This is a genomic window from Clostridium sp. FP1 (genome assembly GCF_011065975.2).
GTDB lineage: Bacteria > Bacillota > Clostridia > Clostridiales > Clostridiaceae > Clostridium_AD > Clostridium_AD tagluense.
On the sequence record NZ_JAAMNJ020000001.1, the window covers coordinates 3,599,145 to 3,714,487 of the forward strand.

Sequence of the window (115,343 nt, forward strand, 5' to 3'; positions counted from 1 at the left end):
CAAGCTACTATTGTAGAAAAAGCAAAGAAGAATAATGCTATAGCTACAAATGGACCACCAATACTTCCCATTCCATTAACAAAAGCTTTTTGAGTTAAAGCTATACCAGTAGTTTTTCCATCCATTGCCCCAGTAGTTAATATAACCATTGCAGTTAATGTTAAAATTATAAAGGTATCAATAAATACACATACTATTGCAACAAGGCCCTGCTGAGCTGGATGAGCAACCTTTGCAAGTGCGTGTGCATGTGGTGTTGATCCCATTCCCGCTTCATTAGAGAATAATCCTCTTGCAATACCGTATCTCATAGCTTCTTTTACTCCTACTCCAATTAAACCACCAGTAGCAGCTTGAGGGTTAAAAGCTCCTACAAAAATCATTTTAAATGCTGGTCCTAAATTAGCAATATTCATTATAATGATTATTACGCTTCCCAATATATAAAACAAAGCCATAAATGGAACTACTTTTTCAGTAAAGGCTGCAATACGGCCTACTCCCCCAATAAAAATCATACCAGCTAAGGCTGCAACTATAATGCCCATGATAATTCGAACATTAGTATTTGAGCTTATTGCTGCACTTATTGAATTAGATTGTACCATATTACCTATAAATCCCAAGGCAATTATTATAGTTACTGAAAAAAATGCTGCTAGCTTTTTGCTTCCAAGACCTTTACTAATATAATAAGCAGGTCCTCCTGTCATCTCGCCGTCAACTTTTTCTTTATATTTTTGAGCAAGCACCGCTTCTGCAAAAATAGTTGCCATTCCAAAGAAAGCACTTAGCCACATCCAAAATATTGCCCCTGGTCCTCCTGATACTATAGCCGTTGCAGCCCCTGCTAAATTTCCTGTTCCTACTTGAGCCGCTATTGAAGTTGTCATGGCTTGAAAGGATGACATTCCGTCCTCTCCTGCTTTATGCCCAAATTTAACTCCACCAAAAGTCTGTTTAAATGCATCTTTAAATCTTCTGACTTGGACAAATTTTAGAGTTACTGTAAAGTAAATTCCAGTACCACATAATAAAAATATTAATACATACCCCCACAAAACACCGTTAATGTCTTTAATAATTGATAACAAGTCCATAAATACACGCCCCTTCTAGTTATTTAATTTTTGCATAAAAAAAATTATACCAATTAATATACTGTGAGACTATTATACTTTTAAAGCACACTAAAATAGAGATCAAAATAAAATGACCTTTTGCAAATAACCCTGTCCTTTTACCTGAGAGCTTCACTATTCCAGCACTCAATCACATAGAATATGTAATTAAATAAGGTTTAGCTTTCTCCTTCGGTGCTATAAAAGTCTCTCCAGAGGTTTGTCCAATATTAGTACTTTTCCAAATGGATACCTGAAAGCTTAACTTCTTCGGTGGATGTTATGGATTAAGCTTTAATTGTTGAATTGCTTTTAAACTTAATTTCTTATACATCTCTCTCCTAATATTTTCATCCAAAATTATTAATTTGTAATCATTTACACTACTATACCATATTTTCATCTTTATTTCATTTATTTTACAAAATAATTTAAATTTCTCTTTTTTTTTAATTTATAACATATATATATACAACTGTATATACATTATTCTACATATTTAAATTTAATATATTTTAAAATTACACTTTTCTATACAATAAAAAAAACACCCACTATAAAGTGAATGTTTTCTATTGGTACGATTAAGCCTATAAGCCGAGTTCTGTATTAGACAATCATCTATCTAGGCCTATTGTTACCAATAAGCTCAAGCGATACACCCGAGAACGAGACGGGCAGTCTCATGATGTTCTCCTATTCGATCTTGCTCCAGGTGGGGTTTACATAGCCGCAAAGTCGCCATTGCGCTGGTGAGCTCTTACCTCGCCTTTCCATCCTTGCTAGTATATTCAAATATTTAGCAAGCTAAACTACTAGAATACCTTTAGCGGTATATCTCTGTTGCACTTTCCTTAAAGTCGCCTTCACTGGGAGTTACCCAGCACCCTTGCCCTATGGAGCTCGGACTTTCCTCTCCGCAATACTGCGCAGCGATTGTCTGACTTACTCGCAAAATAATAATACCATAATACTCGCTTAAATGCAAATGGTATTTTATACTACATAGTTTTATATGGATCCTGGGATATTTGAGAAACTATAACCTCATTATCATACCCATCTTGTATCAATTGTTTTTTAAGTTTTTCTCCAAATATTTGTAGAGGTATCCACTCTGTTGCAAAATGTCCAGCATCAATTAAAGCTATATGTTCCTCTTTTAAATCGCAAGCACCGTGATACTTAGTATCCCCTGTAATAATGCAATCTGCACCTAATTTTATACTATCATAAAAAAAGTCTTCTCCACTGCCATTTATAATAGCAATAGTTTTAATTAAATCATTATGATGGCCTACATATCTTATAGCTTCCGCTTTAAATGTTTTCTTTACATTTTCACATAATTTCCCCAGCATAATAGGTTCATCTAAGCAAACTAATCTACCAATTCCAGAATGACCTTCAGAGCAATTATAATTTTTTGATGGCTGAATAATCTTGTATTTATTAAACCCTAAAATCTCAGTGGCAATATCATTTAACCCACCGCATGCAGAATCTAAATTTGTATGACTAGCATACACATTTATCCCATTACTGATTAGCTCAATAATTTTTCTACCTACCAAAGTATCCCTGGTAATAGTTTTAGGTTTAACAAAAAGAAGAGGATGATGGATCAATATAAAATTGCATCCACTATCCACAGCTTCTGAAATTACATCTATTGTACAATCTAATGCAATTAAAATTTTCGTAACCGTTGCATCACTGTCCCCAACCATGAGTCCTACATTATCATAATCCTCTTTTAGTGTAGCCGGGGCATACTTTTCCATAATATCTTCAATAGTTCTTACTTTTAAAAGCATTTTAAAAACCCCTTAAGTCTTTTTATAACGTGATAAAGCTCCATCTTCCTATTTTTAGATAAAATTGTATCATCATTTAAACTATCATATACTTTTGAATATTTTTGCATCTTATACTCTATAAAACTTTGCATTACTGTGTTTTTTTTATCTAATAATATTTTACTTATCTCATAATAGATACTATCCAAAATTATAGGTTTAGTATCATATTTCACCTTAATAATTTCATAAAATTTACCATCATCATTGCAAATTTCTTCATCAAGGATATTATATCCTGCTATATACAAATACTCTCTCAAAACCTCAGCATTCTGAACCGGCTGAAGTATCATATATTTAAATTGTTTAACCAGATCTAAGTCAGCTTCTAATATATCTCTTATTAAATTACCACCCATTCCTGCAATAATAGCTATCTGGGCCTCACCATTATTAACTGTAGATAATCCACTTCCTAGTCTACAACTAATTTGCGCACTTAGATTATTAAGAGTAATATTATTTTTGGCCTTCTCAACAGGACCTTTATTTATATCAGAGGCAATGGCACTTTTTATTACACCATTTTTCACTAAATAGATAGGAACATACCCATGGTCCGTTCCTACATCAATAACACTATCGCATTTTTCTATCATATTTACAATTGCTTTTAATCTTATGCTAAGATCCATATTTTTCATCCTTATCTAAAGTTAATTAATATTTTAAACTGTATAATTAAAAATATCATTGATATAATCAGTGACATATAAATAAATTTATATGCTGATTTTCTATCATATTTCGCACTAAAATAGCTTGCATAATACATACAAAATAGTAATGCCATATTTAATACCCCGTAAATCATCTGGGTAAACGCAAATTGTTTACCTGTTCCCATTTTTATTGGGTTGAAGTTTGCATCGAAGTTTAAAGGCATAGTATTAGGTATCATATGCTTTAAATATAATATAAATGGATTCAGGGTTAAAATTAACGTTAGTGCACTTACTACCATTAAAGGTAAAATGAAATGCCTGTCTTTATGAAGATTATAACTGTTATTCACCTTATATTTCCATTCTACTCTACTTACATTGTGATATGCTAGTGCTTTTTCAAATTTTTCATAATCTACAGGAGATATTGCATAATTCATATGCTCTGTTTTCAAATAAAAAATTTTTTTATTATTTGTAACAAACATTCTAGATATCCCAATTTTATCAATTACAAATCTGCCCATAGCAAAGTTACTTATGGCTATACCATTAAGCTTAATCCCTTTAATTATACCACTTGACATAGTATATCCTTCAATTTGATTTAATGGTAAAATTATTTTTTTTAATGACCCAATAGCATATATGCCAATATTTTGGTCATCAATAGTGCATTTAAGTGATGAGTAAAGTAGCATATAGTATACTTGATATATATTACATGACACTAATATAAGCTTTAACAGGCTAGCTACAATATATGAATCCGTAAATTTTAATAATATTAAGATCAATATATTATATAATGCAGTGATAAGCACCATAAGCCAGAGCCCGCGTCCTCCTTTAGATATATAACTATCCATTAAATCACCTTCTTAAGCTACATTATACCATATTCAAATCCACCTTGTAAATGTTTATCCATAATTTTACACAGAGAAAAAACACCTTAAGTAAGGTGTTTAATCTAAATAATCTTTTAGTTTTTTGCTTCTACTTGGGTGTCTTAATTTACGTAGTGCTTTAGCTTCAATTTGCCTTATTCTCTCGCGAGTTACATTGAATTCTTTACCAACTTCCTCAAGAGTCCTTGCGCGTCCATCATCTAATCCAAATCTTAATCTTAAAACTTTTTCTTCTCTAGGGGTCAATGTATCTAAAACGTTGATTAATTGCTCTTTAAGCATTGTAAATGCAGCAGCTTCTGCTGGTGCTAGTGCATCATCATCAGGAATAAAATCACCTAAATGACTATCTTCTTCTTCACCTATAGGAGTCTCAAGTGATACTGGTTCTTGTGCAATTTTCATTATTTCCCTAACTTTTGCCACGGGCATTTCCATTTTTTCAGCAACTTCATCCGGTTGAGGTTCACGTCCAAGTTCTTGAAGGAGTTGCCTTGAAACCCTAATAAGCTTATTTATAGTTTCAACCATATGCACAGGTATCCTTATTGTTCTTGCTTGATCTGCTATTGCACGAGTTATTGCCTGCCTAATCCACCAAGTAGCATAAGTACTAAATTTAAAGCCTTTTCTATAGTCATATTTTTCTACAGCTTTTATTAGTCCTAAATTACCTTCTTGAATAAGATCTAGGAATAGCATTCCACGTCCAACATACCTTTTAGCTATACTAACAACTAATCTTAAATTAGCTTCTGCTAGTCTTTTCTTAGCAACCAGATCTCCTTCTTCATTTCTTTTAGCAAGTTCAATTTCTTCAGCTGATGACAGTAATGAAACTTTTCCAATTTCTTTTAAATACATCCTAACAGGGTCATCTATAGATATACCTTCTGGTATACTAACATCAAGCTCTTCAGCTTCTGGTTCACTTTCGGCTTGAGCACCAGTACTAGGTGCCACTTCATTCATATCCCCAACAACATCTATTTCCATTGATTCTAAAACTTCATAAACCTTTTCTATTTGTTCTGGGCTTAAATCTACTTCATAAAGTTCATCCATTACTTCTTTATAAGTTAAAGATCCTTTTTTTCTACCTTTTTCAATAAGTTTGTTGACTAAAGTCATTTTTGAGCTTTTATCCTTCATCATATTACCTCCTTCCTAAATATTATAATTGTTTTATATCTTTTTGAACGTCTATAAGTTTCTGGGCAAGTTTTATAGATTCTTCTAGTAAGCCTTTTGATTCATATTTTTTGATTTTATCCATAATTTCTTTTTTCGACTCCTCTAACTTGAATTTTTTCAATTGTTTTATGCAATCATTTATAAGTCTTTTATGATGCTCTTCATCGTCATCAAACTCAATTTCCATAGTATTTATCCATTCTTTTGTACATTCTATATCATTACATCTAAATTCGATGTTTTTAATTTTTTCATCTATTGTTAAATTTTTATATTCAGCAATTAATTTATATATGGTTTTATGACTTTCAAGTACTAATTGATCTATGGACATGATTTCTGTAATATAATCACAATTTTCAACTTTTATAAACATGAATTTCAATAAATTTCTTTCAGCCTTAATATAAGCTGGTTCTAAATATAATTTTTGTCCAAAATCCTGTTGTATATTCATTTTCTGCGTTTTTTTTGAATTTTTGTTGATTTCGTCTCTTAATAAGTCATATATTGCTTGTTCCTTGATGCCTGTTCCTTCAGAAACCTTTTTTATATGAACATCTTTTTCAACAGGGTCTAAATCTACAATAATTTCAGTAACCTTTTTTACATACTGTATTAGCATTTCACTATTCGAAAAATTTATTCCGTCACTTGCTCTTTTAATCCTATAATCTATTATAGGAAGAGCATCATCTACTAATTTCTGAAAAGCCTGCTGTCCATTGTTTTTTATATATTCATCTGGATCCTTACCCTTTGGCACTATTAGCACTCTCAAATCAAAGCCTTCATTTCTTAATATTTCTAGTCCTTTCAAAGTTGCTGCTTGACCTGCAAAATCAGCATCATATGAAATAATGACTTTGTCTACATATTTTTTCAATAATTTTGCTTGATTAATAGTAAGTGCCGTACCAAGGGATGCAACAACATTTGAAAACCCATATTGATGAAGCGAAATACAATCCATATATCCCTCTACAATTATTATTGTTCGAGATTTATTATTTTTGATTACAAAATTCAATCCATAAAGATGATACCCTTTATGAAATAATGTGGTCTCAGGTGAATTTAAATACTTAGGTTTTGAATCGTCTAAAACCCTTCCACCAAATCCAATGACCTTCCCTTTATAGTCAAATACAGGAAACATAATCCGATTTCTAAATCTGTCATAATATGAACCTTTAGGACTTTTAATAATTAATCCTATATTAAGTAAATCTAGCTCAGAATAACCTTTCTTTTTTAGGTATAATAACAAGCCATCCCATTTATCAAAGGAAAAACCTAAACCAAATTTTTTCATAGTAGTTTCAGTGATTCCTCGGTTTACGAAATATGCTTCTGCTTTTTTATCCTTTCTTAAATTGTCATAAAAAAACCTAGCCGCTTCTACATTAATATTGTACATTTTGTTATACATGTTTTTTTGTACATTATTTTCGTCACTTTCTAGTTCTATACTAATATTTGCCCTTTCAGCCAGAAGCTTTGTAGCTTCAGGAAAAGTTACATTCCTGTCCTTCATAATATAACTAATTACATTCCCAGCTTCGCCGCATCCAAAACATTTATAAATTTGCTTTTCTTGAGACACAGTGAAAGAAGGACTCTTTTCATTATGAAAAGGACAAAGGCCAATGTAATTTCTTCCAGTTCTTTTAAGTTTAACACTTTCAGATATTACATCCACAATATCATTTTGTTCCTTTATTTTTCGGATGACATCTTCAGCAATCAATAGATTATTACCACCTTACTTATATAAATTCACAACGTATTTTTATTCGACAAAAAACTGTATTATCCTTCTTTAAATCCACTTTTTTTAATAATAATTATTCTTGTATATTATATATTCTTTATAAATTACAAATTTCCTTCATTATTTTTATATTTTTATTTTTTTCTTTTTAATCTCAAAGTTAGTTCATTTTTCTGAAAACAGTTATTAATTATTTTTATATTTTAATAAATTACAACTTTAGGAAGATAAATATCGTTAAATCATCACCTGCGGTGCTGCAATATTAACGACTTCAGAAGGAGATTTAGACTCCCACTGGAGTTTTCTTTTTGTTGTAGTATGTGACCCCCACTTATAGAAGTGGGAGACTTTCCTTCTGAAATGTCGTTAAAAAGCATTAAACAATAATCATCACTCATACCAGAAATATAATCTGCTACTCCTATATCTAATCCTTCTTCTTGAACTATGCGCTTATAAAAATTCGGCATTTCCCCTGGGTTGTTATAGTAATATGCAAAAACCTGTTTTACAACAAATTGAGCTTTTTGCCTTTCTTCCTTTAGTATTTCGCCTTTGTATATATTTTGAAACATAAAATTTCTTAACCCACCCAATGCACCTGAAACAACTTCACTAAGTGATACCTCTATCTTATCCTTATTTATGTTATTTAATGTATTATAAATACAATCTTTAACTAAGGTATCTATTCGCTTGCCATGATTTGTGCCTAAAACTTCCATTGCAGACCCTGGTAACATTGATTCTTTTAGTAATCCTGCTCTTATGGAATCATCTATGTCATGATTAACATATGCAATTTTGTCGCTATACCTAACTACCTGCCCTTCTAATGTTTCTGCTTTCCCAATTTTGGAAGATAGTCCACTATGATTTAAAATTCCATCTAATACTTCTGCACTCAAATTAAGTCCAGCACCTAATTTTTCAATTTTTGTTAGAACTCTAATGCTATTTTCACTATGCCTAAATCCTCCTGGCAAAATATCATTAAGTACCTCTTCACCATTATGAGCAAAGGGTACATGCCCTATATCATGACCTAATGCTATAGCTTCTATTAAATCTTCATTTAAACCTATACCTTTACCTATAGTTTTAGCTATTTGCGCAACTTCTAGGGTATGTGTAAGTCTTGTCCTATAATGATCACTACTAGCCTTTATATATACTTGAGTTTTGTGCTGCAGTCTCCTAAATGCTTTACTATGTATTATCCTATCTCGATCTACCATATAACAAGTTCTTACATCATCTAGATCTTCTGATATTTTTCGGCCCTCTGAGTTTATGGATAATGCCCCGCAGGAAATAATGGTATTACCTTCATTAGTTTCTATCCTTTTGCGAATGTTCATAAATTCCCTCCTAAAATTAAATCATCTCCTGGGTCGCTGGATTATTTATGTTATTTTTTTAGATACCTTACTTAGTATTCTACAAATTAAATTAATTACCCTTTTTTAATATTAAACGTATATTATTAAAATTTTATTAATATTCTAATAATGTAATAATTTTTTAGGAGTGTTAAGATGCCTTCCACGGCTAAAAACATAAATAACATAGATTTATTATCTGAAGAAAATGTAAAAAAACACATCCTACCTCAATACAACTTAACTAATGCTGATATATCACAAATTAAATTTAAAGATACTGATAAACAAAGAGCTGTATATAAAGTGCAATACTTAGAAGAATGCTATTGTTTAAAAAAAGTTTATTATTCTGTAAAAGATTTATTATTTGTGTATTCCGCTATAGAATGGTTATATAGAAATAATATCAATGTACCTCGAATACTTAAAACAAAGAGCAATAGCAGATTTATAAACTATAATAGCATGCTATTTATACTTACACCTTGGGTTGATGGCATTAAATGTGACTACGATAATATAGATCATGTCCTCGCGTGTAGTACCAATCTCGCAAATATGCATAAAGTGAGTGTAAACTTTACACCTATATGCGGCAGTAACATAAAGGAGGGCTATAGTACTTTGGGCACTTCCATATATAAGCACTATGAAAGCCTTCTTAATTTCTCCAATTTAGCTTATAAATATGATGATACTTTTTCTAAGTTATACCTCCAGCATTTTGACTCGAGTATCAAGCTAGCTAAGTGTTCTACAAACATTGCTTATGATATGAACCAGAATAATCTTACAAAATCATTATGTCATCTTGATTATGTTAATAAAAATATTATTTTTGATTGTAATAATGAAATATGGGTAATTGATTTTGATAAATGTAGAAATGATTATTGTGCCCATGATATTTCCTATTGTTTAAGGCGACTTTTAAAAAGAGATAGTACAAAATGGGATTTAGAACTAGCAATAAGCTTTTTAGAATTATATGATAAAATTCTACCTTTAAGCTTGGATGATTATAAATATATTCTTGTTTATTTGGCCTTCCCCCAAAGGTATTGGAAAATATCAAGAGATTATTATGGAAATATTAATAAATGTAATAAAAAAGCCTTCTCAAATCTACTAAATAATTCAACTAACAAAAATGAATATCAATTAGATTTTGTTTTCGGCTTTAAATCTTATATTGAAAATAAATTCAAAACAATTTTATAATGTAGTCATAAGTAAAAAGCCACTGCAAAGCAGCGGCTTTTTGGGGATTAATCTATTAAGTACATCTTTGTGAAAATACTATTTTTTTCTTGGATTATTTACTTCTGCTTGAGCAGCTGCAAGTCTTGCAACTGGAACTCTGAATGGTGAGCATGATACATAATCAAGTCCTACATTGTGACAGAATTCAACAGAAGATGGATCTCCACCGTGTTCTCCGCATATTCCAAGTTTTATATTAGGTCTTGCTTTTCGTCCAAGTTCAACAGCCATTTTAATAAGTTTGCCCACGCCTACTTGATCTAATTTTTGGAATGGATCAAATTCATAAACTTTCTTTTCATAGTAGTGTTTTAAAAAAGTTGCTGCATCATCTCTTGAGAATCCAAAAGTCATTTGTGTTAAATCATTTGTTCCAAATGAGAAGAATTCTGCTTCTTTTGCTACTTCATCAGCGGTAAGAGCTGCTCTTGGTATTTCAATCATTGTGCCAACCATATACTTTAAATCACTGCCTTTTTCAGCTATGATTTGATCAGCTATTCTTACTACTATATCTTTAACATATTTTAATTCTTTAACTTCTCCAATTAGAGGAATCATTATTTCTGGAACAATATTGTATCCTTTTCTAGTCTTAACATCTATAGCAGCTTCAATAACCGCTCTAGTTTGCATTTCAGCTATTTCTGGATATGATACTGCAAGTCTGCATCCTCTATGTCCCATCATTGGATTGAACTCATGTAATGATTCAACAGTAGCTTTTAGCTCATCAAAAGTTATTCCCATATCTATTGCGAGTTCCTTTATATCTTGATCATCATGTGGTAAGAATTCATGTAGTGGTGGATCTAAGAATCTAATTGTAGCTGGTCTTTGCGCAAGTTCTTCATAGATTCCTATAAAGTCTTGTCTTTGCATTGGTAATAATTTTTCAAGTGCCACTCTTCTTTTTGCTTCATCTTTAGCAACAATCATTTCTCTAATACCCATTATTCTATCAGCATCAAAGAACATATGCTCTGTTCTACATAATCCAATACCTTCAGCTCCATATTTAACTGCTTGTGCAGTGTCTTTTGGAGTATCTGCATTAGTTCTAACTTTTAAGCTTCTTATCTCATCAACCCAGCCCATAAATGTTTCAAAGTAACCGCTTATTTCAGGCTCAACTGTTTTAATTAATCCAGCATATACATTTCCTGTACTTCCATCCATTGAAATAAAGTCGCCTTCATTATATGTTATTTCACCAATTTTAAAGTTTTTCTCTTTTTCGTTAACTTTTATATCTCCACACCCAGCAACACAACAAGTTCCCATTCCTCTTGCAACAACCGCAGCATGAGAAGTCATTCCACCTCTTACTGTTAATATACCTTCAGACGCAATCATGCCTTCAATATCTTCTGGTGAAGTTTCAAGCCTAACAAGCACAACTTTTTCTCCAGCTTCATGCCTTGTTTTTGCATCTTCTGCAGTAAAGCAAACCTTTCCACATGCAGCTCCAGGAGATGCTGGAAGACCTTTAGCTATTACTTTAGAGTTCTTTAATTCTTCTATATCAAAGTTAGGATGAAGTAATGTATCTAGTTGTTTTGGGTCAACCTTCATCATAGCTTGCTCTTTTGTTAACATTCCATCTTCAACTAGTTCCACAGCAATTTTGAGTGCTGCTTGCGCTGTTCTTTTGCCGTTTCTTGTTTGAAGGAAGTATAATTTTCCATCCTCAATTGTAAATTCCATATCTTGCATATCTTTGTAGTGAGTTTCAAGAGTGTTAACAATTGCCATAAACTCGCTATATACTTTTGGCATATCTTTATGAAGTTGTGATATATCTTGTGGTGTTCTTATTCCTGCAACAACGTCTTCACCTTGTGCATTCATTAAGTACTCAGCATATATCCCCTTTTCTCCAGTAGATGGGTTTCTTGAGAATGCAACACCCGTTCCTGATGTATCTCCTTTGTTACCAAATACCATTTCTTGAACGCTTACTGCTGTTCCCCAACTTCCAGGAATGTCATTTAATCTTCTATATACATTAGCACGAGGATTATCCCATGATCTAAATACTGCAGTAATAGACTCTATTAATTGACTTGTTGGGTCACTTGGGAATTCCGCGCCTTTATCTTCTTTATAGAATTCTTTAAATTGCACAACTAATTTTTTTAAATCATTAGCATCCAGTTCAGTATCGAATTTTACGCCTTTTGCTTCTTTCATATTATCCATAATGTTTTCAAAGTTTCTTTTTTCAACCCCCATAACAACGTCAGCAAACATTTGGATAAATCTTCTGTATGAATCATAAGCAAATCTTGGGTTATTCGTTAACTTTGCCATAACTTCTACTGTTTCATCATTTAATCCAAGGTTTAAAATTGTATCCATCATACCAGGCATTGATGCTCTTGCTCCAGATCTAACTGATACAAGTAATGGATTTTCTAAACTTCCAAACTTCTTTCCTGTAATTTTTTCAAGATCAGCCATTTTAGAATGTATTTCACTAACAATTTCAGATGCGATTAATTGACCATCTTCATAATATTTATTACAAGCTTCAGTAGTTACTGTGAATCCCTGTGGTACTGGAATTCCAAGAGTAGTCATCTCTGCAAGGTTTGCACCTTTTCCCCCTAAAAGATTTTTCATTGAAGCATTACCTTCACTAAAAAGATAAACATATTTTTTATTTTCCATTCCAAACAACCCCTTCGATTATAAATTATATATGATAATGGGTATAAGGTGTCCAACGTAGAACAAACAGTACCCAATTTCACTCACTTTAATCATTTAGCCATTTTCGCCCATTTTTACAAATAATCTTGTAATATTGGTTTTGGATATTTTACCAATAATTTGAAATATTTCTTTCCCACTTTCAAATTTTCTTTCTACCACAGGCAGACTGTCTACTTCGTGTTCTATAATCTTTTGTGCGGCTAAATAAATACTATCTTCTTTTTCAACAAGCACTATATTTGGCATTCTAGTCATTATAATTCCTACAGGTACTTTATGAATATCTGTACCACCCATAGCCATTTTAAGAAAGTCTTTTCTTGATACTGCTCCTACTAAATTGCCATTATTATGTATAAATAAAGTACCGACATCATTCAAAAACAAATGTAGTATTGCATCATAAACCATTGTTTCTTCTGTTGTCATTATAGGTTTTGACATTATATCTTTAACTTTAATATTTCTTATATAATCATAAACTAAACTATAAGAGGGTTTTTTTGAATAAATATACCCTACCTTAGGCCTTGCATCTAAAATGCCTGTCATTGTCAGTATTGCCAAATCTGGCCTTAGCGCAGCCCTAGTTACTCCTAGCTTATTTGCTAAACGTTCACTGGTAATAGGTGGATTTTCTTTAACTAATCTTATAATCTCTTCTTGTCTTGGTGTTAGTTTAATTTTTCCCACCCTCTTTCCATTTTAATTTACTAAACATGATATATAATTTATATGCAATCGTTTATACTTCCAATATTGGAAATATAAACGATTGCATATAATACTATTATGCTAGAATTTTACATACCATTTTTAACATTGTACCACATTTTAATATATAATGTAGGGTTTTTTTAATGATTTTTTGTTTAAAACCATAAAATATTCCTATATTATTAATTTTCCATTAATAGTGTTTAGATAAAGTTATACAAATAGTCAAATTCCCCTTCCGTAAAGCCATCAATTGTAAATTGCTGGCTTTACGGAAGGGGAATTCCTATTGGTAGAGTTCTAAAAGATGAAAATTTAAAATAAAACCATTGTTTTTATTCTTTTTCTTCCTCTTCTTCTTTTTCCTCATCAAACTTTACAGTGTATTGGTATACATTTTCATCACTACCATCTTTACTACTTTTGGCAAAAGTATCTTTTGTGTCATTGAATTTTTCTTTTACATCAAAACTCATATCGCTCATTCTACTTTTTACGTCTTCAACTGTATTTTTAATAATAGTATTAACTACTTCTACAGTGCCATCTACTTTAGTTATCTCAATAGTAACCTTTGTGAGTACTGCTGTTAGTAATCCAAGACCAATTAGCGTAGGATTAAATAATCCTACTAAGCCCGCTGCAATGCCAGCATTAACAGGTATGTCCATAACTACATTTTCATCTTTTTTTACTTTTATCCTGGATACATTTCCTTTTCGTACAATATCTTTCATAGCTACTACAAATTCATCCTTGGTGGAGTACATTTCTTCCATGTTAAATTTAGAATTTCTTTTTTGTTTTGCTTCAATATAAATGAGCGCATTAACTACATCACTATCACATTCTTCTAAAGCTTCCTTAGCTTCAGTATATGATACTCCTGTTCGCTCTTTGATGATGTCAATCTTTTCAAGTGTAATTTCTGACATTAAAATCATCCTCCTTATAATTTTTCCTAGGTAAAAATACTTTACTAATTGTTAGATTCCCTCAAATAATCAAACATTTCTAGGCTCTTTGGTTTTCGTGTATAATTCTGGGAAATTATAAAAGATAGAATTTTATATAGCTCAAGTTTGGATGCCTTAGAAACAACTATTCTATTAATTTTATCCATACCAAAATTATTTAAGAATTTTAATGTATTATATGTAGGGTTTGAAATATATATACTATTTACCTTTTCACAATCTTTACAAATAGGACCATAGGATTGTAAATCAATATTATTAGATATTGTTATTTTTTTTCTACATCTAACACATTGTTCAAAATTTAATCCATAACCTGTTGCCTTTAAAAGTTTTGTTTCAAAAGCTCTTGCTAGAACTTCTATATCCATAACGTCATTTTTTATAAAATAGAAAGCACTAACAAAATCTTTAAAAAGTTCACTATTAACCTCTTCATTTTCCATGGCAATATCAATTAATTCATTAAAATATGAGGCATAAGTAATTGTTGTAAGATCCCTTAATAATTGCTGAAAAGAGTCTATAATTGTAACTTCATTTATTGTATATAAATTTTTCCCTTTGAAAAGTATAAATTCCCCATAAGAGCAAGGTAGAGTGGATGATACATATTTACTTTTATTTTTTCTGGCTCCCTTTGCTATGGCTGTTATTTTACCAAATTCTTCAGTAAAAAGCCAAACTAGCTTATCAGATTCTTTAAATTCTTGAGTTTTTATGACAATAGCTCTAGTTTTTAAAATTGACAGAAAATCATCCCCTACTTATACCCTAATTCCTTTAAAACACTTGAAGTATCTCTCCACTCTTTCTTTACCTTTACCCATAATCTTAAGTTTACTTTTTCACCTAAAAATTTCATTACATCTTGTCTTGCATAAGTAGAAATTTGCTTAAGTGTTTTTCCACCTTTTCCAATAATTATCCCCTTGTGCGAATCTTTTTCACACAGCAAGTTAGCTTCAATATGATACATATTCCTTGCATCTCGCTTCATGGAAATGATCTCTATTGCTATTCCATGAGGTACTTCTTGGGATAATAGCTTCAAAGCCTTTTCTCTTATTATTTCAGTGATAATAAATCTTTCTTGTTGGTCTGTAATCATATCCTCTGGGTAATATAATGGTCCCTCTGGGATATTTTCAGCTACAAGTTTAGTAACTATATCAACATTTTTACCTTTTATAGCTGCCATAGGTATTATTTCTTTAAAATTAAAATACTCCGAATAACTCTGAATAGTTTTAGCTACCCTCTCTTGGGTGTTCTCGTCAATTTTATTGACTAATAAAAATACTGGAATTTTACCGTCTTTTAGTTGTTCGAGAATATGCATATCACCTTTGTCAATTTCATCCCCTGGTGTAGTTATAAATAATATCACATCTACTTCACTTGTAGATTGTTGTGCTACTTTAACCATATATTCTCCTAGTTTATGCCTAGGTTTATGCATTCCTGGAGTATCTACAAATATTATTTGAGAATCTTTAGTTGTTAAAATGGTTTGTATATTATTTCTTGTAGTCTGAGGTCTATTAGACACAATTGATAATTTTTCCCCCATAATGTAATTTATTAATGTAGATTTACCTACATTAGGCCTTCCGATAATAGTTACGAATCCCGATTTAAACATATATCCTCCTTCTGGTTATCTTAAGTAAATAGTATAATTTCCCATTTTACTTTAATAAATCTTCTTTAGTAAACGCGCCTGGTAATATTTCTTCCATAGTTTTTATTATATAATCATCTTCACTTTTTACCATTATAATATTAATATCTTCTGTGGCAAATTCTGCTATAACTTGCCTACAAATACCACATGGATAGGTATGTGTTGACATATCCCCAACTACTGCTATATCTTTAATTTTTTTATGCCCTTCAGATACAGCTTTAAAAATTGCAGTTCTTTCGGCACAATTACTAGCACCATAAGAGGCATTTTCTATGTTGCATCCAGTATATATTGAATCATCTTCTGTAACAACTGCTGCACCAACTTTAAATTTTGAATATGGCGCATAAGCGTTTTCTCTAGCATCTATTGCAATTTTAGCTAACTTTTTATAATCCATTATTACACCCCTACACAATTAATTTGAGACATATGATATTAAATAACAATTAAAAATCACGTATACCAATTATATCATTAAATATTAGTATTTCAATAATATTATACATTATATTTTGTATGGCTGAAATCTAATATATATTATCCTAAAACTTTAAATAATAATAAGGTTAATAAAGTGCCGAAAACACCTCCAAAAATCACTTCTAAGATAGAATGAATTTGGGAATCAACCCTACTTTGCGCAACAATTACAGCTAGCAAATAAGACAATACCATAATCAGCGGTTCATTAGTTAATAGTGTTATAGCTGTTGCTACCGAAAAAGCTATTGTACTGTGACCACTTGGCATTCCGCCCCTAAATGGCGTTCCTTCACCATAAATTGACTTAACTACTACTGCTGCAATACAAACTATAACTAATATAAAAAAAATCATGTCAGGGTCAGATTTTTTAAGTTTTGCCATCATTGTTCTATTAAAGGGAGTTAATCTATCCCAAAATATAACATAGCCTACAAGAACTGAATTTATAGCAGTTACTAGCACTGCACCTGCAGCAACATTCTTAGCAATTTTCGCTAGTGGATGATAAAAATTCGTGGTAGCGTCTATTGCACATTCCACTGCAGTATTTATCATTTCAGCCACTATAACCAAGGTTATAGTGATGGTTATAATCAAAAGTTCTATCCTTGATAAATCATAAAAAAAAGTGGCAGATAGCACTATTATTGCAGCTATCATATGTATCTTCATATTTCTTTGCGTTCTAATTGAATATATAATTCCTTCAATAGCATAATTAAAACTATCAACCATTTTTTTAACTTTCATACTTAACCGCCTTTGAAAATATTGTAGAGCACCATGTCATTTTAAATAGTTATTAATGTGCTCTATCTAGATATTTTGAAATTACTCAATATTTCTTCTTCTCTTTTTCTCATAATATTTTTTTCATCTTCTTCCATGTGATCATACCCTAACAAATGTAAAATTGAATGCACTGTAAGATATGCGCATTCACGAATAAAGGAATGCCCAAATTCTTCACTTTGCTCTTTAGCTTTTTCTAATGATAATGCCACATCCCCAATTACTAACCTTTCATCATTTAAATCACTTTGGTCAAATTTATAATCTATATACACATCTTTAAACACTTTGTTTTGCGGGTAATCCAGCATTGGAAAGGATAGCACATCTGTTATTTTATCTATGCCACGATTTTTTGAATTTATTTTTTTAATCTCTTCGTTGTCAATTAATATAACGCTTACCTCATTATCTATAAAAAGTTTTTCCTCTTTAAGGGTATATTCAATGACATCTTTTATAACAATTTCCAGTTCCTGAGTAACCACTATATTATTTTGCCTATTATCTATAAAAATCATACTTATTTTACTCCTTTATTATCTTTTTCCCATTTATCCAAGGGATATTCTATTCGCTCATGGTATATTCCTGAAAAAACTTTTAAAAACGCTTTTCGTATTTTTTCTAAATCTTTTAGTGTTAAATCACAATTATCTAATTGTCCATCATTAAGTCTGCCTTTTATTATGTTATTAACCATTTCCTCAATTTTATTTTTTGTATGATTTTGAATTGATCTTACAGCTGCTTCCACTGCATCAGATAGCATTATAATTGCAGCTTCGCGACTTTCAGGATTTGGTCCCTGATACCTAAAGTCCTCTTCCTTAATTTCATCTGGATTATCACTAGAATTTTTCATAGTTACATAAAAATATTTAACTAAAGTAGTACCATGATGTTGCTGTATAATATCTTGAATCGCCATAGGTATTTTATGCTCTTTTGCAAGATCTATTCCATCCTTCACATGTGAAATTATTATAAGTGTACTTAGATTAGGAGTTATCTTATCATGAGGATTATCATTTCCCAATTGATTTTCTTTGAAAAAATAAGGTCTCTTTATCTTACCAATATCATGATAATAGGCGGAAACTCTCGCCAGCACAGGATTAGCACCAATTGCTTCTGCTGCAACCTCTGAAAGGTTAGCTACTAGTACAGAATGATGATAAGTTCCTGGGGCTTCTAAAAGCAATCTTTTTAAAAGGGGGTGATTTGGGTTTGAGAGTTCCAAAAGTTTCACTGTAGTCACTATATCAAAAAAGCTTTCGAAAAACGGTAAAAACCCAATAGTAAGTACTCCAGATATAAAACTTGCAAAAGAAACCATTCCAGCTTTTTTTAAAACATCAACTATACTATTGCTTAGTAAAAAACCCATAGAAAGATAAAGAGCCAAGTTTATCATTGCAATATATATAGCCGAATATAATATATCATTTCTTTCTTGCATTTTCTTGAGTAACATAACCCCAGTAATAGAGTTTAGCACAGCTAATACTGTAATTTCAAAATTAAAATTAACTGCAACGCTAATTAGAATACAATTAAGAATATTTAATCCTATGGATACTTCATCATTAATTAAAATAGCCATGATCATAGGTATACATGCTAATGGAATTACATACAGTGAAATTATACCTAGTATTCTAGCAAGTAATATAGCTATTATACTAAGAATATTAAGCATAATTAATTTTTTTACATCCTTAAATATTTCTGGTTGATACTTATATAAATAAAACCATTGAAGTAGGATTACTAAACATACTAGCCCCGCTAAACTTAAATATAAGGACCATTCAAAATTAGTTGTATTATCCAGTAGTCCCAGTGAATCAAGCAGTGCCTTTTGTTCAACGGTTATTGGAGCTCCTTCACTTACAATGGTTTGATCCTTCTTAATCATGACAGGTTTAACGCTTTTCCTTGCTGCTTCTATTAAAATCTCTGTTTTTTCTTTATCATAAGTTGTATTCGCACGAACTTCTACATTTGCAATAGCCATTCCTATTTCTCTTATATCCTTTGTAAAATTCGAGTCGTTAAATGCTGTAGCAATAAGTCCCTTTGCCATTATAATTTCTTCTGGCTTATCTTCATTTATTATAAATGAAGCATCAAGGGTGATCATTGTTTCTTTAAGAAATTTTTCTAATTCAACAGCTTTTTTGGGGTCTAAGTTTATTAGTACCTGATAATTTTCATAGGTAAAATCAGTAATTGGATTACTTTCCTTGAGTGAAGCTATTTTTTCTTTTTCTGTTAATGCTTTTTCAGGTGCGCCCCCATTGGTATTCTTAGTTGAATTAGTTACATTTAACTTGCTTACTGCTAAAAATAACTTCCTAAATTTTTCTATAGCTTTCCCATTCATTGGAACTTTAATTGTTTTTTTCTCTACCCCTTCTATAGCCTTAGTTTTACTGATTTCTGTAGATACTTCATTTTCAACTTCTCTAGGAGCTTTTATATCCATTTTTGCAATATCTCCAACATTTAGTGTATACCTTTTAGGAACTAATGCTGTTACTAAAATTGAATACATAATAACTGCCGTAATTATAAAAACTAAATATGGCTTTGCTTTATTAATCGTCATAAGTTCTCTAATATTTTTAATATGTCAACCCCACCTTTTCTTCGCAAGTGCTCTAAAAAATATTATTTTTCATTTTCCTTTGAATTATTATTTTCCTTCTGAAGCAATATTTTCTTCTGCAATAACTAATACTTTTATGGAATACTTATCTTTCTCTTTTTTTACATCTTCAATTTTATCTATAATCTTTACACTTTTATCTAAATTTCTTAAAATATTAGAATAAATTTCTTTTGATACCTTAGCAGGATCTGCAAGTACATTTTTTTCCTGGACTTCATAATAGATTTCTTTATATATAAACTTATTGTTATTTTCTATTTTATCATAATTACCATAGGGAATTAAGCTATTTTTGAGATAAACTTTTTTATTAGCAAATTTAATGTATGAATTACTTATACTGTTTCCTGTTTTGATCCTTGCTGTGCTGGATAATGGAACTTCTTTTATCTCCTCGTAAAAAGTTTTTGCTATAACTTCTCCCTGAGCATGTACAGCGTATACACTTTCTTCTTTACCCTGCTCACCCTTAACTAATAGATCACCCTTTTGTATCATATCTCCCTCTTTAACAACTGCTGTACCTTCCGTGGTAAATACTCTAACTATCATACCATCTTTACTCGCTATTAAATTACAAGGAGTTTTGTCCACAATTATAATAGGTGGTGATTGTCTTTCTATCACATCAACTTTTAGCTTAACGCCTTCAATTCTAGCTTTTACCCACATTATTTCATCGTTACTTCTTAGAAGTTTATTTTCAATATCGTAAACATCTATATTCTTCTTTCTAAGTCCCTTAGAAACGCCAAACCCTTTAATTTGATTACGTAATTCATATGGACTTATATAATTTTCCGTACTAATTTCTATATTCCATACAAATGTAGATAAATAATATATTATGCATGCAAACAAAATTACTCCAAGTAATAGCACAGACCTACTTTTTATTTTCATTAAAAAAAATGATAATCCATTCCTTCCGATAATAACAATTTTAGTATCCATTTTTTTTGCCACTTTGCTAATCTCAACATAATCGCATAATTTGACCTCAAGCACTAAAGTTGTTATATTAACCTTTTTTATATTTTTAGCCACAATACCATTTTTCCATAATAAATTTATAAACTTTTCTGGCATAAATGATTCAATTTCCATTGTGATAGTTCCTTTTTTGTATTTTTTCAGATTATTCATGACATTCATACACAACAGATTTAAAGTTGCCACTTAAAGTTATTGTGTTTCCTCCTATAAATAATATTTTAAAACTATTTCCATATATAGAAATCGGCCCCACGTTGGAATTTATTTTTATTTCTTCTTCTTCAAAAATGACTATACCTTTATGGTTTTCAATATTTATTTCATTATTAGCCAAAATAGTTATTTTGGGCAAATCTAATAAGATATCTCTTGGCAAATCTAATTTATTAGCTATAGTTTCCTTTGTTCTAAAAAATTTATTTTCCATATACCCACCTCATAAAGTACTTCATATTAAATTTATGAAAAAAAAGCAAAAGAAATTACAATTTTTAAATTATATAATTTTTTACAACAAAAAAAAGACTTAGCAAAAGCTAAGTCTTTTATTTATTTAAATATTTTTTTACTATTTCACAAGCAAGTTTACCTTTTGCTTTGCCCATAATTTAAGGCAACTCGGCAAACATAATTTTTCTCAGGTTTTTCATGCTATTAGCTCCCATTTTTACTACTGTTTCTCTGAATGTCTCTAAAATTTCTAATTTCTTTAACTGCTGAGGAAGGTATTCTAACAAAATTTTATCTTGTTTCCGTTTCAAAAAATTCTATTTGAATTTTCTCTTTCTTGCAGCTTCTGATTTTAATTTCTTTTTAACACTTGGCTTTTCATAGTGCTCTCTTTTTCTTACTTCTCCGAGCACTCCACTTCTTGCACATTTTTTCTTAAACCTTCTTAAAGCGTTCTCAATGGACTCGTCTGCTCCAACCTTAATTTCTGACATCATTATCCCTCCCTCCGCTAGCTCAATTCAATTTAAAAACAGCTAATGCGGGGCCTAAATAGCACAGTTTTTATTATACAACACAATTTTACATAATGTCAACATTTTCATTACTATTTTGTTATATATAATGTATTTATATATATAATATTAATTAAAATTCAACATTTAGAAAATTAGTTATATTTGACATTCAAATAAATAGCCTGGCAATTGCCTTGTTATTTATTTGAATTTACCTATTAACCAGGTGGCCACTGTAGCATTCTGCCCCCCAATAAATGAAAATGCACATGGTGAACAGTTTGACCCCCTTGCTCCCCACAATTAGTAACAATCCTATACCCACTCTCAGCAATGCCTAAGGTCCCAGCAATTTCTCTAGCAACCATAAATATATGACCTATTAATTCTGATGACTCTTGTTTTAAGCAATTTAAGTCATCAATATGTTTCTTTGGAATAATTATCACGTGTACGGGCGCCTGAGGACTTATGTCATTAAATGCTATAACTTTATCATCTTCATAAAGCATTTCACAAGGAATCTGCTTTTTTATGATTTTACAAAATATACAGTCTTCCACATAATCACCTCCCATCATCCTATTAATATACTATTCAACATAAAGTTTTATTCTCCTGCTAAATATATTTATCATTGTGTAATTATTCTAAGTCTTGCACCTGCCCAATTATATAATCACCCATAGGTTCTATAAGTTTAGTCATATGAAATTCACCTACTATATTTTCAGAGCATTTCCCTACAACCTTTATATAGTTGTCAGTGTAACCTTCATATTCATCTTCATTATTTTTGAATTTTTGCTCATATAGTACATTCATGCATTTTCCACGGAAGGTATTTATATGCTTTTCTTCTAGCATATTGTTAAGTGTAATAAGCTTGTGGCTTCTCTCTTCTTTTATATTCCCATCAATCTGCTCTTTTATTTGCGCCGCTTTTGTTCCCTTTCTAGGACTATATTTAAAAATATGCATTTTTGATAATTCTAAGTCTTTTAAAAAGGCATAGGTTTCATTAAATTCTTCTTGCGTCTCTCCAGGAAAACCTACAATTACGTCCGTAGTTATAGATGCGCCCTTTATATTTAGCCTCAAACTTTCTACTACGGCTTTGTACTCCTGGGCTGTATAACGTCTATTCATTCTTTTAAGAGTCTGATCACATCCGCTTTGAAGTGAAAGATGAAAATGGTGACATAGCTTCTTAAATGACATTATTTTTTCAATAACGCCCTCTGTAAAGAATGTTGGGTCTATTGAGCCTATTCTTATCCGCTCTATTCCGGGAACCTTATCCACTTCCTCTAAAATCCTCACTAAATTCCATCCGTCTTCTAAATCTAATCCAAAAGATGCTATATGTATACCGGATAAAAGAATCTCTTTAAAACCATTTTGGGCTAATTCATAAACTTCTGATATGATTTTTTCAGGTGCTTTACTACATACTGCTCCCCTTGCATAAGGTATTAAGCAATAAGAACAAAATCTATTACAACCATCTTGAATTTTCACAAAAGCTCTAGTTCTATCTTGATATTCACTAATATTTAAGTCCTCAAATACCTTGTTTTTTAGAACATCACTAACCTCTACTACCTGCTTTTCCTCTTCGCGAGATCTATTTACCCAATAAACAATATCACCTTTGTTTCGGCTGCCTAAAACTACATCAACGCCTTCAATGCTTGCTACTTCGCCTGGGGCTATCTGTGCATAACAACCCACCACTGCAATAATAGCTTTTTCATTTAATCTTCTAGCGCGTCCTATCATCTGTCTTGATTTTTTATCACCCATATTAGTAACGGTACAAGTGTTAATAACATATACGTCAGAAAAATCATGAAACTCAGCCACTTCATATCCTTCGCGAATAAATTTTTCTACCATAGCTTCTGACTCATACTGATTTACCCTGCACCCTAAAGTAGCGAAAGCAACTTTCATTCTATAACACCTCCCAAATCTCCCAGTTCATACATTATCAAACTTAAACATGTAAAGCCCGCAGTCTCAGTTCTAAGTATTCTGGGTCCCAAAGTGACGATTTTCGCTCCTATTTCTGTAAGTTTCTGAATTTCACTTTCTTCAAATCCACCCTCAGGTCCTATGACAATACCAACTTTAACAATAGTATTTTTTTCTATGTCATTCATTAATTTCTTTATGCCATAACCTTCTTCATTTTCATAGGGAACCACAACTAAATCCATATGCTTTAATTCTTCCAATAAGTGATCAAATTCTATAGGCACATTAATTTGAGGCACCAAGCTTCTTTTGCACTGCTTACAAGCTTCAAGTGCTATCCTATTCCATCTATCTACCTTTTTGAATTCGCAAAGCTCAGTTTTAACTACTACTCGCTGCGAAATCATAGGTGTTATTGCCTTAACCCCTAGTTCCGTATTTTTTTGAACTATTAAGTCCATTTTTGTTGACTTAGGCATTCCCTGAAATAAATATACTTCAATATGGCTTTCATTATTTATAGAGCTTTTTTCTAATAGATTTATAGTTACTGATTTCTTATCTATTAAAGTTATTTCCCCTACATATTCACTACCTTCACAATTGTTTACACTTACCACATCACCAATTTTAAGTCTTAATACTTTATATATATGTTTTACATCTTCGCCATCAATAATGGCATTATCACCATCTATGTTTTGCTTTGGCACAAAAAATTTATGCATTATTTATTCTCTCCTCAGCCAGGCATCTTTAACTTTATATATTTTAAGATGCCTTATATAGTTATTTCACTATAACTTGCAACTATACAAACCCATTCGCCCTCAATATTTATCTCTTCAATTTTAAAACCACACTGGGTTAACTTATTTATTACCTCATCTTTTTTACTTAAGATTATTCCTGAGGAAATAAAATATCCACCATCTACTATAAAGGATTTAACTTGCTCAGTTAAGAACATAATTATATCAGCCATTATATTAGCTATAACAATGCTGGCCTTTCCTTTAATAACTTCCATTAAGTCTCCGTATATTATCTCAATGTTATTTAAATCGTTGTAACTAACATTCAGCGAAGCAGAATCTACTGCTACTGGGTCCAAATCAACCCCTATGGTTTTTTTCGCCCCAAGCTTAGCTGCAGCAATAGATAATATACCAGACCCTGTTCCTATATCAAAAACAACTGATTCTTCTCCTACGTGACGCTCAAGCGCTTTTATACACATTCTAGTAGTCTCATGAGTTCCAGTTCCGAAAGCCATACCTGGATCTAGCTCTACAATTATTTCGCCAGGTTTTTTATTGTACTTCTCCCATATAGGTTTTATAACTATCTTTTCTCCTACCTTTATTGGTTTATAATACTGTTTCCAATTATTTTCCCAATCTTGTTCCTTTACATCAGTAGCAGTAATAGTTCCTAAACCCTTGTCTAGTCCAAACTCTGGCAATTTATTTACTCCTGTTTTAATCTCTTCTAAGTAACCCTCAAATTTTTCATCTCTTTTATAGTATCCCTTAACTACAACTCCGCTATTTGTATCTATAATAGTTTCATCAAAATAGTCCCAATCAGTAGTATGATCTCGCCTGTAAATCATATCTAATGGATCCAAAATAGAAACCCCTTTTACACCCGTATTATATAACATGGCAGATACCGCCTCAACTGCCTCACTACTTGTTATTATAGTTACTTCAATCCAATCTTTATTCATTGTATCCTCCTCGCTACTCTGTATGTAGCTATCAATTTTTCATCTACACAAGTTTATCATTTTTGATATTTTAACACAATATCATAATAAAAAACTCCGTTTTATAAAACGAAGTTTTTTGTTATGATTATTTGCCAAACATTTTATCCACAAAAGATTTTTTATTTTCTTCGGAACCCTCTACAATCTCACCACTTGCTTCCATAAAGAGTTTTAAGGTTGCCTTTTGCTTATCATTCAAGGTTTTAGGAATATCAACAATGACTTTTACGTATTCATCGCCTCTTCCATGTCCATTAACTCTAGGTATACCCTTACCCTTAAGTCTAAACACGGTACCAGATTGTGTGCCGGCTGGAACTTTATATTTAACGTCCCCATCCACAGTTGGAACTTTAATTTCAGTTCCAATAGCTGCATATCCAAAGCTTATATGAGATTCTATATGAATATCAATTCCGTTCCTTTTAAAAGTTTTATGAGGAGTTACTCTGATATTTATATACAAGTCTCCTGATGGACCACCTTTCTCACCTGGTTCTCCTTGCCCTCTTAAAGGCATAACATTTCCAGTATCAACTCCACCTGGAACATTAATCTTAATTTTTCTATTTTTTCTCTCTTTTCCAGCGCCATGACAAGTTTTACATGGTTCAGAAATTATTTGACCACGACCTCCGCACTTATCACAAGTACTCATGCTAGCAAAGCTTCCAAAAGCAGTGTTTCTTTGAACTTTTATCTGCCCATTTCCACCACACTTATCACAGGTTTTAGGCGTTGTACCAGCTTTAGCACCACTACCACCACAATCACTACACTTTTCATTTTTTGTAATGGATACCTCTTTTTCGACGCCAAAAACAGCCTCCTCAAAGCTTAGATTTAAATTGTATTCTAAATCTGCGCCTTTCTTAGGACCATTTTGATTTCTTGAAGAGAATCCTCCTCCAAATATGTCTCCAAATATATCTCCAAAACCGCCAAAACCTGAAAAATCAGAGCCACCGTCAAAGCCTGCTCCAGCATCAGCTGTTCCATATTGATCATATCTTGATCTTTTATCTGAATCAGATAAGACCTGGTATGCCTCATTCGCTTCTTTAAATTTATCTTCTGCTGCTTTATTGTCTGGATTTCTATCTGGATGATATTTTAATGCAGCCTTTTTAAAGGCTTTCTTAACTTCTTCTTCACTAGCACCTCTTTCAATGCCAAGGGTCTCATAATAATCTTTTTTTGCCATGCTGTTTTTACACCACCTAAAATATATATGCTTTTTTTATATAAAATATTAATTAAAATAATTGAGTGGCATATCTTTTTATGCCAACATTTCTATTATATAGTTTTTCTACACTTATTGATATAATTTACTTAAAATAAATTAAGGGAAGGGTAATTACCCCACCCTTAATTTAATGGTTTTGCTGTTTATTTATCTTCTTCTACTTTAAAATCAGCATCCACTACATTGTCATCATGCGCAGCATTTCCGCCCATGTTGCCTGGTTCTTGATCTTGTGCTCCTTGACCCTGAGCTTGCTCTGCTTCTGCTTGATATATTTTTGTAGTTACTGCATAGAAAGCCTCAGTTAGCTCTTCAGTAGATTTCTTTATAGCTTCTGTGTCTTCTCCATCTTTAACTTTTTTAAGTGCTTCTAATTTCTCTCCAATAACTTTTTTATCTTCTTCTGAAACTTTTTCAGCAAGTTCTGTTAAACTTTTTTCAGTTTGATATACTAATTGCTCTGCATTATTTTTAATCTCAATTGCTTCTTTTCTTGATTTATCTTCTTCAGCAAATTTTTCTGCTTCTTTTACTGCTGCATCAATTTCAGAATCACTTAAATTAGTTGATGCTGTAATTGTTATTTTAGCTTCTTTTCCTGTTCCTTTATCTTTAGCTGATACATTAACTATACCATTAGCATCTATATCAAAAGTAACTTCTATTTGTGGAATTCCTCTTGGTGCTGCTGCTATTCCAGAAAGAGTAACTCTTCCTAAAGATTTATTTCCTGCAGCCATTTGTCTTTCACCTTGAACAATGTTAATTTCAACTGATGTTTGACCATCTGCTGCTGTTGAAAATACTTGACTCTTTTTAGCCGGAATTGTAGTATTTCTTTCAATTAAAGGAGTAGCTATTCCACCTAATGTTTCAATTCCTAGTGTTAATGGGGTTACGTCAAGAAGTAACACATCTTTAACTTCTCCACTTAATACTCCCGCTTGGATTGCTGCACCCAGGGCAACACATTCATCAGGATTTACTCCCTTTGAAGGTTCTTTTCCTGTAAAGTTTTTAACTGCATCTACAACTGCTGGTGTTCTTGTTGAACCACCTACAAGCACAACTTTATCTATTTCACTAAGTGATAAACCTGCATCTGCAAGAGCCTTTTTCATTGGCTCTATTGTACCATCAACTAAATCTTGAGTTAATTCATTAAATTTAGCTCTTGTTAAATTCATCTCTATATGCTTTGGACCTGTTGCATCTGCAGTAATAAACGGTAAGTTAATTGTTGTTTGCATTGATGATGACAATTCGATTTTTGCTTTTTCAGCAGCTTCTTTTAATCTTTGAAGTGCCATTTTATCATTTCTTAAATCTATTGCATTATCAGCTTTAAAAGTTTCAGCTATATAATTTACTACCTTTTGGTCAAAATCATCTCCACCAAGTTTAGTATTACCATTAGTTGATTTAACTTCAAATAAACCATCACCAAGTTCTAATATAGATACATCAAATGTACCGCCGCCTAAATCATATACTAATATTTTCTGATTAACATCCATTTTATCTAAACCATAAGCAAGAGCTGCTGCAGTTGGCTCATTTATTATTCTCTTAACTTCAAGTCCAGCTATTTTTCCTGCGTCTTTTGTTGCTTGTCTTTGACTATCATTGAAATATGCTGGTACAGTTATTACTGCTTCAGTAACTGCTTCTCCTAAATAAGCTTCGGCATCAGCTTTGATTTTTTGAAGAACATAAGCTGAAATCTCTTGTGGTGTATGTGATTTTCCATCAACATCTATTTTATGATCAGTACCCATTTCTCTTTTAATTGACATTATTGTTCTATCTGGATTTGTAATTGCTTGTCTTTTAGCTACTTGACCTACTAGTCTTTCTCCGTTAGATTGAAATGAAACTACAGATGGTGTAGTTCTTGCACCTTCTGAATTAGAAATTACAACTGGTTCTCCACCCTCCATTACTGCTACACATGAATTTGTTGTACCTAAATCTATTCCTATAATTTTTGCCATTATTATTTCCTCCTTGTATTCCTTTTAGTTTATAGCATTATAACTGCTAGTTTTTTATGTCTTTTATAATATAAAGCTTTAATTTGCAACTTTAACCATACTATGTCTTAATACCTTGTTTGCTCTTTTATACCCCTTTTGAAATACTTCAACTATTTGGTTAGTCCCATACTGTTCATCTTCAATATGCATCACTGCATTGTGAAAATTCGGGTCAAACTCTCCTTCTGGGGGTAATTCTTCAACTCCTAATTTACTAAAAGCATCATTGAATTGTCTTACTGTCATTTCTACACCTGTTCTTAGATCCTCGCCACATCCTTCAACAGAAAGTGCTCTTTCTAAGTTATCAAGTACTGGTAGAACTTCTTTTAAAACATCCGTGCAGGCATCAGTGTATATGCCTTCTTTCTCTTTGACTGTTCTTTTTCTAAAATTCTCATATTCAGCCATTGTTCTCAAAAACTTATCTTTAAAATCAATAATCTCATTCTCGAGTTTTGTGTTTTCTTCTTGTAGTTTTTTCATCTTTTTATTCATATCTTTTTCTTTTTCACTTTCTAGAAGTTCTATAGGTTCTACTTCTTCTACTATTTCAGCTTCTTCTGCATTGCTTTGAGTTTCTTCAAGTTCAATTTCATCAGCTAAGCTTGAATCCTCAAAAGGCATTTTTTCTTCTTTTAAAATCTTTTCGTTTTTACTATTATTTGTATGCACTCAACTACTCCTCCATTTCCGGCTCAAAGTAAATCTTTTAATTCAAAATTTTATCTATGATCGTCATAAATTTGAGCTATATTGTCATTTAATTCTTTAACTATTTCAGTTAAAACGGATATAACTTTTCCATAGGGTATTCTTGTTGGTCCTATAACACCAATAGATCCAAGAGGTGTTCCCGAGGCACTATAAACTGCGGTTATAATACTGCATTCCCTAGCACACTCAACGAAATTTTCACCACCAATTTTAATTGTAATATTACCAGTAATGTCCTTAGCATTTAGTAAACTATTTATACTCTCTTTATTGTCTACTAAAATTAAAAATTCACGTGCTTTAACAATATCGTTGTATTCTGAGTAATTAAATATATTTGCAGCACCCTGAATATATATTTCTGAAGTTTCGACTCCAGACAAACTATCATATAAAGCTGGAATAATACCATCAAAAATTTCTTCATAGGAAGCTAAATTGCTTTTTAAATTGTTAATGACTTCTAAATTTATTTGTTCAATTGTAAGCTTGCCTAATCTAAAATTAAGTATTTGGGTGAGCTTTTCTATAGTAACACCATTAATAGGTTTACTAACCTTAATAACATTATTTTTGATTATACCACTGTCAGTAATAATTACAAACAAGACACTTCCCGCATCTAGATTCATTAACTGAATATACTTTATACAACTCTTTTGAACAGAAGGTGCCTTAACTATAGATGTAAGATTTGTAAGATGCGAAAGCATTAGTGTTGCTTGTTTAACAATTTTATCAACCTCATATAGTGCAACATTAATAAGGTGATGCTTGATCATATATTGCTCCTCAGTTGATAATTCTGTAATTTGCATAAGCCTATCAACATATAACCTATACCCCTTATCTGATGGTTTCCTACCAGAGGAGGTATGGAGCTGCTCTATATATCCCATTTCTTCCAAATCTGACATTTCATTTCTTATAGTAGCTGAACTAATACCTAAATCATACTTTTTAGCTATGGTTCTGGACCCTACAGGCTCACCATTACTTATATAATCTGTAATTATAGCCTGAAGTATTTTAATTTTTCTTTCATCCATTTCCATAATATCACCTCTTTTATTAGCACTCACTACCATTGAGTGCTAACGAGTATGTATTAAAAGTATCATTTACCATTGTATTTGTCAATAACGCTCAATTTTAAATATAGCCATTTTATACTCATTGCAAGGGTTTATATTTAATATGCTCCATTTTTCTTTGATTTTTAATCAACTTCATAAAGTTTCCTATTTAATCTTAACTTATATTTTTTTATTATAGCTCTGTTACGTATAATTAATATTAAATATATGTAAGGCTATGATAGAAGAAATTCTGACATAATTACATTAGACACTTCAATACCTTCATATGTTAAAAAAATATTATCATCATTTTCCACCATGAACCCATTGCTTATATATTTATTTATTACCACCTCATAAACACTGTGTATATCAATATTAAATCTTTTTTGGAATTGACTTTTGCTTATGCCCATAATCTTTCTAAGCCCCATAAACATAAACTCTTCCATGTCGTCTTTAGTGGAATTTTTCTTTTTTTCTACTATTGCACTGCCAGAAGCATTTATTTTCTCCATATAAGCTTCTACATTTTCTTCATTTCTATACCTAAAACCATCAATATATGAATGAGAAGCAGACCCACAACCAATATACTCCTCCATTTCCCAATATACTAAATTATGTCTACAGTCCATTTTGTCTTTTGCAAAATTTGAAATTTCATATTGAATATACCCTTTTTCACTTAAATATTCTATTGTTTCATGGTACATAGCTCGATCTATTTCCTCATCAGGGAGATTTAATGTACCCTGCTTAAATTTTTTATAAAAAGCAGTTCCCTCTTCTACTATCAAACTATAGCAAGATAGATGTTCTGGCTTAAGCTTCGTCACATTTTTCAAAGTCTCTTGCCACTGCGAAAATGTTTGACTCGGCAAACCAAACATTAGATCTACATTAATGTTATTAAATCCTAGATTCCTAGCCATTTCAAAACTTTGTTTAAAATCTTCTATAGTATGAATTCTCCCAAGGCTTTTTAAAAGTGAGTCTTGAAATGCTTGAAGCCCAATACTGAGCCTATTTACCCCCATTTTTTTAAAAAATTCTAATTTTTCCATTGTAAATGTTCCTGGATTTCCTTCCACCGTAAACTCTAAATCACCCGTAGTATCCAATCTATCAATACTTTCTTTTATTATTTCCCAGCCCTCTAAAGATAAATAGGTGGGAGTACCCCCACCTATAAATATAGTTTTTATTTTTCTATTTTTTATACTACTTATTTCTTTTGCGAGAGCTGCGCAGTAATGGAGCATATGTTCCTCTTTACCTGCAAAAGACGGAAAATCACAATATAAACACTTTTGCTTGCAAAATGGAATATGTATATATAACGCCACATTTTTCATAGTTTAAGCCCTCTTTCCACTTTTAAAATTGAAAATTGAGAGTTGAGAGTTTTCTCTACCTCTCAACTCTCCATTATTTTAATTAATCTACCTTAAGTATAGCCATAAATGCTTCTTGTGGAACTTCTACACTTCCAACTTGTCTCATTCTCTTTTTACCTTCTTTTTGTTTTTCTAATAATTTTCTCTTTCTTGAAATATCTCCTCCATAGCATTTAGCTAAAACATCTTTTCTCATTGCTTTTACAGTTTCTCTTGCAATTACCTTTGCGTTTATAGCTGCTTGTATTGGAATTTCGAACATTTGTCTTGGTATATGTTCTTTTAATTTTTCACACATAACTCGCCCTCTATGAGAAGCTGTTTCTTCAGGAACAATCATAGAAAGAGCATCAACTTTTTCTCCTTTAAGCAAAATATCCAACTTTACAAGGGTTGCCTTGACGTATCCTTTTAATTCATAGTCAAAAGATGCATAGCCTTTTGTTCTTGATTTTAAGGCATCGAAAAAGTCATATACTATTTCATTAAGAGGCAATTCATAATTTACAACTACTCTAGTGGTTTCTATATAGTTCATATCAATGTATACGCCTCTTTTTTGTTGGCATAACTCCATAACTGTTCCTAAATGTTCTGATGGTGTTATGATGGAAGCTTTAACTATTGGTTCTTCCATATAATTAATTTCTGTAGGCTCTGGAAGATTTGTAGGATTTGTTATTTCAATTAATTCCCCATTAGTTTTCATTACTTTATATATAACTGAAGGAGCTGTTGTAATAATATCTAAATTAAATTCTCTTTCCACTCTCTCTTGCACTATTTCCATATGCAGAAGACCTAAGAATCCACATCTAAATCCAAAACCTAAAGCAATAGACGTCTCTGGTTCAAAACCTAAGGCTGCATCATTTAACTGAAGTTTTTCTAATGCTTCTTTTAATTCTCCATATCTAGAACCATCTACAGGATAAATACCACTAAATACCATAGGCACCGCTGGTCTATATCCCGTAAGTGGCTCTAGCGCTGGCCTATCAGCCTCTGTTACTGTATCCCCAACCCTCGCATCCCTAACATTTTTTATAGATGCAGTTATATATCCAACATCCCCAGCACTTAGCTCAGGTACAGGCAGATAATTTGGAACAAAAACTCCAACTTCTATTACATCATAGATTTTGCTCGTATTCATTAACTTAATCTTAGTTCCTTGCCTAATTTTACCATCTCTAACTCTTACATAGCATACAACACCCTTATAACTATCATAGGAAGAATCAAAAATTAATGCCTTAAGTGGAGCCTGGGCGTCGCCACTAGGTGGTGAAATCTTCTTTACTACGGTTTCTAAAACATCCTCTATATTAAGTCCAGTCTTAGCTGAAATTAGAGGAGCATCCTGAGCTTCAATTCCGATAACATCCTCAATTTCCTTAATAACCTCTTCTGGTCTTGCACTGGGAAGGTCTATTTTATTAATAACTGGTGCAATATCAAGATTATTATCTAATGCAAGATAACAGTTTGCCAGGGTCTGAGCTTGAATTCCTTGAGATGCATCAACTACAAGCACTGCTCCTTCACAAGCGGCTAAACTCCTTGAAACCTCATAATTAAAATCTACATGTCCTGGAGTGTCTATAAGATTTAATATGTATTCTTCGCCATTATCCCTTTTATAAACAAGCCTAGCTGGTTGAGATTTTATAGTAATACCTCTTTCTCTTTCTAGGTCCATAGTATCAAGTACCTGTTCTTCCATTTCTCTTTTAGTTAAGGTACCTGTCTTTTCTAATAACCTATCCGCAAGAGTAGACTTGCCGTGATCTATATGTGCAACTATGGAAAAATTTCTTATGTATTTTTGTCTATCACTCTGCATTAATTTTTACCCCCGTTATTGTATATAAATTTAATTATTCTCTTTAGCATAACCTAAATATACTTTATATTCCACTTTTTATTATGGTGATCTGCCACAAAGTATATTAGTTTTTACAAAACAACTTAAATTATATCATAAATGTCTAGAACTTTGTCAACACAAAGAACTTTTATAGGGCACTTATTTCACTTCCTGTGTTAATATTTGTATTATTTTGATATAACTTCATTATATACATCCCTACACTTTGCTTTCATATCATCCAAAACTTTATTATTTACATAAAAAACATAGTCCTTTGTCTCTATTCTCAAATCAAAGGGTTTATATTTTAAATCCATCGTGAACTTCGATTTTTGTCTCTCACCTTTTGTCTTAGTTATATTAACTTTAATAAATCCATATATGAATATAGAAAAACAAATAAAAATCACAAGAATATATTTAATTTTGCCTTTTTTACGCATAAAAAGTGCCTCCTAGGGTTCTAACAGATAGATAACAATTACTAATTATTATCTTCACCTTAATAAGGATGCACTTTTTAAAATATATTATTCACTTTTCCCATTTATTTGCTCTGCAATTATTCTTGCTAAATACTTACCAGTATTTTTTACCTCTCCAATAGTATTACTATCTGAGCCTACTTCAATTAGCAAAGCATTATCACTTCTATTCTGGTTATAGAAACTCATGCCGTAATCATAAGTACAGATTTCTTTGGGCTCTAAAAGACCTGGAAATAGTTTATTTGATGTTCCTATCATGGAATCTATTAATTTCTTTTGCTTGGCATATCTAGGGTTTTTCTGTGTCACCACAAACATAAATTTAGCAACATCTTCCCCATTTAATTTAGTAGTTACTGCCTTTTTACTATCTCTATGTAAATCTATAATTAATTTAAAATCTCCATATTCCTTTAAATACTTATCTAAAGTAACTCCTGATTTTTTGTAGGCCCCATAATAATCACCTTTATCATTCACAGTTTTATCATGTATAACCGCAATTCCATAATTCTTTTCTAGTTCCTCTTCTATTACATCTCCTACAGCCGTTACATTTTTTGTCCCATCCAAACTATCACTAACTTTGGTTGTATCCTTCTCTGAGGCTAAATAAGCTTCCGAGGTATGAGAATGATATATAAGCACTTCTGGCTTTGCATTATTTAGAGTTTTTTTCAATTTAGGATTATAAAGGTTTGCAATGACATTAGATTTTTGATTTGTAGCTTCGGCCTTACTTATTTGTTTTTCTCCTAAATTAAAGGGATTAAGAATAAATGTTTTTAAATTGTTTACTTTATTGCTATTATCTTTTGCATCCCCACTAGTTTCATTTTCATTCAGATATGAAATTTCTCTTGTTATTATTGATATAGGATTCGAAATGTCTATCCCTAGAAATGATAGTGTTTGTAATTTTAAACTACTTTCACTTTTGGGAAACTGCTCCTGATTGCCTAGGGACCTAATTACAGATAATGTATTATCAATAGCCTTAACATAAAAGTAATTTAAATAATTTCCTTCACTGTAGGCCACAGCATTTTTAGGTAAAATGATTCCAAATAAAAAAATAAGTAGTAATGTGAAAATACTAAAAGCAATTCTCACATTACTATTCTTTTTAATAGTGTGTTTTGAAAAGTTCATTTTTATCCCCCCTGTTTTTACAATATATATGAGGGAATATAGAAATTTATTACTAGTTTAAAAACTTATTTATGTCCTCCAGGTTTAGCGCTGGCTGCAAGGCTATATTAAGGCCGCTTGCAATGATTTTAGAAAGAGAATTTATAACCATATCAATTTCCTTTGGTGTAACTACAAGATTACCAACATATGGATTTAATATCTCGGTTATCATCTTTTGCTTTTCTTCCTTATCAATGGATTTAAGCATATTATAAAATTCTCCCCCTGAATTTGCGGTTCTAATCATCTCATCAAGTACTAAGTCAATGGTATCATTAGCTAGCGTTGCTGCATCCACCACTGTTGGGACCCCAATAGCTATAACGGGTACTCCAAGTGCTTCTTCATTTATTTGCATCCTCCGATTTCCTATTCCAGCTCCAGGAGAAATTCCAGAGGTCCCTATTTGTATTGTTCTATTTACTCTATCCATCTTCCTTGACGCCAATGCATCAATGCAAATTACTAAATTAGGTTTAATTTTCTCAACCACGCCTCTGATAATTTCGCCTGTTTCCATACCAGTTATTCCTAGCACCCCCGGTGATATAGCACACACTGGCCTTATGCCTTCATCTATGGAATCCGGCACTAATTGTTTTAAATGCCTAGTAACCATTATTTTTGAAACAACTTTCGGACCTATAGCATCAGGAGTAACGTTCCAATTACCAAGCCCAACCACAAGGGCCGTCATACTATTTTCGAGTTTTATTAATGGCTTCAATACCTTTCCCATTACAACACTTACCCTGTCCATAGCCTCACCATCATAGTGAACAAATTCTGGGATATCAATAGTTATATATGTACCTTTTGGTTTTCCCATCATTTTTTCTCCAACATCGCTGACTATTTTTACATTAGTAATTTTAATATCACCCTCGCTATACTCTTCTACATCAACACCGCTGGTCTTGCCATTACTCTCTGCACTGTATATCTCTTTAGCTTCCACCGCTAAGTCTGTTCTTATACTTATCATAATTTCACCTCAACTAAATTTTAATATTAGCTTTTCCTAATAGCCTTTTCCTATTCTTAAAAAGTATTTATTCAAATTTTACATTTCTATAAAATTTAACATTATATTAAAATTTCTATATGTAGGATAAGTTTAACTTGAAGTGCTTTAATTTTAATGCTATAATATCAATTGTCTATTGTCTATTAAATAGACTCGTATGCGGTTTTCCCCAAAACTGCTGATACGGATTAAATACAAAGGGGGGTGAAAATGAATGGCAAATATTAAATCAGCAAAAAAGAGAATTAAAGTTACTGAGGTTAAGACATTGAGAAATACAATGATTAAATCAGCTTTAAAAACTAAGGTAAAGAAATTCGAAACAGCTGTCGTTACTGGCAACGTTGAAGAAGCTAAAGCTACATATGCAAACGTGGTTAAAGCTTTAGATATGGCTGTAACAAAAGGAATTCTTCACATTAATAAAGCAGCAAGAAGAAAATCAAGACTCGCAGCGAAGTTAAACAACTTAAGTTTAACTGCATAATAAACAACCGGTGATGTCCACCGGTTTTTATTTTTTTTTGCTACATAACAGTCTTTATCATAAAGACTTCAATATTTATCTTATTATCAGTAGAAGTACTTTTCAGTGTTTTTTCCGCATCAAGGCATAGCTCAATATTTCTCTTTAGCCCTTTTAAAGTAAATTTCATACTCTGCGATATCATTTTTTCACATATATAAGGATGAAGCCTTAACTCCCCCGCCAAAATTTCTTTTGTTTTCCCGCTTTCAATACCTAATTTAATATTAAATAAAAGATTGAATTGCCTGGCTATCATAAATAGTATAAGCGGAATCTTCTCTCCCTTATATATAAGTTCATTTAAAATATCTAAAGCTCTTTTAATATTTTTCTGAGACAAATAATCAACTAAATTAAAAATATCATTTTCACTCTTTTGAGGCATCATAGCCAAAATATCATCTTTTGTAATGTCTCTTCCCTCTGCATAAGAAACTAATTTTTCTACTTCATTAACTATGATATCCATGTTATTGTCTACCTGGCTACAAAATAGTGTAAGTTCTGATTTCCCTATTTTACTACCTGCAGCTTGGAACAAATCCATACATTTTTTCTGGAGAACTTCACCTCTTAATTTATCAACTTTTATAACGCAGGCTTTTTTTTCTAATTTTTTAATTTTAGCACTTGGTTTCTCTCTATCATTCGAAAACACATAATATATAATTAAAATGCAATGAGGTGCAGGATTGCTTAAATATTCATTTAGCAATTGGAAATTCTCACTTTTCAAATCCCCGGAAGTTTTACTTCCGCCACTATCGCTTAAAAATGACGCTCTATATACCACCACTACTTTTTTATCACTCATAAAAGGCATAGTTTCACAAGATTCAATAATTGCCTCAAAATCAGCTTTGTTACCATCAAATTTCGAATAATTCAAATCCATAAAATCACTTTTCAACACATTATCAGTTACAAATTTAACATGGTGCTTTATTAATTTTTCATCCGATCCGCAAAATACGTAACAATTATCTAATTCATGTTTCTTTAACTTTTTCTCTAAATCCGTAAAATTAATCAAAATATTTCCACCAACCCCTGTTAAAATTTTAAAATTTTGTTTCCTAGAATTATATGTTTATTTATTATTGTACCTTTAGGCGTATAAGTTTCATCCTTTTTTAATTTTATAATGCTTTTATATGCTGTAAACTCACTACCCGTATTATTAAAAGCCTCTAGATTAGGTTTTATATTTGATTTTTCTAAAAAGCATACTTGTGCTTCTAATTTATTACCATGACTGATTAACCTAATAATAGCTTTACTAGAAAGATTCATAGTTGAATCTCCTTTGTACCCTCGAAAAACATTATCTACTTTTACAGGCACTTTTAGATCATTCACATTGATGTTACCTGTGGTCACTGCAATTGTATCACTTCTATATTGTATTAAAACTATATCATTATTATTTATACTTATATAGCTAATCTCTGGGAAAACTTTATAATTTTGATATGCAAAAACAAAAATAACACAAAGGGGAATGTACTTAAATTGCTCATAGCCACTTTTAATTCCAAGATAACACAGATATAACCCAAATACAACTAAACTCTCTATATAAGAAAAGTAAACTATTTCTGGTAACATTATGCCTAAAATTTTTTGAATAAATTCTATAATTGTTAAAATGGTATACAAACCATAATTTATTAAATTAAACAATTCTTGGACACCGCTAAGGACAAGTCCTATATTTCCTAAAACCACAACTACGGTATAAAAAGGTAATAACAATAAGTTGCTAAAGAGAAATCCGAAGCTAAAAGTTTTTAATGTGCAAATTGCATAGGGCAATGAAAATATTTGAGAACTTATGCTTAAACTAAAAGATTCATTTAAACCTTTGGGAAGCTTATATAGCACCTTTTTTATTTTCTTATTAAACAATATAATTCCAAGAACACAAAGAAAAGAAAGCATAAACCCAATATCAAGAATATAAAAAGGTCTAAATAACAATAGTATAATTGCAGCTAGGCTAATAGATGACAAACTATCATATTTTTTATAAACTTTACTTGATATTTTTAATATAAAAATCATTATAAAAGCCCTTATAGTAGATGCTTGCCCTCCTGTAAATATCATATATAAAAAAGAAAATAAAAGAGCAATTTTATAACCAATAATAATTTCCAATGCTTTATACACTATTGACATATGTAGTCCTGAAACGCTTATAACATGACTGATGCCTAATTTCTTAAAATCTTCCTTTTGCGTCTTTTCAATAAAGCCACTGTCTCCAAAACATACAGCCATAACTAGTGCAGTTTTTTCTTTTCCAAGTACTTTAGAAAATTTTTGATATAAGTCTTTTCTGAAACTTTCAACCTTTGATATTAAATCCTCATCACATATTTTATAATCATTTACTATATATGTTCCAACTATACCTCTTTCATAAACTGGCATTTTTTTAAAATTACCAGTTATCCAAACATTTCTTCCCTCCGTTAATTCAAAGATATTACCTTCTAAAATAATTTTCTTGTTATTAGATTTTGCATAGCAAAAATAGTTACTTTTGTCTGAAATCCGAACTTTCACCTTTTGTGCATTTGGCAGGTTGATATTAAAATAAGAATAATAATTTATTGCAGAAGTAATAAAAAAACAAAGTATTAAATAATAAAATTTTTTATCTATATTGAAATACATAACAGCTAAAAAAGATGCAGCTATAACTGCACCTAAAATAGGACTATTAATTAAAATTAAAAACGTAAAGCATCCCATAAAAATTGATACTGCATAATACACTAAAGGTCTAGCCATAATATACTGTCTTACTTGAAAATTTATTTGTTAAAAAGAACATATTAATTTGTTCCATCCTTTTCTATTTCTATTATAATCTCAACATTGTGGATATTAGGAATGGCATGAATCTGTTTTACATGAGGTATGCCCATTTTATTTCTTATTTTAAAATAATTATAAGTAATTTCCTCAGCCGCTTTTTCCGATAAATTATTATAACTTATAAAATACTCTTCTTCTGGTATATCTAAAAAAATTGTATTACTTCCTACTATCTTTGTTTCAAATATATTTTCAAGCATTTTCACACCTCCACAATTTTATTTTATCCAACAAATATTAAAATTAATCAGGGTATTTTTGCTTATTTTTCATTTTTCCAGCTGTGGTTAAGTAAGAATATTAAAAATGCACATAAAAATAAATATAAACTGTAATCCTATATTAAAAAGTGACAAAATATAAGAAATTTTATTTTTCAAAAAATGTTTTTCATATATTAAGGTTATGGAGAATATGTTTTGGTATAAAACAAAAATAATAAAGCCTATGTGCGCTGTGCTAATAATTGTAAATTCACCCATTAAGCCCAAAATTAAAAAATATGTACCACTAGTAATAAATGAATTTATTATAGAAACTCTTTTTATATATTTATAGTTAATATCTTTCATGTCTTGATCTGTATTCCTGTTTTGAAATAGAATTGACATCCCTGAGCAAGGTATAATTATAAAATTTAAATATAAAATTTCAATAAGTGTAAATGGCATTTGGCTTTTAGTAATTAAACAAACTAATATCATAATGATTTCACTAAACCCTGCTACACTTACAAATAAGCCCAATTCATTTATATAGTTAATAATCTTTTTACTATGTTGAACTAAATTAATTATTTCGCTTAAATCATTTTCTTGTAAAAATAAGCTTGATAACTTTCTTACTACCGTGCTACATTCATTTCCTGTTGAAATGGATATACGGGACTTATTAAGGTATTCCAAATCCGTTAACCTATCCCCTACTGAAGCTATAGAATGACCTTTAGAATTTAAGCAGTTCACAATCTCACTTTTATGTTTAGATAAGATTTTGGAGAAAATGCTAACGCCCTCAATATTTTTTTCAAATTCTTCTTTGTCCATATAATCTATTTCTACCCCAGATAAAACTTCTTCTTTTTTCTGTGTAAGACCTATTAGTTTTCCAAAAGCTAAGCAAGCTAGTTTATTATCTTCTTCATCTATAATAAGCTTAATATTTATGTCCGCACAGTTTTTCACTGCTGCATATGAACTATTTTTTATAGGATTTTCAAAGCCCATTAGACCTACAAAAACTAAATTGCTTTCAATGTTTTCATCAATGCTAGGTTCATAATTGAAATTTCTATATCCAAACCCTATAACATTATAAGCACTATTAGACATGCCTATATGAACATTTATAATGGTTTTAATATCAATTTCTTTAATTTCCTTTTCCACACCATTAATTAAAATATGTGTACACTTATTTAATAAACTATCAAGACCCCCTGATACATTAGCTCTATACCTATCCTCAATCTTATTCACAACAGTTTTTATCAACCTATCAGGATCATAAGGTATTTTAAAAACTCTTTCTTGTTTCATTTCTAATCTACTTTTTTCTGCCAATTCTTCATTACAAAATTTAAGAATTGCATATTCTGCTAAGTTCTCAATAGAATTATCATTTTCACTATAAGACGCTCCCCCACTTTCTAGTATAGCATCATTGCAAAGTAATGCTATACTGATTATTCTTTCCATAGTGTCTTCCATAACAACACCTTGTTTTTGCACATCAACAAGCATATTGTCACAATACACTTGTCTAAAAATAAGTACATTCTCAGAAATACAACCAATCTTCTTTGTAAATATTGTAGTAATGTCCTTGATAAAATATATAGCAGAAATACTCTTTATGTACATATTCTTCTTCTTAAATCCACGGAATATAATATTAAAAAATAAAAATAATATTATAATATAAATTGGCGAATAAGATGTCATAAACACATATATAAGAGTGTTTATAATTTCATGAATTGAAAATTTATTGTATAGGGTAAAAAGTAAAGTTATGGCAGCTACTATTATAGTAACTTGCGTTGCTTTATTTAGAATTTTATTTAAACTTTTAGTAAATACCCTATTATCATTTTTATATTCCAGTAACGCACTTGCTATTTTACCAATTTGCGTATTCATCCCAGTAGCAATAACTATACCTAGTCCAAATCCTTCAGTAACAATAGATGATTTAAAAACCATATTCTTTATTTGAGAAAGATTTATTACCCCTCCCTCTATCTTCATAGAGTACTTTTCCACTTCATGTTTTTCACCTGTTACAGCAACTTCACGCACCTTAAGATCTTCGCATTCTATTATTCTAATATCCGCTGCCACATAGCTACCTTTTTCTAAAAAAAACATATCGCCAACTACTATTTCTTCACAAGCTATTTTACATCTCTTTCCATCTCGCAGTACATAAGAAAAAGCTGTGTTTAAATTATCAATTGCCATCAAACTTTTTTCTTCTCTGTAGTCTCCATTAATTAACATTGCAACACTTATTATCATTATTAAAGTTACAAAGCATGCTATAGCAGTTAACCCGTTGTAGAATAACATAGCTATAAAAATAAAGGATACAACCATCCATAATTGTCTTATTTCTTCAAAAATCAAAGTTAAAAGGCTTTGAGTTTTTGGCTTTAATATAAGATTTTCGCCATGTTTTTCCCTCATATGTTTAATTTTGTTTTCATCTAGCCCTAACCTACTGTCTGAATCTAAAATTCTCACTACCTTTGTCATTGTGTTTCCATACCATTGTTTCATATTAGTCAACCTATCCTTCAGCATTTTTTATACACTATATAATATTCGTTGAATAAATTGGAGACTTTAGCATAAATAGCTAAAGTCTCGCAATTTTAAAGCACAATATACCAATAGGTTTATCTTATCAATTGGTTGTTTTTAGATTGTCCCATTTCTATTTCTCCATCAGCGTATATGTACATTCCAAGGCCTTCTCTTTGATCATCTAGCCACTGCCCTATATATTTATCTCCAGTAGCCCAAGTATGGATTCCTTCGCCATGCCTAAGTCCATCTTTCCAGCCACCTACATAGATATCTCCATCAGGCCAATTACAAATGCCTTGACCAGTTTTTTCACCTTTTTCCCAATCTCCTATATATCTCTCACCATCATCCCATGTATATACTCCACTACCATGTTTCTCATCATCACTCCACTCACCTACATATTTTTCTCCGCAAGCCCAAGTAAGAGTTCCCACTCCTTGCATTTTATTATTTTTCCAAAGACCTACATATTTACTTCCATCCGTATAAATAAAAGTCCCTTGGCCATTCTTTACACCATCTAATCTTTCTCCTTCATAGGTTCCCCCATGAATATGTTCCTTTTGGGCAATTGTCACATTATCTACCTTAACATTATTCATGGTAATTTTGCTGATATTAGCTTTACTTAATTTTATATCTTTCATATTATCCTAGCTCCTTTTCTCTTTGCATACTTAACTCATTATTTTATTTACCTCATCTACAATATACTATATCATGCTTTGCCTAAAATTATACAATATTTTTTTTGCAAAATAAAAACCTGTAGGAATCAATCCCTACAGGTAATTTTTATTAGATAATATTATCTTTGAAATCCTCTATTGTTTTGTTGTTTTTTAGCTCTTCTACAATCAGGACATCTTTGTGGTTCATTTTCGAATCCTTTTTCTTTGTAAAATTCCTGTTCACCCTCAGTGAATACGAATTCTTGTGAACAATCTTTGCATATTATAGTTTTATCTGCCATTTAAACATTTCTCCTTTTTAATTATATTAAGATTTAAGAGCTGATTTACTTTATATGCCTAAAAAGGTAATGTTTAAATCATATTAAATCTTGATGTTAATGATTTTGCAATCTCAACTCACTTAGAATAACACATATATTATTAATTTGCAATGCTTTTCTTTAAAATACTTATAAAAACACTAAATTTTTATTGTTTATTATTTCGGGCTATTGCTAAATTGATGGTTTCTTTAACAAGGTCAATGGCTTGTAGTTTGCTATGTCCCTTATGTTTTATTTCTTCTTTTTCTTTTTTTGCTATTGCTTTGAATGGATATTCTTTCTCATCATTTTCCATAACTTCTATTCCATAGCCTCTGTATTCTTCCATATTCCACCTCTTATTATTTATTTAAAATGTTGTTCTTAATTATATATTTCTCATATATTATTTAAAACTAACTAATAATTTAACCTAAAACTTTTGTGCACTCTGGTACTTCATTTATTATCCGTAAACCTTCTTATTATTTTCCTATTTTACCCTCCCTTTCTAAAATCATTATACCACATTTTGAATAATTTGAATATTCTTTTATTAAAATTAACTTTTGCTAAATTTATTGCTATGGAAATAAATTTGGCGTGTACTCTTAACTTAGTACACGCCATACCATTATATTTTCAAATCTTTAATTAAATTGTTAATCCTCTTTTCTATGCTTCTTTTTTACTACTTTTAGCCTAAAAAAATCTTCTCTTTCTTTTTCTTCTAAAACTTCTGTTACAAACTTTACTATTTCCTCAAATTTAGGAATTTGTATATTTTGAAGTGCATTTGCTCTCTTTTGGGTTTTCTTTACTTCCATGGCTAATCTGTATACAGCATTTTCTACTTCTGCTAACTCATAGGTTAAGTATTTTACATTATTAAATTCTTTCATTGCCTCATCAATAGATGCGCTACTTCTGTAAAATCCATATTTTGGTTCTATTTCTTTTCTATCAAAAATAATTTTTGGTACTTCTACTCCCATAACACTTTTAAATAAAATCTCATAATCTTTAGCTTCTTCTACAGACATAGCTATATCTTCCATCTTTATTATTCCTGAATTTATATTTGCGGATTCTAAAGCTTTATATGCCTTTGAAAAAGTCATATTTACCTGATTCTGAAGAACACGCGCCTTATCTACATAAGACATCATTTCTCTTATTAATACATTTCTTTTTTTATCTAATAGTTCAAAGCCCTTTTCAGAAAATTCCAAAGAACTTTTAGCAGCCATTAAGGTAGACTTAGTTGGCGCAAAGGTTTCCATATCACTTCACCACTGCTTTATAATATTTTTCTAAAATTTTAGGTGAAACCCTATCTAATTCATTCCTCGGCAATATACCAAGAATTTCCCAAGCTAAATCTAAAGTTTCTGCCATATCCCTATTTTCATCATAATCCTGTTTTAAAAACCTTTCTTCAAAATCTCTACCAAAGTCCATATATACCTTATCTATTTCTGAAAGCTCATCTTCTCCTATAACTTGTGCTAGGGCTATTACATCTTGAACTCTAGAATAAGCTGCAAATATTTGATTTGATGCATCTCCATGATCTTCGCGAGTAAAACCTTCACCAATTCCATCTTTCATAAGTCTAGAGAGGGAGGATAAAATATTTACTGGTGGATATATGTCTCTTTGCTGAATCCCTCTACTTAAAACAATTTGCCCTTCCGTTATGAAGCCTGTAAGATCTGGTACAGGATGCGTTATATCATCGTTAGGCATGGTGAGTATTGGTATTTGAGTTATACTACCTTTTTTCCCTTTCATCATGCCAGCTCTTTCATATAGCGAGGCTAAATCAGAATATAAATATCCTGGATAGCCCTTTCTACTTGGAACTTCTTCTTTTAAAGAAGATAGTTCTCGAAGCGCTTCACAATAATTGGTCATATCTGTAAGTATTACAAGTACATGCATATCTTCTTCAAAAGCTAAATATTCTGCAGCAGTAAGTGCACATCTAGGAGCTATTATTCTCTCAACTATAGGATCATCTGCTAAATTCGTAAACATAACTACCTTTTCTAAGACTCCCGCTTCTTCAAAGCTTTTCTTGAAATAATTAGCATCATCATACTTTATCCCCATAGCTCCAAATACTATACAAAATTTCTCATCTTCCTCACTAGAAACTTTCGCTTGCCTTACAATTTGCGCAGCTAATTCATTATGGGCCATACCATTTCCAGAAAATATAGGAAGTTTTTGTCCTCTTATTAAGGTTGCTAGGCAGTCTATTGATGATATTCCTGTTTGTATATAGTCTCTAGGGTATCTTCTAGCAACAGGATTCATAGGTCTTCCATTTACGTCATATTTTTTTGAAGAATAAACCTCTCCACCATTATCTCGTGGGTCGCCTATTCCATTAAATTCTCGTCCTAATATATCCTTTGTAATAGCTATTTTAAAGGACTCTCCTTTAAAATGCACTGAAGTATTGCTAACAGACATCCCAGTTGTTGTTTCAAAAACTTGTACTATAGCCTTATCTTTATAAATTTGAACAACCTTTCCCTTTTTTTTATATTTTCCATCCACCAATATATCAACGATTTCATCGTAAGCTACATCTTCCACATTAGAAAGTATAATTAAAGGTCCTTGGACTTTGTTTAACATTAAATATTCTTTCTTCATAGTGCTTATACCTCCTTACTAGTCTCTGTAGGTATATATTATTATCTACCTATCTATATCTTTCTATAAGTTCCTCAAAATATTTCCCGAGTTCACTTTCTAAATCATCTATACGTTCTGGGTTATCGTTGGGTACATTGTATTTCATTTTATAAAGCTTTTCCATTAATTCTTTATTCATTATAACAGAAATTGGTATCCCAGCTTTTACTGCCCTACATCCATTATCATAAAATGACTCTATAGCTTTAAGCATCTTATATTGTTTTCCTAAGGGTACAAAAGTATCTACAGCATTATAGGCATTTTGCTGAAGGAACGCAATTTTAAGGCATTTAGCTACCTCTATGATGAGCCTTTGCTCGTCTGGAAGCACATCTTCACCTACCAGTTTAACTATCTCTAGAAGCTTATTTTCTTCATATAAAAGCTTAAGCATCTTTGCTCTTAAATCCATTACGTCTTCCGCCACGTTTTCCTCATACCAATCCTTTAAAAGTGAAGTATAGCCACTATAACTAGATAGCCAGTTTATTGCAGGATAATGTCTTGCATAAGCTAATTTTTTATCAAGGCCTAAAAAGGCAGAAACGAATCTTTTAGTATTTTGAGTAACAGGTTCTGAGAAGTCTCCACCAGCAGGTGAAACTGCACCAATTACAGTAACAGAACCTTCTCTTCCATTTAAGTTTTCTACGTAACCTGCTCTTTCATAAAACTCTGCAATTCTTGATGGAAGATAGGCTGGATAACCTTCTTCAGCAGGCATCTCTTCAAGTCTTCCTGAGATTTCCCTTAGGGCCTCTGCCCACCTCGAAGTTGAGTCCGCCATTATAGCAACGTGATATCCCATATCCCTAAAATATTCTGCTATAGTTATACCAGTATAAACACTTGCTTCTCTTGCAGCTACTGGCATATTTGATGTATTAGCTATAAGTACAGTCCTATTCATAAGTGGCAAGTTTGTTCTAGGATCTATAAGTTTCGGGAAATCTTCTAGAACTTCTGTCATTTCGTTTCCTCTTTCTCCGCAACCAATGTACACTATAATATCCGCATCAGACCACTTGGCAAGTTGGTGCTGGGTTATAGTCTTTCCAGTACCAAATCCTCCAGGAATGGCGCAAGTACCACCTTTTGCTATGGGAAAGAACATGTCTATTATCCTTTGTCCCGTAATAAGAGGTTTAAAAATAGTTTTTTTATCTTTTACTGGTCTCGGATTTCTTACAGGCCAATATTGATAAAGTTTAAGTTCATGAATTTTTTCATCTTGTTTTAATTTAACCACTGTGGTTTCTATATTGTAGTTTCCATTTTTAATTACCTCGATTACAGTTCCAAATACCCCTGGTGGAACCATTATCTTATGCATGATAGATTCCGTTTCTTGAACGCTTGCATATATATATCCTTCTTTTAATTCATCTCCAAGCTTTGCGTTAATATCTACGGACCAAAGTTTTTCTTCATCAAGAGAAATTAGGCCTATACCCTCAGGTAAAAAGCCATAAGACATTTCATTTATTTTTTCTAGTGGCCTTTCAATTCCATCAAATATATTCCCTAGTATTCCCGGTCCCAGTTTAAGAGAAAGAGGACTTCCAGTAGAAATTACAGGTTCACCTATTTTAAGACCACTAGTTTCTTCATAAACCTGAATAGTTGCATAATCTTCTTCCAATATTATGATTTCACCGATGAGCTTTTTAAATCCTACCATAACCATTTCTCTCATTTTAAAGCCCTTCATGTGCTCAGCTTTTATAACTGGACCATTTACTCCCATTATATTTCCTTCCATGTCTTTCCTCCCATTCATAAATCAGTTGACAGTTGAGAGCTGCAGTGCAGCAAAATAATTAAATCATCTCTCAACTCTCAGCTTATTCTCAGGCTAGCATTTCCATAACTCTAACACCAATTATTTCTTTACTTTCTTCTAGTTTTGAATATAAACTATTATCTATTTTAAATTTCCCATCAATATCTTTTAGTATTATGCCCCCTATAAAGTCTTCCTCTGAAATCTTTATTTCCACATTTCTATCACTGTAATTATTGAGTACGACCCCAATTTCCCTTTTAAATTTCTCATAATCCCTTTTGAGTATTATAATATAGTAATCTCCACTATCTATTTCCTTTAAAGTCTTCTCTAATATATTTAAAAAATAAGGTTTATATTCCGGTAACGAGGCAAATTCTACAAGCTTTTGCCCTACATTTTCTAAAGCCTCTTTAATCAGTTTTTCCTTAAGAAATAACATTTCTCTTTGCTTTTTAAGCCTTTCTTTTGCCACTATTCCATTTGCTTTAATATCAGATTTTTTTGCCACATCTCTTTTAAGGCAGCGCCTAAGCTCTTCTATCTTTTCTTTTTCCACATTTATTCTTTTTTGCGCCTCGGATCTAAAGTCTTTTAGCCTTCCTTCTTTTTCTTCATTTACCTTGTCATATATTATCTTAGAAAACAAACTTATCTTATCTTCAATGGTGGTCATAACCAAACCTCCTGCCAATTGTTATGCTTTTTTATAACTTAATCCCTATAGCCTCTTTAACGTATCTTAAAATAGCGTCACTACCTTTGCTCCATCCATGCCTATCTGGAATTTCTACCAAAAGAAGCCTTTCCTTGGACAGCTTTATGTTGCTTATCTCATCTGGTATTTTCGCTGCAATTTTCTCTGTTATTATTATTATTCCTATTGACTTATCTTTTTTTAATTCTTCAATTTTCTTAACTATTTCTTCTTTTTCGTGAAGAACAACGCCTTCCAGCCCTGCCATTTGCATGCCTACAAATGTATCTATATTATCACTTATTAAATAGCTTCTCATAAGCCTCTCTCCCTTAAGGGACATTCAAATAAATAACAAGTCAGTATGCTAGTCTATTTTGCATCATACTTCGTCGGCAGAACCCGCTGATAGTCCAACTAGCAACGGAACCTGTCTCCTTGTCTGATACAAAATATCCTTCACATCTTTGACTTTTTATTTATTTTCATATCCCTAAAAATTATAATTTTGAAAGTATCATTATAGATATAATAAGTCCATATATAGCAATACCTTCTCCAAGACCAACAAAGATAAGAGTTTTTCCAAGTATCTTAGGATCTTCTGATACCGCACCTAAGGCTGAAGATCCAACGGCACCTACAGCATAGCCAGCACCAATAGTTGCAAGTCCTGTAGAAAGTCCAGCTGCTAAATACCCAAGTCCTGCAGCTGGGTTTGCAGCTACCGCCACCGCACCGTGAGCTACGCTTGGAATATTTACTATTAAAGCCCCCATCATAACTGGTATAAATACACCTAAGTTTATTTTAAGAGCTTTTTTAATTTTTTGTCTACCTAAAACATCTATCTTACTTTGCTCCACAACTCCATAAGTAATAGTAGCTATAACAACACAAAATGTTAACATTAATAATATAGTCATAATCATTATTCCTCCCTCTAATATCAAGTGTATTAACTTGCACACTTGTTAACTTTAAATAATGAACACATACTTTTTATATGTGTTACTTAAGTTTAACCTTCACAGGTTCAAAACTAACCCCGCCACCTTCATAATACTTACTGAATAATTCATAGTACTCAAGTCTTAATCCTTGTATAAATACTATGAGCCCTTCAAGGCATATAATTACTATATTTCCAAGTATTAGTATTAACACAGAAGCAAATCCGCTTTTAGTCATAGAAGCCATAGCAGAAAATGCAACAAATAAACCAACATGATTTAAGGCAAAGGCACCTACCCTTATAAACGACAGGGTATTAGAAAACATAGATAGTAGCGTTTCTACTACCTCAAAACTTGATTCTATAAAATAATCCTTAGCTCCATCTTCAAATAATATTTTTTTACCTAAAATAATATTTGCTAGCGGCTGCTTTAACAATATCAATAATAAAAAGAAAATAAAATATATTATCCAAATAGTTATTGGTAATAATGGTTTCTTATAAATTACAGATACTATTAATGTTAAAGCACCAATATAGAACATAAAACCTGCTAGTCCTTCTTTTCCAAAAAGTCCACGTTCTAAGTCTTTCCGCCTTAAGCTGTTAGTAATTCCTAATATAAAAGCTAAAACAAGGAAACCGCATCCACATATTATTGCCACAATTAATATGTCATTAATATCCTCCATAGGCCTAATTAGAAGGGCTGGGATTACTGTTTCAGAGCCAAATACGCTTCCATATAGAAATCCAAATACTATAGAACTTATCCCAAGTCTTTCAAAAACTCCGCCTAAATTATTTTTACCTAGCCTATTCTTTAGCAAAAAACCAGCTAATAACAATACTAATCCTTGACCTGCATCTCCAAACATAGCACCAAACATTAATGTATAGGTTATTGCAAAAAACATGGTAGGGTCTATTTCACCATAACTAGGGACACCATACATGAAAACCATACTCTCAAAAGGTTTGAATAATTTATTATTTATAAGCATTGTTGGTGGAGCTATATCTTTATTCGTTCTTTCATTAGGATCTTTTTTAATGGTCAATATTCTACCATCAAAACTCAAAAGTAGCTTATTAAATTTGTCCATAAAACTTTTAGGTATCCAACCTGAAAGATAAAAAAATTCATTTGTACAAGCCGCACTTTTTTTTATTTCTCCTGACTTTTGCTCTAATTCATAACTCTTTTGAATATTTTTTATAGTTTTATAATTTTCATCTAGGAAATTGCTAAGTTGTTTTTTAATTTTCACTGTAGATTGCTCCGCCTCATTTATTTCCGCGGAAACTATCACTGACACGTCTCTCGGAACCCCCGTGTAATGCTCAGGTACTAGAATTTTTTCGCAATTTGCAGATTTAAAAATTCTTTCCGCCTCTACGAGCAAAAGTATTGGAGTGAATGCTATAAATATAACAAAATCCTTTTCTTCATAGACAGATTGAATTATTGAGGGTATATTTTCATAATTTGCTTTTACTTTAAGCATGTTTTCCTTTGGCACTTTGTATAATCCCATTTGAAAATTTTTCATAGTAGTAATATCTTCCATAGGGAGAGATACATTCTTTAAAAATTCTAATGCCTCATAAGTGTTTTTAAGATATTGCTCTTTTTCTTTTAAATCCTCCAGTTCTGTGCTTAAAACCTTATATTTGCCATAGACTGACTCTAGTTCTTTTTCCATTGCATCAAAATCAAAAATAACTTGGCCAGAGTACTCAACGCTTTTACCAAAGGTCTTTTGAGCATCCTTAAGCTTCTCAATATATTTTAAACTTATATTATATTCTTTATCATATAAGTAAGGTCTTATATAGTTTACATCCATTAAAGCCTCTATATTATCCGTGGAAGTTTTCAGTACAAAGTCTGACGAATTTATTTCTTGCAAAGCACTTACCGGTTGCATACAGCCTTCTAGTGCTAACATTTTAGTCAGTTTATCAAAATCCTTAATAGCCCCAACCAAATTAACCATATGCATTTTTTCTATAGACACAAAATCACCTCCTGCGCTTTTATATGGTAGTTAACAATTTATAATGTGACAGAAACATAATTAATACCTTCTCTCATATCCATGTCATATCTTTTTTGTTCTATTATAGATATAATATCTCTTATTTCAATCCTATAAACAACAAGATAACTTATAACCATACTAATATTAGTTTTATTTTCTCTAAGAATTTTTTTAAAATATTTTTTTTGAAATTCACGTTCTCGTTTTTCAATTAAATTATAATCATCCTTTTCATATATGGATGCATAGGGCGTTTTTTCTAATATATTGTTAAATTCCTCTATATTATTTATATAACAAAGCTGCTTAAGTTTTTCCTTTGAAAGCTTATATCCATTATATATAGTATAGTTAAACAGTTCCTCTGGAGATATCTTGTAAAAAGTCTTCCCCCTATATATCCAGCCCAAATTTAAAAGGTCTGCTTCAAGGCTCATTACACTATATACTACTTCTTTGTTTTCCTTATCTAAATGCTTAAGTTCCCGGCGTATTGACGTAAAATAAACAAAATCAAGTTCAGTTTCAATTCTAAACAAACCTTTTTCACTTGTATCTTTGGCTAAATTTTTTAAACTCTTATAATATATGCTACCTTTTAATCCATCTATTACATCTTCTACACTTTTTAAAGCTAATAAGTAATCATAATTTACTTTATTTAAGGAACTTCTGGCAATTAGTTTTTTGTCTATTTCCTCACTGCTAAGGCCTAAATACTTACCCCTTAAAATTACTTTTAAATCTTCTATTTCCCATCTTATAAAAAAAGTTTTTACGAGACTTCTATATTCACCATCAAAATAATTTATAAATTTACTATAAGTACTTATATAATACTTATGTAAAATAACCTCTAAATCACCCCGATGAATTTTCTCTAAATTGTATGCTTCTAAAAGTTCACCATAGCTAGTTTCCTCTTTTAATACCTTAAGAGTGCTTTTAAGGTCTTTACAATTTAGTAATTTTGAGTACTGATCTAAGCTCAGCATCTTTCCCATCATTGCCTTTACTTTAGTATTTATAGCACTAAACTTAACAACACTTCCCATATATTTTCACTCCTATAGTGACTTTATTATTCTATTAAATACTTCATCTACTATTTTCAATTTATTGATTTGATATTTGGCATTAATATCATTTAATCCTTCTTCCTTTTCTTTTATTATGTTTTCAGCTCTATTATCTGCCTTAGTTATTTTTTCATTACTTATAGTACTCTTAATAATTTTAGATTCTTCTTCAAAGTTACTCCTCATATCTACTATTGTTTTTTCAAGTTCATCTTGTTTTTCTTTTATCAGTTCATCAATGCCCTTTCTATACCTTTCAGCATCTTTGTCTATACTCATTACTTTATTCATTACAAATTCCAAAGCGTCACCCCCAATATTTAAAAATTAATACATCGATTTGTTTTTTTTCTAGAATTTTGAAATAACCATTCTTCCATTATATCCTCTTTCAATAGTAATGTCGAAAGCTATTTTTGACATTATTCAAGCATTTAGTAATGAATTTGAACGCCCTTACAATATATGCCGTAGTTAGCTAACCTTACCTGTGTTTATCTCGCATACCCACATATAAAAATCTCGGCCTTAAACTATACCTTTTTATTAACTAGCTGATGTAGTATAATTAGATACTATTGCTAAATAAATTTATTACTAAAGGAGGTACTTATGAAAGATAACATAGAAGAAACTGAAGGTAACGTATTAAACTATCTTTATGAAAATAAAGCTGCATCCCCACAAAGCGTGGCGAAAATAAAGTTAGGTATTAATTTGGGTAAGGGTAAAGGTGATCTTAGATTATTTAAGGCATCACTTGAATCACTAATTAATAAGAAGTTTATAAAAAAACAAGAGGACAGAGGAAATTATAAAATTAATGATAGTGGAATAAAACATATGGAAGAAACTGAGGATATCCTAGAAACTGGTGGTATCGATGGAAATTAAAAAAGAGCTTAAGGCTCTTTTTTTGTATAATAAAAAGCGGCCCAGATAACATAAAAAATTATGTATCTAAGCCGCAATATGTCGATTTAATTGGCGGGAATATGTGTGAATCGAACACACCCATCGTGGTATTAGCACGACAACACAGTTTTGAAGACTGGCAGGCACACCAGCACCTATCTACTCCCAGGAACATGCTAATTATAGCATATCTTATCACTATATTCAATAGCAATATGCATAATTTTGTCGAATACATTAATATTTAGTCCCTATTTTTAACTATCTTTATATAGCACTCTATCATTTTCTACTCTTTTAGTTAATTTTATGCTATCAAAATGTTCTAAAAGCGCTACTGCAAATTTTCGACTTGTGTCAAATACTCCTCTAGCGATGGCTGCCGCTATGCTGCCATTTTCTTTAATGTAGTTACATACTATTATTTTTGAATTTTCATAATGCTCTTTTGTAAAAATACAATCCTCAGCTATTTTTATCAATTCTTCATTATCCATAAGGGAATCAAAAACCATTTTAAAGGTCTTTTTATCCTTCTCATTTATAGCTAAGTCAGTGTATTTAGGGGTATTATACCTACCCTTATCATAAGCCGCAATAATGCTCTGTTTTAATTTTTCTTGCTCCACTGTATATTGTATCCTAAAATCGTATAAACATACAGATTTTTCATATATTTTTATAGCATTTCTATCTTCCATAAGCAATAACATTTCATCATATGTCTTCTGCTTTATATTTTTGCCGAAAACCTTATTTTTTATTTCCTCTTTTGGCATACCACCCTTAAGTGTATTTTCTCTATGGTACTTTATTAAGAGTTCCTCTATTTCCTCTATCTTTTGCTTTAGAAAACTCTTATGTATGTATATTGTCTTATCTAAAGATGTTAATTTAATTATTATATTATCATCTACCAGTGCTTGTAATTTATCTTCTATGCCTTCTTCATTTTTGCCTAGTGCTTTTAAAACCACAGAAGCATCCGGATAATCCCCACTTAATTTGCTAAGAGTATTCTCTAAGATATTTTCAGTTTTACCACTTTCTTTAACTTTAAGATCTTCTATATACTTTTCATTAAATCTTTTAGCCTTTTGCGCAGCAGGTTCAATAATAGTGCCCCCAGCTATAGTATGCATAGGTGAATAGCTTCTAATTACATATCTATCATTTCTTTGAGCATTTATAGGTTTTTCCAGTCTTAATTGTACATAAGCACTTTCCCCTGGTGCTATTTCTTCTTTATCTAATATAACAACTCTACAAAGGATTTCATCCGTTCCATGATATAATCTAACCCTCTGCCTATTAACTAGTGGTTTTTCTGCACTCTTTAGATAGTAAAGCGCACAATCTATTGAAAATGAAGGCTCCATTATATTTAATTTAGAAACTACATCGCCTCTGCCTATTTCATTTAATTTTATATTAGCCAGGTTTATAGCACATCTTTGCCCTGCTTCTCCAAACTCCTCAGGTTTATCATGGATTTGAATGCCGCGAACCTTTGTAACTACCTTTGAAGGATATACTTCTACCGTATCTCCCACTTTTATTCTTCCACTTATTATTGTTCCAGTTACCACCGTTCCAAACCCACTTACAGAAAATACTCTATCCACAGGTAACCTAAAATGGCCTTCCGTATCTTTACCGGAAACATCTTCTGTGATTTTATCAATATCACTAACTAAGCCATCAAATCCCATTTTTGTTTTTGAGGATACTGCATGAATAGGTGCATTTTCTAAAAATGTACCCTTAAATTCCTCCCTCAAATCACCTTTAATCATTTCAATCCATTCAGCATCCACCAAATCTGCTTTTGTAAGAACTATAATTCCCTTCTTAACATTTAGTAATTGCAATATTTCAAAATGTTCTCTAGTTTGAGGCATAATACCCTCATCTGCTGCTATAACCAATAGAACCACATCTATGCTACTTATTCCTGCTAACATGTTTTTAATGAATTTTTCATGACCTGGAACGTCAATAAGCCCAGCTCTTCTGCCAGATGGTAAATCGAAATAAGTGAACCCTAAATTTATAGAAATACCTCTGTCCTTTTCTTCTTTTAAAGTATCTGTCTCCCTACCCGTTAATGCTTTAATTAAGGTAGTCTTTCCATGATCTATATGACCTGCCGTTCCTATAATAATATGCTTCATACAAGCAACATCCTTTCCATAAAAATACGGGCATGCAAGTTAATTATACATTTTGCATGTTTTTAAAAGCCTCTACAATAAGCCCATAATCTTTTTCGAATAGTGTCCTAAGGTCCATTATAACTTCATTATTATTAATTCTTACAATTATAGCTACTTCATTCATTCGCAAAGTCTCTTCTATTTGCTGCGCGCCGTAGCTTTCACTTTTTATTTTTATAACATAAGTTTCTATTTTTTCTGTGGGCATAGAACCCCCACCAACCATTGAATAGTCATTATCTATAGTGAAAGTGAATTTATCAGTTTTATTTTGAAGCATTCTTTTTAGTTTTTTAGCGCTTTTCTTAAGTTCGCCCGTGTTACATAAAAGCATATTTAAAGTTGGTATATTTTTAATAGCCTCTGCTTCTTCTAAATAGTGTGCAAGCGTACCTTCTAAAGCTGCCAAAGTCATTTTATCTATTCGGAGCGCCCTAGTTAATTGATTTTTCCTCATTCTATCAATATACTTCTTTTTTCCTACTATAATTCCAGCTTGAGGACCACCTAACATCTTATCTCCACTAAAGGTTACTACATCTATACCCTTTTTTATACTTTCCTGAACTGTTGGCTCATAGACAAATCCATATTTTGAAAAGTCTATTAGCACTCCACTTCCTATGTCTTCAACTACGGGTATATCTTTTCCATTTCCTAGCACTACTAAGTCTTCTATAGATACTTCCTCTGTAAAGCCCATAATCTTGAAATTGGAAGTATGTACTTTTAATAGTACTCCTGTATTTTCTGTAATATTATCCTCATAGTCGTATAAATGAGTTCTATTAGTTGTACCTACCTCTACTAGTTTAGCACCACTAAATTTCATAACTTCAGGAACCCTAAAAGAGCCACCAATTTCAACTAATTGCCCTCTAGACACTATTGCTTCTTTTTCCCTACACAATGTATCTAGGGCAAGCATAACTGCTGCTGCATTGTTGTTTACCACCATAGCGGCCTCGCCGCCAGTTATTTTTATAAGAATGTCTTCTATATGTGAATATCTAGAGCCTCTTTTGCCTTTTTCAACGTCATATTCAAGATTGTTATAATTCTCGGCAACATTAATTACACGATCTATTGCATCCTTTGATAAAAGAGATCTACCTAAATTTGTATGAACCACAGTTCCCGTAGCATTTATAACTTTTCTAAGCTTTGGACTATTCTTTTTATTTAATAGTTTAATAGAATAGCTTATTACTTCTTCCTTGGTTAATGCTTGTATTTCATCATTTAGAATTGCTTTTCTATAAAGTTCTATAGCCTCTCTTAAAGAATCTAATACAAGAACTCTTATGTTATTTTCTAATTGCTTCTTTATAGTTTCTTCTTGAAGAAGCTCATCTACTTTAGGTAAGCTTCTTAATAATTCTCTATTCATGGTAATTCCACCCCGCATTTATTTTGTTAAATCATCACCATAAGCCTTTTAGTATGGAGTGTTTTCTTTACTCCACAATTATATATTTATCTTGCAAAGGAATTACTTCTCCAATAATTTGTGATTCTAATTCTAACTCATTTAACCTACTCATAAGTTTTGTTGCCTCAGCTTTTGTGCAAGATACTAAAAGACCACCTGAAGTTTGAGGATCAAATAATATATCCTCTAGCCACTCAGGTATGCTCCTAAGTTCATATTTACCCTCTATGTATGCTTTATTGTTATAGCTACCTGCAGGCACTAGTCCCATCTTTGCATATTCTTTAGCTTCTTTTATGTATGGTATATTTTCTTTAAATAATTTGAAGCTTACATCTGATCCCTTAGCCATTTCATAACAGTGACCCATAATACCAAAGCCTGTTATATCCGTACAAGCACTTATCTCATGCTCCATAATGATTTCTCCAGCATATTTATTTAAAGTACTCATAACCAAAACTGCAATGTCATAAGCTTCTTTTGAAGCGATTTCAGCTTTTATTGCAGTATTAATTATACCAGTACCCAAGGGCTTTGTTAAAATTAGAAGGTCCCCTACATTGCAGCCGTAATTTTTAAGCACCTTATCTGGATGTACTATACCCATAACAGATAGACCGTATTTAGGTTCATCATCCTGTACTGAATGCCCACCTATTACTATTGCTCCAGCTTCTATTACTTTATCTGCTCCACCTTTTAAAATTTGTCCAAGTATATCTATATTTAAACAATTAGGAAAACATACTATATTTAAAGCGAGCGTTGGTTTGCCTCCCATAGCATACACATCACTTAATGAATTTGCTGCTGCTATTTGCCCAAAGATATAAGGGTCATCTACCACAGGTGTAAAAAAGTCTAGGGTTTGAATTACTGCAATTTCATCGCTTAATTTGTACACCGCTGCATCATCTGAGGTTTCAATTCCAACAATTAAGTTTTCACTTTCCATTTTAGGTAATTTATCTAGTATCTTCGCCAAGGCCCCTGGCCCTATTTTCGCTGCTCAGCCAGAGGTTTTTGATAGTTCTGTAAGTCTTTTTTCCATGTTAAAACCTCCTCGTAGTTCTCTGTAATTAGTAATAATTATTACTAATTCTTCAAGATAATTTTATACCATTAGTCACTTTATGTCTACCTTATCTATAAATTTACTTAAGGTCTTTTCTCCAATACCATCTACTTTTCTTAACTCCTCTACAGACTTAAATCCTCCGTTTTCTTCTCTATATTTAATTATCCCATCCGCTTTTGTATCTCCTATACCTGTAAGAGTCTTTAATTCTTCTTTATTTGCAGTGTTTATGTTAACAATATCCTTCGCTACCTTAGAGCTTGAAACCATAGAATCATTGCTTTTACTCTGTGACTTTTGCAGCTTATCTGCCTCACCCTTTTTATAAATCACAATACAATCTTCATCCTTTAGTCTTTGAGAAAGATTTGTAGCATAAAGGTCTGCATCTAGAGTAACACCTCCCGCTAGCTTTACAATGTCATTCACCCTACTTTCCTTTTTTATTTCATAGACCCCTGGACATGCTACCGCACCCTTTATGTCCACTTTAATATTACTATCTTCTACTGTATTTGATTGAAGTGCTATATTTGATTTTATAGCTGTATTTGATTTAGTAGCACTTTTATTTGCATCTTTTTTTTCTGAAGCTTTATCAGTTTCTACAAATATATCTTTATAATCTTTATCCTTAATAGATTCTTTTGGACCTGACATTGTATATCCAACAATTATAAATACAATGCTTATACATAGAATAACTATAGACCCAATTATTTTTTCTTTATTTTTCATAATTTCTCCTTTCCATCCTCAGTAATGGGAAACAATCACTAATTTATTTTACCTTCATATATAAAATTATTGACAACTTTTCGTAAATACTGTCGCTAAGAAAGATTTATTTTGATATAATGTAAGTATTGAAAACTGGGAGGTAATTTATGAGGAAATTAATTACAATAATATTCGCATCATTTTTTTTGCTTTTTAATGTATCCCTAGCGGTACAAGCATTAGTAACTCCACCGGTGGCATCAGCTGATAGTGTAGTTTTAATGGATGCTACTACAGGTAAAATACTTTATGAAAAAAATAAGAACTCTGCTTATCCCCCAGCTTCCACTACTAAGATAATGACTATACTTCTAGTCTTAGAAAGATGTAATTTAAGCGATGTGGTAACTGTAAGCAAAAATGCGGAGATGGCTGATGGTTCAAAAATATATCTATTTGAAGGCGAAAAGATTACTGTAAAAGAATTGTTATACGGATTGATATTAGCTTCTGCTAATGACTGCGCTGTAGCCCTGGCCGAGCATGTAAGTGGCTCCACAGAAAAATTTGCATTACTTATGAATGAGAGAGCAAATTCACTAGGTTGTAAAAACACTAATTTTGTGAATCCTAATGGCTTATATAATGTTAATCATAAAACTTCAGCCTATGCTTTAGCCTTGATTATGCAAGAACTTACTAAACATGAGGAATACAAAAAGATAGCCACAACTCCTTCATATGCAATGGCATCAACAAATAAATCCGTGGAAAAACGTCCTCTTTGGAATGGTAATAGGCTAATACACAAAGGCGACCAATACTATTATGAGAATTGTGAAGGTGGAAAGACAGGCTATACTATCCAATCTCAACATTCTTATATTGCCGTAGCTAGTAGAAATGGTCAAAAGCTTATAGTAGCTCTTGTACACGACTCTAAAAAAACTTTTTTTCCAGACAGTATAAAACTATTAAACTATGGATTTGATAATTTTGAGCTATTTAAATATTTTAATGTAAATGATGAAGTATCAAAAGTAACTTTAGATGATGGTACATTGATTCCACTGCTTGCATCTCAAGATTTTTATATTGTTAAAGCTAAAAATTCAACGGAAGCTTCAACTCCAGTTATTAAGACTGAGGAAAAAAATTTAAAACCCTCTTCTATTCTTAAAGGTGATAAAATAAGTAAAGCAACCATTACTTTTGATAAAGATTCTTACAATTTAGATTTGTCTAGCGGAGTAAATTATTCTAAACCTTCTTCCCCAAACAATGGTTTTTTAAAAGGTGATTCAAAAAAATCGAAAAGTTCTGCACTTTTAATAAAATATTTTGCTATTATCATTGCAGTATTAATAGTATTTTTTAGATTAAGTCATATAAGAAGAAGAAAAAAAAACAAGTTAAGGAAATTTGCAGACAATATAAATAGTAAAAGATAAAACATAAAAAAGCACTAGGGTCATACTAAATAGTATAAACCTAGTGCTTTCTTATATTTCACTTTCATCTTTTAGTTTGCTTATTAACTTCACTATATCATCCGGAAGCTGTGACTGGAGTATAAGTTCATCACCAGTTCTTGGGTGAGGAATAATTAATTTATAAGCATGAAGTGCCTGCCTCTCAATATAATGACTTTCAGATTGTCCATAGAGACTATCACCATAAATTGGATGTCCGATATGACTTAAATGAACACGAATCTGATGTGTTCTACCAGTTTCCAAAATCAATTTTAAAAGGTCACCATTTTTAAAAGAATCAATAACTTCATAATGAGTTATGCTTCTTTGTCCTTCTTCCCACACTTCTCTTTTTGCACCCTCTTCATTGGGTTTTCCAATAGGCAAATCGATAGTACCTGACTTATTTTTCATATTACCATGTACAACCGCCATATAACTCTTCTCAAAGGTTTTGCAGTTCACGTCTTTACTTTGCAAGTCTTTACTCTGCATATCTCTCGCTAAGGCCATATGTGCAAATTGATTTTTTGCAATTATTATAAGACCTGAAGTATCCATATCCAATCTACTCACTAGCCTAACAATGCACTTTTCATTTCTTTCTTTAAAATAATATGAAACTCCATTAGAAAGTGTCCCAAAGGGATATCCCTTCGTGGGATGAACCACTATACCCGGACTTTTATTTATAACTATAAGATCTATATCCTCATATATAACATCTAGGTCCATCTTCTCTGGTTCAATGTTTTGATGCTCATTACTCTTCATGTCAATTTCTATTTTATCATTTGAATTTATTCTATGATTTAGCCTAGCAACTTTATCATTTACACTTATTTTCCCACTTAGTCCTGAGCTTTTTAAAAATCTACTAGATAAATTCTCTGTATACTTTAAATAATCTCTTAATTTAACTTCATGAATACCTTCCTTAACAACATATGTTAATTTATTAGTGAGCAATAATTTATTAGTCGGCAATCGCAATTACTTCTATCTCTACTAATGCATCCTTAGGAAGTTTTGCTGCCTGAACGCAAGATCTAGCTGGTGGATTTGATGTAAAATATTGTGCATATACTTCATTCATATCAGCAAAATCATTCATATCCTTTAAGAATACTAGAGTTTTTACTACCTTATCTAATGATGTTCCTGCTTCTTCTAATATAACTTTTAAATTTTCTAATGATTGTGCTGTAGCTTTTTTTATATCATCATTTATGAATTCTCCAGTAGCCGCGTTTATTGCAAGTGATCCTGAAGTATATACCATATTTCCAACTTTTACTGCTTGAGAATATGGTCCAAGAGCTGCTGGTGCTTTAATTGTGCTTATAATCTGTTTTTCCATTTTTTCTCCTCCTCATAACTTTAGATAGTGTTAAGACTATCTTTATATAGTGTTTATAGGTAAAAAATATTAATACATGTATTCATGGTCTTCACCTAACAAGACTATTATATCAAATTTTTCCTGTGTTGACGATAAAAACTCAATATTGTCTATTTTAAAATCTTTTATTAGAGCAGTTTTTATATCGTTATTGCTATTGTATACTAAAATCTTAGATTTACTAGCAGTTTCACCATTTTCTGTTACAGGTTTATTATAGCCTTTTCCAACTAAATATTTTGAAAAATCACTAGCCAGGCCTGATTTTTTAGTGCCATTAATTATCTTTATTCTAAGTTTTGACTTATCAACATATAGCGCTTTATTATCATATAATTTTGAGATAATGGTCTTATTTTGAGCTTCATTATATACTAAATATGATTGACCATTTATTAGCTTTAAATCACCCTTTATGGTATCCATAGATAACTGTCCCTTATTACTTGCAAATATGTATCCATATTTAATTATATCCTTAGCTTCCATATTAGTTTCTGCAGAGCTTTCAATTGCTTTTAACATACCTGGAATCTTAATTACTATACTTGGGCTTTTTATTTTATCCATAATTTTACTAATAAACATATGTTGGTTTTCTATTCTGCCTAAATCTCCATCTGCCAGGCCAGTTCCATCATTGTTTTTTCTCCATCTAAAAAATTCTTCAGCTTTTTTACCATCTAAATGAATTTTACCTTTTTCAAAATGAATGCTTAAATTTTGAGTGGGGTCATCATAATTCATGGTTCTTTTTATATCAATATCCACTCCACCTATAGCATCGATAACTTTCCTAAAGCCTTCATAATTAATTTTACCGTAATAGTCAATGCTGATACCTAATAGCTTTTCTACGGCATCAACAGTATAAGTCACGCCACCAATAGCATGGGCAGCATTAATTTTTTGGTTTTTGTTATTTATTTTAATTAGAGTATCTCTAGGAATAGAAACCATACTTATTTTTTTATCTTTTGCATCATAATGTGCGAGTATCAGTGTATCTGTCCTCTTAGGGTCATTGGCATTTGTAGCACCAGGAGTACCTACATCTACGCCCATGACCAATATGTTACAAGATTCTCCATTCTTAACTATTTGTTCTACTTCACCCTTACTTAACTTAGATCCTACGCCTTTTTTAGATAAATCAACTGCACTATTATTAAAACTAGATAAATATAAATATAAACCTGCAAAAATTAATATAGCAGCTGTCACCACAAAAACAATGGTACCAATTGCAATTTTTTTATAATTTACTTTTCTTTTTGTTTTTTTCTTCATCTTACCACCTTCTATTTTTACTTAATAAATAATTTCTTGCGTGAATTGTATCTATATGTAATAATTCCTTTTGACTCATAACATAGATAATGGTATTTTCAAGAGACTGCATTACTGCTGCATCTAAATTCATCAAACTTAAGGTTCTGAGTTCCTCTACACCTTTGAACTTTCTTAATGGCTCAATGTAATCTGATATATAAATTATCTTTTCTAAAGTACTCATATTTTTTCTACCAGTAGTGTGATAGCGAATAGCACTTAAGATATTTTCATTTTGGATTCCCATTATTTCTCTAGCTATTATGCTTCCAACTAATCCATGTAAAATTGATGGGTTATTTGTATATATTTCGTCTATATGTATTTCATGCTCACTAGCTATTTTTATAAGCTCAGTGCCCTTTACATTCTTAGCACAGTCATGAACTAATCCTGCAATTCTTGCACTTTCTATATTTTCTCCAAATTTAGCTGCGAGAGTTACTGCAGTTTCACTAACACTTAAACTATGTTTCAATCTGCCTTCACTTAAATTTGTATGCAAATAATGGAGCATTTCTTTCTCATTCCACATTTAACTCCTCCTAATATTCATCTTTTGCAGAAGATAATTACAGATGGTTTTATTTATATAGATTGTTTACATGAATAATTTCCTCTACACCTCTAGGCAAAAGATAATTAACTTGCCTACCCTCTTTTATATTATTCCTAATATGCGTGGAAGATATGTTTATAATTGGCATATCAATATAAATTATTTTTTTATTGAACTTTTGTTCTATATAGAGCTTCTTTTTCGCAACTTCCTGCGCTGTAAATCCTGCCCTATTATAAACTACAATCTTACAACCATTCAAAATCTTCTCTACGTTTTTCCACTTATCTAGCTCCATTAAACTATCTACGCCAATTAAAAAATACCATTCTATATTACGTTGCAATCTGCTAAAAAGTTCAACAGTTTCATAGGTATAGCTATTTTCTTTTTTATTTATTTCATAATCACTTATTTCAAAGTCGACTTCAGATTCTATTGCCCTTTTAACTAAATCATATCTAATTTGAGCATTTGTAATTTTTTTATTCTTTTTATGTGGTGGATTTCCTGCAGGCATGAATATAATTTTATCTAAATGTAAATTGTATAATGCTTCATAGGCAATATGAATATGCCCGATATGAATTGGATCAAAAGTTCCTCCAAAAATGGCTTTTTTCAATATAACACCCTCTTTATTTTCTAATAAGGTATCAAAACAAACTAATTTTTTTAGCAATCACTATACTAGCTTCGGCTTACAGCAACGGCTTACAGCCGAACATACTGATAGCATGTTTTTCATGGACAACTTGGAAAATAATAACACAAAATATGATTTTCCATAGAGGAAAAAGCATGTAAAATTACATGCTTTTATGGTAATTCAATTGTAGGCTTTTTTAAAGACCTTTTATATAATACGCATTTGCTACCAATAGTCTGAACTCCTTCAGCACCTATGGCCTCACAAATTATATCTGATGCTTCTCTAGCAGTTAGTCCACTATTATTTAGAACTTTAATTTTAATAAGCTCTCTAGATTCTAGTGCCTCATTTAACTGCTTTAAAAAATTTTCTTCTACTCCTGCTTTTCCAAGCTGAAATATTGGTTGTAATGGATTTGCAAGGGTTCTTAAATAACTTCTTTGCTTACTTGTAATCATAATATCCTCCTAGTTTGAGCAATGATCAATTTTTAATGATCAATGATCAATTGTGGTCATTGGTCATTTGTCATTGATTATAATAAGAATTCAAATTCAAAGTTTTGTAATCTTACTGAATCCCCGTCTTGAATTCCTTTTTCAACTAGTGCATCAAATACTCCCTTATTTCTTAATACTTTGTGGAAATATTTAAGAGAATCCGGTTCATTTACATTTACAGCATTTAGCAATCTATCAACAAAGCTTCCTTCAACAACAAAAATTCCTTCTTCATCTACATTAATAGTGTAGGTAAATCTCTTTTCTTCTATTATGAATTTATCTTCATCATTTATTACCAGTTCTGTAACGGGAATAGTAGATAACATTCTTGCTGCCTCTTTCATCAGTGCTTCTATTCCTTGACTTGTAGCTGCAGATATTTTAAATATTTTACTATTATCGTATCCCATTGCGTTTAATTTTTTCTTAAAGTTTTCAAAGACTTCATCATCAAATAACATATCACTTTTATTGGCAGCTACTATTTGTGGTCTATCCCATAGTTTAACATCATATTTTTTAAGTTCTTCATTTATCTTTATAAAGTCTTCTACAGGGTCTCTACCTTCAATTCCTGAAATGTCAACCACATGAATAAGCATTCTAGTTCTTTCAATATGTCTTAAAAATCCTATTCCAAGACCTACTCCTTCAGCTGCTCCTTCAATTATTCCTGGTATATCAGCCATAACAAAACTCGGTATGCCTTTCACATTTACTACTCCTAAACTTGGTTTTAAAGTGGTAAAATGATAATTAGCTATTTTAGGTGTTGCTTTTGAAACTACCGAAAGCAAAGTTGACTTACCTACATTAGGAAATCCTAGTAGCCCAACATCAGCAAGTAGCTTAAGTTCAAGCTTAATCCATCTTTCTTCTCCTGGCATTCCAGGTTCAGCAAAGTTTGGCGCTTGCCTTGTAGGTGTACAAAACTTAACATTACCTTTTCCGCCTTTTCCAGCTCTGCAAATTACAAAAGTTTGACCATCATGTGATAAATCACACATTATTTTATCTGTTTCTGAATCTCGTACAATTGTACCCATTGGAACTTTTACATACAATTTTTCTCCAGCTTTTCCGTAACATTTAGATCCAGAACCCTGCACTCCATTTTTTGCTACGAATTTTTTTGAATATGAAAAGTCTAATAAAGTTGTCATACTAGCATCAACTACCAGTATTACATCTCCACCGTCTCCACCATCTCCACCATCCGGTCCACCCAGAGGTATATACTTTTCTGTTCTAAAGGAAACTGATCCATTTCCACCATTACCTGATTTAACAAAAATTTTGGCTGTATCAATAAACATATATTTCACCTTACCTTAGCGCATTTTCTATTTTGTATTTTAATCTATTAACTAAACTCTAATTTCTTAGAATATTAATCTATAAGCTATATTATTATCAAAATCACATCTATAAATTTTAAAACCATCTATCGCCATATCTATTTGCTGCCATTCATCCATCCAACTTATTTCGCCTAACATGGCTTCATTATTGGCAAGGAGTAAACTTTCGCCTAATTCATCTTGAAATATATAAATATATACAAATTTTTGATCAGTAGCTTCTATCTCCATAAATATAGTGTTAACCAAATCATTTTTTTTATTATATTCATTTTCAAAAATTTTATTTTTAAAATTACTGATTTCAATATCTATTTCCACTTTAACTTCATTTGCCCATAATTTTTTAATGTTATTCTCAAGGCATAGTGAAAATCCATCATCTTGTAATTTGTAAATTTCACTAATAGTTTCATTTTGCTTAGATAATCTATCTATATATTCTAATGCACCTTGAGGTCTTTTAATCTGCAAATAACCATATATAACCTGAAGATCATTCATAAAATCGTGTCTTTGTTTTCTAAGTAAGCTTATATAATTTTCTAATTCATTCATTACTATCCTCCGAAAGAGAATTTTAAAAAAGCACCCTTTAAGGGTGCCTTAAACTATTCAGCCATTGCAATTGCTTCTACTTCTTGATCAACAGGATAAACGCTTGCTTTTTTCTTCATTTTTCCCATTCTTTCGAATTTTACAACTCCATCAACTTTAGCGAAAAGAGTGTCGTCTCCACCTATTCCAACATTTGTTCCTGGATGGATTTTTGTTCCTCTTTGTCTTACTAAAATATTACCTGCAAGAACGAATTGACCGTCTGCACGTTTAGTCCCAAGTCTTTTTGATTCACTATCTCTACCGTTTCTTGAGCTACCTACTCCTTTTTTGTGAGCAAATAACTGAAGGTTAATAACTAGCATAGTATCACACCTCCTCTGTTTCTAGTTTTATATAGTCACCATAAGTAATTTCTATACTTTTAAGTCCAAGCATCATTGTTTCTAATAAAACTTGACATCTTTCAATATCTTCCAAAGTTTGATTTTCCAAATTTATATTCAGAAATCCATCCTCTATATAATACTTCACTTTAATTTTCAAAACTTCCTCAATCCCAATTACTGTAGTTTGAGAAATTGCTGAAATAGCAGAACAAATTAAATCTACACCTAATTGTTCTTCTTTTGGCAAAGCATGACCTTTTATTTTAAAAGAAACTATTTTACTTGCTCTTCGAACAAATTCAACTTTAACCATAATTAAGCTTCAATCTTCTCAATTTGAATCTTAGTATATGATTGTCTGTGTCCTTGTTTCTTTCTATAATCTAACTTTCTCTTGAATTTGAAAACTATAACTTTTTTAGCTTTCCCTTGTGCTAATACTTTAGCAACAACTTTAGCTCCTTCAACTAGAGGTTTTCCAATTACTAAACCCTCTTCCTTGCCTACTGCAAGAATATCTCCAAATTCAACTGTTGTTTCAACTTCAGCATCCAATTTCTCAACGAATAAAACGTCTCCTTCTTGAACTCTGTATTGCTTTCCACCAGTAAGTACTACTGCGTACATAAAATACACCTCCTTGATCCAGTCTCGCCATCCCAGGTACATACCACTATATGATTTCTATAATCAAGTATGTTTCATAACCTTGTGTGAGCGGTCTACAAAAGCCATTTTAACATATATCTACACCTTTGTAAAGCCTATTTACCCATATATCTTATATGTCTGCAAATTTCTTATTTGATTTGCAAAAATTAGCGACTCCACTTTGAATTTTTCTAAGTGAGGTATAAAATTCACGTAAACACTATTTTCTAGTGCTCCTATTTGCGTTGCAAATTCTAAAACGTCCTCCATGATATCCTTTTGGTAAATTCCATCAATTTCTATATATATATCTTTTATGCCCTGTTCTTTATGAATCTTAGAAATTTCATTTTTTATCAAAAACTGAATATAGGATAATTTAACCCTACTGCTTTTACCAAGACAATGCTTGCAAGGTTCCTCAATAAACTCATATATAGACTTTCCGCGCCTACGCCTTGCAATTTGAACTAAATTCAGTTGCGTAAAGGGATAAACTACAGTCTTATTTTTATCGTCTGCAAAGCCTATTCTTAGAGTATTTAGTATGCTTTTCCTAACCTCTAAATCTTCAATGTCAATAAAGTCTATTATAATGATTCCACTTAAATTTCGGAGTCTTATTTGTCTTGCAATCTCGTCAGCTGCCTCAATATTAGTACTTTGTGCAGTCTTCTGCAAGGAATGACTCTTAACATTCTTTCCAGAATTAACATCAATTACATACATTGCCTCAGTTTTGTCAATTACAATATTTCCTCCACATTTTAATGATATCCTATGATTTCTTAGACTCAGTATTTCTTTTTCTATTCCGTAATAATCAAATAACATTCTACTTTCTTTATGAAGCTCAACCTTTACTGAGATATCAGACCTGTGATCTGTAAATTTTTTTGCGTATTCAAAATCACTTTCATTATTTAATACTATTTTAAAAGTGTTTTTATCTAAAATATCACGTAGAGTTCTATTTATTGCACCAGCATCGCTAAATAGCAAAATAGGATTCCTTGAATACTGAGCATGATTTATAACCCCTTTGTATATTTCATACAATTCCTCAACTTCATCATTTAGAACGCTAAGGTCTACATCAAAGGCATTGGTCCTAATCATAACCCCTACATCCTCTGGTTTATTTAATCCACTAGTTACCATATCTTCAAAATCACTATTGTTTATCTTTTTAGAAAAACTTATGTCCTTATTCATGTTTACAATTACAGAATATATTCCTGCAATACCAAAAGCACTAGTAACTTTTGCTCCTTTTTTATCTATTCCCTCTTTTAAAATTTCAACTATTATTTCGTCGCCTTTTTTTATCTTTGTATTATTAAACTTTTCATCTAAATACATATAACAATCTTTATTGTGCCCAATATCTATAAAAGCACACTTAATTGCTGGAACAATATTTTTTACAACACCCTTATATATTTCTCCAGGGATAGGACCACTTGAATCCTCTTCTATGAAGCATTCCTTTAATTTGTTATTTTCTTTTATAGCTATTCTTAGAAATTCTTCTTGTCTTTCAATATATATTTCTTTCACTTTAACTCAGCTCCTGTTTTACTAATTTTTAAAAAACTCGCTAAGAGTGACTAATTTATCGTCTTTAGTTCCATACATTTCTTCTCTCTCTATATCAACAAAAGCCTCTTTATTGATATAAGAAGTATTTCCCACAATATAATCTGCCAGTAGCTGCGCTGATAAATTATTGCGACTTCCACAAGCAACAAGCGTTCGGATAACAAGTATAGAACCCTCTACCTCATATTCGAATTTATACACTAATGGTTTTATATTAACCATTTTTTCACCACTTTTTTTACTAGTCTTAATAATGTTCCATTCGCTTTTGGCAAGGAGGCTTTGTAAAATCTCTAATCCGTCCTCTTCCTCCGTGCACTTTAGTTTAATTGTATATTTTGCAGCATCTATAGTTGCCATAGCTTGTGACGGTTTTTTCCCTTCACCAGGAATAACTTTTACCACGTCTAAAATTTTGATTCCCCTGGGCGAATTATCATTCATTTTATCCATAATATATTTTTCGTCGTTCTCACAATTTAAAACTACATCCATGTATTCTCCCCTAGAATATGTTCCTACAGACAATGGCTGTGCAATAGAAACTGCCATGTGAGGATTAAAACCTTTTGAGTATTCTACTGGAAGTTCCGATCTTTTAATTATTTTTTGTAGGGTTCTCATTAAATCTAAGTGAGCAATAAATTTTATCTCACTGTCTTTAGTATACTTAATTAGATAACGCACTATGGAAACACGTCCCTTCTTTAAAATTAACATTAACACCGCAGTCTGTACATCCTAGTTTACAATTTTGTGTTAATTCTGCTTTTTTAGCTTTTTCATTTTCTAAAATTAAGTACTCTTTATTCACTCCAATATCTATGAAATCCCAAGGAAGTATCTCATCGTAACTTCTCTCCCTGTAAGCATAGAAACTACCATCCACGTTGCATTCCTCCATAGCTTCCTTCCATATTTCAAAATTGAAATGCTCAGACCAACCATCGAATTTTGCACCTTTTTCAAAAGCCTTTATTATAACATCACAAATTCTTCTGTCTCCTCTCGCAATAACTGCCTCTAGATATGAAACTATAGATTCATGATAGTTATACGTAACTGCCTTACTTGTTATAGCATACTTAACTGCTTTAATTTTTTCTACTACCTCATCCATGGTACTTTGCGGTGCCCATTGGAAAGGTGTAAATGGTTTTGGTACAAATATAGCAGAGCTTGTAGTAACCCTTAGTCCTCTTTTTCTTACTTCTTTAGGAATTTTAAAGTATTCTCCTGCGACCTTATCTGATAACTCTGCAATACCACGTACATCTTCAATAGTTTCATAAGGAAGCCCCACCATAAAATAAAGCTTTATAGTTGACCAACCGGAAGCAAATACGCTACTAGCTGCTTCTAATATTTTCTCTTCTGTAACACCCTTGTTTATAATATCTCTCATTCTTTGGGTTCCTGCTTCTGGTGCAAATGTTAAGCCAGTTTTTCTTGCCTTTTGTATTTGATTTATTAAATCCACAGAAAAAGAATCTATTCTAATGGAAGGCAAAGATACGCTGAGGTGGTTTTCTTTGTTTTTTTCCATAAGAGTAGCTATAAGGTTGTGTATATCTGAATAATCACAAATGCTTAGTGAACTTAGTGATATTTCTCTATATCCTGTACTTTTTAGTAGCTTATCTGCTGCCTCTACAAGAGTATCCGTAGTTTTTTCTCTTACCGGTCTATATATCATGCCCGCTTGGCAAAATCTACATCCATTGGTGCATCCTCTAAAGGTCTCGAGTATTACTCTATCATGTACTATTTCTATATATGGAACTACCGTTTCTTCTGGATAGGCAACCTTATTAAAATCTGCTACGAACCTCTTTACAACGCTATTTGGCACATCTGGGTATTTAGGCTTAAATTCACGAATAGTGTTATCCTCGTTATAAGATACCTCATATAATGAAGGCACATATATTCCTCTTATTTTAGATATTTCTCTTAGAAATTCTTTTTTCTTCCCTTTTCCTTTGTACTTTTTATAAACATCTAACACGTCATTCATTATTTCTTCGCCTTCACCAATCTCAAAAAAATCCACTATATCATGTAGTGGTTCTGGATTATAAGCACAAGGACCCCCAGCCATTATTATAGGTTCCTCTTCGCCTCTCTTTGAGGCTCTTATGGTTATACCTGACATATCTAGCATATTAAGTATATTAGTGTAACTCATCTCGTATTGGAGAGTAAACCCTAAAAAATCAAATTCATTTAGTGAGTCTTTACTCTCTAGTGCATACAATGCTATATTATTTTCTCTCATTTGTTTTTCCATGTCTGGCCAAGGAGCAAAAGCTCGCTCGCAATAGGTGTCAGCCCTAGAATTTAACACATGATAAAGTATTCTGCTTCCTAAATGGGACATACCCACCTCATATACATCTGGAAAGCAAAAAGCAAATCTTATATCCACACTTTCTATATCTTTATAACAACAATTAAGTTCTCCGCCTACATATCTGGCAGGCTTTTCAACTTTAAATAAAATATCATCAGAAATTTTGTTCATAGAAATCCCTCCTGGTTTTTTCACTAAGGCAGCTAATAATTGCATCTAAATCTACCTTACCTTTCTTACATTATTTTATTTTAACACATGAAAGTTAAATCTCAAAACGAAAATTATATTTATTCATCTCAAATAAAATAACTAGTGAATATATCAGTCTTTAATAAACTGATATATTTACTAGTTATTTTTTAAGATTCCATTTCATAGTGTATTTTTCCCTTTCTTAATATCAATGTATGAAAGTAAGCTTATATTTCCATAAGCCTTTATTGCCTGAATTATTTCTTCTTCATATAAAATTTCTAGCACAGCCATATTTTCATCGAGTACCGTAAATAAATTATACTTATTCTTATCAACCATTCCGAGAGCCGATAATAAATCCTTTTTATAAAAAATAGATATACTTCTATTCTCTATATATCCTCTCTTTATAAATCTGTATTTTTTCTTAATAATATAGCCCATAATCAAATATACTATCCTTTCCTTCTCTTTAATTGAAGATATTAAAATAAATATAGAAATTAGTCCTAAATTGAAATTACTCTTATTTGCTGCAACACTTACAAAATATATGAACATGAAAATACTTCCAAGGATCATGCTAACCCTAACAGAAATTTCATTAGCCTTTCTATATATAGTTTTAATACTAAGTATATCCCGAAGGACCCTTCCCCCGTCCAGTGGAAAGGCTGGGATAAGATTAAAAATACCTATAGCTAAATTACTACTATATATTAAATGCAAATAAGGTCTATTAAAAAATATAAATAAAATATAAAAAACAGCTGCCAGTATTAGGTTTAATAAAGGGCCTGATAGTGAAATAATTATATCCTCTTTAGCACTTGCCTCGTCTAAATCCTTAACCTTAAGTACGGCCCCTATAGGAAGTATTTCTATATCAAAACCCGAAAACCCCAAAATTCTGGCAGTTAAATAATGCATCAACTCATGGATGAACACTAGAAAAAAGGCTATTATAATTTCTCCTTTAAACCCTAGTATCAATAGCAATATAATGTACGGCAAAAACAATTTACTTATTCTTATCAATTAATCCCCCATAGTAATTACTAAAATAATCAAAGCCCAATGTTTTTATTATTTAACTCATTTCCACTTAAAATTACGCTCTTAATCTTCTCCATAAAATTTACTGTAATAATTTCTATATCTTTTATTTTAAAACCCTTGGCCTTATCTATTAATATACTATAATCATATTTTTTATTTATTACTTCCTTTGAATAATTATAAACATATTGAGTTTTAGTCGTAACTACTACTTTGCAAAGTAATACAATTATAAACAATGTAAGTACGCCAATAAGTTCCCTTGTTAATCTCTTTATATAGAAATTCCATATTCCACCTTGCTTGTTACTTTCACTGGCAAAATTATTTGTGCCCCTTTGTTTTTTAGCCAAATTATTATAATAGCTTTGATACTGCGTATTATAATTGCCCATTTTATCCTCCTAATTCATTATTTTACTATTTATATATATTTAAAATTATCCATTTATATTACATATTATAAGTAAAAATAAAAAGTATATATTTATGATTTAAAAATAACAAGCACTGCAAAATATGCAGTGCTTACTGCAGAATATGCAGGGCTTGTTATTTTATGTTGCTTTATTCACGATTTCTTAAACTTCTCATCAAAACTTCCGCTGTCCCTAAATTTGTGGCAAGTGGAACACAATGGACATCACACAATCTAAGAAGTGCTGAAATATCTGGCTCGTGGGGCTGTACTGTAAGTGGATCTCTTAAAAAAATTATCATATCCATTTCCCCTTGTGCTAGCTTTGCACCTATTTGCTGGTCGCCTCCCAGCGGTCCTGATAAAAATCTACTAACGGTCAGTCCCACTTTTTCAGTTATTAACTTTCCTGTTGTTCCCGTTCCATATAATTCATGCTGCATTAGTGTATCCTTATAACGATTTGCAAAGTCAATAATATCTTCCTTTTTTTTATCATGTGCTATTAGTGCTATTCTCATATTCTCTCCCCCTAATGTTATTAAAAGTTTATTTTCTTTTTCCTCATACCTACATTGAGCACAAGTCCTAGCGACATAAAAGCTGTTAAAAGCGAGCTTCCACCATAACTCATAAATGGCAAGGTTATTCCTGTGATAGGCATAAGACCCATGGTCATACCTATATTTTGCATTATTGAAAATAATAAATTAGAAATAAATCCTACGCATATTACAGTTCCAAAAACATCTTTAGAATTTTTTGCTATTTTTATTAATTTATATATAAGAAGTCCATATAAAAGTATTAATACTAACCCACCAACAAGTCCCCATTCTTCTCCCAGTACCGCAAAAATAAAATCTGTATGATTTTCTGGAACAGAATTAAATTGAATTCCTTTTCCGAAGCCGCGACCTAGAATCCCCCCTGAACCTAAAGCAAGTTTTGATTGAATAAGCTGAAGCCCATAAGTTAGTTCAGATTGCTCAGGATTTAGAAAAGATGTTAGTCTTCCTTTCCAATAAGTTTTCATAATTGGTGAATTCCAAACCCCTACAATTAGCAATATAATTGAGGTTATCCCCCCGATTATAATTTTTTGATCCAGTCCTATACAATAAAATATCCCTAGTACTATAAAAAAACTAACCATAGTCATTCCCATATCCGGCTGAATAATAATTAATGACATTGGCACTGCCGCATAAAATATTAATATAAATAAATTTTTAGGATCATTAATTTTACCTTCCATGTCATCTAACTTCTTAGCTAGTATTATTATCATACCAATTTTAGCAAATTCTGATGGTTGTATAGCTATGCTACCAATTTTTATCCAAGAATTGGCACCATTGGTAATAGTTTTAAAAACAAAGTCACCAATTATTAGCAATAAAATCCCTGCCCAATATATTATAATAGCGTAATTTTTAATTAAAATATAATCAAATATTAAAATAAGATACACTGTTATAAGACCTAATATCAGCCACGCAATTTGCAATTTAGGATAATATGATCCTCTAGTGGCACTATAAATATTTAAGCAACCAAAGATCACTATACAAATTGCATATATAATTACACTATAATCCAATTCTCGTAAAAGTTTTTTATTAAGCTTTAGGTTCTGTAAAATTTTCATGCTTTGACCTACCTCCATCTCAAATATGATTATATCATATTGCAAAAAAAAAGCTATGCATAAGTTGTTAATTATACATAGTCTTTAATACCTTATCTTTTTATTTTTTTTATAGGAATATTGGCTACTAGTGCAGGCGAGCTTCCTTCATATTCTTCCGTTGTTGTTAGTCTAACTTCAATTTCTCCGGTTTCTATTTCAGCATATTTTGATATTACCTTTAATATGTCACACTTAATCATTTCTAAAAAATCAGGTGAGAAATCTGCTCTATCATGTATCAAAATTAGTTTTAATCTATCACTGGCAATATCTTTTGAGAGATCCTTGTTAGAAAACATTTTAAATAAATTCATTAAAGTTCACCCCTATATTCCCTTAAATATTTTTTTTAGAGAAGCAAAGAATCCCATCTCACTACGTGATGATCCATCTAGTGTAGCATATGGTACTTCCTCTCCCATTATTCTTTTAGCAATGTTTTTAAAAGCTATACCAGCCAAAGAATTGTCATCTAAAACAATTGGCTCCCCTTTGTTAGTTGAAATGGTAACCTTCCTATCATCTGGGACAATTCCTATTAATTTAATTGCCAGGCACTCTATAATATCATCTACAGAAAGCATATCTCCACTTTTTGTCATCTCATAGTTTATTCTATTTATTATAACCTCATGTCTATCTAAACCCTTAGAATCTAATTTTCCAATTACCCTATCTGCATCTCTAATTGAAGTAAGTTCTGGATTAACCACTATAATAGCTCTATCAGCCCCCACTATAGCATTTTCAAAGCCTTGTTCTATACCTGCTGGGCAGTCTATTATAACGTAATCAAATTCTTCTTTTAATTCATTTACTACGAGTAGCATATCTTTTATATTAACATCATTTTTGTCTCTAGTTTGAGCTGTTGGCATTAAATACAAATTACTAAATCTTTTGTCTTTTATTAGTGCTTGCTTTAGTCTGCATCTTTTTTCAATAACATCTACTAATGTAAATACTACTCTATTTTCAAGTCCCATTAGCACATCAAGGTTGCGAAGTCCAGTGTCTCCATCAATAACTACTACTTTTTTGTCCATAGATGCAAGAGCTGTTCCAATATTCGCTGTGGTAGTTGTTTTACCTACCCCACCCTTACCCGATGTTATAACTATAGCTTCTCCCATGTTCATTACCTCCATTAAATATATTTATTCTCTAAATACGGTTCCACAATAATATTTCCGTTTTTAATTTTTGCCACCTCAGGATATTGAGGCCTAAGGTTGTCTTCAGGGGATCTTGTGACAATACTTCCAATCTGAAGTATTTGAGGTTCTAGCTTCAATGCTGCAATTATAGCTTTTTCATTACCAGTTGTACCTGCATGCACCACTCCTCTTAAATTACCAAGAACAATTATATTTCCTGCTGCATATATTTCAGCTCCTGGGTTTACATCCCCAACTATAACTATATTACCAGGATAATTTATACTTTGTCCACTTCTTATGGTTTTTCTCAAAAATTTAGTTTTCCCCTCATATATACCTGTAAACAGCCTAACCGTGGATTCATCTTGATCCTGAAAAATACAATCACTAATTAAAAATTCATCGAATAATATTTCTTTTAATTTTATGCTTTCTTTTTCATTTATGTATTTAAGTTCAGTAGTGATTTTCAAAGTACTTCCTTTGTAAAATTTCTTCCCTTGTGAAAGCTTCTTAACTAAAGACTCTAACATATCGTCAAAATCACTGAAATGATTCATATTTATAACTACATTTAATCCCTCTTTATTTCCCTTAATTACTATTTTATCTGTGACCATCATTTTAACCTCCTAGCTCTGCCCTGCGGTTTATGGAAGACTCAAATAAATACAAAATCCGTATGCGAGTCTATTCTAGCCTTGTTTATTTTCATGTGTCTAAATCAGTTATTAATTGTTCTATCCATAATTGAGCTTAAGCTAATATTTCAACATATTATGGTTGAATTCCTGCTTAATTTCAATATAAATATATTTTTTTTATTTTTTTAATTACTTTTACTATTTAAAGTGAATTTTCCTATGATTTTTATGTTCTAACAATTAAATAAACCCTGCCATATAAATATGTCAGAGTTTATTTAAAATTCCTAGCTCTTTGTAATTTAACTAATCATGACCATTTCCAGTTATACTAGTATCTAAATTTATATTACTAGTTTCCTTATCTGGATCAACCATAAATTGATATTTAGGATTTTTTTTAAGTATTTCAGCTTTAAAATATTGCTCGTAAACTGCTTTTGCAACAGGTGCAACATAGTTACCATGACCTCCATCAAAACCCACAACACAAACAGCTATTTCGGGTTTTTCAAAGGGAGCAAATCCTATATAGTATCCAAAAGAAGTCCTTCCTAGTGCAGATTGAATATCCTCTTTAAATGTAGCTGACCCTGTTTTTCCTCCATTTGGAATAGGAAAATCTTTAAATGTGCTATATGCTGTACCTCCATAAACACTAGTAACCTCCCACATACCTTCTTTAATTATATTAATTGTATTAGCACTTATATTAGTTTTTTCTAAAACTAGGGGCTTAGTTTCTTTAATTACTTTTCCATCTGGATCTAAAAATTTGTCCACCAAATGCAATTCATATCTATTTCCGCCATTCACCATAGTAGCTACATAATTGGTTAACTGTAGCGGTGTAAAAACATTAAATCCTTGCCCTATGGCGGCATAATATGCATTAGCCGCAGAATTAATTTCAGTATTAGCAGAATTAATTTCCGAATATATAATTTCAGCCATAGCCCTTATATTTATATCTGTATAATTATTATTTTTTAATGTTTGGGAAGTTCCAGTTAGCTCCTTTAAGGCAATTTCCATAGTTTTTATAATTACCTCATAGGAATTTATTTTATCTTTTTTCATTTCTGTCTTAATGAGAGCAAGAAACTTAACTTTGCCTTCATTTGATTTTTTAATTTCGTCTATTTCTTTGCTGGTGCCACTTTCTTTTTGTGATTCAAGGTCAAGTGATTTCTTTTCCTTTTGTAATTTCGAAACCAAACTACTTCTATGAATATTGGCTAATGTTTCTTTACTAGATTCATAATTGTATACCTGACCAAAGCTTTCTGGTATCTCTATACCTGTAGAGGGTTTTTTATTACTATTAGGGTCTATACCAAGACCGAATTTCCATGCATATTTTGCTAGTAAGTTTAAACCTGCTTTATTTTCTCCTGCATTATGATAAAGCTTATCAGCTACATCATAAAAATAATAATTACAAGATTCTCTCATTGCCGTTTGAATATCTACGATTCCATGACCATAACCTTGGTCATTATACTTCCAACATGCAGCAGTAAGGGTCGGATAACGTGTATTGTATGGTCCACTATCGTTCACCTGACTTGTCTTGGTTATAGCGCCTTCTTCTAGCCCTGCAATGGCTGTCATTGGTTTAAATGTGGACCCAGGTGGTATTAGAGATTTAGTCGCTAAATTGAAAGTTGCTTTTGGGAAAATATCATTATTATCCTTTCTAATTGTAGTGTTACCTTCTATACTCTTATCTAAAGGGAAGATATAATTAAGTAGTATTTTTTCCCTTTCTTCTTTGGATTTTGCCATATCATTATCAGTTAGTATACCTTTAATATCTACAAGCCCTCGTTTTTGAATATAAGCGAGTCCCATTTTCTCTGTAACTGGACCTAAATATTCATCATACTTTTCAGTAGTTAACCCACTAGATGCTGCAAATAGATTAGGATCATACCCAGGTCTACTTGCTAATACTAATATCTTACCTGTATTAACATCACTTACAATCACTGCACCTCTATTTGCATTTGTCATGTTTACATCTTTGACTGTTCCTTTTTCTTGTAAATCTAGCAATACAGCATCTAAAACCCTCTCTGCAGCGTATTGCATATTTTTATCTATATTAAGTTGTACCGTCTTACCAGGATAGGTTTCGATCTCACCTAATGTCTTAATTTTCCGTCCTTGTTTATTAGCTTCAATACTTTCTTGACCCTTAGTTCCCCTTAAATCATCTTCAAAGGCTGCCTCAATTCCTGAAGCACCTATATAATCCGTACTTATATCATAGCCTTGTTCCTCATACTTATCTTTGTCCCAAGGATTTATCTTAGAGATATACCCGAGGAAAGCTGACCCTAAATCCTTATTAGGATACACTCGAATAGGCTCAGTTGTAACACTAACACCTGGAATTTCAGGTTGCATTTGCTCAAAAATACCTGCAGCATCTTTTGTTAAATTATTAGCGATATTTACAGGCTTATATCCAGAATAACTCTGCATGTATAAAGTGTCCTTAACTAGCATGTAGCGACGGAGTAATTCTTTATTTTTAGAATCCACAATTTTGTCCATTCCATAATTTTTAATTAGTTTATTAAATACTTGCTCTGGAGTAATCTTTAAAAGAGCTGCATCAACTTTCTTTACCTGCTCAGACTTTAAATCATTTTTCTTTATATCCTTATAGAGCTTTTCAATAACTTCATCGTCAAAGCCCCTATCTTTTTTAAATCTAAGCTCTATCCAGTTTTGTGTTTTTTTATCCACAGTCTTATTAAAATCAAAACTATATATCGTCTTTTTTTTATCTGCACTAGTCTTTACCTTAAGTAAAAAATCATCTATCTGAATTCCCTTGTTATCATCAAGAATTTTAAATACATTGTCCATAGTGCTAAAGAAACTTTCTTCACTTTCTTTTGTATTAGTAAATGTTAATATATAACTTTGCTTACTTTCAGCAAATTTTTTACCCTTTCTATCAATAATATCACCTCTTGGAGCTACTGTAGATATTACCTTGTGATTTTGCTTATTTGCAGTTTGTTTATATAACTCACAATTAACTATCTGTATATTAACCAATCTCAAAATAATAACAAAAAAAATTCCAACCATAATGGAAGTTACAATATTAAACCTAAAAAATTCATTGTCTTTTTTATTTTTCTTACTCACTATTTCACCAACCCTTTAAACTTTTTTCCATAATTCAGCTTAAACTACTTATTCTATGCATTGCAGTCAAATTCCTGCTCAATTTCAATATAAGTATATTTTTATAAATATTTTTATTATTTAATAATAAATTCTAAATTGCTTTTATGTGCCCAAACAAAAATAAACTCTAACAAATAAATTTGTTAGAGTTTATTTAAAATAGTCATTTTTTCATGATTAAACTAATCGTGACCATTGCCAGTTACATTAGTATTTAAATCTATATTACTAGTGTTTTCATCTGGATTAACCATAAATTTATATTTAGGATCTAATTTTAATAATTCTGCTTTAAAATATTGCTCGTAAACTGCTTTTGCAACTGGTGCAACCCATCCACCATGACCTCCATCAAAAACCACTGCACAAACAGCTATTTTAGGTTTATCATAGGGTGCAAAGCCTATATAGTATCCATAGGAAGTCCTTCCTAAGGCAGTTTGAGTAAGATCGTTAAAAGTAGCAGAACCTGTTTTTCCTCCACTTTGTATAGGGAAATCTTTAAATACAGAATATGCTGTTCCATTAATATCACTAGTAACTTCGAGCATTCCTTCTTTAATTGAATCAATTGTTTTAGAAGTTACGTTAGTTTTTTCTAAAACTACAGGCTTAATTTCTTTAATTATATTTCCATCCGGATCTAAAAATTTATCTACCAAATGCGTTTCATATCTATTTCCACCATTCACCATAGTAGACACAAAATTTGCTAACTGTAATGGTGTAAAAGCATTAAACCCTTGCCCTATGGCTGCATAATATGCATTAGCTGCAGAATTAATTTCAGTATTAGCATTACTTATTTCCGAATATATAGTTTCTGCTATAGTTCTTATATCGCTATCTGTGTAATTATTGTTTTTTAATGACTGTGAAGCTTCAATAACTTCCTTTATAGCAATCTGTGAACTTTGTATAATTGAATTATAGGGGCTTTTATTATCTTTTTTCATTTCAGTCTTAAGAAAAGCTTGAAACTTAAGTTTTTTTTCATTTACTTTTTTAATTTCTTGTATTTGATCCTTAGTGCCACTTTCCTTTTGTGAAACAGTATCAAGCGGTTTATATTTGCTTCCTGTAGAATTTATTCCCTTTTGCAGAAAACCTACAAGATTACTTATATGAATATTAGCTAATATTTCTTTACTAGATTGATAATTATATACCTGCCCAAAATTTTCTGGTATCTCTATGCCTGTAGCAGGTTTTGCATTACTTGTAGGGTCTATACCAAGACCGAATTTCCATGCATATTTTGCTAGTAGATCCAGTCCTGCTTTATTTTCGCCAGCCTTTGCAAAAAGTTTATCAGCTACATCATAAAAATAATAATTACAAGATTCTCTCATTGCCTTTCGAAGATCTACCCATCCATGACCATAACCTTGCTCATTAAACTTCCAACAGGCAGCAGTAAGAGATGGATACCGCTTATTATATGGGCCCTCATCGTTTACTGTACTATCCTGTTCTATAACGCCTTCTTCTAGTCCCGCAATAGCTGTAAGTGGCTTAAAAGTAGACCCAGGTGGTATTAGAGATTTAGTTGCATAATTAAACGTTGCTTTTGGGAAAATATCATTATTATCCTTCCTTATTGTAGTATTACCCGCTACACTTTTGTCTAAAGGAAACATATAATTAAGCAATATATTTTCTCTTTCAGCTTTAGATTTTTCCGCCATATCTTTATCGCTTAGCACACCTGTAATGTTAGCAAGCCCTCGATCTTGAATATACTTTAGTCCCATTCCAGCTATATTTGGATTTAATAAATTATTAATTTCACTAGTCGAATTCCCAGATTCCGCAAAAATACTAGGATCATAGCCAGGTCTACTTGCCAGTGCTAATACCTTGCCTGTATTAACATCAAGCACTACCACTGCGCCTCTGTTTGCATTTGTTGTATCTACGCTTTGCCCCGTGTTTTTCCCTGCCTTTTGTAAACCGAGCATCACAGCATCTAAAGATTTCTCTGCAGCGTATTGCATATTTTTATCTATGTTAAGTTGTATTGTTTGACCAGGATAAGTTTCAATCTCACCTAGTGTACTAACTTTACGGCCTTGTTTATTAACTGCAATACTTTCTTGACCCTTAGTTCCCCTTAAAACATCTTCAAAAGCTGCTTCAATTCCTGAAGTACCTATATAATCTGAACTTATATCATAGCCTTGTTCTTCATATTTATCGGTGTCCCAAGGATTTATCTTAGAAATATACCCTAGGAAAGCTGACCCTAGATCCTTGCCCGGATAAACTCGAATTGGCTGAGTTGTAACACTTATGCCTGGAATTTCAGGCTGCATTTGTGCAAAAATACCAGCAACGTCTTTAGATAAATTATTAGCAATAGTTATAGGTTTATATCCAGAAAAACTTTGCATCTTCAAAGTATCCTTAACCAACATATAGCGCCTCAACAGTTCTTTACTTTTGGAATCTTTAATTTCGATCATTCCGTATTGTTTTATTAATTCATTATAGACTTCTTTTGGAGTAATCTTTAAAATATCTTCGTCAACTTTTTTCTTTTGCTCATCTGTTAAATCATCTTTCTTTTTATCCTTATAAAGCTTTTTAATTACTATCTCCTCAAAGCCTCTATCTTTCTTAAATCTAAGCTCTATCCAATTTTGTGTTGTTTTATCTAGGGTCTTACCAAAATCGAAGCTATACTCCGTACTTTTTTTATCTTCACTAGTCTTTATCTTAAGCAAAAAGTCATCTATCTGAATTGTCTTATTTGCATCAAGAATTTTAAATACATTGTCCATAGTGGGAAAGAAACTTTTTTCACTCTCCTGGGTTTTAGTAAATGTTAATATATAGCTTTGTTTACTTTCAGCCAGCTTTTTACCGGTTCTATCAATTATATCACCTCTTGGAGCCACTGTTGATATCATCTTGTGATTTTGTTGATTTGCAGTTTCCCTATATAACTCACCATTGATTACCTGTATATTTACTAGTCTCCAAATAATAGCAGAAAAAATCAAGATCATAATTACAACTAAAACGTTAAATCTAGAAAATTCATTCTTGTTTTTATTTTTCTTACTCACTATTTCACCAACCTCGTTAAAATCTCCATTCTTTCTTCATGTATTGTTTTTGAGAAAGTTTATATGCGAATTTATACATAAAAATAGAAACTATTAAATTGTATATTCCGTCATAAAATATTGTATTTATATGGGTATATTGCTTTATCAAGAACATCATAGAAACTACTATTAAACCTTTTACTACACTTAAAATGAAAGATGATATTATTGGCAAAAGCGCCTTTTCAATAAATATACTTTTTCCTATTTGAGCAGCTACAAGACACATAAGCATATTTGTTAGCATACTAATTCCAAAACAGTTTAAAAGATACAAATCTTGAAGAGCTCCAGTAAAAACTCCAATTATCACTGCATCTTTTGGAGAACTAACTATAGAATAACATAGCGCAAAAGTAAATATTAAACTTGGACATGCACCACGTATCTTAAGTAAAGGCATCAAAGTATTATCTAATATTAAAAATAGAATACATAAAGATACCACTGTTAATATTCTTTTCATAATACAACCCCTAATATTTATATTTATATTTCATTTCTCCATCTTTTATAGCGTCTTTTGGTACCACTATTAAAACTTCTTCAATCTTTGTAAAGTCAACATATGGCTCTATTATAGCACTTTTCATTACTTTACCTTTATCAGCGTGTACACTTAGCACATTTCCTATTCTAATTCCAGCTGGATATCTTTCACCAAGACCAGATGTGGTTATTACATCGCCTTTTTTTATAGCCGAATCTAAAGAAAGCCCTTGTATTTCTGCAAGCAATTTATTATTCTCATCTTTATAGCCTTTTACCATACCATTATTATCGCCTGTTCTTTCAACACGACCCGCCACTGCAATATTTTCATTAGATAAACATTGCACTATAGACCAATTGGAACTTACGGAGGTAACCTGACCTACGAGCCCCTCTCCAGTCACAGCTATCATTAATCTTTTTATGCCTTCACTTGCTCCCTTGTTTATATAAAAGCCATCTGAAAAACTACTTCCACTTAATCCAGTTATAGTAGCACCAATATAATTGTACTTATCACTTTGCTCTGAAAATTTAAGCATACTTTTTAATCTTTTATTTTCTTTTATTGAAGTATCATATTCTAATGCTTTTATTTTGAACTCACTATTAGCTTTTTTTAACTCTTCATTTTCTCTTTTAACATTTGAGATATTTGTTATAAATTTAAAAGAATTTATTACCTTATGAAACCCATTATAAAATAAACCCTGCACTGAGTTTATAGTTACCCCCACACCATTCTCCACGAAAGACATTTTTTCTCTGTTAGCACTATACCCTATTAAAGATAAAAATGTAACTGACAGTATTATAATAACTACTGCCAGTTTATTTTTTGCAAATTTCATCTATCTTCTTTTACTCATAACGTCTATATTAACAAGAGCTTTTCCTGCTCCTATAGCGACACAATCAAGTGGGTTTTCAGCAATGTGCACAGGCATATGTGTTTCGCGGTTTATAAGTGTATCAATTCCTTTTAATAATGCTCCGCCACCAGTTAACATAATTCCTTTTTCCATTATATCGGATGCAAGCTCTGGTGGAGTTTTCTCAAGAGTTGTTATTATTGCCTCAATTATTGCTTGAACTGGTTCACTAAGTGCTTCTCTTACTTCTTTTTGAGTTACTTCTATAACTTTTGGAAGTCCTGATATTAAATCTCTTCCTACTATTGGCATACTCATATCATCATCCTCTAAAACGAATGCTGATCCAAGCTCAATTTTTATGTTTTCTGCTGTTCTCTCACCTATCATAAGACTGTATTGTTTTTTAATAAATGCTATTATGGATTGATCTAGCTTATCCCCAGCTACTCTTAGAGACTTGCTTGTTACAATTCCACCCAGTGAAATTATTGCAACCTCTGTAGTTCCGCCTCCAATGTCCACAATCATACTTCCAGTAGGTTCATTTACAGGAAGTCCTGCTCCAATTGCTGCCGCCATTGGCTCTTCCATTAAATATGCCTCTCTTGCCCCTGCTCTTTTAGTTGCTTCCTCTATTGCTCTTTTTTCAACTTCAGTTACGCCAGATGGAAATCCAACTACAATTCTCGGGCTTGTAAATCCCTTTGAACTGACTTTATTTATAAAGTGCCTAAGCATTTTCTCAGTAATATCAAAATCTGCAATTACTCCATCTTGCATAGGACGAATGGCAACAATGTTACCTGGCGTTCTACCTATCATCTGCTTTGCTTCTTCACCAACGGCTAGTACCTTATTAGTATTTATATTTATAGCTACAACAGAAGGTTCTCTTAGTACAATTCCTTTCCCCTTCAAGTAAACTAATGTATTTGCTGTTCCTAAATCTATTCCCATATCACGAGACGTTCCAAATATTCCCATTATAATTTCTCCTTTCGTATCTAAAGCATTCCCTTTTCTTTTAAACTTGTATAAGTTCCATTACCAATAATTATATGATCAAGCAATTCTATCCCTAGCAATTTACCACATTCTTTAAGTCTTGTAGTAATGTTTATGTCTTCCGTGCTGGGAGTTGGATCCCCTGAAGGATGATTGTGACAAATAACCACGGAAGCACTACACTTTTTAATAGCTTCATAAAAAACTTCTCTTGGATGAACTATTGAAGTGTTTAAATTACCAATCGAGATATCTTTTATGCTTATAATTACATTCTTTGTATTTAACATAATTAATTTAAGATATTCTTTTTTTAAGTATCTCATTTCCTCCATAAGATACTGCGCAACATCCTTTGGCGTGGTAATTTTATACTCTTCTCCAGATTTAAAACTTCTAAATCTTTTTGAAATTTCTGTAAGAGCCAAAAGTTGTGTTGCTTTAGCCTTCCCAATACCCTTTAAATTCATAAATTCTTCTGCACTTGAATTTAAAAGTCCATTTAGTCCGCCACACTCAGAAATAATTCTACCACAAAGACTTATAATATTTTCATTTTTGGATCCTATTCTAAGTATTATAGCTAATAGTTCATTATTTGAAAGCGTTTCAGCACCATACCTTAATAACTTTTCCCTTGGTCTTTCATTTTGAGGCAAATCCATGATTTTGAAGGTCATACCCATAAAACAACTCCTTTATAGATTGACCCCCATCTCCCTTAACATAAAATATAATTTATTTACCGGCAGCCCCACCACACTATAGTAGCAACCCTTTAACTCTTCAACAAATAAAGATGCTGCTCCTTGTATACCATAAGCTCCTGCTTTATCAAAAGGATCTCCTGTCTCAATATACTTAGTTATTTCCACATCGGAGAGTTTTGAAAATTTCACCTCTGTACAAACATATTCAGTTGAAATCTTTTGGGTTTCAGTGTTTATTACAGCAATTCCTGTATATACCTCATGCGTATTGTCACTTAAATCACTAAGCATTTGAAAAGCTTCCACACTATCTTTAGGTTTTCCAAGAACCTTGCCCTTAAAATAAACAATAGTATCACAGCCTATTATAGCAGCTGGTTTTTTCACACTACTACAAATATCCATGGCCTTTCCTCTTGCTAAGTTCATAACGTAGTCCCCACAATTTCCAGAAAACGGTATGTCACTTTCTTTAAAATCACTTACCTTTATCTTGAAATTACTAGTTATTTTTTTTAAAAGTTCCGCTCTTCGCACAGAAGCAGAAGCTAAAATAATATCCACTACATCACTCCTAATATTTTCTATATAATATTATTGCCAAAACTATGCCTATAATAGACATAATATTAATATTAAAATTTATACCGAAAGTTATGGCTAATACTTTCAGATCTATAAGCATAGGTTTATTCATGCCTATGGTGTATGTATTCTTCAAAAATTTCAGTGCACCTATATTATTTCCTAATAACTCACCTATAAAACTTCCAGAGATGGCTCCTATAAGCATAAAAAAAATAAAATATGAATTTCTTTTTTCTGCACTTTTCAAATTATAACCCCCACTTTACTTATATATCTTATACATTTTAACATTTAATAAATTCATTAACAAGTGTATAAAATATTATTCAAGAAAAGTTTATAATTGCAGAAGGTTTAGTTATGGTTGCAATGTCTATGAAGTTGCATTAAAAAAATACAAATAGATTTTAATAATCCATTTGTATTTTTATATTTTACATCTCATTTCATAGAACTTCTTTACAATTTGTTTACAAAGTACAAAAAAAATATCTAGTTATATCTTTGATAGTTTTTTTATAAATTTATAGATATATATATATCCTTCCTCTGTTTTTTCTTTTTTTAATTCCGCAGGCATTGCAGTTAAATATGCTTTTATTTCTGTCATGGTATTAAAACTTGCACTTTTTTTATCTGCCCCTTGCAGCGTTCCTAGCCACTTTTTTAATTCAACAGTTTGAACTGCACTAATATCTTTTTCCGAAAGTTTATTTAATATTTTAAGGTCTGCATTTACCATTTCAATGATTTGTGAACTGGTTGCATCATTGCCAATCACTTGAAAATTTATTTTAACATACTCTATCTTACTTGCTTGTAACTCCTTAGTTATAATATCAATACTACCTTTGGGATAAATACCAAGTAAAACCCTATTTGAATTATTTTCTTCAATAATAAAGGGTGTACCAGACTTCATTAAACTATTTTTCAAAACCAAAGCGTTTGCCTTGTTACTAAACGTACCACATTGTATTCCTACATACTCATTAATAATGCCTTCAGAAACTACTTTAGAAGTATCTTTAGTATTTTTATTTGTTACCTTATCTTTTTCTAAACCTATTTTAGTAGTTTTATCCCCTATAGTTGCATTTGTATTATTCTTAGGTAATAGTTTGGAAAATATGCTGCCCAGTGCAATAGCTGCTATTATAATTAATATAAAAACCAGCATAAAATTATTTTTTTTCCTAGGTGGTTTATAATTATATCTAGTATATTTCATACTAACATCCCCCAACTTAATAAATCCTTATTTAAAATATTATTATTTGAAAGCTGATTTTAGAATAAAAAAAGGAAAATATATTAGACATATATAGATAAAAAAAAATCCGACAATGAATGTCGGATTATAGTATATCTAATTGAGTATTCTTCTTGCACCAGCGAATCTTTCATTGTAATAACTTTTATCTAAATTACTCACTGTAACTTTCCTGCTTCCTGATGAGGCATGTATAAACTCTCCATCCCCTGCATAAATACCAACATGTGAAACTGGTCCATCTGTATTAAAGAAAATTAAATCTCCTTGTTTTAGATTGTCTCTAGGTACTGGACTTCCCTCACCTATTTGAGAACCTGCATAATGTGGTAAATCTACTCCAAAAGCATTATAAACATACTTTGTAAAGCCTGAACAATCAAAGGATTTAGGTCCCGAAGCTCCCCATACGTATGGTTTTCCAATAAAATCATAGGCATAAGCAATTAAATCCATTTCACTACCTTCAACTAATTCTTTAGTTGAAATTCCTCCTCTAGATAATCTTTTTTCCACTTCTTTTTTCTTTTTTTGCGAACTTCTTTCTGGAACTTTAATAACCTTATCTGTTTTAAAAGTTACACAGCGAAGAAACACTTGTGTGGGCCCTTTAATTACAATATCAGCTTTTACCATTTCTGTTTTCATACTTGTAAAAAAACCTATGAATAATAGAAAAATTGCCATTTTGACTAAATTAGATTTTAAAGTGTTCACTCCATTCCCTCCTAAAGCTTCCGAAGTTAGCTGACGGGTTCGGGATTGAAGGCTCCCTACTAGTAAATATCTACTATTTTCTAGATTAACCCCATAATTCTTGGTTCCTCCGTACCTATATATAAATAGGATTCAGCTTAATTTATTGTAAATATTTTTCATGAAAATATCAATAGCTTTAATGACCTTTGAAAAGAACTGAATATTATAAGCATTATTTCATTTTATTGAATTAAATTCTTTTTTTAAAATTAAAATATCCTTGTCTTTGCTATTTATTTCTAAAAAATTACTTGTCACTCTACTTATTTCAAAGTTATTATTTTTCCATATTTTCATCATACCCTTATTATCAGCTGAAACAAAAGTATAGAAATTACGTATTCCATAATTTTTATACAAATGTTTTATGAATTCATCAATAATTGTAGTAGCTACATCAACATCACATAATCCAAATTCTATTAAATAGCACATAATCCACACTTCATTTGGATTTTTAAATTCTATTCTCCCTTTAATAATTCCTATAAGTTCACTACCCCTTAAAACTTTAAGAAAGTATTCTCCCTCACTTACATAATACTCTAAATATCTTTCGTAGAAATCCACAATCCCGTAATCCTGACTCGCATCTATATTAAATCCTTGCTTAGAATTAATCCAATCTTCAATTTTAGTAATATCTTCTTTTTCTACACTCATGATACTAACATCATCAAACACAATATCTATATTAAACATATTCTCACCTCTTGGATAATTAAAATCTACGTTAGTAATTAATTCTACATTACATTTAAATTTCCTTCAATAAAAAAAGTATATATTACTAAGCATTTAAAATGCCATATAAATTTTATAACCCTATAATTTTTTATAGGGTTATAAAATAAATGATTTCTGTAATTTATTTCTGCTTTATGTTGAACTTAAGACTATTTTTATTCCTCACTATACATAAGTGTAAGTCTAACAATTCTTCTAACTATATTTCTTGCCTCTGCATAAGGCATACCATACCTGGTCAAACTTCTAAATATAGCAGGATTATACCTTTCAATTTTTCTTACAATAGCATCAACATCATTGTATTTTGGATTAACTCTATTTTGATTATTATATCCACCTTCATCTTCATATTTGTCCATTTGCCTTAATCCCTCATTCTCATCCCCATAATCTTTCATAGATGCATCTCCATACATCATAGACATTGAATTAAGCCCATTCATAGACATATCTTCATTAAATTGATTCATTCCCATACCTGGGTCCATTTCCATATTTGGATTTACATCTTGCATGTATCCCATTGGCCTACCCATATTTGGGTTCATACCCATACTTGTGTTCATACCCATATTTGGGTTCATACCCATACTTGTGTTCATACCCATATTCGGCATGCTATTCATTTGTCCATATCCATACATCATAGGTTCAAATGGAATCATTTCATATTCTTCATCCATATCTGTATCTTCAAAGTTTCTGCCCTCTAGATTCATCATTGCCCTCCCTACTTTCCATATTACTAATACATTAACAATTTATGCTAGAGGCAACGTTTTGATACTAATTTTTATAATAAATTTTTGAAAGGGTATTTTACTATAAATGCATTTCACGTAATATACCTTTTCTTCACGCTACCAAATGAAAAAATGCCATAAAAATAAAGAGGGTAATCACACCCTCTTTATTTCCCTTGCTACTTTAATCCTCTTACAGGTTTACTCATGTTACTGTCACCGTTCATAGTAACAGGATTATTTTCTTTATTCTTAAATGACTTCTCCTGTTTTTCATTAGAATTATTCTTTTTATCTTTCATAAACAACACCTCTTTCAGATGTTAGTTTTTCCACATTTCTTTTAAAAATTCATCTCTCCTGGATTTTTCTCTATCTTCTTTATTTTTAATGGAAAAGTGTTGATGATACGCTTCTGCTAAATAAAAATTTGCAAGTGGTACTATAAACCTGAGCTACTTCATAACGCGCTGTAATCTGCGATTTAACCACATCATAACTTGGATTATGAACATTCCTACCTGCATTCCCAACCTTTACTTCTATAACCGCTTCTAGACGCTAAAACCAGTCTACCCTACACCAAAAACATCCCCTACAAAGGTTTATCTTGATAATTTATTTTTTTATCTATATAACTCAAGAAAAGAGAGGCATGTACGCCTCTCTTTTCTAGTACTCCAAAAACATAAAATCTTGGTGCGACAGACGGGACTTGAACCCGTATGGTCTCCCACACGCCCCTTAAACGTGCGCGTCTGCCATTCCGCCACTATCGCAAATATTATTTTTATTATAAAGGGGAAATCTTATAGCCATATTAGCTTGCACCGCTTATAACTACAAGATTTATTATATATCAGTTTAATATGAATTGTCAATATATTAGTTATTTTTTAAGATACCTTAAATTTATCACCGTATAGTTTAAAATAAATTTTATAATTTGTCTTTACTTTTTTTACATATTTATCGGTTTCTCCAAAAGGAATGTTATTTAATTTTTTTCCATCCTGTGAATATTCTTTATTTTTAAGCCACTTTTGAACATTTCCACGCCCACCATTATAAGCCGCCAGCACCAAATCTATATCTCCATTAAATTCGGTATTTAAATTATCAATATACCAACATCCCATAGCAATATTAATTTCATTATCATATAATTTTTCTACTTCATAGTCTTTTAATTCCATATTTTTAGCAATCCAAAGTCCCGTATCTGGCATTATCTGCATAAGCCCATAGGCACCTCTATTAGACATAGCTTTTCCATTAAAATCACTTTCTGCTTTAATTACAGCTGCAACCAAACATGGATCTACATTATACCTTTGAGAATACGTAACTATATGCTCTTCATATTTTATTGGATAAAAACTTTTAAAAATACTTTTAATATTAATTACTATAATGCACAAAAAAATTATGCATAAAATTTTTATAATTTTTTTAAACTTCATCTTTCACATCTAACCTTTCTAATTGTGTAATAATCAAATCTAGTTGTAACTTTGTATTTTCAATGCTTCCTCCATTATCAATAATAAAATCCGCAAACTTCCTTTTTTCATCTATTGGCATTTGAGCTCTTATTCTATCCATTGCTGCGTATAAATCTAAATCGTCCCGAAGCATAATCCTTTGTATCTGAACATCGCTGCTTACCCAAACTAATATAATTACATCCATACTGGTATGTAAATTATTCTCTATTAAAGTAGGCGCATCAAGAAAACATACCTTACAATTATCTTGTTCATAAGCTTTTATCCTACGGTTTATTTCATTTATTATAAAAGGCATAATTATACGCTCTAGCTTTTTTCTTAGGGTATCATTTTTAAATATATAGTTTCCAAACTCTTTTCTCCTTAGTTTACCTTCCTCGTCAAAAAACTCATACCCAAATTCCTCTTTAATTTGAGAGATTACCTCAGGATTTATTATAAACACCTCTCTAGCTACAATATCGGCATCAATAATTGGAAGGAGCTTTTCTTTTAGCATATTAGTTACTGTGCTCTTCCCACTACCAATACCACCTGTTATCCCTACCTTAAGCATCTTATCCTCCCCCACTTTTTCTAATTGAAAGTTATGGCTTTAATTCTCAATTTTTAATTACTTCGCCTCATACCAAGTTTCTCCAATACTTATTCCTACTTCTAGAGGAACTGAAAGTTTTATAACATTTTCCATCTGCTCTTTAACTAAACTCTCAACTTGTTGTGCCTCATCTTTATATACATTTAATATTAATTCATCGTGTACTTGAAGTATTAGAGTACTTTTTAACCCTGACTCCTTTAATTTATGGAATACATTTACCATAGCCAGCTTAATAATATCCGCCGCTGTCCCTTGTATTGGTGTATTCATAGCAAGTCTTTTTCCAAAGGACTGGACAATTTTATTTGAGGAGTTTATTTCAGGGATTGCTCTTCTTCTATTAAAGATTGTGGTAACACTATTATTTTTCTCAGCTTCAACCACTATATCCTCCATGTACTGCTTAACTTTTGGATATCTTGCAAAATAGGCATCTATATAAATTTTAGCTTCTTTTCTAGATACATTTATATCCTTTGCTAAGCTAAATTCTCCAATACCATATACTATTCCAAAGTTTACAGCTTTAGCATTACTTCTCATAAGTGATGTAACTTCTTGAAGCGGTACATTAAATACCTCTGAAGCAGTTTTGGTATGAATATCACTGTGGTTAATGAAAGCTTCAATTAAATTTTCATCCCCAGATATATGAGCAAGAACTCTAAGCTCTATTTGTGAATAATCCGCTGATAAAATAACACACTGATCATTGTGTGGTATAAATACTCGTCTTATAGCTCTACCCATTTCATGTTTTATAGGAATATTTTGCAAATTAGGCTCTGTACTTGATAATCTTCCTGTTGTAGTTACTGTTTGAGTAAAGTTGGAATGTATCCTACAATCTGTATCAATAACTGCTTGTAGTCCCTCTATATAAGTAGAAAAAATCTTTGTAAGCCCTCTATAGCGAGTTATTTCTGTGATAATAGGATGCTTATCTACTAGCACCTCTAAAACCTCAGCATTAGTTGAATATCCTGTTTTTGTTTTCTTTATAACAGGTAAATCTAATTTTTCAAATAATATCTTTCCTAATTGTTTTGGAGATTTGATATTAAATTCTTCTCCAGCTAATGCAAAAATAGTGCTTTCCATTTCATTTATGTCTTTTGCAAATTTTATGTTAAGCTCCGTTAATTTATCTTTGTCTATTGTAAACCCTTCTGCCTCCATATATGATATAGCCTCTGTTAATGGTTGCTCCATGGTATATAGAAGTTCTTCCATTTTATACTCTTTAATCTTCACTTCTAATAGTTCATAAAGTTTTTTTAGTAATGCTACTTTATTAATCTCTTTTGCATCACCCTCACCTACTATGCTAATTCTAAGAAATGTATCAATAAGAGTTTCTAAGCTATATTCACTTTGGGCTGAATTTATCAAATAAGCTGATAGTTCTGTATCAAATTTTACTGCTTGTAACACAATACCCTTTTTATTAAGAACTGTATAAGCATTTTTTAAGGAATGGCTTACCTTTTTAATATCTTTACTTTCAAGCAAAGTTTTTAAATAACCTATAGCTTTTTCTTCATCCTCATTAAATAGGTCAATAACCTTAATAGAATAGTTTTTTTCCTTATAACTCAGGTATATGTTATTTAAAGTAATTTTAGAAAAAACATTGGCGTTTGTAATATCAAAGATTATATAAATTGTATCTTTAACCTCTTCTACTAATTCCTTAAGCGCTGGTAGCTTATCTATTACTGTAAAATCAGCTGAAAATATTTCTTCAATTGAATCCTTATCATCTGCTATTTTTCCTATTAGTGATTTAAACTGTAATTTATAGAATAAATCTTTTACAGCACGTACATCATAGTTTTCTTTTGATTTAATTGAATCTAAATCTATTTCCATAGGCACACTAGTAATAATAGTAGCTAATTTTTTACTAAAAATAGCCTGCTCACTATAAGTTATTAAATTTTCTACAAGCTTTTTGCCACTGATTTTTTCAATATTCATAAGGACATTTTCTATACTCTTATACTCTTTAATAAGCTTATAAGCAGTTTTTTCACCAACTCCTGGTACTCCTGGAATATTATCCGAAGCATCTCCCATTAAGCCCTTTACATCTATAAATTCAGTAGGGGTTACTCCAAAATCCTCTATTATTCGATTTCTATCATATATTTCTTTTTCTGACATTCCTTTTTTATTTATTACAACTTTAACATTATCTGTGGCAAGTTGAAGTGCATCCCTGTCTCCTGTTACTATAAAGACTTCTAGTCCCTCTTTTTCTCCAATTACAGATAGTGTTCCTATTAAATCATCTGCTTCAAATCCATCTAATTCAAAAATGTCTATAGCCATTTTCTCTAAAAGTTCCCTAACTATAGCAAACTGTCCTATAAGCTCATCAGGCATTTTCTTTCTACCTGCCTTATAATCACTATATTCTTCATGACGAAAAGTAGGTGCCTTTCTGTCGAAGGTTGTAACAATATAATCTGGCTCAAATTCCTCTTTCATTTTTAAGAGCATATTTGTGAAACCATAAACTGCATTAGTATATATCCCATCTGAATTTGTTAGGGCTGGTAATGCATAAAATGCTCTGTACATAAGACTATGACCATCTAAAATTAATAACCTTTCTTTAGACATTTTAAATCCCTTCTTTCTGCTATGATTACATTTTTTTTAAAATATACTTAAATCTAATTCCTTAGATAATTCTTCTAAAACCTTTATACCACCAATACTATTACCTTTTTGATCCAGCGCAGGTCCAATTACACCAACACCCATTCTCCTAGGCACTGCTGCCATTATACCTCCACCTACACCACTTTTTGCAGGTATTCCTATATGCACTGCAAAATTACCTGAACCATCATACATGCCACAAGTAACCATTATAGTTTTAATTATTCTAGTAGCTTCTCTAGATAAAACTCTTTCATTCTTAGAAAAAATCACACCTGAATTAGCAAGCATAGCTCCTATTCTTGCTATATCCCTACAATTGACCTCCATTGAACACTGCTTAAAGTATACATCTAAAACCTCTTCCACATCACCCTCAATAACACCTGTGCTCTTCATGAAATAAGCCAGTGATCTATTTCTATCCCCTGTAGCTTTTTCAGAGGTATAAACACCTTCGTTAATATAAATATCAGGATTACCTGTAATTTTCCTCGTAAACTTTAAAATCCTATTAAACTTTTCCTCTGCAGTATCACCTGTAATTAATGAAACTACTGCAATTGCTCCAGCATTTATCATTGGGTTTATAGGTCTTTGGTCAATGTTCTTCTCTAAATTTATTATGGAATTAAAGCCAGCTTCTGTAGGCTCCATTCCTATTTTAGTAAACACATAATCTACTCCATTATCAATTATGGCTAGCATAAGTGTAACAACCTTTGATATACTTTGTATTGTAAATTTTGTTTCATAATCCCCTGCGAAAAATTCTTCTCCATCAAGAGTAGTTACGCAAATACCTAGAGCCTCTCCATCTGCTTTAGAAAGTTCTGGTATATATGAGGCAACTTTGCCTTCCTTAGTATAGTGTCTATTTTTTTCAATGATAGTATCCAATATTCTTTTCATGTTACCCCCCTGACTAAACAATACAATAAAATGTATTTTTTTATATTAGTATTTACATGTACACTACATATAATACTATACTTTGAATGGTATTTTCAATTCTTTGTGGAAAATTAAATGTTACATTGCTTAATATGGAATCAATACTTTAATCAAAATGAAAGCAGATATAAATTTTTACTATAACTATTGCATTAATTATATATATATGTTAAAATAATTCTTGTCAGACATGCCGAAGTGGTGGAACTGGCAGACGCGCTGGACTCAAAATCCAGTGGTAGCAATACCGTGCGGGTTCGATTCCCGCCTCCGGCACCATATAGTTTACAAAGAAAAGAACATTTAGGAATATTCTTCCTAAATGTTCTTTTCTTTGTTTTGTCCGCTTTTACTTTAAGTGAGGTTAAAACAGAATGGGACAGGTTAAAATTAAAGTTGGAAATTAAAAAGAAATATATTCTTTTTGATTAGAATTTTTTCTTAATAAATATGATAATATCAAAGGTGGAAGGAACCCTTGCCAGATCTAATATTAATTTATTCTTCTAAATTTTACTTGCATCTTCTCCATAAAGTCTGTAATGATAATTTTTAACTTTACTTAGTATCATAAATATTTTACCTCCATTCTTCTAATTGTTTAATTTTACTAATATCTTCTTAGTTTTTATTTATAATTAATTCAATAAAATTAATTCATATTAAACAGTTATTCTATCGCAATTCTCAAATTCTTTATATTTGGCACCTACTTTTTATACGGCTTCGCAATACAACATACTAAGCTTTATTAAATTCTATTGGTTAGTTAACATCTCTATTATCGGCATCTTAACTTCACATTGTCGACAAACAGTATAGCTTAAGAATAACTAGAAGTTCAAATCACAATGATATTTGTATATCGTTTAAGTATTTACGACGTGTCAGGTCCTTATACGACGGTTTACCAACTATACAAAATGTATTGTTTAATTCACTTACAATGTATCTCTATAGATATTTACTTCTGTAATGCATTCATCAATAATTGCTTCATAATTCCGTTCATATACTTTTAACCCACTAGGAAACTCAATTAACTTATTTCTAATAATGTTATATATATCTTCTTTACTAATACCGTATTGAAAGCAATTCTCAAAATCTATAAGTACAAAATAAAAATAGTAGTCACCGTTAATATAATCACTATCACCACCATGATAGCAACAATTCTTATCATCAAGGTTTAGTTTCTTACGATCCATCAATATCCTATAACAATTATCATTAGTGCAATCAATATTATATTTATTAGAAATACTAAATTTATGAATTCCTAAATTATCTACTAAATCTGAACATGCATCACCGCGAATATACCAAACCTTAGGATATTTTTCTGATTTTTCTTCTGGAAGTGCATACAGCTTGCCATTTTCAGTTAATAAATTTAGATATTTTCTTTGCTCATCCTTTATATCGTAATTAAACATTTGGAATGCAGTATCAAATATGATGGCAGCTAAGATAGATTCTTTTAAGCTATTGGACGCACTCCAAGTCAATTTAAATAGTAGATCAACATTAGTTTTATCTAGTGTAAAATTCGTTATTAACCATTGTTTAGTATTAAATATTTCATTTATTGAATCTTTAACTAACGATAACACTACCATTAGGCAGTAAAATATTGCAAATAATATGTATACATATTTTATATCAGTATTCTCTTTGTTTCCATATTTACGGCTTTCTCTAAGAAGTTGAGTTATTTCCTTAGTATAAAAATAAAATATGATAACACTAGTTATTGGAGAGATAATATTTAATAGTTCGGGACTTTCCTTATAATACTGGCTTGAAATGAGATAAGCACATAATAATATCATTGGAAACTTTGAAAATTGCCATAATATCTTGAGCGGTGTACTATATTCATTTTTAAATTTTTGTATTTTAATTTGCAAAAGTTTTTTCGTTTTTTAACTATTAGTTTTAGTAAATTTAAAAATATGCATACAAAATTTAATATATTCTTTTGTATAGTCACTTTAAATAAAGACACTTTGCTTAACTACTTTTTTAAATCCATTTATCTTGCCTTCATATCGGTAAACATAGTAAGAGTTTTTATTCACTGTAACTAAGTGAAAATCTTCTTTGTTAAATTCATTCATTCTAGTTTTATCATAAGGCGTTAGCTGCTACGGTATTGTTACATCACCACACTGTAGTAAAATACCTACAACTTGATGTCCATAAACTTGTTTACCTTCTTAGTGAGAAAAATGAAATTGGCATTTCTCTATAGGATTTTTAGCCTGTGACGAAGGCTTTGTTTTCTTACAGATAGTATCATCAATAATCACATAAATAGGCTTACCTGTATCTTTTGATAACTGCCATATTTTTTTAATTGCAAATTTTTGTAATGCTCGTAAAATATACTCTTCATTCCATGGACTGTTGGATAAAAAATTTCCTACGGAAGTTCTATGCCTTGAGCTATAACAGCTCTCACTTATACGACTAACTTTACCATTGCAACCACGATCTACGGTCCCAAACACGAAGGCACAAATATGTTTAAGTTGTGGCAGTGTTAAATAAAGTAATATCTTAATTTCTATAATAAAGTTGTTAATTGATTTATCATATGGTATATTATTTTCTGTAGGCATTTTTCATCCATCCTTTAGTTATATTTCTTTGCAGTAATATAATGCCTTAGGATGGTGAAAATGTCTATTTTTGTGCTCTTTTTTCTTATTTCCAGAATATGTTATCAAATTTGCTCATTTATAGTTTATATATAAATATATTTTTTTATAATAACGTAGATGAATGTAATCTGGATTATTATAGTACGGGCGTTTTATTTCATTGGAAGAAAACTCTGGTTTAATTTCTCGTAATAGTTCAAATTGTAATTCAAGAATATCCTTGCAATAATTTCTATTAATTAAATATTCAATAACACCATCCTCATCTGAATAAACGTTACTTTCAATAAGCTCAAAACACTTATCGAATTTTTTATCTACTATCTTACAAGCAGTGATTATGTCGTCATAAAGTTCCGTGCACATTGGCTTATTATGAGCAACCACGTTTATCATTTGATTAGGTATCAGTAAAAACTATCTCATGCTTAGCATCTATTTTATGTTATTTCAACATAAAACTATTTTTCCCTGCAATATTTATAAAAATAATCAAAAAAAATAAAACTCTGAGATTACCTCAGAGTTTTATTTTTAATCTTTAACTTTATAAATACTATTTTACTGGTGTACTTGTGTATTATATTATATGATATCCTATAAACACCGTAGAGCCTACATCAGGGTAATTTTCACTCACTAGAACTCATACCAATCACTCCTAGATTTTTTCTTATCTCATTCTTTAGGCGTCTGCTTTACCAAATATTTCTCTATTCCTCATTTTCATGCATGATTTCTTCAACCTCAAGTATCTCTCTATCCTTATTTATTTCTCTCTTTAATTCTTCTTCCGTAGGCATATAAAGCATATACTTTGAGGCAAATATTTGTTTACTCTCTTCTAAAATCGAGTATTTTACTATAGTTTCATTTTTTTCAGAACATAATATAATCCCTATAGTTGGATTATCATCTCCGCCCTTTATTTTTTTCTCATAGTATCTAACATAGAAATCCATTTGACCTAAGTCCTGATGAGTTAATTTACCTAGTTTTAAATCTATTAACACAAAACATTTAAGCAAATAATTATAGAAAACTAAGTCCACATAGAAATGCTCTCCATCAGCTGTTATTCTTCTCTGTCTTCCTACAAATGAAAATCCTTTTCCAAGTTCTAAAAGAAACTCTTGTAAATTATCTATTAATCCTTGTTCTAAATCTCTTTCTAGAAACTTTTTATTTTCTTTTAAATCTAAGAATTCTAATATGTAAGGGTCTTTAACCATATCATTTATACCTTTAGAAGGTTCTAATTCATTTATTTCATTCCTTACTTCATTTCTATTTTCCTCTTGAGTTGATAGAAGTCGTTCATAATAGAAAGAATTAATTTGTCTTTCTAACTGTCTTGTACTCCAATTACTTTTAATACATTCATCTATATAAAAAGCTCTTTTTCTTTCATCACTAAGTTTAATTATAAACCTATAGTGAGTCCAACTTAATTCTTGACGCAGTGCGTCAACATTGTTGATTAACGAATAAAATTTCCTCATTCTTGATAAATTACTTTTATCGAACCCTCTACCATAATCAATTGTAAGTTTTTTTGATAATTCACTTATTAGTTCTTTGCCATACTCTGCTCTTTCATTGCCATCTTGTGCTACGTAAATTATTTTCCCTATTTCCCAGTAAGCTTTAACCATATAAAAATTAATAGAAGAATAAGCCTTAGACCGCGCTGCTTCTAATGTACTTTTTACATTTTCATAAAGCATATTTGTTGAAATATCCTTATCACTAGAACTCATATCCAATGCCTCCAATACTATAGTTTTCTAAACAATGTCACTAATCTAAAATTCAAAAATATATAATTATTATATCATGTCTTAATACTTACAAAGTATATTTTACTTTCATTAATAAAATCGCTTTAAATCTCTTCTTTATTATATCCATTCCTCATCATCAGATTCTTCTATTCCATATTCATGGCTGAAGATGAATAAATTGCAACCATTTTTTTGCCCGTTTTTTGTCCATCTTTTGTCCGCTTGTCCGTAAATTGTCCGCTTGTTATCTAATATTATTTAAAATTAATTAGTAGTTATTAAATTCATATAGTGCTACTTCACCATGAAAATAAAATTTTTCACTTCAGAGCACATTTATTTTTATCATACCATTATTATATGATGTATCAAAAGTGGCTTTCAATCTCGTTTAAGATTCTGCATTAATTTCAAGCATAATCTTCTTTTGCTGACTAATAATTCTTCTTATACTTTTATCCGAAAGATAGTATTCCTGAGCTAAATCTAAGATTACAGCACCTTTTATATATTTTAAATAAAATATCTTTACTCCTACAAAAATTTATTTTTTGTTGAAGCAAAGACAAAAAAAACTGTTACAAAGCTACGTTTGCAACAGTTTCCATTCTTATATGAAGGAACAAATGTATGAAATCATCTATTAAATCGCCTAATGCTGAATAATTGCACACTAAGTAAACTTATAGGTATGGCATGTAGAATTTCAAGTTATGGTACCAATAACGCTCATAGATGTGTGCTTTGCAACCACTCAGCTGGAGAAAATGAAGTAGACTTTGTTTCACCTATCTGCAAAACAGCTAATACTGGGGAAGCTGCCTATAGGTCAATAGACTTTGATCTATGTTTAGATAGCAAGAAGTGTAACGAACGAATCGTAGCAATCGAAAAGCTTGAGAAAATTTTAAAGGGTGTTAACAGTATAAAGTGATAGTGACATGCTTATCCAAACCATCTCCACCGGTGAAAAAAACCAAGAAATGAATACAATTGAGATTTCCTAGCATAAAGCATCTTATTCAGATTTTCTTCTTTGTGAGTTTGCTTTTATGAATTGTATTTGGTATCATATGATTTGTAAGAACATTACAAAAAGTTATTAAAAAAGGTGGAGTAACAATGGATAATCAAGAGCAAAAACATCAGCGACGTGTTCGATATAAAGGCACTAACCCTAAATCTTATAAAGAAAAATATAAGGAACTGCAACCAGAGAAATATGCTGATACCATAGCAAAAGTTATTCAAAAGGGTAGTACTCCTGCTGGTATGCATCGTTCAATTTGTGTTAAAGAAATATTAGAATTCTTACAAATTACTCCCGGGCAAACAGGACTCGATGTAACACTAGGTTATGGTGGTCATACTTTAGAGATGCTTAAATGCTTAAATTCAAAGGGACACTTGTATGCAATGGATGTAGATTCTATTGAGTTACCGCGCACCCAAGAGCGCTTAGAGAGCTTAGGTTATGGCTCCGAAATTTTAACAATCAAGCAAATGAACTTTTCCCATATAGATCAAATTGCTTTAGAATCAGGGCCATTGAATTTTGTATTGGCAGATTTGGGTGTCTCTTCAATGCAAATAGACAATCCTGAAAGAGGATTTTCATTTAAGAGTGAAGGGCCACTCGACTTACGTCTAAATCCTAAAAAAGGTATATCTGCTGCAGCTCGTTTAAAAACTATTTCGCTAGATGAATTACAAGGAATGCTTATAGAAAACGCCGACGAGCCTAATGCTGCAGCAATCGCTAGAGCTATTATTTCCCAAATTAAAAAAGGAATAGATATATCAACAACAACGCAGCTTCAACAAATTATCAAAGATGCTCTGAAATTTATTCCAGGAAATGATACGAAGGATGCAATTAAAAAAACCTGTCAACGATGCTTTCAAGCATTGCGAATTGATGTCAATAATGAATTTGAAGTGTTATATGAATTTTTGGAAAAGCTTCCTACTACCCTTGCTGAGGGTGGGCGCGTTGCTATACTTTCATTTCATTCAGGAGAAGATCGTCTCGTTAAAAAATCTTTTCAACGCTTTTTTCGTGAAGGCATCTATCGTGAAATAGCTGAAGGTCCTATTCGACCATCATCACAAGAATGTAATACCAATGGTCGTGCTCGCTGTGCTAAATTACGTTGGGCTATAAAAGCATAATTTTTAATTTTCGGCACTTAATTTGCCTAAAAAGACAGCAATCTAGTCTTTTTAATAATTCTAAATGACTTTATCAACATAGCCTATTATAATCAATCTTCTTGATTATAATAGGCTATTACTAAAAAAAGATAGACTTCCCCTCCTCAAAATTATTCACTTTCATTATAATACAACAAATGATACTTTAATATTTAAATAAAATATTTATTGGTTATTTACCTATATATAAACATTATCAGTTGATTTTTTCGAGGAAAGTACTTGCTGCATCACAAATATCTGTAACATTAGTTTGATAAATGAAATGGGAGCAATCAATAATTCTTGATTCAGCTTTTGCTCCCAGTCTATTTAAGTGATTTATTTGATATTCTGCTCCTACTTTTTTCTCCGTTTGTGAGGATATAAGTTTCAATACCGGTATTTCTTGAGGGAAACCTATTGCATTTACCTCCTTGATATTTTCAAGCATGCGATACGACTGATTGATTATAGTATCGTTGAGAACATAATAAGCAAACAATTTATAGTCACTGATTTCTTTTTCAGTGTATCCATTTTCGGCTTTTTGAGAAGGATGCATCAATCCATTAATGCGTGTTAATCCACAAGCTTGCTGCAACTTGGCTATTCCGAATAAGAATTTGGGCGGATTTCCAGTTCCTGTTTTTGCAGTTGATGTTGTGTCCAGCATAATAATCGCAGACACCTCATCAGGATATTTTGCAGCATAATATTCACTGTAAATGCCAGACGCGGAGTGAGGCATTAAGACATAAGGCGCCTTAAAGCCAGCCAAAGATAATGCAGTTCTGATTTCTTCCGTATAGTTTTCATTTGTTCGTGGTGTATCTGCCTGGTCGCTGAAACCAATACCGAAATATTCAATGCAGACAACAGTATATTCTTTAGAAAGCTCTCTCATCAGTGGTCCAAAGTCCGCACTTGGTAAGGACACCCCAAAACCCGGTAACAACACAAAGGTTTTCTCGCCATCACCCATAGAATACACATGCATCTTTTGCTGCTTTATTTCTACCATCTGTCCATAAGGTGATACAGCTTCAAGCTCATTTGAAAAAAATATTTTATTGATAGCAAATCCGATTATATTAAGACAAACAATGACTCCTAAGATAATTGCAAAAACAGTCATTACCTTTTAACCTCTTTTCTTTTTGATTTTATACATTTTTCTCACTCACTCTCTGTAGGTGCAGATATCACAGAAATATCTCTGGCTTTTCTTCCGTTTGCAACTTCAAAGTTGTATTTTATAATAAGCACTCGTAGCTCCGATAAAAATTGGTCAAACTCATTGTCATCCATCATAAGCACTGAATTGTTCAAAAAAATTTTATCTTTAGCAGGGTCCGGATTTTCTCCGCTGAAGTAGTTGTGAAACCTTGCATATCTGTTCATCAAAAAACCCAATGCATTCTGAGAAGCATTTTCAAGGGTGTTATTCTTTGATATTTCCCCTATATTCAAGGCAAGGGTTCTTTCAAGGCTCCCTCGAATTTTTTTTTCGGATACAACAGATAAAATGTTGTTATCCAATAAAATATTGATATGACGGTACATGGTGGTCCTCGGAACATCACTGATTTTTTCACAAAGCTCTGTGGCAGTAATGCTTCGTCTTGTGGAAAGCTCTTGTATGATTCTCATTCGGGCAGGATTTAACATAACCTCATTTATCTCTTTCGTAATACTACACCTCCATTGGTTCCATTTATAATTATAATACCAAAAATGGAATTAATCAAGCAAAACATTAACCCCTGTTTTAATGTTTGAATACACTCATAAACACAAAAAAAAATTAGTACAGGAGTAAATTCCCATACTAATTTCTAGTTAGACATACACTTCTAAAATTATTACACAAATCTATCATTATCTATTTTTTTATTATTACATCATACAAAATACCAGTTCTGCCTACAGCTACAACATCTAAAGTTAGTAATGAATGACAGTACCCTTCTTTACATTCCGGTATATTTAAATATTCATGTTTCAGTTCTTCCAAATATCCACACCTGTATTTTTCGTCACTTACTAGTTCTTGCAACTCATTTATTATGTTATTCTCAAATTCATCCCTGGTATACTCATTGTATGTACCCATGATTTGAGATTCCCCATATACCGCCTTTATCCATACCCTAAATACCATCTCTGTACTACATGTATATTTCTTTTTTAAACTATACTTAACTGACATCTAATTTTACACCTCATTTAACCTTTCTTTTATTATTTATGACATCTTAGCTACTAGCATAATTATGCCCATTTTCATGTCAAAAAAATAAATTTTAGGAGCATATATAGTGAACCCCTTAGTAAAAATTTCACATCATTTATTCGTGATTTACAATAAATATTAAACTTTACTTATAATTTTTAAATAAAAGCCTTAGAAACTACATAAAAAATATTTTTTTATTTCTCCTTTCAAATTTTAATTTTATGTTAATGGCTTAAATCCTTTTAACCTTAAAGCATTTGTTAATACAGAAACCGAACTAAAACTCATTGCTAGTGCTGCAATAATAGGATTTAGAAGCGGGCCTCCAAATAGGTGCAGTATTCCCAGTATATTGTAACCAAAAGCCCAAAATAGGTTTTGTTTTATATTTGTTATTGTTTTCTTACTTAACTGTAACGCAGCAGGTACATCCATTAAATCACTTCTCATAAGTACTATGTCTGCGGATTCCATAGCTACATCTGTACCTGACCCTATAGCTATACCAATATCAGCTTGGGCAAGTGCAGGCGCATCATTAATTCCATCCCCAACCATAGCAACTTTTTTACCTTCTGCTTGAAGCTTTTTAACGACCTTTGCTTTATCCTCAGGCAGAACTTTATTACCTTATATACTAACTTCTATTCCATAACCAGGTATAGCTTCAAACTTATCTACCTTTTTAAGTTCTAAAGATCTTTCTTCTGCACCTTTAACTATAGCCTCCCCTAATGGATGTTCAGATCCTTTTTCAGCAGAGGCTGCTACTTGAAGTAAGTATGTCTCGGAAATACCCTCTACAGTAACAATATCTGTTACCTTTGGTTTTCCCTCCGTAAGTGTTCCAGTCTTATCAAATACTATATCACCCACTTCAACTTCATCAATTGAAATTTCAATTTCCATATTATCTCTTATGATAATAGCTGTTTTAGGTGCTAGGCCCATAAGCTTTTTAATTGCCTCGGAAGTCTTTCCTTTTGTAACTGATTCTAAATACTATCCTAAGGTAATAAGTGTCAAAATAACTCCTGCTGATTCAAAGTACATTACATAATCAACATTCCCCAGAAAGGTTATTTCATATACAGCAAATAAACTATACAAAAATGCCGCAGATATTCCAATGGATATAAGCGAATCCATATTAGGACTTAACCGTACTAAAGATTTAAATCCAACAATAAAATACTTTTTACCAGAAGTCATAACTGGAATCACAAGTATCAATTGTATAATGGCGTAAGCTACTGGATGTAGCATAGGGTCAATAGCTAAAGGAAGCTGATAGTTCAACTTTTCTGCAATCATTGGCACCATTGCAATTAGAAGTAATGGCACTGCAAATACTGCTGATATTATAAATCTATTCCATAAGGCTTTTATTTCTTTTTCTTTTTTTCTCGATCAATGTCCACGTTACTTTCATCTTCGCAGGCTTTGTATCCTGCTTTTTCAATTGCTTTCTTTATGTCAGAAGTTCTTACCCTGGTCGGTTCAAATCTTATATTCAATTTTTCAGTAGCAAAATTTACATTTGTTTCAACTACTCCAGGGAGTTTTTTTATAACCCTTTCGATGGTCTTTGCACATGCAGCACAGGTCATTCCTTCTATTTTTAATGATTTTGTTTCCACCTTATATTGCCTCCTTAATACCTTGCATAGTATATTTATAACTAACTGAATTTATTTTAATTTATAACCCTTAACTAATTCATCATCTTTACTGTCCATATTATCTTTACCAGCTACTTCTAATTTAAATCCAGTACCCTGAAGTTTTGTAACATCTAAGCCTGCTTTAATTAGTGGCTCTGCCTTAAATACAAATTCCATGTCCTCATCAGATGTTCCTAAGTTCTCTGTAAAATGCACTGAATTTCCCTCTCCAAGCATTAAAGCATAATGTTTTTCATCTGCCATATATTTAATTAGCTTTGGATCCTGCTCTAAGATTCTTCTAAAAGCATCCTCTGAGCCATTTGAAGTTTCTTTTTTATCACTTACGTTAAAAGGAAAAATTATTCTATTTGATAGCTGAACTCCGCCTTCTATCTCAGCAGGTTTATATACCCACTTATTTGGGTCTAGCTTTTTAACATCCAGACCAGCTTTAATTAATGGATCCGCATCTATTACCATAGCAAAGTCTATTTTATTTGCAGAGGTATCTTTAGTCCATTCGAACTTATCATTTGCAGGAAGCTTAAATCCCCAATGCTTAAGAGCACTGTGATAGCCCTTGCTCTTAGGATTTGCCTTTACAATAGCATTAAAAGCTTTAAGCCCACCATCAGAGTCTTTACTTACAGTTTGAGATTTACTACTACAGCCCACAAATGATAGAGTAAGAATAGCTGAAGTTAACAATATCATAATTTTTTTATTATTTTTCATATTTAAAACAACTCCTTCTAATATTTATAGTTATATAATATCCAATTATTATGAAGATCAAATTAAGAAACATATTATTATTCACCTATGCTCCTAAATACTCTTTTCTTATTTGCTCTAAATCTACATTTTTCAAATCATCTACAATAACCATAGACCCTACAAACTTGGTTTTTAAGGTGCTGTGGAATCTCCTCCACCCATGTTGCAACCAGGCATTCCACTTGATGGAGCTGGTATTGAAGCATCTGGCTTTGAGGTGTCCACAGCTTTCACATTGTCAACCACTTTAAATATACCCCTAATCATGCCCATTCCACAGCTGAAGTTTATATCTTTATCCTTTGGTGTAAATTCAATAACATTCTCGCCTGGCTTCAAATCCCTCTGAATGTTTAAAGTCGGAATAATAATTTGGCTGTTACAGGAATTTAATGCCTTACCATCAATTATCCATTTTACAGGCATATTTTTCTGTATATATAGACCATTTGGGGTATAACCAGCACCATCTGCCGTCATCCGAACTATCTGAACCCCATTCTCTATAATTGGTTTAGCAGCGGGCGAAGCTGATGCCGATGTTTTATTACCAGATAAAGTAGCAGCTAGTGAAGCTGTAGTTGGTATGTTAACACCAGCCAGGGCTAGTCCTCTAGTTCCCATTACCATACCCAAAACTACAACTAGTATTCCACTAAATTTTAAAAGAGTTTTTGTATATCCTTTACTTATGAGACCTGATAGTGCGCCAAAGGTAAGCATTAATGGTACTGTACCTAGAGAAAATATTAGCATAGCTAAGGCACCCTTGTAAGCACTTCCAGTTCCTAAGGCATATAATTGCATTGTCTGAAGGGGTCCACAGGGCATAAGTCCATTAAGAACGCCGACTAAAAAAGGAGTCTTTGGTTTTTTCTTAAGCTTGCAAGCAGACCATGGGAGCTTTATATTAAACTTTCTGAATAAGCTATAGCCACTCATATTGAGTCCCATCATTACCATAAACAAACCAGCAAATATTTGGAGTCCAGCCTTAACGGGTAATGAGAGTGAAAGCACAGAACCTAGAGAACCAACTATCCCACCAAGAATAGTGTAGGAAACAACTCTACCTGCGTTGTATAGAATGGCAGGTTTCATGGAGTCAAATTTACTTTTACTATCTTTATTTATACTTTGTGATAGCATTATTCCCCCACACATACCTACACAATGGATTGATGTAAGGGCTCCAACAATGAATAGAACAAAATATGTAGCACCGTTTAGCCTTGAGGTCATATCAATTCCACCTGTTGAATTTCCAATTAATATAATTGCTGCTACAATTATGAATATACCCACTATTTTATGGTTATTTGAATTCTCTGTACTATAACCAGCTGCTTTTATAGTAGTTTTAATATTTTCGTTGTTGCAGAAATCTGTATCATACTCTATAGTTAAAGATTGGTCGCTGAAACTAGCCTTAGCGGTTTTTACACCATCTAATTTTGTAACTGCTCTTTCCACTCTTGCCCCGCAAGATGTACATGTCATGTCAAAGACTTTGATTTTTTCTTTTTTAACGCTCACTTTTTTACCTCCTAAAAGTTCTTATCTTAATAGTTAATGTTATATTAAATGGCTCTTTATCTTGCAAGGTTCATGAATATTAAGCTGTACCTTTAATCCTATGAATATAAATCTTAATTTTAATTATACAAAAAAGATGTGTAGATTTTATAAAGAATATATATTATGCAAAGTTCATTAAAAAAACTTCAAACTGTACTTTGCACAATATATGTATTTCTTATTTTACTCTTCTGGCAGTTACATAATCGTTTCTTCCTACTGGTGAAATTTTAATCACATCTCCTGTATGAGGTGCATGGATATAATTATTATCACCAACGTACATGCCCATGTGGTGAGGACTCGCAAATGTTCCAAAGAATATCAAATCTCCAGGTTGAAGATTATCTCTTGATACTTGTACACCATCGTTTATCTGATCAAAGGTGGTTCTCCCTACTGATATTCCAAAATGCGCGTATACGTATTGTGTAAATCCTGAGCAATCAAATCCCGAAGGAGATGTTCCACCCCATAAATATGGTGTGCCAAGGAAGTTAGAAGCGTAGGCTATTATAGCATTATCTGCTATAGTAGCTGATCCTCTTGAAGGTGTATATTTAGGTGATGAATTTCTTATTTCATTTATCCTTGTTATGCTTTTACTTGCTGACACTTCTGGTTCACTTATTTGTGCTATAAGAATATTTGCCTTACTGTTTTTTAGTTCTGTTATCAATTTATTATGTAACTCTTTAGAGACAATTTCCTTGCTCTTTAGTTCAGCTATCAATTTATTTTGTGATTCTTTAGTAACATTTATCTTATCAAGCTTCTGCTTATTTTCTACTTGTAAATTCAGCAATACTCCCTTTGTATTATTTAAACTTTGCTGCTTTTCAATTAATTCTTTTTGGGCGACTTTAAACTCCGCCACTACTTTTTCATCAAATTCAATAATGGTTTTTATGTTTTCTACTCTAGATACAAAATCTCCAAAGCTCTCTGACTCAAGTATTACACTCATATACCCATCAAATCCATTTATGTACAAGATTCTCATTCTACTATTAAATAATTCTTGTTCCTTTTGGTTTTCCTTTTCAACCTGTTTAGCCTTCGTAGCGGCACTTTCAATCGCCTTTTTAGTTTGGAGTATTTTCACTTTATTTTCTTCTGTCTTGATCATGATTTCTTCAATTTCATTATCAAACTCTTCTAGTCTAGTTTCAATTGCTCCCCTCTCATCTTGAATTTTTGTTAGTGAATCCTTCTGCTGTTGTAACTTCTCATTTGTTGGAATCGCGAGTGTTGTTACATTTGAAGTGAAAATCAAGGTAATTACAACGGCGATACTTCTCAGGGCATTCTTCATTATTACATCTCCTTCACTCTTTTAAAATTCATAAGACACAGAGAGAATTTATCATAAACTTATGTAGTTCTTATGAAGATTGCGCACACTCTGGGCGCAGAAAAAAAAACCCTTGTAAACATTTTATTTTGTTTACAAGGGTTTTTAAATATAATTTTTTATGGGTAAACTATTCTAATTTTCAGCAACATAGTCAGCTTTGGTTCTGCTACTTTCATTCTTACCAGGAATTGTAACACTAATATATACACTTCCTGACGCTAAATTAAGTTGAGATATAGTAATAGTTATTTGTGTACCATTGGATGATGCTGTTGCTATACCAATCAAATTTCCACCAGTAGAAGCATCATAAACTTTTACAAGCGAACTAGGTATCAAATTATTCACTGTAATTGTATCAGGTGTATTTACTTTATTATTAACTATACTTACATTTCCAGCAAATACAGCTGCTGAGTCTTGCTCTGCAGTATAATTGACTTTTATTCTGCTACTTTCGCCTTTCCCGAAATTTGCAACAGAAATATATGCACTTCCAGCGTTAGTATTTAATTGTGGGATGGTAACAATAACTGAATTGTTATTGTTTGACACAACAGCTGAACCAAGCAAATTACCATTACCTGCAGCATCATAAACATTAACAATATCATTAGCTGTTACGCCGCTTACAGTTACTGTATCAGCTAATACAGCATTATTTACAATAGATATATTTCCTACAAGGGGAGATATAGACTCTGAAACATAATCAGCTTCAGTCCTGGCACTCTCTGTATCACCATATCTTATTACAGATAAATAAACACTTCCAGCAGTGGTTCCAAGTTGTGAAATACTTATAGTAACGTCCGAATCACCACTTGCTACAGTTGCGGTTCCAAGCAAAGTTCCACCCGTAGCCGAACTATAAGCTTTAACTATATCCTTAGATGATAAACCTGTTACATTAATGGTATCGGATTTTCCTGAATTATTTACTAGGGTTATATCACCTTTAGCCAGAGCATCTGATTTTGATTCAGCATTATATGTTACTGGGGTTCTAGCACTCTCTGCTTTACCAGTACTTTTCACAGAAACATATATGTTTCCACCACTGATTCCAAGTTGTGTTAGTGTAAGCGTTACTGCCCTGCTACCAGCAGGTACCGTTGCTGTTGCTAATAAAGTTCCAGTAGCACTGTTATATATATTAACTACATCATTAGGTTGTAGACCTATCAATGCAACTGTACCAGGTATTGTTGCATTGTTTACTACTGTTATATTTGCAACGTCTGGAGCACTACTAACTAGTTTTGCAGCGTAACCAATCACTGTTCTATCGCTTTCTAGCTTTCCTGTGCTTGTAGTTGACACATATACATCTCCAGCTACAGATCCTAGCTGAGTAACTGAAATCGTTGCTTCTGTATCATAAGTTCCAACTGTTGCTGTACCAAGCAAAGTTCCTCCTACAGCGGCATTATAAACATTTATAATATCGCCACCGCTTATTCCGTTAACTGTTACTGTACCAGCTATCCCCGCATTATTTACAATAACTACGTTGCTAGCTACAGGTGAATGAGATTTAGATTCTGCAATAAATCCTACTTGAGTTCTACCACTTTCAAGTTTGCTTGTACTTATTACAGAAACATATACACTTCCTGATCCAGTTCCGATCTGATTAATTGAAACTGTTGCACTTGTTGCATAACTTGCTATAGTTTCAGTTCCAAGTAAGGTTCCGCCAGTAGCAGAATCATATACATTCACTATATCAGTAGCAGAAAGTCCCGTTACTTTTACAGTATCTGTAATTCCTGCATTGTTAGCAACAACAATACTACTAGCTGCTGGAGTATTGGAAGTTGGCTCTGCAGAATAATCTACTTTTGCCCTATCACTTTGAGATTTGTTTGTACTTGTTACTAATACATAAACGCTTCCTGCAGTAGTTCCAAGTTGCGGTATAGAAATAATTGCATCAGTACCGCCGGAAGCTACTGTGGCAGTGCCAAGTAAGTTTCCACCCTTAGCCAAATCATATATATTTACAATATCATTAGCAGAAAGTCCTGTTACTTTCACAGTATCTGCCATACCTGAGTTATTGGTAATTGATACATTTATAGCATCTACCAAACTAGATTGACCTTCAGCGGCATATTTAACGTCTACCCTAGCACTTTCTATTTTATTTGTACTTGTTCTAGAAACGTAAATATCGCCTGCTTGGCTTCCAATCTGGGCAATTGTTATTGTTGCTTCAGAACTGTATTTTGCCACTGTTGCAGTCCCTATCAAATTTCCACCCCGTGCTGCATCATACACATTGATGATTTCATTATCTGAAAGTCTACCAACTTGTACGGTATCAGGTTGTCCTGCATTATTAGTAACTACTATATTACTAATATCTATAATAGTAGAACTGCCTTCTGCAGCGTAAGTAGATTGTGTTCTTGAGCTTTTGATTTTATTTGTACTAGTTATAGAAACATATACGCTTCCAGAACCAGTTCCAAGCTGAGCTATAGATACCGTAGCACTTGTACTACCAGAAGCTACTGTAGCAGTCCCTAATAAAGTTCCACCACTTGCGCTATCATATACATTTACTACATCACCATCAGCTAATGTAGAAGCATATACTGTATCCGCTTTACCTGAATTATTACTTACAATTATATTATTCACATCTATGGTATTAGATTGTCCTTCAGCAGCATAAGAGGTTGCAATCCTTCTGCTTTCTATCTTGTTTGTACTTGTAACGGAAACATATACAGTCCCCGCAGAAGTTCCAAGTCGCGATATGCTAACAGTTGCAGATGTATTATTAGTTGCCACTGTTACAGTTCCTAATAAATTACCTCCGGTTAACGCATCATATACCTTAATCACATCTCCAGCAACAAAATCGGATACAGTCACTGTATCAGCCGTCCCTACATTATTAGTGATTAATATATTACTAGAATCAACTAAAGTTGATTGCAATTCTCCATTATAGGTTACGCCAGTTCTATCACTTTCAAGCGTTCCTGAACTTGTAACCGAAAGATAAACAGTTCCTGAGGTCTTGCCCAATTGAGATACATTAATAGTAACATCGGATCCAGATGCTGCAACAGTCCCTGTTGCTATTGTAGTTCCTCCAGATGCTACCGTATATACATTAACTTTATCTTTAGGAGAAAGTCCATCTACGTATATTGTATCAACTTTTCCCGTATTGTTTGTAATTGTTACATTTCTCACAAGTACTAAATTGGATTGATTTTCAGCCGAAAAAACTATAGGAGTTCTAGTACTTTCATGCATTCCTAGGCTTGTGACTGAAATATAGAGAGTTCCACTTGTAATTCCAAGCTGAGTAAAAGACTTGGTTACCTCTGTGGTATTAGAAGGTACTGTGGCAACTCCAAATAAATTTCCACTAACTGCTACAGTGTATATTTTTACTATATCGCCAGGATTAAGCCCGGAAAGATTTACTGTATCGGCTTTACCTGAATTATTTGTAATTGTTATGTTACTAGCTATGGGTGCACTTGAGTAATTTTCGGCTGAAAAATCAGCTCCTACTCTATCACTTTCAAGCATCCCTTTACTCTTAACTGAAATATATACACTTCCACCGGTAACACCAAGCTGAGTGAAGGATTTAGTTACATCTGTAGTATTGGAACCCACAGTTGCAGTTCCAAGTAGCCCTCCTCCAGTTGCTTTATTATATATTTTTATTGCATCTCCAGGAATAAGCCCCGAAACATATATTGTATCGGCTTTACCTGAATTGTTTGTAACTATTATGCAAGATGACAATGGAGTATTGGAAACAGGCTCCGAATCATATTCCATTTTAGTTCTACTGCTCTCCGTCATACCTTTAGACATAACAGATATATACACGCTTCCTTTTAAAGTTCCAATCTGCGCTATTTTTATAGTTAAATCTGTTTTATTTGCACCTACA

General features: G+C 31.6%; 108 protein-coding genes, 3 tRNA genes, 1 other RNA gene, 3 pseudogenes and 2 riboswitches (2 of these 117 cut by a window edge). Of the genes and pseudogenes, 7 read left to right on the plus strand and 108 right to left on the minus strand.

Annotated elements, in window-relative coordinates:
• The 9 genes from G9F70_RS17600 to G9F70_RS17635 all read right to left on the minus strand — a co-directional run.
• Positions 1-1,100: the 5' portion of an alanine/glycine:cation symporter family protein gene (locus tag G9F70_RS17600; protein ID WP_164944434.1), read on the minus strand. It extends 244 nt beyond the left edge of the window; only the first 1,100 of its 1,344 coding nucleotides appear in the window; it begins with the start codon at positions 1,098-1,100; its stop codon lies off the left edge, out of view.
• Between the two features lie 122 nt (positions 1,101-1,222).
• Positions 1,223-1,347: riboswitch (glycine riboswitch) on the minus strand.
• A 54-nt stretch (positions 1,348-1,401) separates the two neighbouring features.
• Complete coding sequence (locus G9F70_RS27070) at positions 1,402-1,524, minus strand: hypothetical protein (protein ID WP_263484335.1); 123 nt, start codon at positions 1,522-1,524, stop codon at positions 1,402-1,404.
• 174 nt (positions 1,525-1,698) lie between these two features.
• Positions 1,699-2,073, minus strand: an RNA gene (gene rnpB, locus G9F70_RS17605) — RNase P RNA component class A.
• 49 nt (positions 2,074-2,122) lie between these two features.
• The gene (locus G9F70_RS17610) at positions 2,123-2,938 is read right to left on the minus strand and encodes a Nif3-like dinuclear metal center hexameric protein (RefSeq protein WP_164944435.1); all 816 of its coding nucleotides are present in this window, start codon (positions 2,936-2,938) and stop codon (positions 2,123-2,125) included.
• A complete protein-coding gene (locus tag G9F70_RS17615) occupies positions 2,929-3,618 on the minus strand; it encodes a tRNA (adenine(22)-N(1))-methyltransferase (protein ID WP_164944436.1) in 690 nt (229 codons plus the stop codon). Before G9F70_RS17615 ends, G9F70_RS17610 begins: the two co-directional genes overlap by 10 nt.
• A gap of 11 nt (positions 3,619-3,629) precedes the next feature.
• A complete protein-coding gene (locus G9F70_RS17620; RefSeq protein WP_164944437.1) occupies positions 3,630-4,517 on the minus strand; it encodes a PH domain-containing protein in 888 nt (295 codons plus the stop codon).
• 99 nt (positions 4,518-4,616) lie between these two features.
• Positions 4,617-5,711 (minus strand): RNA polymerase sigma factor RpoD, encoded by a 1,095-nt coding sequence (rpoD, locus tag G9F70_RS17625; protein ID WP_164944438.1) that lies wholly within the window; start codon positions 5,709-5,711, stop codon positions 4,617-4,619.
• 22 nt (positions 5,712-5,733) lie between these two features.
• Positions 5,734-7,503 (minus strand): DNA primase, encoded by a 1,770-nt coding sequence (dnaG, locus tag G9F70_RS17630; protein WP_164944439.1) that lies wholly within the window; start codon positions 7,501-7,503, stop codon positions 5,734-5,736.
• Between the two features lie 269 nt (positions 7,504-7,772).
• Positions 7,773-8,891 carry a deoxyguanosinetriphosphate triphosphohydrolase gene (locus tag G9F70_RS17635; protein WP_164944440.1) on the minus strand — a complete coding sequence of 373 codons (1,119 nt, stop codon included), beginning with the start codon at positions 8,889-8,891 and terminating at the stop codon, positions 7,773-7,775.
• Positions 8,892-9,068: 177 nt separating this feature from the next.
• On the opposite strand from G9F70_RS17635, the gene G9F70_RS17640 reads away from it, so the two are divergent.
• The gene (locus G9F70_RS17640) at positions 9,069-10,136 is read left to right on the plus strand and encodes a CotS family spore coat protein (protein WP_164944441.1); all 1,068 of its coding nucleotides are present in this window, start codon (positions 9,069-9,071) and stop codon (positions 10,134-10,136) included.
• 78 nt (positions 10,137-10,214) lie between these two features.
• On the opposite strand, the gene ppdK is transcribed toward G9F70_RS17640, so the two are convergent.
• The 26 genes from ppdK to gpr form a co-directional block, all read right to left on the minus strand.
• Positions 10,215-12,851, minus strand: coding sequence for a pyruvate, phosphate dikinase (ppdK, locus tag G9F70_RS17645; RefSeq protein WP_164944442.1), 2,637 nt, complete (start codon positions 12,849-12,851; stop codon positions 10,215-10,217).
• 96 nt (positions 12,852-12,947) lie between these two features.
• On the minus strand, positions 12,948-13,580 hold the full coding sequence (locus G9F70_RS17650) for a helix-turn-helix transcriptional regulator (protein WP_374197408.1): 633 nt from the start codon (positions 13,578-13,580) through the stop codon (positions 12,948-12,950).
• A 368-nt stretch (positions 13,581-13,948) separates the two neighbouring features.
• Positions 13,949-14,548 (minus strand): DUF4342 domain-containing protein, encoded by a 600-nt coding sequence (locus G9F70_RS17655; protein WP_164944444.1) that lies wholly within the window; start codon positions 14,546-14,548, stop codon positions 13,949-13,951.
• A 44-nt stretch (positions 14,549-14,592) separates the two neighbouring features.
• On the minus strand, positions 14,593-15,342 hold the full coding sequence (recO, locus tag G9F70_RS17660; protein WP_164944583.1) for a DNA repair protein RecO: 750 nt from the start codon (positions 15,340-15,342) through the stop codon (positions 14,593-14,595).
• Between the two features lie 11 nt (positions 15,343-15,353).
• Entirely contained in the window at positions 15,354-16,235 is an 882-nt protein-coding gene (era, locus tag G9F70_RS17665) for a GTPase Era (protein ID WP_164944445.1), read from the minus strand.
• 46 nt (positions 16,236-16,281) lie between these two features.
• Positions 16,282-16,680 (minus strand): cytidine deaminase, encoded by a 399-nt coding sequence (locus G9F70_RS17670; protein ID WP_164944446.1) that lies wholly within the window; start codon positions 16,678-16,680, stop codon positions 16,282-16,284.
• A 140-nt stretch (positions 16,681-16,820) separates the two neighbouring features.
• On the minus strand, positions 16,821-17,519 hold the full coding sequence (locus tag G9F70_RS17675; RefSeq protein WP_164944447.1) for a diacylglycerol kinase: 699 nt from the start codon (positions 17,517-17,519) through the stop codon (positions 16,821-16,823).
• Positions 17,520-17,581: 62 nt separating this feature from the next.
• Positions 17,582-18,082, minus strand: a complete 501-nt coding sequence (gene ybeY, locus G9F70_RS17680; RefSeq protein ID WP_164944448.1) for an rRNA maturation RNase YbeY — start codon at positions 18,080-18,082, stop codon at positions 17,582-17,584.
• A 2-nt stretch (positions 18,083-18,084) separates the two neighbouring features.
• Positions 18,085-20,196, minus strand: coding sequence for an HD family phosphohydrolase (locus G9F70_RS17685; protein WP_411956024.1), 2,112 nt, complete (start codon positions 20,194-20,196; stop codon positions 18,085-18,087).
• A 66-nt stretch (positions 20,197-20,262) separates the two neighbouring features.
• Positions 20,263-21,384: a sporulation protein YqfD gene (gene yqfD / locus G9F70_RS17690; RefSeq protein WP_164944450.1), complete on the minus strand. Its 1,122-nt coding sequence runs from the start codon at positions 21,382-21,384 to the stop codon at positions 20,263-20,265.
• On the minus strand, positions 21,377-21,661 hold the full coding sequence (gene yqfC / locus G9F70_RS17695) for a sporulation protein YqfC (RefSeq protein WP_164944451.1): 285 nt from the start codon (positions 21,659-21,661) through the stop codon (positions 21,377-21,379). The genes yqfD and yqfC overlap by 8 nt, the downstream gene beginning before the upstream one ends.
• A gap of 181 nt (positions 21,662-21,842) precedes the next feature.
• Positions 21,843-21,995 carry a GatB/YqeY domain-containing protein gene (locus G9F70_RS27530; RefSeq protein WP_164944452.1) on the minus strand — a complete coding sequence of 51 codons (153 nt, stop codon included), beginning with the start codon at positions 21,993-21,995 and terminating at the stop codon, positions 21,843-21,845.
• A 6-nt stretch (positions 21,996-22,001) separates the two neighbouring features.
• Positions 22,002-22,178, minus strand: coding sequence for a 30S ribosomal protein S21 (rpsU, locus tag G9F70_RS17705; protein ID WP_124998347.1), 177 nt, complete (start codon positions 22,176-22,178; stop codon positions 22,002-22,004).
• Positions 22,179-22,420: 242 nt separating this feature from the next.
• The gene (locus G9F70_RS17710; RefSeq protein WP_164944453.1) at positions 22,421-22,765 is read right to left on the minus strand and encodes a histidine triad nucleotide-binding protein; all 345 of its coding nucleotides are present in this window, start codon (positions 22,763-22,765) and stop codon (positions 22,421-22,423) included.
• An 82-nt stretch (positions 22,766-22,847) separates the two neighbouring features.
• Positions 22,848-24,158, minus strand: coding sequence for a tRNA (N(6)-L-threonylcarbamoyladenosine(37)-C(2))-methylthiotransferase MtaB (gene mtaB / locus G9F70_RS17715; RefSeq protein ID WP_164944454.1), 1,311 nt, complete (start codon positions 24,156-24,158; stop codon positions 22,848-22,850).
• Positions 24,155-24,910, minus strand: coding sequence for a 16S rRNA (uracil(1498)-N(3))-methyltransferase (locus G9F70_RS17720; protein WP_164944455.1), 756 nt, complete (start codon positions 24,908-24,910; stop codon positions 24,155-24,157). Before G9F70_RS17720 ends, mtaB begins: the two co-directional genes overlap by 4 nt.
• A gap of 53 nt (positions 24,911-24,963) precedes the next feature.
• Positions 24,964-25,914, minus strand: a complete 951-nt coding sequence (prmA, locus tag G9F70_RS17725; protein WP_164944456.1) for a 50S ribosomal protein L11 methyltransferase — start codon at positions 25,912-25,914, stop codon at positions 24,964-24,966.
• A gap of 127 nt (positions 25,915-26,041) precedes the next feature.
• A complete protein-coding gene (dnaJ, locus tag G9F70_RS17730) occupies positions 26,042-27,160 on the minus strand; it encodes a molecular chaperone DnaJ (RefSeq protein ID WP_164944457.1) in 1,119 nt (372 codons plus the stop codon).
• A 188-nt stretch (positions 27,161-27,348) separates the two neighbouring features.
• A complete protein-coding gene (gene dnaK, locus G9F70_RS17735; RefSeq protein WP_164944458.1) occupies positions 27,349-29,199 on the minus strand; it encodes a molecular chaperone DnaK in 1,851 nt (616 codons plus the stop codon).
• Positions 29,200-29,277: 78 nt separating this feature from the next.
• Positions 29,278-29,916 (minus strand): nucleotide exchange factor GrpE, encoded by a 639-nt coding sequence (gene grpE, locus G9F70_RS17740; protein ID WP_224617651.1) that lies wholly within the window; start codon positions 29,914-29,916, stop codon positions 29,278-29,280.
• Positions 29,917-29,966: 50 nt separating this feature from the next.
• Positions 29,967-31,013 carry a heat-inducible transcriptional repressor HrcA gene (hrcA, locus tag G9F70_RS17745; RefSeq protein ID WP_164944459.1) on the minus strand — a complete coding sequence of 349 codons (1,047 nt, stop codon included), beginning with the start codon at positions 31,011-31,013 and terminating at the stop codon, positions 29,967-29,969.
• Positions 31,014-31,270: 257 nt separating this feature from the next.
• Complete coding sequence (gene hemW, locus G9F70_RS17750; protein ID WP_164944460.1) at positions 31,271-32,395, minus strand: radical SAM family heme chaperone HemW; 1,125 nt, start codon at positions 32,393-32,395, stop codon at positions 31,271-31,273.
• 82 nt (positions 32,396-32,477) lie between these two features.
• Positions 32,478-34,283, minus strand: coding sequence for a translation elongation factor 4 (gene lepA / locus G9F70_RS17755; RefSeq protein WP_164944461.1), 1,806 nt, complete (start codon positions 34,281-34,283; stop codon positions 32,478-32,480).
• Between the two features lie 212 nt (positions 34,284-34,495).
• Positions 34,496-34,753 (minus strand): hypothetical protein, encoded by a 258-nt coding sequence (locus tag G9F70_RS17760; protein ID WP_164944462.1) that lies wholly within the window; start codon positions 34,751-34,753, stop codon positions 34,496-34,498.
• An 87-nt stretch (positions 34,754-34,840) separates the two neighbouring features.
• Positions 34,841-35,950, minus strand: a complete 1,110-nt coding sequence (locus tag G9F70_RS17765; protein WP_164944463.1) for a stage II sporulation protein P — start codon at positions 35,948-35,950, stop codon at positions 34,841-34,843.
• 52 nt (positions 35,951-36,002) lie between these two features.
• Positions 36,003-36,977: a GPR endopeptidase gene (gene gpr / locus G9F70_RS17770; protein ID WP_164944464.1), complete on the minus strand. Its 975-nt coding sequence runs from the start codon at positions 36,975-36,977 to the stop codon at positions 36,003-36,005.
• Between the two features lie 256 nt (positions 36,978-37,233).
• Here gpr and rpsT point away from each other — a divergent pair, with 256 nt between their 5' ends.
• Positions 37,234-37,506, plus strand: coding sequence for a 30S ribosomal protein S20 (gene rpsT / locus G9F70_RS17775; RefSeq protein ID WP_164944465.1), 273 nt, complete (start codon positions 37,234-37,236; stop codon positions 37,504-37,506).
• A 40-nt stretch (positions 37,507-37,546) separates the two neighbouring features.
• On the opposite strand, the gene holA is transcribed toward rpsT, so the two are convergent.
• The 16 genes from holA to G9F70_RS17855 all read right to left on the minus strand — a co-directional run bounded on the left by holA (position 37,547) and on the right by G9F70_RS17855 (position 53,824).
• Positions 37,547-38,581, minus strand: a complete 1,035-nt coding sequence (gene holA / locus G9F70_RS17780; RefSeq protein ID WP_164944466.1) for a DNA polymerase III subunit delta — start codon at positions 38,579-38,581, stop codon at positions 37,547-37,549.
• A gap of 20 nt (positions 38,582-38,601) precedes the next feature.
• On the minus strand, positions 38,602-40,347 hold the full coding sequence (locus G9F70_RS17785) for a ComEC/Rec2 family competence protein (RefSeq protein WP_164944467.1): 1,746 nt from the start codon (positions 40,345-40,347) through the stop codon (positions 38,602-38,604).
• Between the two features lie 44 nt (positions 40,348-40,391).
• Positions 40,392-40,634 carry a hypothetical protein gene (locus tag G9F70_RS17790; RefSeq protein ID WP_164944468.1) on the minus strand — a complete coding sequence of 81 codons (243 nt, stop codon included), beginning with the start codon at positions 40,632-40,634 and terminating at the stop codon, positions 40,392-40,394.
• A gap of 87 nt (positions 40,635-40,721) precedes the next feature.
• Positions 40,722-43,214 carry a cation-transporting P-type ATPase gene (locus G9F70_RS17795; RefSeq protein ID WP_164944469.1) on the minus strand — a complete coding sequence of 831 codons (2,493 nt, stop codon included), beginning with the start codon at positions 43,212-43,214 and terminating at the stop codon, positions 40,722-40,724.
• Positions 43,215-43,333: 119 nt separating this feature from the next.
• Positions 43,334-43,894 (minus strand): MORN repeat-containing protein, encoded by a 561-nt coding sequence (locus G9F70_RS17800; protein WP_224617652.1) that lies wholly within the window; start codon positions 43,892-43,894, stop codon positions 43,334-43,336.
• A 161-nt stretch (positions 43,895-44,055) separates the two neighbouring features.
• Positions 44,056-44,220 carry a zinc-ribbon domain-containing protein gene (locus G9F70_RS17805; protein WP_124998203.1) on the minus strand — a complete coding sequence of 55 codons (165 nt, stop codon included), beginning with the start codon at positions 44,218-44,220 and terminating at the stop codon, positions 44,056-44,058.
• 190 nt (positions 44,221-44,410) lie between these two features.
• Complete coding sequence (locus G9F70_RS17810; protein WP_164944470.1) at positions 44,411-44,593, minus strand: hypothetical protein; 183 nt, start codon at positions 44,591-44,593, stop codon at positions 44,411-44,413.
• A gap of 313 nt (positions 44,594-44,906) precedes the next feature.
• A complete protein-coding gene (locus G9F70_RS17815; RefSeq protein WP_164944471.1) occupies positions 44,907-45,527 on the minus strand; it encodes a V-type ATP synthase subunit D in 621 nt (206 codons plus the stop codon).
• A 1-nt stretch (position 45,528) separates the two neighbouring features.
• Positions 45,529-46,911 (minus strand): V-type ATP synthase subunit B, encoded by a 1,383-nt coding sequence (locus G9F70_RS17820; RefSeq protein ID WP_164944472.1) that lies wholly within the window; start codon positions 46,909-46,911, stop codon positions 45,529-45,531.
• Positions 46,912-46,960: 49 nt separating this feature from the next.
• Positions 46,961-48,718 carry a V-type ATP synthase subunit A gene (locus G9F70_RS17825; RefSeq protein ID WP_187352968.1) on the minus strand — a complete coding sequence of 586 codons (1,758 nt, stop codon included), beginning with the start codon at positions 48,716-48,718 and terminating at the stop codon, positions 46,961-46,963.
• A gap of 88 nt (positions 48,719-48,806) precedes the next feature.
• Entirely contained in the window at positions 48,807-49,418 is a 612-nt protein-coding gene (locus G9F70_RS17830) for a V-type ATP synthase subunit E (RefSeq protein ID WP_164944474.1), read from the minus strand.
• A 31-nt stretch (positions 49,419-49,449) separates the two neighbouring features.
• Positions 49,450-49,758 (minus strand): V-type ATP synthase subunit F, encoded by a 309-nt coding sequence (locus G9F70_RS17835; protein WP_164944475.1) that lies wholly within the window; start codon positions 49,756-49,758, stop codon positions 49,450-49,452.
• Between the two features lie 181 nt (positions 49,759-49,939).
• Positions 49,940-50,365 (minus strand): ATP synthase subunit C, encoded by a 426-nt coding sequence (locus tag G9F70_RS17840; protein ID WP_164944476.1) that lies wholly within the window; start codon positions 50,363-50,365, stop codon positions 49,940-49,942.
• Positions 50,366-50,450: 85 nt separating this feature from the next.
• A complete protein-coding gene (locus G9F70_RS17845) occupies positions 50,451-52,418 on the minus strand; it encodes a V-type ATP synthase subunit I (protein ID WP_164944477.1) in 1,968 nt (655 codons plus the stop codon).
• 38 nt (positions 52,419-52,456) lie between these two features.
• Positions 52,457-53,497, minus strand: a complete 1,041-nt coding sequence (locus tag G9F70_RS17850) for a V-type ATPase subunit (RefSeq protein WP_164944478.1) — start codon at positions 53,495-53,497, stop codon at positions 52,457-52,459.
• 12 nt (positions 53,498-53,509) lie between these two features.
• The gene (locus G9F70_RS17855; RefSeq protein WP_164944479.1) at positions 53,510-53,824 is read right to left on the minus strand and encodes a hypothetical protein; all 315 of its coding nucleotides are present in this window, start codon (positions 53,822-53,824) and stop codon (positions 53,510-53,512) included.
• Between the two features lie 309 nt (positions 53,825-54,133).
• Here G9F70_RS17855 and G9F70_RS17860 point away from each other — a divergent pair, with 309 nt between their 5' ends.
• Positions 54,134-54,415, plus strand: a complete 282-nt coding sequence (locus G9F70_RS17860; protein ID WP_164944480.1) for a hypothetical protein — start codon at positions 54,134-54,136, stop codon at positions 54,413-54,415.
• Positions 54,416-54,506: 91 nt separating this feature from the next.
• On the opposite strand, the gene G9F70_RS17865 is transcribed toward G9F70_RS17860, so the two are convergent.
• From G9F70_RS17865 to G9F70_RS17885, 5 genes are all read right to left on the minus strand, one after another.
• Positions 54,507-54,603: transfer RNA gene (locus tag G9F70_RS17865), tRNA-Sec, on the minus strand.
• A 90-nt stretch (positions 54,604-54,693) separates the two neighbouring features.
• Positions 54,694-56,610 carry a selenocysteine-specific translation elongation factor gene (gene selB / locus G9F70_RS17870; RefSeq protein ID WP_164944481.1) on the minus strand — a complete coding sequence of 639 codons (1,917 nt, stop codon included), beginning with the start codon at positions 56,608-56,610 and terminating at the stop codon, positions 54,694-54,696.
• A gap of 43 nt (positions 56,611-56,653) precedes the next feature.
• Positions 56,654-58,042, minus strand: coding sequence for an L-seryl-tRNA(Sec) selenium transferase (selA, locus tag G9F70_RS17875; protein WP_164944482.1), 1,389 nt, complete (start codon positions 58,040-58,042; stop codon positions 56,654-56,656).
• Positions 58,043-58,109: 67 nt separating this feature from the next.
• Entirely contained in the window at positions 58,110-59,138 is a 1,029-nt protein-coding gene (gene selD / locus G9F70_RS17880; RefSeq protein WP_164944483.1) for a selenide, water dikinase SelD, read from the minus strand.
• Between the two features lie 75 nt (positions 59,139-59,213).
• On the minus strand, positions 59,214-59,903 hold the full coding sequence (locus tag G9F70_RS17885; protein ID WP_164944484.1) for a helix-hairpin-helix domain-containing protein: 690 nt from the start codon (positions 59,901-59,903) through the stop codon (positions 59,214-59,216).
• Between the two features lie 149 nt (positions 59,904-60,052).
• On the opposite strand from G9F70_RS17885, the gene G9F70_RS17890 reads away from it, so the two are divergent.
• A complete protein-coding gene (locus G9F70_RS17890; RefSeq protein ID WP_164944485.1) occupies positions 60,053-61,336 on the plus strand; it encodes a D-alanyl-D-alanine carboxypeptidase family protein in 1,284 nt (427 codons plus the stop codon).
• 51 nt (positions 61,337-61,387) lie between these two features.
• On the opposite strand, the gene G9F70_RS17895 is transcribed toward G9F70_RS17890, so the two are convergent.
• The 39 genes from G9F70_RS17895 to glsA form a co-directional block, all read right to left on the minus strand.
• A complete protein-coding gene (locus G9F70_RS17895) occupies positions 61,388-62,329 on the minus strand; it encodes an RluA family pseudouridine synthase (protein ID WP_164944586.1) in 942 nt (313 codons plus the stop codon).
• A gap of 7 nt (positions 62,330-62,336) precedes the next feature.
• On the minus strand, positions 62,337-62,720 hold the full coding sequence (locus G9F70_RS17900) for a RidA family protein (protein WP_164944486.1): 384 nt from the start codon (positions 62,718-62,720) through the stop codon (positions 62,337-62,339).
• Positions 62,721-62,789: 69 nt separating this feature from the next.
• Positions 62,790-64,052, minus strand: coding sequence for an LCP family protein (locus G9F70_RS17905; RefSeq protein ID WP_224617654.1), 1,263 nt, complete (start codon positions 64,050-64,052; stop codon positions 62,790-62,792).
• Between the two features lies 1 nt (position 64,053).
• Positions 64,054-64,629, minus strand: a complete 576-nt coding sequence (gene yqeK, locus G9F70_RS17910) for a bis(5'-nucleosyl)-tetraphosphatase (symmetrical) YqeK (RefSeq protein ID WP_164944487.1) — start codon at positions 64,627-64,629, stop codon at positions 64,054-64,056.
• Between the two features lie 49 nt (positions 64,630-64,678).
• Positions 64,679-65,281, minus strand: coding sequence for a nicotinate-nucleotide adenylyltransferase (gene nadD, locus G9F70_RS17915; RefSeq protein ID WP_164944588.1), 603 nt, complete (start codon positions 65,279-65,281; stop codon positions 64,679-64,681).
• Positions 65,282-65,472: 191 nt separating this feature from the next.
• Positions 65,473-65,763: a ribosome assembly RNA-binding protein YhbY gene (gene yhbY / locus G9F70_RS17920; RefSeq protein ID WP_124998243.1), complete on the minus strand. Its 291-nt coding sequence runs from the start codon at positions 65,761-65,763 to the stop codon at positions 65,473-65,475.
• A gap of 77 nt (positions 65,764-65,840) precedes the next feature.
• A complete protein-coding gene (gene obgE / locus G9F70_RS17925) occupies positions 65,841-67,124 on the minus strand; it encodes a GTPase ObgE (RefSeq protein WP_164944488.1) in 1,284 nt (427 codons plus the stop codon).
• A 66-nt stretch (positions 67,125-67,190) separates the two neighbouring features.
• Positions 67,191-67,727, minus strand: coding sequence for a Spo0B domain-containing protein (locus tag G9F70_RS17930; RefSeq protein WP_164944489.1), 537 nt, complete (start codon positions 67,725-67,727; stop codon positions 67,191-67,193).
• Between the two features lie 53 nt (positions 67,728-67,780).
• Positions 67,781-68,092, minus strand: a complete 312-nt coding sequence (gene rpmA, locus G9F70_RS17935) for a 50S ribosomal protein L27 (RefSeq protein WP_124998249.1) — start codon at positions 68,090-68,092, stop codon at positions 67,781-67,783.
• A gap of 4 nt (positions 68,093-68,096) precedes the next feature.
• The gene (locus G9F70_RS17940) at positions 68,097-68,429 is read right to left on the minus strand and encodes a ribosomal-processing cysteine protease Prp (RefSeq protein WP_164944490.1); all 333 of its coding nucleotides are present in this window, start codon (positions 68,427-68,429) and stop codon (positions 68,097-68,099) included.
• A 2-nt stretch (positions 68,430-68,431) separates the two neighbouring features.
• Entirely contained in the window at positions 68,432-68,743 is a 312-nt protein-coding gene (rplU, locus tag G9F70_RS17945; RefSeq protein ID WP_164944491.1) for a 50S ribosomal protein L21, read from the minus strand.
• 141 nt (positions 68,744-68,884) lie between these two features.
• A complete protein-coding gene (locus G9F70_RS17950; protein ID WP_164944492.1) occupies positions 68,885-70,327 on the minus strand; it encodes an Rne/Rng family ribonuclease in 1,443 nt (480 codons plus the stop codon).
• A 21-nt stretch (positions 70,328-70,348) separates the two neighbouring features.
• Positions 70,349-71,089, minus strand: coding sequence for a TIGR03936 family radical SAM-associated protein (locus G9F70_RS17955; protein ID WP_164944589.1), 741 nt, complete (start codon positions 71,087-71,089; stop codon positions 70,349-70,351).
• Positions 71,040-72,893: a TIGR03960 family B12-binding radical SAM protein gene (locus G9F70_RS17960; protein ID WP_164944493.1), complete on the minus strand. Its 1,854-nt coding sequence runs from the start codon at positions 72,891-72,893 to the stop codon at positions 71,040-71,042. Before G9F70_RS17960 ends, G9F70_RS17955 begins: the two co-directional genes overlap by 50 nt.
• Positions 72,894-73,097: 204 nt before the next feature.
• Complete coding sequence (locus G9F70_RS17965; RefSeq protein ID WP_164944494.1) at positions 73,098-73,958, minus strand: M50 family metallopeptidase; 861 nt, start codon at positions 73,956-73,958, stop codon at positions 73,098-73,100.
• A 29-nt stretch (positions 73,959-73,987) separates the two neighbouring features.
• Positions 73,988-74,374, minus strand: coding sequence for an endopeptidase (locus G9F70_RS17970; RefSeq protein WP_164944495.1), 387 nt, complete (start codon positions 74,372-74,374; stop codon positions 73,988-73,990).
• Positions 74,375-74,546: 172 nt separating this feature from the next.
• Complete coding sequence (locus tag G9F70_RS17975; protein ID WP_124998265.1) at positions 74,547-74,918, minus strand: methylglyoxal synthase; 372 nt, start codon at positions 74,916-74,918, stop codon at positions 74,547-74,549.
• Between the two features lie 20 nt (positions 74,919-74,938).
• Positions 74,939-76,042 carry a rod shape-determining protein RodA gene (gene rodA / locus G9F70_RS17980; RefSeq protein ID WP_411956025.1) on the minus strand — a complete coding sequence of 368 codons (1,104 nt, stop codon included), beginning with the start codon at positions 76,040-76,042 and terminating at the stop codon, positions 74,939-74,941.
• Between the two features lie 98 nt (positions 76,043-76,140).
• On the minus strand, positions 76,141-76,404 hold the full coding sequence (gene minE, locus G9F70_RS17985; protein ID WP_124998269.1) for a cell division topological specificity factor MinE: 264 nt from the start codon (positions 76,402-76,404) through the stop codon (positions 76,141-76,143).
• A gap of 12 nt (positions 76,405-76,416) precedes the next feature.
• Positions 76,417-77,223: a septum site-determining protein MinD gene (gene minD, locus G9F70_RS17990; RefSeq protein ID WP_124998271.1), complete on the minus strand. Its 807-nt coding sequence runs from the start codon at positions 77,221-77,223 to the stop codon at positions 76,417-76,419.
• Positions 77,224-77,237: 14 nt separating this feature from the next.
• Positions 77,238-77,870, minus strand: coding sequence for a septum site-determining protein MinC (gene minC, locus G9F70_RS17995; RefSeq protein WP_124998357.1), 633 nt, complete (start codon positions 77,868-77,870; stop codon positions 77,238-77,240).
• Positions 77,871-78,200: 330 nt separating this feature from the next.
• Positions 78,201-81,062, minus strand: a complete 2,862-nt coding sequence (locus tag G9F70_RS18000) for a penicillin-binding transpeptidase domain-containing protein (protein WP_164944497.1) — start codon at positions 81,060-81,062, stop codon at positions 78,201-78,203.
• Positions 81,063-81,286: 224 nt separating this feature from the next.
• Positions 81,287-84,175, minus strand: coding sequence for a penicillin-binding transpeptidase domain-containing protein (locus tag G9F70_RS18005; protein WP_164944498.1), 2,889 nt, complete (start codon positions 84,173-84,175; stop codon positions 81,287-81,289).
• Between the two features lie 16 nt (positions 84,176-84,191).
• The gene (gene mreD, locus G9F70_RS18010) at positions 84,192-84,683 is read right to left on the minus strand and encodes a rod shape-determining protein MreD (protein ID WP_124998277.1); all 492 of its coding nucleotides are present in this window, start codon (positions 84,681-84,683) and stop codon (positions 84,192-84,194) included.
• Between the two features lie 10 nt (positions 84,684-84,693).
• The gene (mreC, locus tag G9F70_RS18015; RefSeq protein ID WP_164944499.1) at positions 84,694-85,560 is read right to left on the minus strand and encodes a rod shape-determining protein MreC; all 867 of its coding nucleotides are present in this window, start codon (positions 85,558-85,560) and stop codon (positions 84,694-84,696) included.
• On the minus strand, positions 85,561-86,568 hold the full coding sequence (locus G9F70_RS18020; protein WP_164944500.1) for a rod shape-determining protein: 1,008 nt from the start codon (positions 86,566-86,568) through the stop codon (positions 85,561-85,563).
• A gap of 20 nt (positions 86,569-86,588) precedes the next feature.
• On the minus strand, positions 86,589-87,275 hold the full coding sequence (gene radC, locus G9F70_RS18025) for a RadC family protein (protein ID WP_164944501.1): 687 nt from the start codon (positions 87,273-87,275) through the stop codon (positions 86,589-86,591).
• Between the two features lie 12 nt (positions 87,276-87,287).
• Entirely contained in the window at positions 87,288-87,863 is a 576-nt protein-coding gene (locus G9F70_RS18030; protein WP_164944502.1) for a Maf-like protein, read from the minus strand.
• A 10-nt stretch (positions 87,864-87,873) separates the two neighbouring features.
• Entirely contained in the window at positions 87,874-88,134 is a 261-nt protein-coding gene (locus G9F70_RS18035) for a DUF4321 domain-containing protein (RefSeq protein ID WP_372481132.1), read from the minus strand.
• Positions 88,135-88,383: 249 nt separating this feature from the next.
• Positions 88,384-89,118, minus strand: coding sequence for an SPOR domain-containing protein (locus G9F70_RS18040; RefSeq protein ID WP_164944503.1), 735 nt, complete (start codon positions 89,116-89,118; stop codon positions 88,384-88,386).
• A 138-nt stretch (positions 89,119-89,256) separates the two neighbouring features.
• Positions 89,257-89,877 carry a C40 family peptidase gene (locus G9F70_RS18045; RefSeq protein WP_224617659.1) on the minus strand — a complete coding sequence of 207 codons (621 nt, stop codon included), beginning with the start codon at positions 89,875-89,877 and terminating at the stop codon, positions 89,257-89,259.
• A gap of 1 nt (position 89,878) precedes the next feature.
• Positions 89,879-90,025, minus strand: a riboswitch (cyclic di-AMP (ydaO/yuaA leader).
• A gap of 71 nt (positions 90,026-90,096) precedes the next feature.
• Positions 90,097-90,621, minus strand: a complete 525-nt coding sequence (locus G9F70_RS18050) for a GNAT family N-acetyltransferase (protein WP_164944504.1) — start codon at positions 90,619-90,621, stop codon at positions 90,097-90,099.
• Between the two features lie 200 nt (positions 90,622-90,821).
• On the minus strand, positions 90,822-91,391 hold the full coding sequence (locus G9F70_RS18055; protein WP_164944505.1) for a hypothetical protein: 570 nt from the start codon (positions 91,389-91,391) through the stop codon (positions 90,822-90,824).
• Between the two features lie 200 nt (positions 91,392-91,591).
• On the minus strand, positions 91,592-91,714 hold the full coding sequence (locus tag G9F70_RS27075; RefSeq protein WP_258880941.1) for a hypothetical protein: 123 nt from the start codon (positions 91,712-91,714) through the stop codon (positions 91,592-91,594).
• A 395-nt stretch (positions 91,715-92,109) separates the two neighbouring features.
• Positions 92,110-92,191, minus strand: a tRNA-Leu gene (locus G9F70_RS18060).
• Between the two features lie 117 nt (positions 92,192-92,308).
• Positions 92,309-92,875, minus strand: a complete 567-nt coding sequence (locus tag G9F70_RS18065; RefSeq protein WP_164944506.1) for a lytic transglycosylase domain-containing protein — start codon at positions 92,873-92,875, stop codon at positions 92,309-92,311.
• Positions 92,865-93,479, minus strand: a complete 615-nt coding sequence (gene coaE / locus G9F70_RS18070) for a dephospho-CoA kinase (protein WP_164944507.1) — start codon at positions 93,477-93,479, stop codon at positions 92,865-92,867. Before coaE ends, G9F70_RS18065 begins: the two co-directional genes overlap by 11 nt.
• Positions 93,480-93,536: 57 nt before the next feature.
• Positions 93,537-96,152, minus strand: coding sequence for a DNA polymerase I (gene polA / locus G9F70_RS18075; protein ID WP_164944508.1), 2,616 nt, complete (start codon positions 96,150-96,152; stop codon positions 93,537-93,539).
• A 36-nt stretch (positions 96,153-96,188) separates the two neighbouring features.
• Positions 96,189-97,106, minus strand: coding sequence for a glutaminase A (gene glsA, locus G9F70_RS18080; protein ID WP_164944509.1), 918 nt, complete (start codon positions 97,104-97,106; stop codon positions 96,189-96,191).
• A gap of 234 nt (positions 97,107-97,340) precedes the next feature.
• Between glsA and G9F70_RS18085 the strand changes: the two genes are divergently transcribed.
• Positions 97,341-97,427, plus strand: a tRNA-Leu gene (locus tag G9F70_RS18085).
• A 662-nt stretch (positions 97,428-98,089) separates the two neighbouring features.
• Here the strand turns inward: G9F70_RS18085 and G9F70_RS18090 are convergent.
• From G9F70_RS18090 to G9F70_RS18105, 5 genes are all read right to left on the minus strand, one after another.
• Positions 98,090-98,983 carry a hypothetical protein gene (locus G9F70_RS18090; RefSeq protein WP_224617660.1) on the minus strand — a complete coding sequence of 298 codons (894 nt, stop codon included), beginning with the start codon at positions 98,981-98,983 and terminating at the stop codon, positions 98,090-98,092.
• A 162-nt stretch (positions 98,984-99,145) separates the two neighbouring features.
• Complete coding sequence (locus tag G9F70_RS27080) at positions 99,146-99,271, minus strand: hypothetical protein (protein ID WP_263484337.1); 126 nt, start codon at positions 99,269-99,271, stop codon at positions 99,146-99,148.
• A gap of 99 nt (positions 99,272-99,370) precedes the next feature.
• Positions 99,371-99,775, minus strand: a complete 405-nt coding sequence (locus G9F70_RS18095) for a hypothetical protein (RefSeq protein ID WP_164944511.1) — start codon at positions 99,773-99,775, stop codon at positions 99,371-99,373.
• A gap of 114 nt (positions 99,776-99,889) precedes the next feature.
• Positions 99,890-100,213 carry a hypothetical protein gene (locus G9F70_RS18100; protein WP_164944512.1) on the minus strand — a complete coding sequence of 108 codons (324 nt, stop codon included), beginning with the start codon at positions 100,211-100,213 and terminating at the stop codon, positions 99,890-99,892.
• A gap of 317 nt (positions 100,214-100,530) precedes the next feature.
• Complete coding sequence (locus tag G9F70_RS18105; protein WP_164944513.1) at positions 100,531-101,577, minus strand: YhcG family protein; 1,047 nt, start codon at positions 101,575-101,577, stop codon at positions 100,531-100,533.
• 703 nt (positions 101,578-102,280) lie between these two features.
• Between G9F70_RS18105 and G9F70_RS18110 the strand changes: the two are divergent.
• Together G9F70_RS18110 and rsmH are read left to right on the plus strand one after the other, a co-directional pair.
• Positions 102,281-102,535, plus strand: a pseudogene (locus G9F70_RS18110) (elongation factor G-binding protein); the annotation flags it as partial.
• A gap of 188 nt (positions 102,536-102,723) precedes the next feature.
• Positions 102,724-103,773 carry a 16S rRNA (cytosine(1402)-N(4))-methyltransferase RsmH gene (gene rsmH / locus G9F70_RS18115; protein ID WP_164944514.1) on the plus strand — a complete coding sequence of 350 codons (1,050 nt, stop codon included), beginning with the start codon at positions 102,724-102,726 and terminating at the stop codon, positions 103,771-103,773.
• Between the two features lie 238 nt (positions 103,774-104,011).
• On the opposite strand, the gene G9F70_RS18120 is transcribed toward rsmH, so the two are convergent.
• The 8 genes and pseudogenes from G9F70_RS18120 to G9F70_RS18155 all read right to left on the minus strand — a co-directional run.
• Positions 104,012-104,932, minus strand: a complete 921-nt coding sequence (locus G9F70_RS18120; RefSeq protein WP_164944515.1) for an alpha/beta fold hydrolase — start codon at positions 104,930-104,932, stop codon at positions 104,012-104,014.
• A 41-nt stretch (positions 104,933-104,973) separates the two neighbouring features.
• Positions 104,974-105,465, minus strand: coding sequence for a helix-turn-helix domain-containing protein (locus tag G9F70_RS18125; RefSeq protein WP_164944516.1), 492 nt, complete (start codon positions 105,463-105,465; stop codon positions 104,974-104,976).
• A 214-nt stretch (positions 105,466-105,679) separates the two neighbouring features.
• On the minus strand, positions 105,680-106,006 hold the full coding sequence (locus G9F70_RS18130; protein WP_164944517.1) for a hypothetical protein: 327 nt from the start codon (positions 106,004-106,006) through the stop codon (positions 105,680-105,682).
• A gap of 246 nt (positions 106,007-106,252) precedes the next feature.
• Positions 106,253-107,664 (minus strand): annotated as a pseudogene (locus G9F70_RS18135) (heavy metal translocating P-type ATPase); the annotation flags it as partial.
• Between the two features lie 60 nt (positions 107,665-107,724).
• Positions 107,725-108,435, minus strand: a complete 711-nt coding sequence (locus G9F70_RS18140; protein ID WP_164944518.1) for a hypothetical protein — start codon at positions 108,433-108,435, stop codon at positions 107,725-107,727.
• A 183-nt stretch (positions 108,436-108,618) separates the two neighbouring features.
• A pseudogene (locus tag G9F70_RS18145) lies at positions 108,619-110,013 on the minus strand (sulfite exporter TauE/SafE family protein); the annotation flags it as partial.
• A 220-nt stretch (positions 110,014-110,233) separates the two neighbouring features.
• On the minus strand, positions 110,234-111,370 hold the full coding sequence (locus G9F70_RS18150) for an NlpC/P60 family protein (RefSeq protein WP_164944520.1): 1,137 nt from the start codon (positions 111,368-111,370) through the stop codon (positions 110,234-110,236).
• Between the two features lie 174 nt (positions 111,371-111,544).
• Positions 111,545-115,343 carry the 3' portion of a beta strand repeat-containing protein gene (locus G9F70_RS18155; protein ID WP_164944521.1) on the minus strand. 233 nt of this gene lie beyond the right edge of the window, so 3,799 of the gene's 4,032 nt are visible here — the last part of the coding sequence; its start codon lies off the right edge, out of view — the gene reads right to left on this strand; it ends in the stop codon at positions 111,545-111,547.

Bases quoted from the DNA above. Each gene is read 5' to 3' on its own strand.
- G9F70_RS17785 (WP_164944467.1), bottom strand. From the start codon at position 40,347: ATGGCTAGACCTTTAGTGTATTATGCAGTATCAATTTTTATGGGATGC.
- G9F70_RS18100 (WP_164944512.1), bottom strand. From the start codon at position 100,213: ATGATAAACGTGGTTGCTCATAATAAGCCAATGTGCACGGAACTTTAT.
- G9F70_RS17955 (WP_164944589.1), bottom strand. From the start codon at position 71,089: ATGTTAATTTTAAAGAAGGGACGTGTTTCCATAGTGCGTTATCTAATT.
- G9F70_RS17850 (WP_164944478.1), bottom strand. From the start codon at position 53,497: ATGGGAAGTGTTGTTAAGTTTAGTGCTATAAATACTAAAGTAAAGGCA.
- dnaK (WP_164944458.1), bottom strand. From the start codon at position 29,199: ATGGCAAAAATTATAGGAATAGATTTAGGTACAACAAATTCATGTGTA.
- G9F70_RS17765 (WP_164944463.1), bottom strand. From the start codon at position 35,950: ATGAACTTTTCAAAACACACTATTAAAAAGAATAGTAATGTGAGAATT.
- G9F70_RS17810 (WP_164944470.1), bottom strand. From the start codon at position 44,593: ATGGAAGAATACAGAGGCTATGGAATAGAAGTTATGGAAAATGATGAG.
- G9F70_RS18055 (WP_164944505.1), bottom strand. From the start codon at position 91,391: ATGATGAATCTAGAGGGCAGAAACTTTGAAGATACAGATATGGATGAA.
- G9F70_RS18120 (WP_164944515.1), bottom strand. From the start codon at position 104,932: ATGACTGTTTTTGCAATTATCTTAGGAGTCATTGTTTGTCTTAATATA.
- G9F70_RS17610 (WP_164944435.1), bottom strand. From the start codon at position 2,938: ATGCTTTTAAAAGTAAGAACTATTGAAGATATTATGGAAAAGTATGCC.
- G9F70_RS17905 (WP_224617654.1), bottom strand. From the start codon at position 64,052: ATGAAGAAAAAAACAAAAAGAAAAGTAAATTATAAAAAAATTGCAATT.
- G9F70_RS18065 (WP_164944506.1), bottom strand. From the start codon at position 92,875: ATGAAGTTTAAAAAAATTATAAAAATTTTATGCATAATTTTTTTGTGC.
- G9F70_RS17615 (WP_164944436.1), bottom strand. From the start codon at position 3,618: ATGGATCTTAGCATAAGATTAAAAGCAATTGTAAATATGATAGAAAAA.
- G9F70_RS17960 (WP_164944493.1), bottom strand. From the start codon at position 72,893: ATGAACAAAATTTCTGATGATATTTTATTTAAAGTTGAAAAGCCTGCC.
- gpr (WP_164944464.1), bottom strand. From the start codon at position 36,977: ATGATAAGTATAAGAACAGACTTAGCGGTGGAAGCTAAAGAGATATAC.
- rpsT (WP_164944465.1), top strand. From the start codon at position 37,234: ATGGCAAATATTAAATCAGCAAAAAAGAGAATTAAAGTTACTGAGGTT.
- G9F70_RS17885 (WP_164944484.1), bottom strand. From the start codon at position 59,903: ATGAAAAATAAAGAAAAAATAATTGGGTCTATAGTTATTCTATGTATA.
- G9F70_RS18140 (WP_164944518.1), bottom strand. From the start codon at position 108,435: ATGAAAAATAATAAAAAAATTATGATATTGTTAACTTCAGCTATTCTT.
- G9F70_RS17860 (WP_164944480.1), top strand. From the start codon at position 54,134: ATGAAAGATAACATAGAAGAAACTGAAGGTAACGTATTAAACTATCTT.
- polA (WP_164944508.1), bottom strand. From the start codon at position 96,152: ATGTCTAAAGAAAGGTTATTAATTTTAGATGGTCATAGTCTTATGTAC.
- dnaJ (WP_164944457.1), bottom strand. From the start codon at position 27,160: ATGGCAAAAAAAGATTATTATGAGACCCTTGGCATTGAAAGAGGTGCT.
- G9F70_RS17835 (WP_164944475.1), bottom strand. From the start codon at position 49,758: ATGAGAAGCTATTTAATAAGTGATAATATAGATACATTTGTAGGCATG.
- mreD (WP_124998277.1), bottom strand. From the start codon at position 84,683: ATGAAAAGAATATTAACAGTGGTATCTTTATGTATTCTATTTTTAATA.
- hemW (WP_164944460.1), bottom strand. From the start codon at position 32,395: ATGAAAAATGTGGCGTTATATATACATATTCCATTTTGCAAGCAAAAG.
- selB (WP_164944481.1), bottom strand. From the start codon at position 56,610: ATGAAGCATATTATTATAGGAACGGCAGGTCATATAGATCATGGAAAG.
- yqeK (WP_164944487.1), bottom strand. From the start codon at position 64,629: ATGTGGAATGAGAAAGAAATGCTCCATTATTTGCATACAAATTTAAGT.
- selA (WP_164944482.1), bottom strand. From the start codon at position 58,042: ATGAATAGAGAATTATTAAGAAGCTTACCTAAAGTAGATGAGCTTCTT.
- G9F70_RS17840 (WP_164944476.1), bottom strand. From the start codon at position 50,365: ATGACTATATTATTAATGTTAACATTTTGTGTTGTTATAGCTACTATT.
- obgE (WP_164944488.1), bottom strand. From the start codon at position 67,124: ATGTTTATTGATACAGCCAAAATTTTTGTTAAATCAGGTAATGGTGGA.
- hrcA (WP_164944459.1), bottom strand. From the start codon at position 31,013: ATGGAAATGGATGAAAGAAAAATTAAAATACTTCAGGCTATAATTACA.
- mreC (WP_164944499.1), bottom strand. From the start codon at position 85,560: ATGAAATTTGCAAAAAATAAACTGGCAGTAGTTATTATAATACTGTCA.
- G9F70_RS17820 (WP_164944472.1), bottom strand. From the start codon at position 46,911: ATGAAGAAAGAATATTTAATGTTAAACAAAGTCCAAGGACCTTTAATT.
- rplU (WP_164944491.1), bottom strand. From the start codon at position 68,743: ATGTACGCAGTAGTACTTACTGGTGGAAAGCAATACAGAGTTCAAGAA.
- G9F70_RS18040 (WP_164944503.1), bottom strand. From the start codon at position 89,118: ATGAAATATACTAGATATAATTATAAACCACCTAGGAAAAAAAATAAT.
- minC (WP_124998357.1), bottom strand. From the start codon at position 77,870: ATGGTCACAGATAAAATAGTAATTAAGGGAAATAAAGAGGGATTAAAT.
- minE (WP_124998269.1), bottom strand. From the start codon at position 76,404: ATGAATTTATTTAAAATGTTTTCTAACAAGGATCTCTCAAAAGATATT.
- G9F70_RS17975 (WP_124998265.1), bottom strand. From the start codon at position 74,918: ATGAGAATAGCACTAATAGCACATGATAAAAAAAAGGAAGATATTATT.
- G9F70_RS17970 (WP_164944495.1), bottom strand. From the start codon at position 74,374: ATGGGCAATTATAATACGCAGTATCAAAGCTATTATAATAATTTGGCT.
- ppdK (WP_164944442.1), bottom strand. From the start codon at position 12,851: ATGGAAAATAAAAAATATGTTTATCTTTTTAGTGAAGGTAATGCTTCA.
- G9F70_RS18020 (WP_164944500.1), bottom strand. From the start codon at position 86,568: ATGGGAATATTTGGAACGTCTCGTGATATGGGAATAGATTTAGGAACA.
- glsA (WP_164944509.1), bottom strand. From the start codon at position 97,106: ATGAAAAGAATATTGGATACTATCATTGAAAAAAATAGACACTATACT.
- yhbY (WP_124998243.1), bottom strand. From the start codon at position 65,763: ATGATTACAAGTAAGCAAAGAAGTTATTTAAGAACCCTTGCAAATCCA.
- G9F70_RS17670 (WP_164944446.1), bottom strand. From the start codon at position 16,680: ATGGATTATAAAAAGTTAGCTAAAATTGCAATAGATGCTAGAGAAAAC.
- G9F70_RS18105 (WP_164944513.1), bottom strand. From the start codon at position 101,577: ATGAGTTCTAGTGATAAGGATATTTCAACAAATATGCTTTATGAAAAT.
- G9F70_RS17900 (WP_164944486.1), bottom strand. From the start codon at position 62,720: ATGGAAAAACAGATTATAAGCACAATTAAAGCACCAGCAGCTCTTGGA.
- G9F70_RS17760 (WP_164944462.1), bottom strand. From the start codon at position 34,753: ATGCGTAAAAAAGGCAAAATTAAATATATTCTTGTGATTTTTATTTGT.
- G9F70_RS18130 (WP_164944517.1), bottom strand. From the start codon at position 106,006: ATGTCAGTTAAGTATAGTTTAAAAAAGAAATATACATGTAGTACAGAG.
- minD (WP_124998271.1), bottom strand. From the start codon at position 77,223: ATGGGAGAAGCTATAGTTATAACATCGGGTAAGGGTGGGGTAGGTAAA.
- G9F70_RS17635 (WP_164944440.1), bottom strand. From the start codon at position 8,891: ATGAACATTCGCAAAAGGATAGAAACTAATGAAGGTAATACCATTATT.
- G9F70_RS17620 (WP_164944437.1), bottom strand. From the start codon at position 4,517: ATGGATAGTTATATATCTAAAGGAGGACGCGGGCTCTGGCTTATGGTG.
- rsmH (WP_164944514.1), top strand. From the start codon at position 102,724: ATGGATAATCAAGAGCAAAAACATCAGCGACGTGTTCGATATAAAGGC.
- G9F70_RS17675 (WP_164944447.1), bottom strand. From the start codon at position 17,519: ATGAAAGTTAAAAAAATGGTTGATAGTTTTAATTATGCTATTGAAGGA.
- G9F70_RS17830 (WP_164944474.1), bottom strand. From the start codon at position 49,418: ATGACCACCATTGAAGATAAGATAAGTTTGTTTTCTAAGATAATATAT.
- yqfC (WP_164944451.1), bottom strand. From the start codon at position 21,661: ATGGAAAATAAATTTTTTAGAACAAAGGAAACTATAGCTAATAAATTA.
- G9F70_RS18095 (WP_164944511.1), bottom strand. From the start codon at position 99,775: ATGCCTACAGAAAATAATATACCATATGATAAATCAATTAACAACTTT.
- era (WP_164944445.1), bottom strand. From the start codon at position 16,235: ATGTTTAAATCGGGATTCGTAACTATTATCGGAAGGCCTAATGTAGGT.
- rpsU (WP_124998347.1), bottom strand. From the start codon at position 22,178: ATGTCAGAAATTAAGGTTGGAGCAGACGAGTCCATTGAGAACGCTTTA.
- prmA (WP_164944456.1), bottom strand. From the start codon at position 25,914: ATGAATAAAGATTGGATTGAAGTAACTATAATAACAAGTAGTGAGGCA.
- G9F70_RS27070 (WP_263484335.1), bottom strand. From the start codon at position 1,524: ATGAAAATATGGTATAGTAGTGTAAATGATTACAAATTAATAATTTTG.
- rpoD (WP_164944438.1), bottom strand. From the start codon at position 5,711: ATGAAGGATAAAAGCTCAAAAATGACTTTAGTCAACAAACTTATTGAA.
- G9F70_RS17930 (WP_164944489.1), bottom strand. From the start codon at position 67,727: ATGAATGAATTAGAAAATTATATAAGCTTACTTAGAAAACAAAGACAC.
- G9F70_RS17940 (WP_164944490.1), bottom strand. From the start codon at position 68,429: ATGGTTAAAGTTGAATTTGTTCGAAGAGCAAGTAAAATAGTTTCTTTT.
- G9F70_RS17655 (WP_164944444.1), bottom strand. From the start codon at position 14,548: ATGTCAGAAATTACACTTGAAAAGATTGACATCATCAAAGAGCGAACA.
- yqfD (WP_164944450.1), bottom strand. From the start codon at position 21,384: ATGAATAATCTGAAAAAATACAAAAAAGGAACTATCACAATGGAAATT.
- G9F70_RS18090 (WP_224617660.1), bottom strand. From the start codon at position 98,983: ATGATATTATTATGTGCTTATCTCATTTCAAGCCAGTATTATAAGGAA.
- G9F70_RS17800 (WP_224617652.1), bottom strand. From the start codon at position 43,894: ATGAAAGATATAAAATTAAGTAAAGCTAATATCAGCAAAATTACCATG.
- G9F70_RS17795 (WP_164944469.1), bottom strand. From the start codon at position 43,214: ATGAAACAATGGTATGGAAACACAATGACAAAGGTAGTGAGAATTTTA.
- rpmA (WP_124998249.1), bottom strand. From the start codon at position 68,092: ATGCTAGTTATTAACCTTCAGTTATTTGCTCACAAAAAAGGAGTAGGT.
- coaE (WP_164944507.1), bottom strand. From the start codon at position 93,479: ATGCTTAAGGTAGGGATAACAGGTGGTATTGGTAGTGGGAAGAGCACA.
- G9F70_RS17790 (WP_164944468.1), bottom strand. From the start codon at position 40,634: ATGCTTGAAAATATATTTGAAACAAAGATAGTAGGAAGTAATACAATT.
- G9F70_RS27080 (WP_263484337.1), bottom strand. From the start codon at position 99,271: ATGAATGAATTTAACAAAGAAGATTTTCACTTAGTTACAGTGAATAAA.
- G9F70_RS17815 (WP_164944471.1), bottom strand. From the start codon at position 45,527: ATGGAAACCTTTGCGCCAACTAAGTCTACCTTAATGGCTGCTAAAAGT.
- mtaB (WP_164944454.1), bottom strand. From the start codon at position 24,158: ATGAAAGTTGCTTTCGCTACTTTAGGGTGCAGGGTAAATCAGTATGAG.
- radC (WP_164944501.1), bottom strand. From the start codon at position 87,275: ATGGGTATGACCTTCAAAATCATGGATTTGCCTCAAAATGAAAGACCA.
- G9F70_RS18050 (WP_164944504.1), bottom strand. From the start codon at position 90,621: ATGTTTAATATAGATATTGTGTTTGATGATGTTAGTATCATGAGTGTA.
- G9F70_RS18150 (WP_164944520.1), bottom strand. From the start codon at position 111,370: ATGAAGAATGCCCTGAGAAGTATCGCCGTTGTAATTACCTTGATTTTC.
- lepA (WP_164944461.1), bottom strand. From the start codon at position 34,283: ATGCAGAGTGATAGACAAAAATACATAAGAAATTTTTCCATAGTTGCA.
- G9F70_RS17890 (WP_164944485.1), top strand. From the start codon at position 60,053: ATGAGGAAATTAATTACAATAATATTCGCATCATTTTTTTTGCTTTTT.
- G9F70_RS17720 (WP_164944455.1), bottom strand. From the start codon at position 24,910: ATGCATAAATTTTTTGTGCCAAAGCAAAACATAGATGGTGATAATGCC.
- G9F70_RS17825 (WP_187352968.1), bottom strand. From the start codon at position 48,718: ATGGAAGGAAATATAATGGGAGTAAATGGTCCAGTTATAAAAGCTGAG.
- G9F70_RS18125 (WP_164944516.1), bottom strand. From the start codon at position 105,465: ATGTTAAATCCTGCCCGAATGAGAATCATACAAGAGCTTTCCACAAGA.
- ybeY (WP_164944448.1), bottom strand. From the start codon at position 18,082: ATGATTTTTATAGATAATAGGCAAAATAATATAGTGGTTACTCAGGAA.
- G9F70_RS27075 (WP_258880941.1), bottom strand. From the start codon at position 91,714: ATGAAAGATAAAAAGAATAATTCTAATGAAAAACAGGAGAAGTCATTT.
- G9F70_RS17640 (WP_164944441.1), top strand. From the start codon at position 9,069: ATGCCTTCCACGGCTAAAAACATAAATAACATAGATTTATTATCTGAA.
- G9F70_RS17805 (WP_124998203.1), bottom strand. From the start codon at position 44,220: ATGGCAGATAAAACTATAATATGCAAAGATTGTTCACAAGAATTCGTA.